Here is a 103504-nt window from a genome sequence, read left to right as displayed (position 1 = left end):
TGCCTTTCCATCTGTGGCGGCTTGGCATTTCCTTACCTGCGTAGCCGTATGTTTATGAACGAACCCCATCAAAACCTCAACTCGCCGGGGCCCTGCGTCCAGTACGACCCCGTTGGCGTCACAGATGGCGAGGACTCGGCCGACATCCTTGGGCCATTCGATGACCCGGAGCAGCGGCTCAGCGTGTCCACCGGAATCTGGCCACACCACCGGGTACTGAGCGGTGTCCGCCCAGACGGTGGCCGGATCCAACGACTTCCCCTGATAGGTGATCCTCACATCAGGGTTGGCGGCGAGAAAGGGCGCGAAGGTCGAGGCGAGCTGCTGAGCCGTGTCATCTTGTACCAGGCGGTTGACAAAGTCCGCGGGGACCGACGCCTCGACCCGTGTTCCGCAGGGCTCTTCAACATAGTCCGGCTCGGAGATGTCGAAATCGGCGAGCCGGTCGATCGCCCCGCTGATGACCGTGCGTTCGTTTCGACCATCGAGCCCCTTCGCGACCGTGACCCAGCGCACCTGTTCCCCCAGCGCGAACGCGCGCAGCCTGCCCTGCCCGCTACGACCGTGCAGGCCGCGCTTCAGCTCAGGTGAGACCTTGGCCTTGGTCTTCCACGAACCGCCGAGGCCACCGAAGCAGCTCGCGCAAGAGGCGTTCGGCATTCCATGGCCATCGTCGGTGACATTGACCGACTCGACACCGCTCAGCTCGTTGACATCAAGGTCGACCGTGATGTGACTCGCCTCGGCGTCCAGCGCGTTCCAGATCATCTCCGCGACGGCGCCCACGGGATCCTTCAAGCGCGCGAGACGGAGGAGATGATCTGGCTTGGCCTCGATGTGAACCGTACGCACATGGTCACTATCGCAGACCACATGCGAAGCCACGCCCTAGGTCACCAGAACGAACCAGCCAGCCCGGGGCCGAGGGCCATGGCACTCGCCATGACGATCAAGATCAGGTCGCGCGGTGTTGAAAGGTAGACAGGAGGAGATGGCTCACAGACACCTGAGCGGTCGACCAGGCAAGGGTTCCCGCTCTACGCGGGTGAGAGCGGGATCAGTTCGGCTGCGCGCCTGTGCAATGCCGGGGCCAGGTCGAGGTTGTCGCCTCGGGTGGTGGTCTGGAGAAGCTCGGCCAACACGACCAGCTCGGCGAAGCGACCTTCGGTGCTGTCGAGGAGGTCGGCGAATTCCGCGCGTAGGCGCCCCTCGGTCGCGGGGACCAGCATGGTGTGGGCCGCCAGCAGGGCGATGTCGTAGACGGCTGGGGCCAGGCCCCAGCCCTCCCAGTCCAGCAGAGTGGGGCCGCTGGCCGTGAGATTGGCCCAGTGCAGATCACCGTGAGCGGTACTCCAACGCGGCACGCGCGTGGGGAGCTGGGGGCTTCGGAGGTACAGCGGGAGAGCTCGCTCAATGTAGGCCGGGGTGACGGCCTGCCGCTGAGTGGGAGTGGCTGCGATCATCCCAAGGCTGGCGCGCAGGCTGGACCACCAGGCGTCGGGCAAATCGAGGTCGGTCCGCAGGACCGGCTCGGCCGAGAGGGCAGGGCTAGGGATGTAGCTGGTGAGCTCGGCTCGATAGACGGCCTCGGGGGTGGTCCAGTCAGACTGGCCGATCAGGACTGGTCGCGGCACGCTGTCCGGGACGAGGGCGGCGGCCTGCTCGGTGCCGCTCCAGATCCGCTCATCGCGCTTGCCCGGCAAGGCGGACAGGACACGCAGCCACGCCGGGCGCTGGTCGGCTCGAATGACCTGGGCGCCAATGGTACGACCACGCCAGCCCCAGGCCAGCGGTCGGCCGGTTGGGACGACGTCGAGGAGACCCGCCCCATGCGCGAGCGCGGCGCGCATGCGGTCGGCGACGCCGGTATCAGGTGAGGACATCCACGATCTTTCGCAAAGTGGGCTCGTCTAGAGGCTCCCGCGCGCAAACCGCGGCGGCCTGGTCCCAGTGTGCCCGCTGACTGGTGGACAGCAGTACCCGATCGACCCCAGGGGCCGCGGCCACCACGGCGAGCGCGGCTTGCGCGGGAGTGAGGCCGGACCCGGCGAGCGCGGCCAGTTCAGGCGAGACCATGGAAGGCAGGTCACCTCCGGACAGGGGCGCGCTGGCGAAGACCGCCAAGCCGTGCTCGGCCGCCTCGATGAGCGGTCCTCGCCCGCCGAGAGCCTGGGCGATGGGGTCGAGGTGGACCAGACTGACCGGCATCTGGAGCGCATGCAGGTGATGTGGGCTGTGCCCGGCCGCCTGCTCTGCCAGCGCAAGGAGGTCGGCTACCGTGAACACACCATTGAACCCATTCCAGGTGGCCACCCCATACCTACCGATCCGGCGGTCACGGGTGGCCTCCTCCAACACCTCGAACGCCCCGGCCAGCAAAGCGCCCACCTCGCCCCCGGCTCGCTCAGGGTTGTGGACGAACACCAAACCGAGCCGCTGTTGCCCGAGCTCGGTCCGGCTACGGTCGATCTGCCAGCGCAGGTAGTCCGGAGCCAGGCTATGGCCGGCCTGGGCATCGGCCTGGGTGATCACACCATGCTCCATGGCTGCGGCAGCCGTGGCCCGAGTCAGGAACCCGACCTTGGTCGACACTCTCGTTTGGGGATGGTCTGCGAGCACTCCCGCAAGAGCGCTATGCGCGTGGCCGTTGTCGTAGTTGGGGGCGGTGTCGATCCAGTCGCACCCGCCGGCGATCATCTCTTTTGCCGCAGCCGAAATCTCGGGCACGCGGTAGGTCCCCCATCCGAGCAGGCTCACGCCGCCCCCTTTCGAAACTGCGGTGACGGCGGGGTCACGGCGGCGACCTGGTGGGAGACCAGGTCACTGACCACGGCGGCGACGTCGGGCAGCGAAAGAGCGGCGAGCTCGGCCAACTCGCCGAGCGCGTAGGAGGCTCCGGACAGCAGGGCCTCCAGCATCGGTTGGGCGGCAGCATGGAACTGCCAGCTCTGACCCCCAGCGCGCAACCTCACCGTGCCACCCTCACGGTCGAGGTGGGCACGCAAGGTGAGCAGCCGTACCGCTACGGCGGCCTGAGCAGGAACGGCGGTCAAGTACGGCAGGCTCGGTGCCAGGCGGCCGACATCCACCACGTCACGGTGGGTGAAGAAGCGGACCAGGAGATCGTCCTGATCGAGCAGAGCACCCACCTCCTCGGCCAGTTTGGCTCGGAACACCGCCTGAGCCTCCACGGAGTCGAACTGCGGCAGGTCGGCTCGCATGATCTCGCGCTCACGCAGCTCGTCGGCGACGAAGGCGAGCAGCTCGGCCCCAGTGGTGGTCTGCAATCCGCACGTCAGGTGCAAGGAACTGACCCCCTCCGAGGCGCTGACGGCGTGCCAGTGGCCACGGGGTACGTACAGCATGTCGCCGGGGCCGAGCACGAACTCGTCAACCGGGTCGCCGGTCGGGAGCTCGGGGGCCTCAACATCGCGGAAGGTCGGGTAGAGCCTGGTCGGGCCGTAGATCTTCCACCGCTTAGCGCCGTCGATCTGGACGATGAAGGTGTCGTGATCGTCCCAGTGGATGCCGAATCCCTCGGTGGCGGTCCAGGAAGCGTACGCGTTGACCTGTACGCCGGTACGCAAGGTGCTCTCGATGGCGGAGGCCAGAGCACCCGCAGGCGGGTGAAGCTGGTCGATGGCGTCCAGGACCAGAGTGGCGCCATCGGCCAATCGCTCGGCCAACTCGGCCGGTTGGAGCTGATGCCACAACACGTGCCGCCGGCCGATCTGGGCCTGCGCGTAGCGGTGCTGAGACATGATCTCTCCGGCCACTGACAGCCGCAGGCGGGGCGGCTCCAGACGGTGACACGCAAGGATCTCGTTGAGGTCGGCAAAGGACAGCAGTGCGCCGGGACGATCGACGGCGCCGGGAAACACCTGGTGGGTACGCCGAAGCGCCTGGGCGCGAAAGGTCGCGTCCAGGCGCTCGGCGACCTGCTCGGCCACTGCGCGGGCCTGCTCGGTCGCGGTCATCGGCGTGCCCTAGTCGTTGGTGTCGCTGCGGCCGCTGCTGCCACCGTCGCTGGGCATCGCGTCCCGCGTGCGCGCGGCGCTGATCTGCTCCCGCGCCAGGAGCAGGCCTGACGCGCCGGGGCTGGCGCTGGGTGTGGTCGTGGTGTCCACGAGAAGACCTCCAAATGCCGGGGCCACCCAGGTCGGGCGGCTCGTCCAGGCCATGAAATCCGCTGCCGGAACGCGCGCCTAGAAGTCGTCCGTAGTCTCCAGTAGTCTCTCGCGCTCGATCACCTCGGGCTGCGGCTTCCCCCGTGCGACAGTGATGGCAACCGGCACCTCTCACCAGGGAGCAGGCCCATGACGGAACCGCTGTACCGCCATCCCCTGACCTACCTGCGTGAGGAGCTCAGCCTGTCGATGGCAAGCTACGCGAACCAACTCGCGGCCGTTCACCAGGCCCTCGGCTTGGGGGCGATGGCATCCGAACGGCAGAAGATCTACCGGTGGGAGACCGGCCGTGCCGTGCCTGAGCCGTCGGCGCAGCGGGCGATGGCCGCACTTCACAAAGTGCCAGCCGAGTTGGTCGAGCAGATTGGTTGGCCGCAATGGCTGACGGTGGCCGGCGGCATACGGAAAAGAGGGACTGACGCCCCATGGGATCAAACAGCTACGGTGGAAGTGCTGTCCGATCTCGCACGAGGGGGCCCCGTGGACCGCCGAGGATTCCTGATCATGACCTCGGCCGCGCTCGGCTCCACCGTTCTGGATTGGCAGGATGCGATGGCCGCGACGAACGCGCCCATCTCCACCGGCAGCCGCCAGATCACGCCCGTGTTGGTCGAGCATCTGGAACGGCGGCTCGACCACCTGCGTCACCTCGACGACGCACTCGGGAGCGGGGAACTCCGTGACCTGGCCTTGGCGGAGTTCGCGTTCGTCATCGGTCTGGTGAAGGAATCGCGCTTCACCGAGCAGACCGGGCGACGGCTGTACGCCGCCGCAGCCGAAGCCGCGCGCTGCTGTGCTTGGATCCACTTCGACGCCGGGTTCCACGCGCAGGCCGAGCGATACTTCGGTGCAGCCCTGCGCGCCTCCGCGATCGCCGCAGATCCATTGACCGGAGCCTACGCGCTGTCCTTCCAGGCGATCCAGCGCTATACCGCAGGTGACCCCCGCGACGCGGTGGCGCTGATCGAGGCGGCCCAGGTCCAGAGCAAACACCGCTCGACCCCGCGATTCAAGGCGATGCTCGCGGCTCGCGCGGCCCGCTCCTACTCCAAGGCCGGGCAGCGGCGGGAGTGTGCCCGCTCCCTCGATGCGGCACGCGATGCCCTGGCCGCCGGACCCCATGATGACGATCCGGCCTACTTGTACTGGGTGAACCTCGGTGAGATCGAGATGATCGCAGGGTCATCGGCGCTGGAACTGGGCGACCATCGTGAGGCGGTGCACCGCTTCGAGGCCGCCATCACCGCAGAGTACGCGGGCGACGATCAATACCCGCGCACCCACGCCATCTATCTGGCGCGTGCGGCGGACGCCCACCTGGGCCTTCGTGACTACGACCAGGCGGTCGATGTCGCCCAGCACGCGGTGCGCTGTCTGGGCGGCGTCGACTCCGCGCGCTCGTCGGCGACGCTGGCCGACTTGCGGGCCAAGCTCGGCGCCTATCGGCAGGTACCCGCCGTGCGCGACTTCCTCAACCTGACCGCCTGAACACGAGCCCGTCGCACCGTGATCGGCGCTTGATTTCCTTCCATAGCTGAGCCGACACGATCTCCTGCCAGCCGGGTGTGCCCATAAGGGCACGTCGTTGACCTTGCGTCAAATTACCAATAGTTGATCGCCGGGCGGTTAAGGGCCACGTGTAGATCAGCCTTTGGTCCGACCTCCCGTTCGATGCTGAAGACGCCTACCGGAACTGCTGACATCGCACCGTGCACGACAACCGGCCATACGTGCTTTATAGGACATTTGGATGTGTGGCAGTAGAGACGCTGTGACCACACGTATCATAGGTATTCACCTGCAACATGCGTCACGGCGGCTACGGCACGCGCCCCCTCCGGACCAGATCACCAGGGCCGGAGGGTACATCGCTATGGTTCTCATCGCTGCAGATCGCGACGGCGGGTACCATGCCATCAAGGGATTCGCTTTCCAGTTCGATGCTTCATTACTACAGATCCTCAATAATCCGAGTGCCCAGATAGAGATTGAAGGCACGCAGGACATCGGTGTGCAGTGCTTTCATATCCAGGTTAAGCATCGAAGCACCAATTACACCCTATCTAAGGTCGCGCCGGCGGTACGGCAGATGATGCACCAGTTTTCCACCGACCGCAGCGCACGGTTTTCCCTCTATTGCTATTTCGCCGATCGCCTCCCAGGCGAAATTGTCACACTCACCATCGCTGAGCTCGACGCCACTCTCGGCCGTAAAGCAAACATGTACGATGACGACACAAAGATGTGGTTCGCCAAGTCTTTCGAAATCATTTTCGCACCAGATTTTCAATCCCAGTTTCAGTTAGTTGTCGATAGGCTTAAGAAGATACTGCGGGCGAAAAGCGACTCGGAGGCAGTATTCTGGCACGCAGTGATCCACGGTTACTTGCGAGACTTGATCCTGAACCGACCGCCCGGGGATCGGCTCGTCTCACTGGAGGACATCAAGGAGCTGGTACACCATGCGCGTAAAGCTGTGTTCGAGGCCAGCTATTCTCAGCTTTGCGGGCATGAGAATTACCTACGACTACTGCGCGACCAATACAAAAGCCCCACCGCCCACGTGCCTAACCGCGAACGCCTGATAACGATAGAGTGCGACGAGAAGGCCCACATGGTAGATGTGTTGGACGCTATCACCTGTCTGCGGCGCCGCTATCACGTCGGCGAGTCCCCCGCCCCCTTCATCAGCCTTCACGGTGCGATTGATCTAAAAAAAGTCAAGGATGTACTCTGGGACGCGGGAGAGTATTTCCACGATGGCTTTGACTACGGCGGCGCAGCATTCAGCGCGCGGAGCCTTGTTACACCCCAGCTACCCGGACACGGCATCAAGTTGGTCGACTTCGCTATGCGAGCGGAGGTCGCCGCTGCGGCGAAGGTCCGCGAGGTACATGACTTCTATATAACCGAACCGACCGTGAATCCATACGGTGAGGCCAAGGCGTGCCATATATATCTCGATGCCGTGACTGACCTCCAAACTATTTTTCGAGGACGAAGATAACCATGTCTAGTGCTGAAGTAGTGGCGGTGTACCCCGACCGGATCAAGATTTCGGTCAAGGACATCGCTGAGCTGTCAGGTGGAGAGCCCATCAAGGTTGGCTCCTACCTGCGAGTGTTCGACAGCAACGACTGCTCCATCATCGCCATCATCGAGAGCTTCTCGATCGAACTCAGGCCGACCCCCTCGACAGGACAGCCAGGTGCACCCCAGCGGGTGTACATCCTAGAAGCTGTCCCACTGGGGTTTCTTGACGCCGATGGTGACTTCGAGCGCGGCGGAGGAAGCATCGCCATTCCTCCGAAGTCGGTGGAGGTTGCCACTCGGAGTGAGGTACAGCAGGTCTATAACACCGTGCCAGAGAACAAGCGCTTCGTGTTTTCCCACCTGGCCCGAGAACGCCATGTCGACGTTCCTGTGGATGGGGACAGGTTTTTCAATCGCCACCTGGCGATCGTGGGGTCCACCGGATCAGGAAAGTCCCATGCCATGGCGAAAATCATTCAGTCGGCCATCGGCATGAGGGATCACGCAAAGGGAGTATACCGTTTAAACAACGCACATATCGTCATCTTCGACATCCACTGCGAATACAAGACCGCTTTTCCAGATGCTAACTTTCTAAGTGTTGAGACGCTGACGCTACCCTATTGGATGCTGAACTCCGATGAACTTCAGGACCTTCTCGTCGAGAGCCGGGAGGAGCAGTCACACAATCAGGTAGCTGTTCTCAAGCGGGCCGTTACGGAAAGCCGGCGCAAGCACTTCACAAGTGATCCAGACTTGGGGAGTCGGATCCACTATGACTCACCCGTATTCTTTGAGATCGACGACGTACTGGCGACCGTTCGAGCCAAGAACGAGGAAATGGTTCCAGGCTCCCGTACGGCCCCTAAAAACGGACCGTTACATGGGAAACTTGACAATTTCCTCACCCGCTTAGAGAACCGATGCCAAGACCGTCGGCTTGACTTCTTATTGGGCGAGCGGGCGAAGCGCACAACGTTAGAGGAAACCCTGAGGCAGTTTACCGGATACACCACCGATGCTGCTGCCAATGTTACTGTCATCGACCTCAGCGGTGTGCCGTTTGAGGTGCTGAGCATTACCGTATCGCTAATTTCCCGGCTGCTGTTCGACTATGCCTACTATTACAAGAAGACACACGAGGAGTCTCGTGCGGAAACTCCACTGCTGGTGGTGTACGAGGAAGCCCACAAGTATGTCCCCAAGGGCGGCCCCGTCAAGTACAACGCTTCCCGCGCCGCAATCGAGCGAATCGCAAAAGAGGGTAGGAAATATGGCATCACAGCTGCCATCGTCAGCCAGCGCCCCTCAGAGATCTCGGAGACAATCTTTTCCCAGTGCAGCAATTTCCTGGCGATGCGCTTGACTAATCCTGAGGATCAGAACTACGTCAAGCGCCTGATCCCGGATTCACTAGGGCCGCTCACCGAGTCCCTGCCGATGTTGTCATCTGGTGAGGCGCTATTATTGGGCGATGCGGCCGTGATGCCCTCCCTGGTGCGACTTGAGGAGGCCGATCCGGTGCCCTCCTCCAGCGACGTGCAGTACCTCAAGGAGTGGGTGCGGCCCTGGCATGATGTTGCGTTCGGACCAATCATTGCCGACTGGGAGCGTTAGGAGTTTGCCAACGATTCGCTTGAACGACTGCACCGTGTCTTGCGCGGGTGGAAATCCGAGCCCATCCTCTTGCCGCAAGAGATAGACGTGTACGGCAGCGGATGTGGGATCGCGATCATCGCAGTGGTCGACGTACCGGCCCGGAGGCGGAACCTGGTACCTGATCAAGGAACACGACGGCAGCCCTTCGAGACCCGAAGCATCGACAACCCGCTACCAGCCGCTCACCTCATCGCCACCCGTCACGCAAACCCAAGGCCAAGAGCTATCAGCAGGACTGAGGACTGATCTTTCGGCCGCACTGGACGCCAGCGAAGCGGCGCTGCACGCACGTCGACCGACGGAAGTACGCGGGCACGGCTTCTGGTCAGGGCTTGCCGGTGGAGTCCGCGCGGACGATGCTCTGGACCTCGCCCACGGGGACGTCCCTGACGGCGGTCGCCTGGACGGGCTGGAAGGCGAAAGCGACTCCGCCACCGGCGGTCACCGGCCACTCGGTCGTGACGGTGAGGACGTACGCCTTGCGCGACTGGTCGACCGAGGCGCGGAGGTAGCGGACGCCGCAGGTGAACGTGCCGCCCTTCACGTACGGATGGCCCGTGGGACCGCAGTCCTGCCTGACCTCGGCCCGGTCGGAGGTCGTGCCCGAATCGATCTTGACGTCCGTGAGGGTGGCGGTCACGGTAGCGGACATGACACCGGGGAGCTCGGCCGTCACCGACCGGGTGGTGGCCCCGATGCCGGTGAGCCACACCCAGGTCGGAAGGTTCACGTAGCTCTTCACGTCGGGGCTGAGCTCGATCTTCGGCTCGGGCACGGTCAGCGCGGCCCGGGCGAGATCGTAGAGCTCCTGCAGGGTGATCCCGCCCGGCGGCGTCGTCCCCTGGGGTACCCAGACGGCTCCGGGCAGTCCGGTCGCGCACGCGAGCCCGTCCGGATCGGCGGCGTTGTACGCGGGTGCCCACCAACGGCCGTTCTGCCCGACCTTGTCCTTGTACTGCTTGAGGAACTGATCGAAGTCCTCGGCGGTTCCGGTCGGATGCGTGTGGAACCAGTCGTCCCTGATGTCCTGCTGCCTGGTCAGCATGTCGTCGGCCTTGTCGCCGGGCTCGTACCAGCAGGGACGCTTGACGCGGTAGCCGTCGCTCTTGGCTCCGAGGCCGTTGCCGCTCAGCACGATCTTGGAGTCGCGAAGCACCACGCCGCTCGTGCGGCCGTCCTGGAAGCCGGTGCCGCGCGGGCCTCCGGGGTCGGAAGCCGGGGCGGTCGCCAGCGAGGCGGCCAGGACGAACGGCATCAGCGATCTCATCGGCGGCACTCCTTCGCACGCTCGTGGGGGTAGGAGGCGTGCAGGTAGGTCTTGACCCGCCAGGTCCCGTCGTCGCCCTTCCGCACGCCCGCGACCTGGAGGTAGACCGAGGTGGGCTGCCGGGTCCAGGCGGGCTGACCGGCGACCGGACGGCCGCTGTCGGCCTCGGTCACCCGGACGCCCGACTCGTCGACGCAGGCGTCCACCTCCGCGCCCTGGCCGGAGGCCGACGCCACCCGTACGGCGTACACCTTGGCGGACCCCGTGGCCGACTCGCGCCGGTCGACGAAGCCGCGAACCCAGGTGTAGGCGTCGCGGCCGGCCTGGTCCTCGACCCCGGAGAGGTAGGCGGTGTCCTCGCCCTGGCTGACGACCGCCTTCCAGGATCCGACATAGCCGTCGGTGAACGCCCTGACCATGGCCTGCTGCGCGCTGTCGAGCCCGGAGGGCCACTCGATGGACACGGTCATGCCGGGCGCCACCTCGACGTTCTCGACCCCCGGCGTCGACATGGCCCGCGGAGCGCTGAGCGGGCCCGGCGTCGCGGCGGCGGAGGGATCGGCGGCGGCGTTGGATGATGGGGCACCGGAGGGCGGGGCACCGTCGGCAGGGGTGAACGGGCGCTCCGCGCCGGCGCCCGAGCATCCGGTGCCCAGCAGCGCGACGGCGGCCAGGGCAGCCCGCATCCGCATGCCGACGACGCTAACCACGGGCCGGGAGTTCGAACCACCGTTATGCGCGTATCGGCATGACTCGCGGGAAACATCCTGACCCGCGCGCCCCATCCCTCTCACCGCCGCTGCCGCCTTTCTCCTGCTTGTTCGGGTTTTCGTGGGTCACGCGGACGGCATCGAGTGCAGCCGCCAGGTGGGCAGCAGCTCGTCGATCAGCGACTCCGTCTCCGGGGCCATCCCCCCGCCGTACGGATGGGAGGACGACCGGCGGTGCAGCCCGTCGACCACGGCGCGCAGCTTGAGCGGGTCACCGGTGGCGTGCGCCGCCCGCAACAGGTCGCGCCAGAGCCCCTCGTCGTCGGCCGCCAGCAGCAGCCCCGCCCGTACCGCCGCCACGGCCGCCTCGGCGTCGCCGTGGGCGAGCCGCACCTCGCAGAGCCTGTGGGCGGCGTCCGCCACGCTCGCCGCCACCTCGTACTCCAGCTCGTCGGCCGCCAGCCAGGCGTACCGCCCGCGCGGCCTGCCGTTGAGCAGCGGGCCCCGCACCAGCCCGAGCGCCTTGTCCAGGAGCACGGCCCTGGCGCTCGGGTCGTTGTGCGAGCGCCGGACGAGCTCACGGAACAGCTGCCAGTCGGAACGCACCTCGGGACCGAGCCGCAGCCGGCCGGTGTCGTCGGTACGCAGGTTGGGCCTGCCCTCGCTGTCGGTGCCCAGCCACTCGGCCACCCGGGCGATCGTGGCGTCCCGTACGACGGCCTGCACGCCGCGCGGCCACAGGATGCCGCCGAGCACGACCGGATGCACGCCCGCCGGATGGGTCGCGAGGTAGACGACCAGCTCGCACGCCAGCTCGGCCCTGCCCTCTTCCAGCGGCGGCACCGGGCCGATCTCTATCGGGCCGAGGACCCGCACGTTGATCGACGGCGAGGTGGTGAACTCGCGGGACTCCTCGTCCTCGCGCACCGGCTCGCCCTCGCGGCGCTCCGCCGTGCGGAACAGCTCGACCACGGCGTCATAGTGGCGCCGGGGCAGGAGCTGCGCCGCCACCGTGACGCCGAGCGCCTCCACACGCGCCTTGCCCTCCTCGGTGATCTCCCAGGTCCAGGTGGGGTGGGGGACGTCACCCGCGATGACGTACCCGGCGGCCATGCGGGTGCCCGCGCGCCCGAGCCTCGCCAGGCGGACGGCCTCGTCGGCGTCGGGCCCGATGGCGGACAGCAGGAAGTGCGGAGGCCAGACGGGGTCGGCGGCCCGGCCGTGTACGCGGCCGGTCAGCACCTGCGTGCCCGAGGCGGTCATCTCCTCCGCCCTCGCCTCCAGCTCGGGCAGCGCCTCCGCCAGGCTGCCCACGACGCGGACGCGGTGCGGGGCGATCGTCGCCAGGTCGTTCCCGAAGCCCACCAGCGTGACGCGCATCTGGTCGGACCAGCGGTTGGTCGCCAGCTCCACCGCCAGCGCGGCGAGGGCGTCGCGGACCCGGTGCCCGGCGATGGCGATCACGCCGTGCGCCGCTTCGAGGTCGATCAGCACCCGGCCCGACTCGGTGACCCCCAGCGAGACGAGCCCGGGGTACGGGGCGGGCGCGTCGGCCAGCGCGTGCTCGTCGATACCCCGGCCCTCGTGAGCGAGCAGCCTCCAGGTACGGCCGCCGTCGTGCGACTCCCAGGGCTCGGGGGCGTCCTGCTCCGGCGGATGGATCCACAGGTCGAGCCCCCGCGCGGACAGGTGCACGGCGTAGATCGTCGGGGGTACGCGGCCCTGCTCGGCCAGGAGCTTGCCGAGCAGGCGCAGCCCGTTGTCGAGCATGCGGCTGCCGGGGGCGTCGGAGCCGAGGCGCAGCGCGACCTCCGCGCCCGCGGCGTCGCCCCTCGGGCGGGGGATGCGGTGGCCGAACGCGCGGTGCCAGAGCTGCTCGCGCCGGCGGCGGCCGAGGGCCGCCAGGAGGCCGGCCGCCGCCAGCGAACCGCCCGCCAGGTAGTCGACGAGATCGAGACCACCGCCCTGATCCTGCCTTTCCGGCCTTTCTGGTAATTCGATCTTTTCGGGCTTCTGCTGTTTCTCCACAGCCTTCACGGAAGGGGAGACGGTCGCCTGCGGGAGTTTGGGAATGGCCGAGACCGGGGGAACCTTGGGCACGGCGGGAAGGTGGTAGGTGCGCTGGGGCAGCGCGGGCGACGGCAGGACGATCTTCGTGTCGTCCTGCTTCGCGGTCTCGTCCTGCGCGCTCCTGCCCTCACCGGCCGGGTCCTTCGCGGCCTGGTCCTCCGCGACCGGGTTCTTGGTGGCCTGCTCCTTGGCGCCTTGGTCCTTCGCGCCTTGGTCCTTTGTGGTCAGGTCCTTTGCGGTCAGGTCCTTTGCGGTCTGGTGCTTCGTGGTGTCCGGGCGGACGAACTGCGTGCGGCCGTCCATCTCGGCGGGTTTCCCCGGGTGACGCTTGAGGGTCGTCTCCCGCTGCTCGTCGACGGGGACGACATGGACGTTCCTGGCGTCGTCCGGCATGTCGAGCACCCAGCCGGGCTTGATCAGGTCGGCCATCTGCAGCCGGGTGCCGTCGGGCTGCGCCTTGTGCTGGTTGAGGCGGTAGATCTCCGGATAGCGCCGCCCGTCCCCGAGGCACTTGTCGGCGATCTCCCAGAGGCTCTCGTGGTGGCGCCCGTGCGGGGGCTGGACCACGTACACCTTCTTGACCTGACGTACGACGTCGAGCGAGCCCCGCTCCTCGGGGATCGGCGTGGTGAGGGCCGCCGCCACCACTGAGGGCCGGGCCGGCGGCGGCCCGGAGGCGATGCCGGCGATCGGTATCGCGACGGCGGACACGGTGAACAGCATCAGCGCCGTGGAGACGAGCCGGTTGGCCAGCGCCTGCGGCCCGCCCGACAGCGGCACGCGTACGGGCATGCCGATGCGGCGGATGCCGGAGTACACCTCGACGATCACGCACAGGACGAGCTGGGACCAGGTGAGCCAGACCAGGAGCACGAGGATCGCGACGGCCGTGCTGGTGCTGATCTGCCTGGTGAGGAGGTCTCCGTTGAGCAGTTCCTCGGGCAGCGGCGGGCCCGCGAGCCGGAGGAGGGCGTAGGGGACGCCACCCATGAGCGCGGCCAGGGCGATGAGCGCCCCGATACCGGCGATCACGTCGCCGACCGTCCGTCGCGGCCGGATGCGCCGGGGCGGCGGTGCCGCCGGGGTGATCCCGGACGACGGGCGCGATGGGGGTCTGCGTTGCGTGGTCATCCCTCTCCCTCCTTCGTCTCCGCCCCGGTCACGGCTGCTGGTCGCCGGGATCGGGGCCCGCTGTGGCGACGCCGGACATGGTGGAGCCGGAGAATCCGAGCGCGGCGAGGAACACCGCGTCCCACCGGGCGCTCACCGCGACGGTCACCTCAGCCTGGCCCGCGCCGATCTGGCACCGGGTGAGCCGGATCTCGGTGTCGTCGTGCGCGCCGACGATCTTCTGGGCCCGGCCGCAGACCGCGCGGTCGTCACCGAGCAGGCGCACCTGGCCGGTGACCCGCAGGTTCTCGACGTCGATCTGGTCGGCCGCCGCCCGCGCCGCCTGCTCCGCGATGTCGGACGCGCGCAGCCGCGCGTTGAGGGCCGCGCCTCCGTCGACCAGGAGCCCGGCGAGCATGAACACCACCACGGAAAAGATCACGACAAATACTGACATCGAGCCTTGGTCTTCCGGGAGCCGTCTCACTCGACCCTCCGGAACTGCTCCAGCGGCACCACCGAGTCGCCCTTCATCTGCTTGAGCGCGCCGAACCCGAGGAAGTCGAGCTTCAGCTCACAGGTCACGGTCGCCCGTACGCTGCCGCCCTCCGTCCAGTCGCTGCCGGAGAGGCTGACCTTCGGGCCGCACTGGTCGCCGAGCGCGGACTCGGCGGCGTCGCGCGCGGCCCTCTCGGCCCCCGCGAGGGTGCGCTGGACGGAGGCGGCGCGCGCGGCGTCCCTGGCGGCCCCGTTGACCTCGCCCTGCGCCTCGACGACGCGGCCCGCCCCGACGAGGAACATCAGGAAGAGCAGGAAGACGGGCGCCAGCATCACGGTCTCGACCGCCATCGACCCCCGGTCGGGAGCACGCGCGAGGACCCTGCGGCCGAGCGCTGTCAGCCGCACGCGCCGCTCCCGTCGTCGGGGCGGAAGCACTCCACCGGGCCGCCGAACCGGGAGGTGATGGTGAACGCCGTGCGGGGCAGCAACGGGACCACCGAGACGCCTCCGCCGGTCACCTCGACGCCGCGCTCGCCGGCCCGCTCCCACGCGTGCGCGGTGGCGCCCGCGAGCAGCCGGGGGCCGACGGTCCGTACGACCCGCAGTGCCCTGGCCTCGGCCCGGCCCTGCCAGCCGCTGCCGGAGGCCCCGGCGGCGCGCGCGACGCGGGCCCCCTCACGAGCCGCCGCGTCCGCCACCTGGCGGCCGTGGAACCACAGGACCGACTGCACGACCAGCAGGATCACGATCAGCAGGACCGGCATGAGCAGCGCCAGCTCCACCACCGTGGCCCCACGGTCGCGCCCGCGCGCGAGGGCGGCGGCCTTCGGGAACGAGGGCCGCCCGGTCACGGCTTTCCGCCGGTACCGCCGCCCCCGCCGAAGTTGCTCTGGATCTCGGCCTGCTTCTGGGTGACCAGGGTCTTGATCAGCGTGGCCAGGCCGAGGGCCACGCCGGCGATGATCGCGGTGATGATCACCCATTCGACGGCGGAGGCGCCGCGCGAGGGGGCGGTCCTGGCACGGTCGAGGCGTACGTGGAGCACGGCGACCAGGTAAGTAAGCCACGGTGGTGTGAACATCTATGACCCCAACATCTTCATCGCTGCCGGAAAACTCAGAAAGATCACGAACCCCGCGCAGAGCAGGAGCTGGGCGACCAGCATGGACTGTGAGCGCTCGCCGGCCTGACCCTCGACCTCGGCGAGCTCGCGCCGCCGCATCGTCGCCGCGCGGGCGGTGAGCGAGGCACGGACCTTGGCGCCGTCGTCGGCGACCAGTCCGAGCGCCGCCGACAGGTCGCGCAGCTCGTCGACGTTGATCTCGTCGCCGAGCTGGCCGAGGGCCTGCCAGGGGGTGATGCCGACGATCCTCGCGTTGGCGAGGGCCTCACGGATGCGGGCCATCGCCCAGTTGGACGAGCTGCCGCCCTCGCCGACCGACACCGCCATCAGCAGCGCCTCGGGCACGCCCCTGCCGCCCGCGAGGTTCATCGCGACCAGGTCGAGGAACGCCCCGACGGCGTGCCGGAAGTCGCGCCTGCGCACGGCGGCGTCCCTGCGGATCTGCAGGTCAGGGAGGAAGAAGAAGACCAGGGCGACGATCAGCGCCCCCCACAGCGGCACCTGGAGCGAGACGCCCCACCCCATGAGCAGCAGCCAGCCGGCCAGGACGGGGAACGCCAGCAGCCCGGACACCGCGAGCAGCATCTTGGTGGCGAGATACCCCTCGAAGGACCGGCCGAGCAGGGCGAGGTCGGCACGGGTCGAGCGGACCTCCCAGCCCCGGGCGGTGTAGAACCGCGCGAGCCGTACGCCGAGGCCGCGACGGAAGGCGCTGACCTCCTCGTCGGGGCTGATGACCCGGACCCGGAGGGCGTCGTCGCCCTCCCGGGCGGAGTCGAGCGCGAGCAGCCGGGTGACCAGGCCGGGCCTCGGCGGGAACAGGGCCCTGACGAGCAGGAACAGGCCCAGCCCGAACACGGCCCCGGCGAGGACGTTCTCAACCATGGACGCCCCCGGCCACCAGCTCGCGCTCCAGGGGAGCGCTCGACGCCGGCCCGAGGAGCCGGGCGGGCTTGTCGAATCGGGCCAGCCTCCGCATCCAGGCGAACCCCGCGCCGAACAGCCCGGCGACGACGACGAGCACGGCCTGCCCGAGCAGGGAGTCGTACTCCTCGACGTAGGAGGGGTTGAAGACGACCAGGGCGGCGGCGAAGGCGACGGCCGTGCCGACCACGATCTGGACGCTGCGCCGCGTCGCCCGGCGCTCGGCCTCGACGCGGCGGCGCATGTCGAGCTCCTCGCGCGCGGAGACGGCGAGCGCGCCGAGCACCTCGCGAAGGCCGGGGCCGCGCAGCTTGGCGTTGAGGATGAGGGCGGCGATCACCAGGTCGGCGGAGGGGTCGTCGAGCTCGTCGGCGAACATCCGCAGCGCGTCGGCCAGGGGCATCCGGGTGTGCAGGCGGTCGACCATGGAGCGCAGGTGCGGCCTGAGCATGGGAGCCGCTGCCCTGATCGAGGACGGGATCGCCTGTTCGAGGCCGGCCGCGCCGGCGATGGTGTCCCTGAGGGACTCGGTCCAGGCGGCCAGCCCTTCGAGCCTGCTCATGGCCCCGCGCTCCTCGGCGGCGCCGCCGGTGAGCCCGCGCCAGGCCAGCACGAGCAGCACGGCGCCCGCCGCCATGACCGGCCAGCCCGTGATCACCAGCACCACGCCGCCGGTGATGGTCGCGACCGCGGAGCGCGTGGAGAGCCTGCGCAGCAGCTCACGGCGCCGGGCGCCGCGGTCGGGGGAGGGCGGCCCGGGGCGCACCCCGTACAGGGCGAGGCCGAACAGGAACAGCCCGCCGCCGGTCAGGGCGCCCGCGAGGATCGCGAGCGGATCGAAGAGCCCGGCCGGGAGCGGGATCATGACCACGCCCCCATCGTCGGGTCGTAGCCGTGCTGGGCCAGGTCGTCGACGCAGGCGATCGGGGCGTGCGGCACGGCGTGGCCGTCGGGACCGGGGGCGAAGATCTCGGAGGACAGCACCCGCCCGTCGACCCCGGCCACCTCGCGGACGCTGGCGATGTAGCGGCGCAGCCGCCCGCCCTCGTGGTAGTCGTTGCGCTTCTCGATGAAGACCACGAAGTCGATCGCCCCCGCGATGAGCATGTGGGTCGCCTCGATCGGCAGGCGCTCCTCGGCCTGGAGGGCGTAGGTGGCGATGCGGTTGAAGACCTCCATCGAGGAGTTGGCGTGGATCGTCGACAGCGACCCGTCGTTGCCCTGGGTCATGGCGTTCAGCATCGTCACGATCTCGTCGCCCAGCACCTCGCCGACGATGACCCGGCTGGGGTTCATGCGGAGCGAGCGGCGCACCAGCTCGGCCATGGTGATCTCGCCCTGGCCCTCGGAGTTGGGCAGGCGGTGCTCGAACGCCACGACGTTGGGGTGCAGCTCGGGGAACTGGTCGAGCCCCAGCTCCAGCGCGCGCTCCACCGTGATCAGCCGCTCGTGGGGCGGGATCTCGTTGGCCAGGGCGCGCAGCAGCGTGGTCTTCCCGGCGTTCGTGGAGCCCGCGATCATGATGTTCTTCCTGGCCCCGACGGCGGCCGACAGGAATCGGCCGAGCTCGGGGGTGAGGGTGCCGTTGCCCACCAGGTCGCTGAGGAAGACCTTGCCGAGGCGGGCGCGGCGGATGGACACCGCCGGGCGCACCGTGACGTCCATGACCGCCGAGAGCCGGGAGCCGTCGGGGAGCCGCAGGTCGAGCTGGGGGTTCGCGGTGTCGAAGGCGCGGCTCGACAGGCCGCTGTAGGCGGCGAGGATCTGGATGAGCTCGATCAGCTCCTCGTCGGACTCGGCCACGGGATCGTGCATGAGCTCCTGGCCGTCGGCGTACCCGACGAAGACGCGGTCGCAGCCGTTGACGTCGATGTTCTCGACCTCGGGGTCGTCGAGCAGCGGCTGAAGCCGGCCCACGCCGAACAGCGCGGCGTGGATGCCCGCCGCCAGCGCCTCCTCCTCCTCGGCCGTCGGAGGGGTGCGCCCCGAACCGATCTCGTTGCGGGCGTGCTCTTCGAGCACCTGGGAGATCAGCGCCCGCGCGAACTGCCGCTCGTCTTCTCCGGACATGGGCACGAGGCCGCTCGCCTGGTCGAGCCTGCGCTGGTGCGCGAGCCGGTCACCGACCTCCTGCCGGAACCGCTTCACCAGCGTGTGGTCGATGCTCATGTCGCTCGCTCCCCCGTTCGTGGGCGTGGCGGTTCGGTGGCGGACGGGGACGTGCGGCCCGGCGCGACGCGCGCGGCGAGACGGCCCGCGAGCTCCCGGGCCGTACGGATGAGCAGGGAGCGGTCCAGACGGCCGCCCCACTGGCCCCTGAGCAGCTCGGCGCCCTTCGGGTCGTAGGCCAGGCCGGCCACGAAGGCGACGTCCCTGCTGGTGGCGGCGACGATGCGGCGCACCTCGTCGATCGAGCCGCGGTAGGACCGGGGATCGGCGATCACCACCACGCCGACCTGCCCGGAGATCAGCATGAGCCGCTCGCGCAGGTGGGCGACATGGTCGAGGCTGGGCCGGGTGAACAGCAGCGTGAGCTCGGCCTCGGCGGTCAGGTCGGCCATCTGCGGGTGGGCGCCGAGCCTGCCGCAGTCGGCGAGCACGTCGGCCCCGGGAAGCGCGGCGAGCGCCCGGCCGAGGGGCCCCCACAGCCAGGTCAGCCCGGCGGCCTGTTCGCCGTTGGTCAGGCCGGTCAGCACGTCGAGGCCGCCCACGAGCTTCTGGGTGTGCTCGTGGACCTGCTCGGGCCGCAGGCCGCGGCGGGCCGTGGCGCCGAGGCTCAGCAGGCCGCGGCCGGGGTTGAGCACGCTGCCGTCCACGCTGGGCAGGCGGTAGACCAGGTCGCCTCCGGAGGGGTCGCATTCGGCGAGGAGCACCGGCCGGGGCCACACGGCGCCGAGCGCCGTCGCGGCGGTTGTCACGCCGGGTGCCCCCTTGTCGGCGGCGAGGGCGATGAGCGCCACGTCAGCCGGTTCCGGAGAGCTTGCCGAGGGCGATCTCACCGCTTGAGGAGTACATGGCGATCGCCGGGGAGACCGTGGCGTCGACGATGATCGACACCAGTCCCGAGCTGCTCCCCTCGCTGGTGCCCACGCTCTCGACCAGCGCGCTCGGGGCGAGCACCTTGCCCTGGGCGGTGCCCCGGCCCGAGCCGGGGACGTACAGCACCTGGACGTGGTCGCCCCTCTGGAGGCTGAGCGGCATCTGGCCGGCCTTGAGCGCGAGGCCGAGGGTGATCTTGCCGGGTCCGACCTGCTCACTCGCGTTGCTGACCATCTGCTCGGTGAGCAGGGTGCCGGGGATCAGGGTCACCCGCGCGAAGGTCGCGGCGACCTGCTGGCGATGGATCCAGGAGACGTACGGGATGCCCGTGTCGGCGATCTGGACCTCCTCCATCGCCTCGGGGAGTATCGGCTGGCCGGCGCCGATCTGCTGGGTGATCTGGATGGCCGACACGCGGTCGCCGCTGCGCATGACCAGCAACGTCGTGGCGAGCGCCCCGCCGAGGACGAGCAGCAGGGCGAGGGCGGCGAGGGCCGGCTTGCGCTCGCGGGGCGGCACCGGGAGTTTGCGGGAGGCCGGTCCTGACAGCGTGCCCGGCGACCCCGGGCGCTCCGAGTTCACGGGCGCGCGGCTGTCACGGTCGGGCTTCTCGCTGATCCTCATGGGTGGGGGGCTCCCGAATCAGGAACCAGGCCGGCACCCTCACCATGCGCTGAAATCGGCCGCCACCGGGGCTGACCGAGATGAACCGCATGACCACGGTGCGGGACGGCATGGTCACGGATATGTAGGACGGGGGGTCGTTGGGTTATCGTCCGGAATTCTCATGCCATTGTGTGCAGCTTGCACCAAGCTCAGGGATGGAAACCGGACCCATGCTCATCCACTATCGATTAACTGTCAACGGGAGCGTCAAGAATCGCCGTGGTCCCGTGACACCGATCGCACTGATATTTCCGCTGTTATTCCCCTTTGTATCGAACGTATCGTCCGCCACAGTTACCACTCTGGTTTCCCCTGCGAAGCGGCATCTTAACCGCCCGTCCCGCCGTCCTCACCTTCGGGGCCAGGCCGCGTCTCCTGGTCGATCCAGTGCAGATAGGCGCCCAGGCCGCCCTCCACCGGGAGGCTGATGATCTCCGGCGTCTCGTACGGATGCTCGCGGCGGATGTGCTCGGTCAGCTCGACGGATCGGTCGCGGGTGGTCTTGATGAGCAACAGGTACTCCTCGGCCGTCTCCACCGCGCCCTTCCACCGATAGGTGCTCGTGACGGGGCCGACGATCTGGGCGCATGCGGCGAGTCTGGCGGAGACGGCCGACCGGGCGAGCTCAGCGGCCTTGTCACGGTCCTCCACCGCGATCTGGACCTGCACGTAGTCCGGCATGACAGCTCCCCCATCCCTCGCTGGACCGGCCCCCACGGCCGGTTGTACACAGCTTTATCCACAGCGACAGTGTGTTATCCCCGAGCACGCTTCCGCCCGAATCATGGCGATAAATCCGGTTTAAGACCGTAAATCTGGACACATCATCCCCGAGTTATCCACAGGAGGGTGGGTTATCCACAGTCGTCACCCACAGACTCCTGTGGGAAACCCACAGAGAGACTCAGCGGCCCGCGATAACCACCCAGCCTAGTCGTCTTTCTGTATCGGTCTTTAGGGTCGAGAACGGGCGAAACAAGCACTGATGTGCTGAAACCTGGATAGGCGGGAAGGATAGCTACGTCCCCCCTCGACAGATACATAGTCCGGCCCGGCAGCTGGGTGCGGAGCTCTTGAGAAGGAGGGGGTTATGAACAGAATTCTGGCGTCGAGCGTCGGGCTGGCCACAACCGTCCTGCTGGTAAGCGCATGTGGCGGAGCCAACAAGCCCGCGACCAGCTACAGCAGGGCGGCGGCCAACGCCACCGAGTCACCGACCAGCACCGAGACGTCCCCATACCCCGGGTCCTCGCCGACCACCAGCACGAGCCCCACCTACACCTCGCCGGGAGCGTCGCCGTCGGGGACCGAGTCGATGATGAGCCCCATGCCGACGCCCGAGCACGCGAAGGTCAAGGTCGCGGACTCGAAGTACGGCAAGGTCCTGGTCGGCGAGAACGACAAGCCTCTGTACGTCTTCGAGAAGGACACGGACAACATGTCCAACTGCTACGACAACTGCGCGGTCACCTGGCCGCCGCTCCTCAGCCGCGGCAAGCCCCAGGCCGGCACCGGGGTGAAGGAGACCCTCCTCGGCACCGCGACCCGCAAGCAGGGAGAGAAGCAGGTCACCTACGACAAGCACCCGCTGTACTACTACGCAGGCGACATGATGGCCGGGGAGTTCAACGGCCAGGGCAAGAACCAGTTCGGCGGCAAGTGGTATCTCGTCGGCCCTGACGGCAAGAAAGTGGAGAAGTAGGGAGACGGGCACCCGCAGGTCTGGTTGACGTAAACCTCCGGACCGGATGAACTCCCGTCGCTACGTTATGCGCGGGAGCCGGACCCGGAGGAGACGCCGCATGCGGATCATGCTTACCGTGGTCTCAGAGCACGGCCATCGTGACGTCGTCATCGATGGCGACGAGGAGACCACGGTCGCGGGCCTCGCCGCGGCGTTGAAAGGCGCGCCGGGAGAGACCCGCGGCAACGTCGTACGGCTGTCGCGTGCGCGCGCGCCGTACGGCCTCGGCGGACAGGCGCGCCCGCGCGGGCGGGAGGCGCCCTCGCTCTGGGTCGACGGCAGGCGGCTCGACCCGGACGCGCCCATGGTCGCGGCGCTCCGCGACGGCGACCTGGTGACGCTCGACCAGCGGGCCGCCGGGTCGACGCTCCTCACCGAGCCCGGCGGCGTGATCGAGATCAGGGTGGTCGGGGGGCCCGCTGCGGGCTCGGTCCACAGGCTCGGCCTGGGGGTCCACGTCATCGGGTCCGATCCCGCGTGCGCGGTGCCGGTCGGCGACCACCATCTGCCGCCCGAGGCCGCCGAAGTGCGCGTCACACCGGACGAGGTCCTCGTCCGGTCCGCCTTATCCCCCGGCAGGCCCCCGGCGAAGACGTCACGCCGGACCCGCCGCAAGGTGGGGAAGCGCGCACGGGGCGGGGCCCCCGAACGCGGCGCCGAGAGGGCCGAGGTCATCGGCGCCCTCACGCGCGGGGCGACGCACACCGTCCCCCAGCTCGCGGGCGAGCCGGTGAGCGGCCCCCGGCCCTGGCCCGACGGCGCGCCGCTGACCTGCGGGAACTCCGTCCTCGTCCTACGGGCGACCGAGCCGCCCGACGCGCACCTGGACGTCCTGCCCGAGGGCGGCCTCGCCTACAACCGGCCGCCCCGGCTGCGCCCGGCCGAGCGGCGCAGGCGGTTCGAGGTGCCGGCGGAGCCCACGCGGGGCGAGGGCATGCGGTTGCAGCTCCTGGCCGCCTGCCTCCCGGCCCTCCTCGGTTTCACCATGGCCGCGGTGTTCCACATCTGGTACTACCTGCTGATCGCGCTGATGACTCCCGTGATCATGATCGGCCAGTGGATCAGCGACCGGCGGCACGGCCGCAGGAAGTACCGCCAGGACATGAAGGCCTACAGGGAGCGCCTTTCGGCCTTCGAGGCGGCGGTCGAGAAGGCCAGGGCGGTGAACGAGCTCGAACGCCGCGCCGCCTCCCCCGACGCCGCCGAGCTGCTGCTCACGGCGACCGGTCCCCGGCGGCGCCTGTGGGAGCGCAGAAGCCACGATCCCGACGCGCTGCGGCTGCGCATCGGCCTGGCCGACCTGCCGGCGGAGATCGAGTTCGTTCCCGAGCGCGGCGCGTCTCCCGACATCACGCTGCCCGAGCTGCCGGTGTCCGGGGCCGTGCCGGTCTCGCTGGCGATGCGCAGGCTCGGCGTGGCCGGCATGACCGGTCCGCGCGAGGTGACGCTGGGCATCGCGAGGTCGCTGGTCGGCGCCGCCGTCACCCTGCACAGCCCCCGCGACCTCGCCGTGGTCGTGCTCTCCGCCGGGGCCGACGGGGCGGCTCAGTGGAACTGGACGCGCTGGCTGCCGCACTGCGCGCCACGGGACGCCGACTGCGTCGCGCTGGTCGGCGCCGACCCCGAGGCGGCGGCCCAGCGGGTCGCGGAGCTGGCGGCGCTGATCGGCGAGCGCCTCGGCCCCGACGACCACGGCCTGGCCCCGCTCGCCCCGGCAAAGGGATGGGGGCGCTCGTTCCTCCCCGACGAGGAGCCGCTGTTCGCCGCCTACGACGACCGCCCTTACGACGTGCTGGTCATCCTCGACGGCGCCCAGGTGCTGCGTGCCCTTCCCGGCATGCCGCAGGTTCTCAGGCAGGGGCCACGCGCCGGGGTCTACACGATCGCCATCGACGAGGACCAGCGGCTCCTCCCTGAGGAGTGCGCGACGGTCGTCGACTGCGGGCCCGAGGGGTTCGTACGGCTGCGCGGCGGGGGCCTGGACGCGATCGGCGAGGTCCTCGCCGACCAGGTCTCGCCCGCGTGGTGCGAGCGCCTGGCCCGGTCGCTCTCCCCGCTGCGCGACGTGAGCAGGGACGACGCCACGGTCGTGCTCCCCGGGTCCGTACGCCTGCTCGACCTGCTGGAGCTGAGCCCCACCGGCCGCGCCGTGGCCACGCGGTGGCGGTCGGGAGGCCGTACGACCGAGGTGCCGATCGGCGTCGGGGCCGAGGGCCCGTTCAGCGTCGACCTGCGCACGGACGGCCCCCACGCGCTCGTCGCGGGAACGACGGGCGCGGGCAAGTCGGAGTTGCTCCAGACGCTGATCTGCTCGCTGGCCGTCGCCAACCGGCCCGACGAGATGACGTTCGTGCTGATCGACTACAAGGGCGGCGCGGCGTTCAAGGAGTGTGTGCGGCTGCCGCACACCGTCGGCATGGTCAGCGACCTCGACGAGCACCTCACCCAGCGGGCGCTGGCCTCGCTCGCCGCCGAGATCCGCCGCAGGGAGCGGCTGCTGCTCGCGGCCGGGGCCAAGGACATCGACGACTACCACGAGCTCAGGGACCACGCCGCCGCACCGCTCGCGCCGCTTCCCCGGCTGCTGCTGATCATCGACGAGTTCGCCGCCATGGTGGCCGAGCTGCCCGACTTCATGGACGGGCTGGTCGACATCGCCCGGCGCGGCCGTTCCCTCGGGATCCACCTCGTCCTCGCCACCCAGCGGCCCGGAGGCGTGGTGACCGCCGACATCCAGGCGAACACCTCGCTGCGCATCGCACTGCGCGTCACCGAGGCCACGGAGTCGGCCGACGTCATCTCCGGGCCCGAGGCCGCGCACATCTCCAAGTCCACTCCCGGACGGTGTTACGTGCGCTCCGGCATCGGGGCCGCGCAGGCCGTCCAGACGGCGCGGGTCGGCGGGAGGGTGCCGGAGGCCGCGCGCCGGAGCTCGGGCCCGAGGGTCGTCGAGGTGGGCTGGCGCGACCTCGGGCACCCGCTGCGCACCGGTCCGCAGGGAGGCGCGGGCGGGGTCAACGGAGGGCCCACCAGCGACCTGGCCGTACTGGTGGACGCCGTGGTGGAGGCCACCCGCATCATGGGCATCAAGGAGCAGCCGAGCCCCTGGCTCCCGCCTCTGCCCGAGACGGTCCTTGTGGAGAAGTCCGCGCGGGGCGGCGACAGGGTCCTGCTGCGGGAGCCCACGCACGGCGGCGACACGGTCCTGCTGGAGTCGTCCGCGCGGGGCGGCGAGGTGCCCTTGGAGAGGTCCGCGCGGGGCGGCGAGGTGCCGCCGCTGTGGTTCGGCCTCACCGACCTGCCGTGGGCCCAGGACCGCCGGCCGCTCGTCCTCGACCCGGCCCACGGCGGTCACCTGCTGATCGCCGGCACGGCCCGCACCGGCAGGTCCACGGCCCTGCGCACCCTGGCAGGCTCCATCGCCCTGCACGCCTCGCCCGAGGACGTACACCTGCACGCGATCGACTGCGGCTCGGGCTCCCTGCTGCCTTTGGTGGCGCTCCCGCACTGCGGCGCGGTCGTCACCCGCGACCAGCTCGACCGCGTCGAGCGCCTGCTCACCCGCCTCCGCACCGAGGTCGGCCGCAGGCAGCAACTCCTCGCCGAGGCCGGGTACGCCTCCCTGGCCGAGGCCAGGGCCGCGAACAGACCTCACACCACGGCCTTCCCTGCCGGGGATGGCGCCACGGCTTCCCTGGACGGGGTCAGGGGTGACGCGACGCTGCGGATGCCGTGGCTGGTGCTGATGCTCGACCGGTGGGAGGGCTTCGCGGCGGCGTTCGAGGGCTACGACTACGGACGGCTGCTCGACGCGCTCATGCAACTGCTCCGCGAGGGGCCCGCGGTCGGGCTGCGTGCCGTGGTGACCTCCGACAGGTCGGGGCTGCTCGGCCAGATCTCGACGCTGTTCGAGGACCGGCTGATCATGCGGCTGGCCGACCCGGCCGACTACGGCCTGGCCGGGCTCCCGCCGCGCAGCCTCCCGTCCGCCATGCCGCCGGGACGCGCGATCTCCGTCGGCGAGCAGGGCGTGGTCGAGAGCCAGATCGCCCTGCTGTGCGTCGATCCCTCGGGCCCCGCCCAGGTCGCGGCGCTTCAGGCGCTCGCCCGTACGGCCGCGGCGCGCTTCCCGAGCCCCGGCTCGCTGCTCAAGGTGGACGCGCTGCCCATGCGGATCACCTCCTCCCAGGCCCTGGAGCTCGTCCCCGCCTTCGAGCCGCCCTCGCCCCTGTGGGCGCTGCTCGGCGCGGGCGGCGACTCCCTGGCCCCTCTCGGGGTCGACCTGCTCGCGCAGGGCCCGGCGGCCGTGATCGCGGGGCCGTCCAGGTCCGGCCGGTCGTCCGTGCTGCTCACCGCCGCCCGCTCGCTGCTCGGCCAGGACACACCGGTCGCCGTGGTGGCGCCCCGGCGCAGCCCCCTGCGCGAGCTGTCAGGGGAGCCGGGCGTGCTCGCGGTCCTCGGCGGGGACGGGGAGGCGGGCGACCTGCCCGGCGCGCTCGCCGGCCACGACCGGTACGTGGTCATCGTGGACGACGCGGAGCTGGTGTCCCCCGACTCGCCCCTCGGCCTGGCGCTGGAGGGCACGCTGCGCAGCGGCAGGGACGGGGAGCACGGGCTCCTGATCGCGGGCACCACCGGTGACCTCGCGACGGCCTACCGGGGGTTCGTGGCCGAGGCTCGCAAGGCGCGCACGGGGCTGCTGCTGTCGGTCCAGAGCCCGGCGGACGGCGACCTGTTCAACGTCCGGCTGCCGCGCGGCGCGGTGGGCGGCCCTCCCGGCCGCGGCCTCCTGGTGATCTCCGGAACCCCCACCCCCATCCAAACCGCCCTGACCACCTGACGACACGCCCGTCGGCGGGTCACCCGTTCCCTGCGAGGGAAGGGAGCAGTTCCGCGATCAGGGCCTCCGTCTCGGGGACGAGCCGCCCCCAGTACTGGGAGGCGGCGGCGCGCTGCCGCAGCGTCCCCACCCAGAGCTGGAGGGTGCCCATGTCGCCCGTGGCGTGCGCGGCCCGCAGCAGGTCGCGCCACAGCCCCTCGTCACCCTCCGAGACGCGCAGCCCGGCCAGGGCCGCCCCGATGGCGCCATCGGGATCACCGGCCCGCATGCGCAGCTCGCACAGCCGGTGGGCCGCGTCGGACACCCGGGCCGTGACCTCCTGGCCCACCGGGTCCCCCGCGAGCCACAGGTAGCGGCCGGCCGGGTGCCCCGACGCCAGCGGCCCTCTGACCAGGGCGAGAGCGTCGTCGAGCGCCTCGGCCTCGCTCGTGGGGTTGTACCGGGCGATACGGATGAGCTCGCGGAACACCGGCCAGTCCACGCGCACCTCAGGACCGAGCCGAAGGAGGCCCGCGGTGTCGACGTACAGGTTGAAACGTCCCGCGCCGTCCATGCCGAGCCACTCCTGCGCGCGGACGATGGCGGCGTCCCGCACGGCGACCTCGACGCCGCCCGGCCACAGCGCCCCGTCCAGAGTCCTCGGATGGACGCCGCCCGGGTGCGTGGCCAGGTAGGCGGCCAGCTCGGAGCAGATGGCCACCTGATCCTCCTCCAGGGGCCGGGGGGTGAGGACCCGGACGGTCCCGAGCACCGAGACCTCCGCCGACGGGCTGAAGGACGGGTCGAGCTGCGCCGCCGCGAGGCCGTTCGGCTCCGGCTCTGGAAGGGGCGGCGGGTTCCCGTGGACGGCGGTGCGGAAGAGCTCGGCGATCCGCGCGTACTGGCGTTCGCTCAGGAGCTGCCCCGCGACGTCCAGACCCAGCTCCTTGACGCAGGCCCGGCCTTCCTCGGTGAGCTCCCAGGTCCACGCTGAGCCCGTCGACCCGTCGCCCGCTATGAGACAGCCGGTGGGCGTCCGCGTGCCGCTACGGGTCAGCTCCGCCAGCTGTGCGGCCTCCTCAGGGGTGACCGGCGACGCCGACAACAGGTACGTGGGCATCCACGCCCCGCCATCAGCGCCGATGCGCCGAGAGTCGGCTTCGGCGGCCGTACGCGCCCGCTGGACCTCGGCCGTACGCGCCGTGAGTTCAGGCAGCACCTCGGCGACGCTCCCGGCGACGGCGACCCGGTCAGGGGCGACCATCGCCAGCTCGTGGCCGAAGCCGACCAGGAGCAGCCGCATGTGGTCGGACCATCGGCTGGTCGCCAGCTCGACCGCCGCCGCCGCGAGGGCCGCGGCCACGCTCGGTCCAGGACCGCGAAGCTCGACCAGGCCGCGGGCCGTCTCCAGGTCGATCAGCACGCGCCCGCTCTCGTTCGTGCCGATGGAGACAAGCCCCGGATAGGGGGCCAGGGTGCCCGCCACGGCCTGCTCGTTCAGGGACGAGCCGTCGAGGGCGTCCAGCCGCCAGACCCGGCCGCCGTCCACGGCCGTCCACGGCGGGGGCACGTCCTCGTCGCCCGGATGGATCCACAGGTCGATGTGGGTGGAGGAGAGGAAGGCACCGTAGACCGTCGGCGGCGTGCGACCCATGACCGCCAGTTCCTTGCTGAGGTGGCGCAGGCCGAGGTCGAGCGTCCTCGCGCCGGTCTGGTCGGCGGCGAGCAGGAGTGCCTTCTCCACGAGCGCCGTGTCGCCGGTCGGCGTCGGGAGCCCGGATCCGGGCGGCCGGGTCCAGAGGCGCTCCCTGCGCCTCCGCCCGAGCGCCGCGAGCAACCCCGCCGCGCTGAGCGACCCGGCGCTGACGAAGCCGGAGATCGCGCCGAGCGACCCCGCCCCGGGGGACGATCCCGCCGCGGACCCTTGGATCCCTGGAGCGCCCGGCCCGGGGGCCGGGGCGCCCGCGTGCCGGCCCGTCTCGTGGGATGCCGGGCCCCACCCGGCCGCGTTCACCCCAGGGTGGGGTCCCCCGCGACGGTGCGGCAGTCCGCGCAGGTCGCGCGTGGCCTCCGGGTCGTCGGGGTCGTCCGGGTGCTCCGGGAGCTCCGAGGTCGAGGCGGGCCTGGTGACCAGTACGGACGCGGTGGTGACCAGGCGGTGAGCCAGGGCCTGGGTGCCGCGCGCGAAGGGGATCCGGGGCGGCGCGCCGGCCCTGCCGATCGCGGACAGCTCGGCGACCACGCAGACGACCGACTGGAGCCAGACCGGCCAGACGAGCACCGAAAGCATGTCCAGAACGGCGCCCGGCCCGAGCCGCCGGGCCAGCGTGTCCAGGGAGAGCCCGCCGTCGGGAAGCGGGGAGCCGAAGACGCGGACCAGCGCGTACGGCACCCCGGCCACCAGGGCGAACAGGGCGAACAGGGCGACGACGGCGAGGACGCCGAGCAGGATGCCGGACGCCGTCCGCGCCTGCGGGCGCACGGGTGGTGTTGCCATTTCCTCGATCCCTGACCTGGCCTGTCCGTGGGGATGCCTGACCTGTCCCCGGCCCCGCGGCGGCACCGTTGCCCAGGGCGCCGCCGCCGAATCCGATGATGGTCAGGAGTATGCCTACCATCCGACCGTCACGAAGACGCCCAAGGCCCGTGATCCGGCCCCGGAGGGTCACTGGCAGCCGGGGCTGCCGTCGTCGGGGCGGAAGCATTCGATGGGTCCGCCGAAGGTGGAGGTGATCCTGAAGGACATGCCGGGAAGCAGGGGGACCACCGCGACGGCGTCGCCCTCGACGGTGACCCCGCGCTGGTCACCCCTCTGCCAGGCCCGTACGACGACGGACTGGAGCATCTTGGGCCCGACGGTTCGCACGACCGTACGGGCGCGGGACTCGGCGGCGCCCTGCCAGCCCTCCGTCCCGGTGCCGGCGGCGCGGGCGATCCTCGCGCCCTCCCGCGCGGCCGCGTCGGCGACCTGCCTGCCGTGGAAGACCAGGGTGAACTGGACGATCAGCAGGATGACCACGAGCACGACCGGCATGATCAGCGCCAGCTCGATGACCGAGGCTCCCCGGTCTCCCTGTCGCCGCCTCATGATCCGAGCATCCTCATGGCGGCGGGATAACTCAGGAACAGCGCGAACCCGGCGCACAGCAGGAACCGGGCGAACAGCATCGACCGCTCCCCGGCCCGGCCTTCGATCTCCGCCAGCCGGTGGCGGCGTATGACCTCGGCGCGGGCCGCCAGGGACCGCCGAAGCCTCGCGCCGTCGTCGGTGGCCGGCCCCAGCGAGGACGACAGGTCGCGCAGTTCGTCCACGTCGATCTCCTCTCCGAGCCGGCCCAGGGCCTGCCAGGGCGTGATCGCGGCGAACCTGGCGTTCACCAGCGCGTCGCGGATCCGCCACATCGCCCAGCCGTCTCCGAGGGACGAGGCCGACATCAGCGCCTCGGGCACTCCCGCGCCGCCCGCCAGGTTCACGGCCACGAGGTCGAGGAAGGCGCCGACGACGCGCCTGAACTCGCGCCTGCGGACGGCGGCGTGCCTCCGGAGCCGCAGATCCGGGAGTACGAACAAGATCAGGGCGAGGACGACCGCCGACGACAGCGGCACCGCGAGCCGGAACTCCCAGCCCATGAGCGTGGTCCACGCGGCCACGGTCGGCGCGGCGAGCAGCCCGGCGGCGCCGAGCAGGCACTTGGAGGCGAGATGGTCCTCGAACGACCTGCCGAGCAGCGCCAGATCGGCCCGGACCGAGCGCTGCTCCCACCCCCGAGCCGCGTAGAAGCGCGCGGCGGACTCGCCGACCTCGCGGCGGATCGGGCCGGTGTCCTCCCCGGTCGGCGGCTCTCCGGCGCGGTGCCCGTCACGACGTACGGCGTCGGCGGCGAGGAGCCGTGCGGCGAGCCCCGGCCGGGTGGGGAACAGCGCGCGCAGCAGCAGGAACACCCCCAGCCCGACGAGCGCGCCCCCGGCCAGCGATCCCGTCATCGCGTCACCCCCGCCTCGGTGGTGGGCGCCGGCAGGGGTCCGGCCAGTGTGCGGCCGGGTCTGTCGAATCTGGGGAGCCCGCGCGTCCAGGCGAAACCCGCGGCGAACAGCCCCGCCACGACCAGCAGGACGAGTTGCCCGGCCGGGCCCGTGTACTCGGCGACGTAGGAGGGGCGCAGGACGACCAGAGCGGCGGCCGACCCGAGCGACGCGCCCACCGCGATCTGGACGCCGCGCCGGGCGGAACGCCGCTCGGCCTCGACCCTGCGGCGGATGTGAAGCTCCTCGCGGGCCGATCCCGCGAGCGCGCCGAGCACCTCGCGAAGACCCGGCCCGCGCAGCTTGGCGTTGAGGATCAGGGCGGCGATGACAAGGTCGGCGGAGGAGTCGCCGATGTCGTCGGCGAAGCGGTGGAGGGCGTCCGAAAGCGGCATCCGGGTGTGGAGCCTGTCGACCAGGGCGACCAGGTGTGGCTGGAGGGTCGGGGCGGCCGCCCGTACCGAGGCCGGGATCGCCTGCTCCAGGCCCGCCGTGCCCACGACGCTCTCCCTCAGCGAGTCGGTCCAGGCGGCGAGCGCCTCCAGACGGCGCGTCGCGGCGCGCTCCTCGGCGGCGCCGCCCACCAGTCCATGCCAGCCGAGAACCAGCAGGCCGCAGCCCGCGGCGACCACAGGCCAGCCGGTGGCGATCAGTACGGCGCCGCCGACGGCGACAGCTGCCGTCGCGCGAACGGAAAGCTTCGTCGCACGGGGCCCGGCCGGCCGGTCCGTACGGGCGGAGGCTCTCGTGCCGCCCCTCAAGAACGCCACAAGCAGGAACACCCCGCCACCGATCGCCGCCCCACCCAGCAGGACCAGCGACAACTGGATCACCGGCGTCGCGGGGGTCATGCCGTGCTTCTTTCGGGGGCTATCGCGGGGGGTTGGGCGTGGCGGCCCTGCTGGCGGGCTCCGTGGTCGGTCCGGGAGAGAACGGTGGCGGCGAGTTCGCGCGCCGAGCGGATGAGCAGGGTACGGCCGAGCCGCCCGCCCCACTCACCGCGCAGCAGTTCGGCGCCCCTGACGTCGTGGGCGAGGCCGCCGAGCACCACGTCGGGCGTCCCGCTCGCGGCGAGCACGCGACGCACCTCGGCGATCGCCTTCTTGAACCTCTTGGCCTCGGCGATCACCACGACGCCCACGGGGGGCGGGGCCGGCGTGCGCTCGGCGAGGGCGTCGGTCAGCGCCGCGACACGGTCACGGAGGTGGGCCACCTGGTCGAGCTGGGGGCGGGCGAGCAGCAGGACGAGGTCGGCGGCGGCCAGCAGGCCGTTGATCGGAGGGTAGGACCCCACCCGGCCGCAGTCGGCGATGACGTCCGTGCCGGGCAGTTCCCTGAACGCCAGCGCCAGCGGTTCCCAGAGCCACGTCAGCCCGGAGGCCTGTTCGGCTCCGCCGATGCCCGCGAGGACTTCCAGCCCCCCGACGAGCCGTTGGGTGTGCTCGTGGACCAGCGAGGCGTCCAGCCCCCTGCGGGCGGCGACTCCCAGGCTGAGGAGACCCCTCCCCGCGTCGAGGGGATGACCCTGCTCCGCGGGCAGGCGGTAGGCGAGATCGCCTCCGGCGGCGTCGCACTCGGCGAGCAGCGCCTGGCGCGGCCAGACCGCCGCGAGCGCGGTGGCCGCGGTCGTGACCCCCGGGGCGCCCTTGTCCGCGGCGAGCGCGATCAGTGCCATGCCTCTCAGCCCTGCCTGTCGGTCGCCGTCGGGGTCGGGCCGGTGGTTCGCCGGGTGGTCGGCGTTGTGGTCGGGCGGCCTGTCGGCCTGGCGCTCGGCCTGGCGGTCGTGCCGCCGGTCGGACGGGACGAGGGCGTACGGACCGGCTGGGTCCCGCCGCGCGGGGTCGTCGAGGGCCGTGGGGTCGTTGAGGGCCGCGTCGAGGGCCGTGGGGTCTGCCGCGCGTCCGGACCGGGCGCGCCGGTCGTGGCGTCATTCGGGTCCGAGGTCGTACCGGCGGATGGCCCGCCGGTGGGCGGCGCCTGCGGAGGTACCTCGGCCGGCAGTCCAGGGAGGTAAGCCAGGCCGATGCGGCCCGCCGACGCGTGGGCCACGATGGTGGGCGCGACCTCGGTGTCGACGACGACCGACAATGACGTGGACCCGCCTCCCGAGCCGCTCGGCCCGTCGTCCACGAAGTTGACCAGTGCGTGGGCGGCGAGGACCCTGCCGCCCTCGACCGTGCCGTCCCCGCCGGGCACGAAGATCACCTGGACCCGGTCGCCCTTCTGGAGGCCGGGAGGAACCTGGCCGGCCTTGAGCAGGAGCCCGACGACCGCCTTGCCCGGGCGCAGTTCCGAGGAGGCGAGCGCCACCATCCCGTCGTTCAGCAGCGTCCCCGGCACGAGGTCGACGGCGGCGAATTGCCGGCCCACCTCCTCGCGGGCGGACCACGGGACGTACCGGACGTCCGCGACCGCGATCCGCACCTCCTTGAGCGCCCGTACCGGGATCCGCTGACCGGCCCCCACCCGCTCCGTCACCGCGATGGCCGACACCCGCTCGCCGTTCCGGACGAACATCACGGCCGTGACCAGAGCGCCGCCGACGATCAGCAGGATGGCCAGCAGCGCCAGGGCGGGCCTGCGCTCGCGAGGGGCGACGGGCAGCTTCCGTCCCTGCGGGAAACCGGGTGACGGCGTCTTGCCGGCGAGCCGTCGCGCCTCTGGGCCACGGAAGGGGGGTTGCTCGGTAACCCTCATCGGTGAGGACTCCAGAGTTTGGGGACACTGCTGGCGAGCACCGACATTACTCAGATTGGATCAGGATCGCCGTAATAAGCCCGGAAACCGCACTCGTGTCTGACTTTGCGAGGCACCAGCGGTCAATAGGGCGTTAAGGGCACGGAAGACGGCCCGGAAACACGAAAGCCCGGCGGGGAACTCCACCCGCCGGGCTCCGGCCTCGCGCGCTATCGCGTCGCGGACTCGATGTTGCCGCGGTAGGTGGTGATGATGCGGGAGGCCTCGGCCAACTCCTCCGACATCCTCTGGAACGCCTGACGGTAGTTCTGCCAGGCACCGCCGAACCGCACCGCACCGGGGCCCGTCCACGCGGTGCCGACCTTCGCCGCCTCACGGTCGAGCGCCGCCATCGTCTGGCGCACCTGCTCCGCCTGCTGCGTGAACTGAGCGGCCATGTTCTGCATTTCCACGGGGTCGCCGCCGAGCAGGCTCTGGCTCATGCCGGTCTCCTTCGGGATCGTCTGCATACAGGGGGTAGCCAAACGCCCCTACCCTAGACGTGAAACCCCTATGGCGCACTGGTTATACCGAGTAGTTATCACCCCCCACCCACACGGGGGTGCCCGGTTCCCGGGAAGAAAGGCCGGGGGTAGGGGCTCACGCGAGATCAGAGGCCGCTTACACTCCGTGGGAGGCGCGCAAGGCCTTTGGAGGAAAGGGACAACCTCGGTGCAGAAGGTCCTGATCGCCAATCGTGGCGAGATAGCGGTGCGGATCGCCCGCGCATGCAAGGATGCCGGGCTGATCGGCGTCGCGGTGTACGCCGACCAAGATCTCGACGCCCTTCACGTGCGGATGACGGAGGAGGCGTACGCGCTCGGCGGGCAGTCACCCGCCGAGACGTACCTCGACATCGGCAAGTTGCTGCGCATCGCGGCCGTGTCCGGTGCGGACGCCGTCCATCCCGGGTACGGCTTCCTGGCGGAGAACGCCGAGTTCGCCCAGGCCGTGATCGACGCCGGGCTGGTGTGGATCGGCCCCCCGCCGTCGGCGATCACGTCGCTCGGCGACAAGGTGGCCGCCCGGCACATCGCCCAGCGGGTGGGCGCGCCGCTGGTGGCGGGCACGCCCGACCCGGTGTCCGGCGTGGAGGAGGTCGTCGCCTTCGCCGCAGAGCACGGCCTGCCGATCGCGATCAAGGCCGCCTTCGGCGGCGGCGGGCGCGGGCTGAAGGTCGCCCGCACGATGGAGGAGATCCCCGACCTGTACGAGTCGGCGGTGCGCGAGGCCGTGACGGCGTTCGGGCGCGGTGAGTGCTTCGTGGAGCGCTACCTCGACCGGCCCCGCCACGTGGAGACGCAGTGCCTGGCCGACCGGCACGGCAACGTGGTGGTGATCTCCACCCGCGACTGCTCGCTGCAGCGACGGCACCAGAAGCTGGTCGAGGAGGCCCCGGCCCCGTTCCTGTCCAGCGAGCAGCGGGAGCTGCTCTACAGCTCCTCCAAGGCCATCCTCAAGGAGGCCGGCTACGTCGGGGCGGGCACCTGCGAGTTCCTGGTCGGCCAGGACGGCACGATCTCCTTCCTGGAGGTCAACACCCGGCTGCAGGTCGAGCACCCCGTCAGCGAGGAGGTCACGGGCATCGACCTGGTGCGCGAGATGTTCCGCGTCGCCGACGGCGAGCCGATCGGGTACGACGACCCCGAGGTCCGGGGGCACTCGATCGAGTTCCGGATCAACGCCGAGGACGCCGGGCGCAACTTCCTGCCCGCACCCGGCACGCTGACCACGATGCGCGCCCCCGCGGGCCCCGGCGTGCGCCTCGACGCGGGGTACGAGGCCGGCATGACGGTCCCGCAGTCGTTCGACTCGCTGGTGGCCAAGCTGATCGTCACCGGCCGCACCAGGGCCGAGGCCCTCGCGCGCTCCCGCCGCGCGCTGGAGGAGTTCTCCGTCGAGGGCATGCCCACCGTCCTGCCCTTCCACCGGGCCGTCGTGTCCGACCCCGCCTTCACCGATGAGCCCTTCAGCGTGCACACCCGGTGGATCGAGACCGAGTTCGACGGCGTGATCGAGCCCTACGCCGGGGAGACCGCGACAGAGGAGCCGGTCGAGCGCGAGCGAGTGGTCGTGGAGGTCGGCGGCAAGCGCCTTGAGGTGGTGCTGCCCGTCGCGCCCGCGATGGCACGGCAGTCCGTCCCCAAGAAGCCCGCCCGGCGCGCCGCCGGCAAGGGCTCGGCGGCGGCGGTGAGCGGCGACTCGCTGGTCAGCCCCATGCAGGGCACGATCGTCAAGGTGACGGCCTCCGACGGCGATGTCGTCCAGTCCGGCGACACCATCGTGGTGCTGGAAGCAATGAAGATGGAGCAGCCGCTCACCGCCCACAAGGGCGGCACTGTGACGGGCCTGGTCGCGGCCGTCGGGCAGACGGTCACCGCGGGAGCCTCCATCTGCGAGATCAAGGACGCCTGACCACCGCTGCGATGCCGGTCGCCCGGCGGATCGAGATACGGTTGCGTTTCGAGGAACCTAGTCGACGTCCCGTTCGTCCTGTAGGGCGAAGGAGGCATATAGCCGTGACCACTCATCCGGTGCGCCGCGCCACAGCCACAGTCGTGGCCATGCTGGCCGCACTTCTCACGCTTCTCGCGCTGTCGCCCGCCGCGCGGGCCGCGGCCCCGCCCGATCCGAACGCGATCGTGTCCGCCTGGAAGACCGGCGACCCGGTCTACGCCGGGCCGGGCGTGGCGCTCAGCTCCAGCCAGGTGTCCGACATCCGTGACGCGGTGAAGGGCGCGAACAGCAAGATCTACGTCGCCGCCCTCGCCGACGGCACGGTGACCGACAGCGCCTCTGCGGGTCACCTGATCACCGCCCTCGGCCAGGCGCTCTCGCAGCAGGGCCGTCCGCGTGCCACTGTCGCGATCCTCGACGGCACCACGCTGTTCGCGGGGTCCAGCGCCATCCGCAAGACCGGCCTGGCGGGTCAGCTCGCCACCGCGGCGACCAGCAACAACAAGGACGTCGTCACCGGCATGAAGGACTTCGTCGAGCGGGTCGACAAGGCCGTCAGCGGTGACACCAAGGGGGCCCTGAAGTCCGGAAGCGCCGCGAGCAGCGGCGGCGGTGGCGGGGTGCTGATCGGCATCCTGGTCCTCGCCCTGGTGGGCGGCCTCGGCATCTTCCTGTACTCCCGCAAGAAGAAGCGTGACCGCGAGGCCCAGGAGGCCCGTGAGCTCGCCGCGGTCAAGCAGACCGTCGAGGAGGACGTCACCAAGTTCGGTGAGGAGATCACCGCGCTCGACCTCGACGTCAGGGTGTCCGACAACCAGGCCCAGACCCAGGCCGACTGGCAGCAGGCCCTCGACGCCTACGAGCGCGCCAAGAACGAGCTCGCGGCGGTCAAGCGCACGGACGAGCTCCGCGGCGTGACCACCGCCCTTGAGGAGGGCCGTTACGCCCTCGCCTGCGTCAAGGCGCGCGTGAACAACGAGAGGCTTCCCGAGCGGCGCGCACCGTGCTTCTTCAACCCGCAGCACGGCCCGTCCGTCCGCGACGTCCTGTGGGCCCCGCCGAACGGCGCCCCCCGCGACGTGCCCGCCTGCGCGGCCGACGCGCAGCGCGTGGAGCAGGGCTTCGACCCGCACATGCGCGAGGTCATGGTCGACGGTCAGCGCCGTCCCTACTGGGACGCCGGTCCCGCGTACGCCCCCTACGCCTCCGGGTACTACGGCGGCTTCGGCGGCGGCGACCTGATGACGGGCATGCTGATCGGCACCATGCTCGGCAGTTCCTTCGGCGGCTGGGGTCACAGCGGCGGCTATGACGCCGGATACGCCGCGGGCGCCGAGTCGGCCGGTGGCGGCGACTGGGGCGGCGGAGGCGACTTCGGCGGCGGCGGAGACTGGGGCGGCGGGGGCGACTTCGGCGGCGGAGACTTCGGCGGCGGCGGAGACTGGTAGTCCCGGTCGGCTCCTTCGGCTCGTGGTGATCGTCACGGCCACGTGTTCCTCAGAGCCCCGGCGGGCCAATCGGCCCGCCGGGGCTCTTTCACGTGTACGACCGCTTCACGTGTACGACCGCTTCACGTGTACGACCGCTTCACGTGTACGACCGCTTCACGTGTACGACCGTGCGGATCGTCGCCACGTGTGGCCGGGGATGGCGAAAGCGATCTGCAAGGCGCGTGCAACCCCGCGTATATGATCACCTGTCACACTCGGCGCAGTTGTCGAGGAGGCCGCGTTGCGTCGTTCCATCCCCCTGGCCCTTGTATCCGGGCTGTTCGTCCTAGCCGTGTCGGCCCTGCCGGCGTCCGCCTCCACGCCGGGGGCCGTGACGGTCACGATCTCGGCGTCGGAAGCCGTGCTGACGGCGCCGTGCAAGCCCGGGTCGGGTGCCAAGCTGCGAGGCAGGAACTTCACCAACGGGGCCACGCTCCCGTACAACCTGCGCTGTGCCGACCTGACCAACGCCAAGCTGGACGAGGTCGACCTCACCCAGAAGGACCTGACGGGGGCCATCCTCCGGAACGCCTCGATGAAGGAGGCGGACTTCACCCAGGCCCGCCTGGAGTACGCGGACCTGAGCGGCGCCGATCTCTCCGACGCCGATCTCGGCCAGATGCACGCCAAGCACGCCACCCTGCGTAGGACGATCCTCACCGACGCCCACGGCGGCCAGGCCGAGTTCCCGCACGCCGACCTCACCGGGGCCATCATGGCCAGGGCCGAGCTGACCCAGGCGAACCTGACCGACGCGACACTGGTCGACGCGGACCTCAACGAGGCCACCCTGGGCCAGATCCAGGCCAGGAACGCCGACTTCACAGGGGCCAAGCTCCGCGACGCCAAGCTCGGCCAGGCCAAGCTTCAGTTCGCGGTGTTCAAGGGCGCCAACCTCACGAAGGCCGAGTTCGTCCAGGCGGAGCTGAACGGTGCGGACCTCAGCGGGGCGACGGTCGAGAAGGCGTCCTTCATCCAGGCCGACGACGTCGACCTCACCGGAGCGCTCGGCACTCCGGAGAACGTGCCGTACGACGCGCTCGGCAAGCTGTCCGAGCTTCTTCCCACCGGCTCTGAAGACGCGGGCGACCCATCTTCGGCTCAGCCGGTCGTCACTCGCGGAACCGGCGGGCTGGGCCTGGTGCTGGTGATCCTCAGCGGCGTGGGCCTCAGCGTCACCCTGATCCTCTGGGGGCTCTCCCACCGCCGCAGGGTCGAGCGGGAGCGCCGGTACGCCACAGCGCGGCGGACCGCCGAGGAGGAGGTGATCAAGCTGGGCGAGGAGATCGACTCGCTGGACTTCGACTACAAGATCAACCATATGACCACCAGCGGCGTGGACCAGGACTGGCGCCGCGCGCTGGACGCCTACGAGGCCGCCAAGCAGTCGCTCAACGCCGCCCAGAACATCCCCCAGCTCGCGGGGGTCGCAGCGGCCGTCTATCACGGCAGGGACGCCCTCGGACGCGTCAGATCCCGCCTGACGTGACCGGCCGGCGGGCCGCCGTGGTCACGGCGGTCGCCGTGGTCAGATCACGGTGGACTGGACGGGAAGCATCAGGCGCCGGGCGGCCTCGGTGATCGAGCCGGCCAGCGAGGGGTAGACCGCGAACGTGTGAGCGATCTGGTCGACCGTGAGCCGGTGCTGGACGGCCAGCGACAGGGCAAGGATCAGCTCAGAGGCACGCGGGGCGACGACGACGCCGCCGAGCACGATGCCGGTGTGCGGGCGGCAGAACAACTTCACGAAGCCGTCGTTGAAGCCCTGCATCTTCGCGCGGGCGTTGGTGGAGAGGGGCAGCTTGACGACGTTGGCCTCGACCTCGCCCGCCTCGATCTGCCGCTGCGAGACGCCGACGGCGGCGATCTCCGGGTCGGTGAAGATGGTGGACGCCACGGTGGCGAGGCGCAGGGGCTGCACGGCCTCCCCCAGCGCGTGCCAGACCGCGATGCGGCCCTGCATGGCCGCCACGGAGGCGAGCATGAGCACACCGGTGCAGTCGCCCGCGGCGTAGACCCCGGGGGCCGAGGTACGGGACACCTTGTCGACCTGGACGAAGCCGTTCCTGTCGAGGGTGACGCCCGCTTCCTCCAGGCCCAGGCCGGAAGTGTTCGGGATCATGCCGACCGTCATGAGGCAGTGACTGCCCTCGGCGGTGCGGCCGTCCTCCAGGGTGACGACCACGCCGTGCTCGGTGCGCTTGACCGAGGAGGCACGGGACTTGCCCATGACGTTCATGCCACGGCGCCGGTAGACCTCTTCGAGGACCTCGGCCGCGTCGGCGTCCTCGTTCGGCATCATCCGGTCACGGGAGGAGACGAGCGTGACCTCCGAGCCCAGCGAGCGGTACGCGCCGGCGAACTCGGCGCCGGTGACGCCGGAGCCGACGACGATGAGGTGCTCGGGCACCTCGTCGAGGTCGTAGAGCTGCCGCCAGGTGAGCACGCGCTCCCCGTCGGGCTCGGCGCCCGGCAGCACGCGCGGGGTCGCGCCGGTGGCCACGATGACGACGTCGGCCCTGATGGTCTGGTCGCCCACGCGCACGACCTGCGGGTCGACCAGGCGCCCCGAACCCCGGATGATCTCGACGCCCTCGGCGGTGAGCCTGGCCGCGATGTCTGCCGACTGGGCCTGTGCAAGCTCCTTGACGCGTTTGTTCACCAGCGGCATGTCGACCTGGATGCCGCCCACGTCCCCGTCGAGTCCACCGGTGAAATTGACACCGAGGGAGGATCCATCCAGAAGGGCCTGCTTGCGGACAGATGTGGCGATCATGGTCTTGGACGGCACGCAGTCGGTGAGCACGCACGCCCCACCCGGCCCGTCCTGCTCGACCACGGTGGCCGTGGCTCCGAGCTGAGCCGCGACCAGCGCCGCCTCGTAACCTCCGGGCCCGCCGCCAATGATCACAATCCTCGTCACATACCCCATTGTCCCGTATGGCGCGGGGTGCCCGGGGTGCAATACCCGATGAGATGCATCGAAGACCGGTAAAAAAGCTCGATTCTCACCGGAAAACCCCTAGGAATCCACTGATCCGAAGGCTCATCACCGGAAGAAAGAAAGCCGCCGCCACGCTCGGGCCGCGTGTTGGAAGCGCCCGGCCGGATCAGCACCCGGATCTTGGATTACTCTTGTGTGCCGTGCCTGTTTACGCCGCCTATGGCAGCAACATGGACCCCAAGCAGATGGCCCAGAGGGCTCCCCACTCGCCCATGCGCGGGACGGGCTGGCTGCAGGGCTGGCGCCTGACCTTCGGCGGCGAGGACGTCGGGTGGGAGGGCGCGCTCGCCACGATCGCCGAAAGCCCCGACGAGCACGTCTTCGTGGTCCTCTACGACGTGCCCGACTGGGACGAGTCCTCGCTCGACCAGTGGGAGGGGGCCGCGCTGGGGCTCTACCACAAGGTCAAACTGCGGGTGGCGACCCTCGACGGCGAGATCGTCGCGTGGTTCTACGTGCTCGACGGGTACGAGGGCGGCCTGCCGTCCGCCCGTTACCTGGGCATCCTCGCCGACGCCGCCGAAAAGGCCGGGGCCCCCGACGACTACGTCACCGACATCCGCAGCCGCCCCTGCACCTCGATCGGCGACTGACCACCCAGCACCCCAGGCCCAGCGCCCACTCCTGATTCGCAGCACCTACGAGCGGCAGGCGTCCCTACTTTCGTGAGGCCAGTACGTCGGTGAGGGATTGGGCGGCGTGGACGGCGTCCGTGTAGCTGTTGTACAAGGGGGCGAAACCGAAGCGGAGGATGTCGGGGGTGCGGAAGTCGCCGATGACCTCGCGGGCCGTCAGCTCGGCGACGAGCTCCCCCGCGCCGGGGTGGCGCAGTGAGACCTGGTGGCCACGGTTCCCGTCGCGTGGGGTGACCACCTCGACGGCGTCCCCGAGCAGCTCGTCCACGCACTCCATGAAGAACCCGGTGAGCGACAGGCCCTTGGCCCGTACGTCCGCGAGGTCCACGCCGTCCCAGACCTCCAGCGCGGCCTCCAGTGCCAGCAGCGAAAGGATGTCGGGAGTACCGGCCCGGGCACGGGCGATCCCGGGCGCCGGCTCGTACGCCGGGGCCATCGCGAACGGATCACGGTGGCCACCCCACCCCGACAGCGGCTGGCGGAACGACCCCTGGAGATCACGCGGCACGTAGACGAAGGCGGGTGACCCCGGGCCGCCGTTGAGGAACTTGTACGTGCATCCGACGGCCAGGTCGACGCCGAGCGCGTCCAGCTCGATCGGGAGCACGCCCGCGCTGTGGCACAGATCCCACACCACCCGCGCGCCCACCGAGTGGACCCTGGCCGTGAGGCGGGCCATGTCGTACAGGCGCCCGGTCTTGTAGTCCACGTGGTTGAGCAGGACCACCGCCGTCTGCTCGCTCAGCGCATCATCGAGCTCGTCCACGCCGACCGGCCGGAGCACCATGCCGGTCAGCTCGGCCACCGACTCCGCGATGTACCCGTCGGTCGGGAACGTGGCCGCGTCCACCACGATCTCCCGCCGCCCCGGCGACAGCCGTACTGCGGCCACCAGGGCCTTGAAGATGTTGACGCTGGTCGAGTCGGCCACCACGACCTGCCCGGGGGCCGCGCCCACCAGCGGGGCGATCAGCTCCCCCACCCGCTCGGGCGCCGTCCACCACCTCTCCGGCCACGACCTGATGAGCCTGCGCCCCCACTGCTCCCGCACGACCTCCTCCACCCGCCCGGCCACCCGCCGAGGCGGAGCACCGAGGGAGTTGCCGTCCAGGTAGACCACAGCGGGATCGAGGTCGAACTCGTCACGGAGATACGCCATCGCGTCCACGGCGTCCAGCTTCACAGCGCGCTCGGTCAGGTCGGTCATGTCCGCTTCCCTCGTCCGGAGACCCCGCCCCGCAGCAGGAGCATACCTCCAGGCAGAGGTTACGCAATGCCCGCTGATCCCCTTCACCCCGCCCTGCCCCCCGGGCCACCCAGAAGTACAGCAACAACGCAAGATCGAGCCCCAGACTCAGGAGCTCTCCAGGGCCGCCGTAGTCGGACGGCGGCGACGCTGGGCTTCACCGCGCCCGGCGAGCCTTATGCCAGTCGACACCTCACTCGATCCTCATTCGGATTTGAGTCCCATCAGGCAAGCCTTCTACTTGTCGATACACGTCCGCCCTGAAACGCATCAGCGATACCGACTCCTTCATGCGCATTTCCTCAGCCTCGAACTTGCCACCCAGAAAGAAAGGAACGACCGGCGCCAATCTGCATCCTTTGCTGATGGCGCCATTCTTTTGTTGCCACTCATGAATGACCGGGAATCCCGTTTGCATCTCATAATCATCTAGAATCAGCGACGCCCAGGAATCCACAGTTGACGCCACGAGCTCGCGTTCAGCGATTTCCGGGTTGAACGAATATATCCCATCCATACCCGCCGCGAATTGGAACCCAAACGCATCTTCCGCGAAGAACAAGAGCCCGGATACAGGATCACCGTACTCTCGGGTCCATAGATCGGGAGAATTCCAATGCTGCGCACTTCTCTCGATATCACCCCAAGGCAGCACATATAGCGCCGATTCGAAGGCATAAAAGCCGTTCTTCGAATCGACTAGCGGCCGAATAATCTCCGGAACTTCGGACAGATCTCCGAGGTGTCCGGCGAGCGACGATGATCCCATGCTGGTCAGGCGACTAACTGCATCCACGATGACACCCTACCACTCCACCTTTATCTGGACCTGAGTGCCGTCCGAATACTTCCTGGCCTGGTTACCGATAGAGGCGCCAGCGCCTCCGTTATCGGAACCGTTGATAGGTCGAACGCTTGCACCCGATCCACCTTCTTTGAACATCGCCGGCGGATATTCATCACGCTGTTTACCCGATACCGTGGGATGCCCACGCAACGAGTCCCTTCGATTCTGTTTCGCACCCGTTCTATCGATGGTTAGAGTATCCGGATGACCCGCATTCTGGGCATCCTCAATATGCTTTGCCGATTCAGGGTACTTTTTGCCGTCAATAATGATCTCGCACGGTGGACTGTTATGAACAAGTATCGCTTGTTCCCCGGCAACCACGTGGTACGTATGGAAGCCGGCCACGGTCAGGTTGTTGACCTGCTGAGTTCCGGTCCACTTTTTTATGGCTGTGATCTGGACGTGGGTGCCAGCGCTGGTTTGGAGGAGTGTGCCGACGCGTAGTTCCGCGGCAGTCAGCCACTTGTGGAGTTCAGGGGCCCAGAAGGGATGGCCGTCGGTGGCGATCACTACGCCGGTGGCGTCGCCTCGTTGGCCGTCGGTGTCGGCTGTGATCTCTACGAGGCTCTTGGCGCCGTCCCCTGTTATCAGGTCTAGGACGATGCGTGGGCCCGTCTTGCCTGTCTCGGGGTCGGTCGCCTGGACGAAGTCGCCGACCTGAACCTCTTCAATGGGCTTGTGGGTGCCATCGGCCATCAGGACCATCGTGCCAGCAACAAAGCTGTTGTGGGTCAGGCATTTCTCGACCGGTTTGAGGATCTTGGGAAGCTTACTGCCGAGCTTGATACCGGTGCCGAGGAGTCTGCCGACTGGAATCAAGCCGACCCCTGCGGAAATACAGTCAACCCAGTTGGGATTCGCTATGCAGTTGACCCCGTCGCCTATCAGGATGTCGCAGAGGATGTTGTCGGTGCACTGTTGCGCAAGGTCCTGGATGGTAGGTGGAGAGCTTTGCCCCGGAGGGGGGCATGCAGTGTAAACCGCCCCGAAGAACCCTCCACTTCCTGCAGTGCCACAATTCGAGGGCGGCGCACATGTACCCATGCACGTGACTAGATCGGGCCTCTCTGCCGGACACCTTGAGTCCGGGGATGCCAGATCACAGTTAAGAACATCTAGATCTGGGTTGTAGCCGTTGATAAAACATCCCGGGCATCCCTTTTTAGCCGAGGGAGGGAGCTTGTCACAGTGACCCTCAGTCGGACCATGACTACAGTCGATCACGGGTGGACGTGGTGGTCCAGGGTTGCTGGGGTGGTACGTTTTGTTCGGCGCATTCGGACTCTTCACGTGCCCAAGTGGCCCCATATCGGGCAATGGCGTCTGTGGGGCGGTCCGACATTGTGGTTTGTGTGCCGAACAGGTGTCGTCCGGCACCGGATTACAGCGTGTATCCAACTTGGACGAGCACTGATCGTCCTTCGGGTCCGCTAACGGATCCGCATTCATTGTCACATCGCAGAAGACACGTGCTGGCGTCCACGGGACAGCTCTGCAAGGCGGATACGGCCTACCGTGACCACTGGGGTCAATGTTCGAAACCGGATTCCCGTTCCCGTAGGTGTATCGGTTGATCTGGATGGAAGGATCGGGATTTAGGGTCCAGGTGTCGCGGCTGGAGAAGGTGCCGGTTCCGGGTTGGTACCAGCGGGCGTGCATGTTGACCTTGCCGGTGGTGGGGTCGGTGAGTTCGCCCTGATAGCCGAGGTCGTGTCTGGCGCCGGTTCTGGCGGTTTCTTCGCCGAAGGGGTTGTAGGCGACCGAGTCGGCGAGTGATGTTGCGGTGGCGCCGAAAGTGCCGACTACGTCGCCGTGCTGGTCGGCAAAGGCGAAGCGGGCGCCGCTGCCGTCGGAGATGCCGATCGGTTCGCCGTCGAGGCCGCGGCTGTAGCGGGCTTGCACGGCGCCAGCCCCGTCGGTCATGGCAACGATGTCGTTGGCCTGATCGCCGTATACATAGCGGCTGACAGCTCCGCCTTGGGTGCGGCTGATGACGCGGTCGAGGGCGTCGTAGGTGTAGACGGCCTCACCGTCGCTGGTCATGCGGTCCAAAGCATCGAACTGGAGGACCTTGGTGACGTTGCCCTTGGTTTCGCTGGCCGTGGTGCCGCGTGCGGTGTAGGTGTAGGTGGTGCCGTCGCCGGAGAGCAGTCGGTTGCGTTCGTCGTAGGTGAAGGTCTTGGAGCCGGCCTGGGTGCGGTTGCCGGAGTCGTCCCAGGAGTAGTCGGTGACGGCGCCGCCGGGGGCGGTCCAGGAGGTCAGCCGGTTGCTGTGGTCGTAGGTGTAGGCGTTGATGCCCGCGCCGGCGGTTCCGGTGGTGGTCTTGGTGGTGAGGTTGTCGTCGCGGTCGTAGCCGTAGGTGATGGAGGCGATGGCGGCGCCGGCGGAGGTCTTCAGCATGTCGCCGGTGAGGCGGTCCATCGGGTCGTAGGAGTAGGTCCGCTTGGGTCCGCTGGTGCCGTAGTCGATGCCGGTGAGCCGGTCGGCGTTGTCGTAGCCGTAGGTCAGCGTGGTCGCGGTCACCGGGTCGCTGAAGGTCTTGAGGCGGTCGGCGTTGTCCCAGGTGAACGTCGCCGCACCGGAGGCATCGGTGCGCTGGGTAAGCCGGTCGTTGGCGTCGTAGCCGAACGACGACAGGTCGCTGGAGCTGCCAGTCTTGGCGGTCTTGAGCAGCAGGCCGCGGTCGTTGAAGGTGAAGTCGAGATCACCCGCGCTGGTACGCCGCCCGGCCAGGTCGTAACCGAAGGTGTTGGTCTGAGTGGCGGACTCGGCCCCTGATCCTGCCTCGGTCACCAGGCGGTTGAGGTTGTCGTAGGCGTTGGTGATCCGGACCCCGCCGGGTTGCAGGACACCGACCTGGTTGCCCACCGCGTCGTAGGACATGGTCCAGGTGCGGTCGGCGAGGTCGGGATGGGCCTGGGTCGCGGGTTCGATGCGCGCCTCCACCATGCCGAGCGAGTTGTAGGTGGCCAGGAACGCGTTGCCCCGGCCGTCGGTCGTACGGGTCCGCTGCCCTGCAGCGTCGTACCCGAAGGCCGTGGTGATGGTCTTCGTGGCCGATACCGGCTCGACGAGTTTGGTCAGCTGGTCGGCCGCGTCGTAGGACCGGCGGGTGACGTGGCCTTCGGGGCTGGTCTGGGCGGTGAGGTTGCTCGCGTCGTCGTATTCGAAGCCGTAGGTGCGCAGGAGCGTGCCGGAGGGGTTCAGGTCCTTGGCCACGATCTTCCGTCCCGCGAGGTCGTATTCCGCCACTGTGGCGTTGCCCAGCGCGTCGGTGACCTTGGCGGGACGCCCCACCCCGTCGTACTCGAACTTCGTAGAGTGGGCGAGGGGATCGGTCTCTGTTTCCACCTCACCCGCGGCGTTGATCGTGGCAGTACTGCGGTTACCGGCGGGCCGCTTGACGGCGACCAGGTTGCCCGCGTTGTCGTACTCGCCGACGGTGGTGAGGGCGACCGCGGTGGGCTTGCGTTCGATCTGCGTCAGGGTGACCTGACGGCCGAGCCCGTCGTAGGTGGCCTCGATGCGCGCTCCGGTCGGGTCGGTCGAGGAGAGCCGCTCTCCGTTGAGGGTGTAGGTGTAGTCCCAGTTACCGCGGATCGCACCCTGAGTGGCAGGCGGGTCGGTGATCCGGACCGTCCGGCCGAGGACGTCGTACGTGGCGTTGGAGACGTTGCCGCGAGGATCGGTGACCGAGGTCACGCGGCCGGCGGCGTCGTAGCCATAGGACGTCCGAGGTGTCAGAGCCGTCCCGCCGGGCGGGGTGTAGGCGGTCCCGGTGACCGAGGTGACCCTTCCCGCCTTGTCGTAGGCGGTGAGGCTGGTCCGGCCTTCGGGTGCGGTCTCATGCGTCTGCTCACCTGCGGTGTTATAGCCGAGCAGCGAGGTCGGCCGTTCGGTGGTCGCGGCGGCGCCGTTGCGCTCGACCTTGACCGGCGCGCCTTCCACCTTGATGGTCCTGCCGAGAGCGTCGTAGCCGATCAGCGACGTGTAGTCCGAGCGGGTCGCACCCGCGGCGTTGCCACGTGGGTCGGTGATCTCGGTGACCAGGCCGCGGTCGTCCACCGTCCAGGATGTCGTCAGGTCCGTGGCGCCGTTCTCGACGGTCTGCTCGATGAGCCGGTCACCGGCGTCATAGCGGTAGGACTCTATTTCGGTTCGTGTGGACCCGGTTGCAGTCCAGCTGGTCTGAGTGACATTGGTGTTGGCGTCGTAGACGTAGCTGGACCTTCTTCCGAGACCGGCGGGATCGAGGGTCGAGGAGGTCAACCGACCCGACGCGTCATAGACGTAATCCACCTGGGTCTTGCCGCCCCCCGCGACCTGTCTTGTCAGATTCCCGGCGGCGTCATAGGTGGAGGACGTCAACACCACGTCGACCGGAGTCCCGGAGGCATTCAGCTTGACGCGATCAGCGATCGTCTCAGCGAGGGAGTTGTCGTCGAAGTATGTGTATCGGGTTGTCCGGCCCATCACATCGGTCTCGGAGGCAAGACGTCCGCCGGGGTCATACGCGTACGAACGTGTGACCACGTCTCGCGCTGGCTCCGGGGCTGTGGGGCTGCCGGTCCACCCCTTCAAGGTCACCGAGGCGGGCTCGCCGCGCGAGGTGTAGCCGTAGGTGTACGTCGCCCCTGCCGCGTCGGTCGTGGTGACGACCTTTCCCATGTGGTCATAGGCCGTCTGCTGGATCCCACCTTCCGGGCCAGTGACCTTTTCGAGGCGCCCGTAAGTGTCGTAGGCGAGCGTGGTCGTACGGACGACATCCCCACCTGTCAGGTCGGCGAGCGTCTCGGTGAGCTTGTTACCGTCGTCGTCGTAGGTGTAGCGGCTCTCGGCGGTGTGCGTGACACCGCTGATCTCGTTCTTGACTCCGAAGCCCGTGACTTTCGCGGTACGGCCGAAGGGGTCGTAGGAATAGGAGGTCGTGACGGGGCTTTGGGTACCGGAGACCTGTGTGCGAGTGACCGTACGGCCGATCGCGTCATACCCGAACTTGGTGATCAGGCCCGTCGGCTCGGTGATCTGGGCTAAGTCGCCGGCAGACGAGTAAGCATAGAGCCGCTGATTACTCTTGGGATCGGTCTCGCTTTTGACCAAACCCGCAGGCGTTGTACCGCCACCAACCGCCGCTTCAGTACCGTCCGTGTAGGCGTAGGTCGTTGACCGCCCGTTGGGGAAATCTGTTGTAATAGGGGCGGTCTCCTTGGCCTTCTCCCCGAACGCCGTGTATTCCCACGCGGTCGCATACGTGTTGCTGGCGGGGCCTGCCGAGCGCGCATCACGGTACACAGTCATCTGATCGTTGCGCGGGTCGAACATGTCTGCCGAGTTGAGGTAATAGGTGGCGTACGTCGTCTGGCAGTTCCCAGCGGAACGGCACTTCTTGAGACTCAGTTCATTGCCACGCTGATCGTGGGTCAGTTGGGTGGTTTTCCCGTTTGGATCTGTGATCTTGGCGACGAATCCGCCCGTGTCGTACTCATAGGATGTGGTCTTCCCGAGCTGATCTGTAAGCGACTCCGCACGTTGCCGAGCGAAGTCGTATGCCGTCTTGATGGTTCCGCCATGCGGATCCGTAACAGTGACGGTGTCCTGCTCAGTGTTCGGGTCTGGAGTGGGGAGCCCGATCTGCCACAGACCCCCATTGTCGTCGGTGTGCGTCTTAAGGCGGCCCTTCACCGTCTCATAGGTGTTGTTCGCCCAGGTTCGGCCAGAGGGAAGCGTCAAGGTGGTGAGTTGGGGAGTAGCGAGACGAGCGGCGTAGTGTTCCTGCACCTGGGCGGCGTTCAGGGGCTTGTTGTAGACGGCGAACTCGTCGATCTGGCCGACAAAGGGGAACAGGGCATTGCTCGTCGTGGTCGATGGCCAGCCTGACGAGGTCTGCCCCGTGCCGAGTTGCGCGTACTCAGCGAGGCTCTCATTCACGGCCCCCGTCTTCGTCCCGACCGGAACTCCATCGAGATACAAGGTCTGAGAACTGCCGGTCGAGGACAGGGCAACGTGATGCCATGCGCCGTTGTTGACCACTCCTGATGAGGTGATCGGGGTCCCGCTACTAGTGAACTTACCGCGTAACTTGCCATCCTTACCGACGTACAATACCGGCCCGAAGTTGGCATAAATATTCCAGTCGAGACGCGTGTCCTGCGATCCCAGAATCGTTCCGGACCCACTTGTTTTGAACCATGCTTCGACAGAGAGCTGCCCGCCGAGGAGATTAAGGGTGTTGTCGGGAAGACTGAGGTATCCGGTATTCCCCGCGCTGAGACTCATGGCGGTATCGGTAGACCCCGCTAACGCTCCAGGAGCGCCCGTCATACAGCACCTGGCATATTGAGCTTCATAGGACTCGGCCAAACCCTCATCCACGGCAAACGCCAGGGGCCCTGCGTTCGAAGGCTCTCCCAATCGCCAGTAGTGCAGCGGAACGGCGTTGAGCACCGCGCTCCGATAGGCCGAGCCGTCTCCGTACGCGTAAACCGTGCATGCCTGCGAGCTTCCCGGTCCACAGACCTTGATCAGCTTGTCGCCGCTGTATGTATAGGTCCATGTCAAAGGCTGTCCGTTGACTGGGTCCGTCGCTACCGTAGCGACGTGGGTGCCATCCCAGGTGAACGTCAACGCCCGGCCACCGGGGGCCGTCACCTTCGCGAGGTTGCCATCGCTTCCGTAGAGGAGCTCCTGTGCGCGCCCGCGGGCATCTGTCAGCTTCGTCAACCGCCCCGATGCGTCAAAGAGATACGACATCGCCGACTTGTCCATCAGACGCCATCCGCCGCCGCTGACGGTCGCAAGCGTGTAGAACAAGCCCGCCGGTGAGGCGTATGTCCCGCCGCCCTTGTCCCCGAATCGCACTTGCGAACCATCCGGACGCGTGAGGAGAATCGTCCCCGTCGAGGGTTCTGTGACGAGCTTCGTATCCCATCGGGACGACCAGCCGGCACCGAAGATTCCCACACGGGGATCGGCACTGTTATAGGTACGGGTCACGCTCAGCGGAGGGCCAACCGATGTCACCGAGGCATCGGTCACCGACGAGGTGTAGTTCCCCGTCAGGGCATTGAATTCTCGCCCGTGCGAGCTCTTGGTGAGCTCCGCGTTGATCCGCGGTTGCGGAATCAGCACGGTGAACTTCTGCCAGTTGGAGATTGTGGAGCCAGTCTGGGTGTCGGAGACCTGGACATACCAGAAGGCGTCGTCTCCCCACTTCAACGTGCCAGCCGGCACCTGCCACGTTCCTACGGGAGAGACACCGTAGGTGCTCAGGGTCGGCGACTTGGCGCACTGGGCGTAATCCGCCGGTTGGCCATTTACCGATGGGCACACCACGAACCAGTAGAACACCCAGTCTTGCGGAGCCGGTACGGCCGAGGTGCCGTATGCGGCCACGATCGGTGTGACGGAGGTGACGGTGCCGTTGTTCTGCGGGTAAGTCCATCGAAGAGTCGGCTGGGCGGCCAAGATACGTGCTCCACCGCTCCTCAGGAGCTTCTGCTCCTGACCATCCGTCGCTCCAGAAGCCGGGGGATCCTCCCTCGTAGACTTGGCGACTCTCTCTCGTACGTTCTGCACCCGGTCCTTGAGTATGTTGGCCGGTACACGCACGGAAACTTTTGTGTCGGACTTTCGCGTCTCCAAGGGCAGTGCACCCTTCGGCGGTTCAGGGTCGCCAGTCGCAGTCTTGGAGGATGGTTTCAGGGTCGCCGTTGTTGCTTCAGCCGGCACCAGGTGTGGAAGTCCTGCCGCCGAACCAGCCTGCTGTGCAGGAGTACTCACGTCCGCGGCGGACACCTGAACATTCGATTGCTCAGACGAGTTCGCGGCAGCCCGGGGTGCAAGGCCGTCTGGAACGCCGACTCCTGAAATGAGCACCATCGACGCGGAAACAAAAAGCGTCCCGATACTCAACCGTCGACGTAACCCCGAACGACGCATGCGCCGACCCTCCGTTTTAGCCCATGAGTACGTGGCCCTTCGTCACGCCGACGAATGGCCACGCTCGATGCATCTGTAACCCACCAGAGATCACTTGGAACATACGTATGGGTCGCCGTCTTTACAAGCGTGAGTTAGATCACACTACTTTTCGGCACAGGACACTGACCAAACTTCATTTGATCGCTCCAGATATAGGCCCCATCAGAGAACGCCGAAATCCCTGATCAGAAGCTCGCCGGATGCGCTTGGCCACTCGTGCGATCACCAAGCGTTGATCACAGCGCGGACAGGTCACAGATTTCGGCCCGGACGACTACGAGGTTCCGGGCGGGAGCGACCTCACCGAGAGTTCCGATCAACTTGCCGTCCTCCAAAGGGCCCGTCGGGCCGTGTGCTGATCATGGGATGGGGGTTGTAGCCTCGGTGGTCGTGAGTAGTGACGCCTATGAACTCGCCGCGGAAGCCGCGGGTGCGCTGAAGTCCCTTACCGGTGTCGAGTCGTTCGACGTGGCGCTGGTCATGGGGTCCGGGTGGGGCCCGGCCGCCGACGCCATCGGCACGACGATCTCCGAGCATCCGGTAACCGAGCTGCCGGGCTTCGCGGCCCCGGCCGTGGCCGGTCACTCCGGGAAGATCAGGGCCGTCGAGACCGAGTCCGGCAAGAAGGCGCTCATCTTCCAGGGGCGCACCCACCTCTACGAGGGCAGGGGCGTGGAGCCGGTCGTGCACGGCGTGCGCACCGCGGTCGCGGCCGGTGCGGGCACGGTCGTGCTGACCAACGCCGCCGGGGGGCTGCGGCCCGAGGTTCAGAGCGTCGGCGAGCCCGTGCTGATCAGCGACCACATCAACCTGACGGGTGCGAACCCGATCACCGGGGCGACCTTCGTCGACCTGACCGAGGTCTACTCCAGGCGCCTGCGCGAGCTGGCCCGCGAGGCCGACCCGTCGCTCGCCGAGGGCGTGTACGTCGCGTTCCGCGGCCCGACGTACGAGACCCCGGCCGAGATCCGCATGCTCCGCACGCTGGGCGGTGACCTGGTCGGCATGTCCACCGTGCTGGAGGCCATCGCGGCGCGGGAGGCCGGGGCCGACGTGCTCGGCGTCTCCCTGGTGACCAACCCGGGCGCGGGGCTGGTCGGCGAGCCGCTGAACCACGAGGAAGTCCTCCAGGTCGGCAGGGCGACGGCGGCGCGCATGGGCGTCCTGCTGGCCAAGGTCGTCAACAAGCTCTGACGGTCGAGCCGGCCGGGATTTCGGTAGAGAGCTTTGGCATCTCTGTCGAACTTGTGCGTTCGGGAGGGTCGGCAACCGCCCGATCCGTTCCCCGGCGCGGGAGGAGACGGTGGCTGCCGCTGTCCGGTGAGGGACTACATTGACCCGGTTCGGTCGGGTGGCCGACTTCTTACGTGAGTTGAATGGGCTGAAGGGGCGTTATGTCTGATCTCGTGCGGCGGGCTGAGGAGTGGCTGGCTCAGGACCCGGACCCGGAGACGCGGGCCGAGCTCCAGGAGATCCTCGACAGCGGGGACACCGCCGAGCTTCAGGACCGCTTCGGGACCAAGCTGGAGTTCGGCACGGCGGGCCTGAGAGGCGAGCTGGGCGCCGGGCCGAACCGGATGAACCGGGTGACCGTCATGCGTGCGGCGGCGGGCCTGGCAAGGCGGCTCGGGCCGGGCAAGCACGTCGTGATCGGGTACGACGCCCGGCACAAGTCCGACGTGTTCGCCCGTGACTCGGCGGCCGTGCTCAACGGAGCCGGGCTGCGCGTCTCTCTGATGGGCCATCACTGGCCCACGCCCGTGCTGGCCTTCGCCGTGCGGCACCTGGGCGCGGACGCGGGCGTCATGGTCACGGCGTCGCACAACCCGCCCCGGGACAACGGCTACAAGGTCTACTGGGGCGACGGCGCCCAGATCGTGCCCCCGCTCGACGTGGAGATCTCGGAGGCCATCGACACGATCGGGCGCGTCGACAAGCTTCCCCTGGGAGACGAGTGGGAGACCCTGAGCGACGCTGCGATCGTCGGACCGTACCTTTCGGCGGTCGGCGCCCTGCCGCTGGGCGACGCCCGTGACCTGCGGGTCGTCTACACACCGATGCACGGCGTGGGCGGTGAGGTCCTGCTACGGGCCTTCACCACGGCCGGGTTCGAGAGCCCGTTGGTGACCGAGGCGCAGTTCGAGCCCGACCCCGACTTCCCGACCGTCGCGTTCCCGAACCCGGAGGAGCCCGGCGCGATGGACCTCGCGCTCCAGCTCGCGGAGAAGGCCGGCGCCGATCTGGTGATCGCCAACGACCCGGACGCCGACCGCTGCGCCGTGGGCGTGCCCACGCGGGACGGCGGCTTCCGCATGCTCACCGGTGACGAGGTCGGCGGCCTGCTCGGCGAGTACGTCATCGACCACACCTCGGGCCCCGACCGGCTGGTGGCCGCCTCGATCGTGTCGTCCTCGCTGCTCGGCAAGATCGCCCAGGCGCGCGGGGTACGGCACGCCGAGACGCTGACCGGCTTCAAGTGGATCGTGAAGGCCGGGGACGGCCTCGTCTACGGCTACGAGGAGGCGCTCGGCTACAGCGTCGGCTCCGACCAGGGACTGCCGGTACGCGACAAGGACGGCATCGGGGCCGCGCTCACCGTGGCGGGCATGGCCGCCCAGGCGAAGCGGGACGGCAGGACCCTGCTGGACCTGCTCGACGACCAGGCGGCCACGTACGGCTTGCACGCGACCGCGCAGCTCTCGGTCCGGGTGGACGATCTGTCTCTCATCACGGACGCCATGGAGCGGCTGAGGTCCAACCCTCCCGAGGCGCTGGGCGGCCGGGCCGTCCTCTCCGTGGACGACCTCAGCAGGGGCGTCGACGGGCTGCCTCCCACGGACGGGCTCCGCTACCGGCTGGACGGCGACGCCCGCGTGATCGTGCGCCCCTCGGGCACGGAGCCCAAGCTCAAGTGTTACCTGGAGGTCGTGATCCCGGTCGGCGACGACATCTCCACCGCCAGAACCCGGGCCGCGCACGACCTGGACTCCCTCAAGTCCGACCTCTCGACAAACCTCGGCCTGTGAACTCCGACGGCCTGACGGGGCGAGACCGCCTTCAGGAGAGGATGAGGGCGGCGATCACCAGGGTCAGGGCGGCGGCGAGGGCTACCAGGGCTGAGGGGGACCAGGTCGTGGTCAGCGGGAGTCGCTCCCCCGTGCCGCGGGACTTCTTCTCGGCCGTCTCGGTGAGCTGCTGAGCGACCCAGTCGGCGTGGGTGCGTCCGGCCATCATCTGCGTCGCCGCCTGCTCGGCCTTGGAGAGCTGCGGCTGGGTGCTGGGATAGCGGCCGGACTTGGCCGGGACGACCGGAGCCCCGCGACGCACCGCCTTGGCGCGCTCGCGCGCCGACGACTGGGGAGTCCAGCAGCGCACGCTGTCGTCGCCCGACTCGATGATGATCGCGTGGGAGACGTGGATGCCGTCGACGGCCTTCCACGGCACGAAGACGTTGCGCAGCGGGTTGCGCACCAGGACGCCGTCCTCCCCGGGCAGGATGCCGGGTCGCAGGCAGCCGACGAAGACCGCGGCGGTCAGCACGGCGAGCACCGCGCCGGCGACGAGCGCGGAGGGCATCGTGCCGTTGGCCACCAGGTCGACGGCGTTGAACGCGGCGAACACCATCCACACCCAGCCCAGAACCCAGGCCGTCTTGGACCGGAAGATTTGTGGCTTCACCGCTCGCTCACCGCTACCTCTCCGTTCAGCAAGGCGGTCACCACGTTAACGCCTCCGGCGCAGTGCTCAAGCCTGCCACTTGAGCCGGGCGAAACCCGGCTTGATGACGCCGTTGATCAGCGCCAGCCGCTCGTCGAACGGGATGAACGCTGACTTCATGGCGTTGACCGTGAACCACTGCAGATCATCCCACTCGTAGCCGAAGGTCTCGACGAGGTTGGCGAACTCCTGGGACACGCTGGTGTCACTCATCAACCTGTTGTCGGTGTTGACGGTGACACGGAAGTAGAGACGGCGCAGAAGGCCGATGGGGTGCTCGGCGAGCGAGGACGCAGCGCCGGTCTGGAGGTTGGACGTCGGGCACATCTCCAGCGGGATGCGCATGTCGCGCACGTAGGACGCGAGACGTCCGAGCTTCGCGGTGCCGTCCGCCGCGACCTGGATGTCGTCGATGATGCGCACGCCGTGGCCGAGCCGGTCGGCGCCGCACCACTGGATGGCCTGCCAGATCGACGGCAGCCCGAAGCCCTCGCCCGCGTGGATCGTGTAGTGGGAGTTCTCCCGCTGCAGGTACTCGAAGGCGTCCAGGTGCCGGGTGGGCGGGTAGCCGGCCTCGGCGCCGGCGATGTCGAACCCGGCCACGCCCACGTCGCGGTAGCGCACGGCCAGTTCGGCGATCTCCATGGAACGTGCCTGGTGGCGCATGGCGGTGAGCAGCGCCCCGACCCGGATGTTCCGGCCCTCGGAGCCGATCTTGAAGCCCTCCAGGACGGCCTCGATCACCTCGTCGAGGCTGAGGCCGCCGGAGGTGTGCAGCTCGGGCGCGTACCGCACCTCGGCGTAGACCACACCGTCGTTGGCCAGGTCCTCCGCGCACTCGGCGGCGACGCGGACCAGCGCGTCCCGCGTCTGCATGACGCCGACCGTGTGCTCGAAGGTCTCCAGGTAACGCTCCAGAGACCCGGAGTCGGACGCCTCGCGGAACCAGGTGCGCAGCTCGTCCACATCGGTCGTGGGGAGCCGGTCGTAGCCCGTCTCGCGGGCGAGGTCGATGATCGTCTCCGGTCGCAGGCCACCGTCGAGATGGTCGTGGAGAAGGACTTTGGGCGCTTTGCGAATCTCGTCAAGTGTGGGCTGCTGCGTCATCGGAACATCCTAAGGAGTCTTTCGCCCATGATGGCTCACGGGTGGTACGGCCGGACGGCGCACCGCCGGATCCGCCGGTCGTCCGCCGCCCGGGAGGCTGCGACCTGCGTTGAGGTCCGGCTAGTCTTCGCGGTTGGCGGTGTCGGGTGAGAAGGCGGGCGTGCAGACGGCGACGTACTCCGCGCCCTCGGGGCCGACGGTGTAGCGGATCTTCTCGCCGGGGAGGCTCACGAATGCCTCGCCCGCGGACACCTCGGTCACGCCCTCCTCGTGCTCGATCACGACGGTGCCGCGCAGCACGAGGGTGTACTCGGTGAACTCCGGAGTCTGGGCCGGCTCCTCCCAGCCCGCCGGAGCGTTCATGTGGGCGATGGACACCTGGTCGTCGCCACTGTTGACGCGGCCGATGTACTCGTCGATGACCTTGCCGCCCGGCACAGGGATGCGGGTCGCGCCCGCTATTTTGCGTACCACGCGCACAGTCTATTGAGCCGCGTACCTGTCGTGATACCGCCCGATTCAGTGGGCGATGTCGATGACCAGCCGCGACGGGTTCGCCTGCTCGCTGACCCGGAACCCGGCTCGGTGGCGCAGAACGATAGCCACGGTCACGACGCCCTCGAAGTCGCCGACGCGCACGACACTCATGACGTTGGCGAGGTCGGGCTGGAGCATGGGCGTCCTGCCCCAGGTGGGCTTGCCGTTGGGGGTGTGCGCGCTGGCGGGCGTCAGCGTGGCCTGGAGGTACGCCCCGCCGTTGACGTCGATCGGTTCCCCGGAACCGTCCTCGATCAGTTGCTTCACCCAGCCCACGGTGTATCCCGTCCTGGCCCCCTGAAGGTCGATCACCACCCGGTCGTACCCCTGGTGGGCGGCGACGCGCGCCCCCTTGACCAGGGGCGGCTCGGCGGGCGCGCGTTTGACCTCGACCTGCTTGGTGCCGGTCGGCGGCGGCAGGTCGGAGGAGCCGGTGGACGGGGTGAGGGTCGCCGTGGGCTCCGGGTCCGGCGTGGAGGCCGAGGACGGAAGGGGCGAGAAGGAAAGCGGTGCGGGCGAGGACGCCGCGGGCGTGATCTTCGCGCCGGATGGGGAACTCGGGCTGGTGCCGCAGGCCGCGACGAGTGCGAGCGGCACCAGTGCGCCGGCGATCCTCTTCATGGGCCTCGGCTCCTCCGCTGGGTTCACCAACTCCTTAGACGCCGACAATGCCTCACCAGTTCACGGGCAAACTCCGGATCCCGAAAATGTGTCCTAGATGCCCCTGTACAAGCGAGGAGCCCCCCGGCGCGCACGCGCCAGGGGGCTCACCAGGAGGGACGGAGATCAGATGGTCTCCAGGACCTTCACCTCGCCCCCCTCCCCTTGCTCCGCGGCCGGGGCCGCCGTACGGGCGCGGAGCAGGCCCGTGAGCGCGATGCCGAGGCCGAGGAGCGCGATCACGGCGCAGACCGCGAACGACGATCGGATGGCCGTCATGGTGACCGCGCCCCCGTCGGCGGTCGCCACGGCGGCCACGATCGCGAGCACGAGCGCTCCGCCGACCTGGCCCGAGGTGTTGAGGAGGCCGGAGGCCAGCCCCTGCTCGTCGTCGGCCACTCCGGCGGTGGCCTGGATGTTCAGCGAGGGGAACGACAGCGCGAAGGCGATGCCCAGCAGCACCATCCCAGGAATGACCAACCTGCCGAGGCTCGGGTGCTCACCGGCGTTCAGGAAGACCGCGTACCCGGCGGCCAGGGCGAACGAGCCGATGACGATCAGCCGGGCGGTGCCGAACCGGTCGGCGAGGCCGCCCATCTTGGTGGAGGTGACGGCCACGAGCAGGCCCGCGGGCAGGAACGCCAGCGCGGTGTGCAACGCCGACCAGCCCAGGAGGTTCTGGAAGTACTGCATGGCGACGAACTGGAAGCCGACGTACGAGCCGAAGAGGATCACCAGGCCCAGGTTGGCCCTGACCAGCGGCCCCGAGCGCAGGATGCCGAGCCGTACGAGCGGGTGCCTGACGCGCCGCTCGACGGCGACGAACAGGGCGAGCAGGAGGACGGCGCCCGCGATGGCGGCGATCGTCCGCACCGAGCCCCACCCGGCCTCGGGCGCCTGGACGACGGCGAACACGAACAGCAGCATGGACGCGGTGATGGTCGCGGCGCCGACCAGGTCGTGACCCCCGGTCGCCCGCTCCTCCCCGGAGTGGCGCGGAAGCAGCTTGGCCCCCGCCACCAGCGCGATGATCGCGACCGGCACCGGCATGAGGAAGGTCCAGCGCCACCCGAGCTCGGTGAGGAACCCGGACAGGACCAGCCCGAGAGAGAACCCGCTGGCGCCGCAGGCGGTGAAGATGCTCAGCGCGCGGTTGCGCGCCGGGCCTTCGGCGAAGGTCGTCGTGATGATCGAGAGTGCGGCGGGCGCGGTGAAGGCCGCGCTGATGCCCTTGATGAACCGGGCGGCGATGAGCAGGCCGCCGTCGTCGACGAGCCCGCCGAGCAGGGAGGCCACGGCGAAGACGCCGAGCGCCGCGAGGAAGACGCGGCGGCGGCCGAGCAGGTCGGCCGTACGGCCGCCGAGCAGCAGCAGGCCGCCGTAACCGAGCACGTACCCGCTGACGACCCACTGCAGGGAAGAGGTGGACAGGCCGAGGTCGGCCTGAATGGACGGCAGGGCCACTCCGACCATCGAGACATCGAGGGCATCGAGGAACACGACGGCGCAGAGCACGGTGAGCGCTCCCCAGAGGCGCGCGTTCCATGGTTCGTCATGTGTGGAGGGGAACATGGGTCGGAACATTACATGCGCATGCATTCAATGCACAAGCAAATAATTCTCGTGCATCTAATGAGCGTGCATGCTATAGTCCGGCCATGGACGACCTCGACGTCGTGAGCTCATGGCGTGACCTGCTGGCCCGCCACGCCGCCACGTGGTGCACGCTCGAACGCGAGCTGGGCGAGAAGCACGGGCTGGGCGTCAGCGAGTTCGAGGTCCTCGACCGCATGGTCGAGTCCGAGCACGGGAAGTACCGCGTCCAGGAGCTCGCGGACGCCGTCCACCTCAGCCAGAGCGCGCTGTCGCGGCTGATCTCGCGGTTGGAGAAGACCGGGCTGGTCTGCCGCAACATGTGCGTGGAGGACCGGCGCGGTGTCTTCGTCCAGATCACCGACGCCGGCGTCGAACGCCACCGCCAGGCCCTGCCCACCCACCGGGCCGTGCTCAGCGCCTCGCTTTCTTGATCGCCCGCCGCGTTTAGCGCGGCTACTCCGGGTAGTCGAGGAGTATCACCGTCTCGACGACAGGGAGTGCGACACATGACCGAGGCCTGGACCTACCGCGACGGCGTCGCCCCCGACCCCGACCTGAGCCTCATCGACTACGACGTCGAGGCCACCGACGGCAAGATCGGTTCGGTGGAGGAGGAGAGCAACGTCGACGGGGACAGCTACCTCGTCGTCGACATCGGCTTCTGGCTCTTCGGCAGGAAGGCCCTCGTGCCCGCGAGCCTGGTCACCCGGGTCGATCCCGAGGCGAACAAGATCTACCTCGCCCGCGCCCAGGACGAGATCGAGAACGCTCCGGAGTTCGACGAGGACACCTACACCGACGTCGCCTACCGCCGGCGGGTCGGCGATTACTACAGCAGTTTCAGCTACGCGCCGTAAAGGCCGCACGGGCCCTCCTCATGCCGAGGAGGGCCCGTGCGGCACGCGGGGCCTCAGACGGTGATCCTGTCGATCACGAGCGGGAGCATGCCGGGGTCCGCCTCCACGCCGACGTCGTAGGCGCCGTCCAGAGCCTCAAGTGCCCGCTCGAAGCGGGCGATCTCGTCGGCGTGCAGGGTCATCAGGCGCTGGCCCTCACGTACCTGGTCCCCCGGCTTGGCGTGCAACGTGATCCCCGCGCCGAAGGACACGGCGTCCTCCTTGCGTGCCCGGCCCGCGCCGAGGCGCCAGGCCGCGAGCCCGACCCCGTAGGCGTCCAGCCTCGTCAGCACCCCGGAAGCGGGCGCCGTCACCTCGACGGTCTCGGCGGCCTTCGGCAACTCGGCGTCCGGGTCCCCGCCCTGGGCGGTGATCATGCGCCGCCAGGCGTCCATGGCCGACCCGTCCCTGAGCGCGTCCTCGGGGTCCTTCCCGCTGATACCGGCCGCGGCCAGCATCTCGCGCGCGAGCCGTACGGTCAGCTCCACCACGTCGGACGGGCCGCCTCCGGCGAGGACCTCGACCGACTCCTGGACCTCCAGGGCGTTGCCGATGGCGAGGCCGAGCGGGCGGTCCATGGCCGTCAGCAGGGCCACCGTTTCGACCCCGTGGTTCACGCCGAGGTCGACCATCGTACGGGCCAGCTCGCGGGCCGTCTCGACGCTCTTCATGAACGCGCCGGAGCCGACCTTGACGTCCAGCACCAGCGCGCCCGTACCCTCGGCGATCTTCTTGGACATGATCGACGAGGCGATCATCGGGATCGACTCGACCGTGCCGGTGACGTCGCGCAGCGCGTACAGCTTCTTGTCCGCGGGCGCGAGCCCGTCGCCGGCCGCACAGATGACCGCGCCGGCCTCGCGCAGGACGGCGAGCATCTCGTCGTTCGAGAGCGACGCCCGCCAGCCCGGGATCGACTCCAGCTTGTCCAGCGTCCCCCCGGTGTGGCCGAGGCCCCGTCCGGACAACTGCGGCACGTACGCCCCGCACGCGGCCACCAGCGGGGCCAGCGGCAGTGTGATCTTGTCACCCACGCCGCCCGTGGAGTGCTTGTCCGCGGTCGGCCTGTCGAGCGCCGACCAGTCCATGCGGGAGCCGGACCTGATCATCGCCTCGGTCCACAGGCCGATCTCGCGGCGGCCCATCCCGTTGAGCAGGATCGCCATGGCCAGAGCGGACATCTGCTCGTCGGCGACCTCTCCCCGCGTGTAGGCGTCGACCACCCACGAGATCTGGCCCGCGGAGAGCTCGCGGCCCTCCCGCTTGGTGACGATGACGTCGATCGCGTCCATCAAGAGCTCCCCGAAAATGTCGTCAGGTACGAAAGGTCAGGCGCCGCGGGACAGGTCGTCCGGGCCGAAGGCGAACGGCAGGATATCGGCCATCCGCCAGGGTCCCTCGGGGGTCTCCACCAGCAGCTCGGGCCCGCCGTGCTCGAAGAGCAACTGCCGGCACCGCCCGCAGGGCATGAGCAGCTCGCCGCGCCCGTCGACGCAGGTGAAGGCCATGAGCCTGCCGCCGCCGGACGCGTGGAGCGCGGACACCAGGCCGCACTCCGCGCACAGCCCGAGGCCGTAGGAGGCGTTCTCCACGTTGCACCCGGTGACCACCCGGCCGTCGTCCACCAGGGCGGCGGCGCCGACCGGGAACTCGGAGTACGGCGCGTACGCGTGCGCCATCGCCTCGACGGCCCGCTCGCGCAGCGCCTCCCAGTCGACGGGACCGGCGTCCCGGTCGAGGTCGCTCATTTCGCCTGGCCCTTGCGGTACGGAGCACCGTCGGCCGCCGGCATGCGCAGCCGCTGTGAGGCCAGCGACAGCACCAGCAGCGTGGTGAGGTGCGGAGTGAACGAGGTGAACTGCTCGGCCACGGTGTCGGTCAACGCGAAGACCGCGAACACCAGGACCGCGAAGACGCCACTGATCAGCGCCGCGCGGTTCCTGCGCTGCTGTACGAGCTGGTAGACCGCGAACGCGGCGAGCAGCATCGCGACCACCAGCAGCAACGCGTGCACGGACGTACCGCCCTGGCGGAGCTGGAGCGCGTCGGTGTACCCGAACAGCAGCGCGCCGCCCGCGAGGCCGCCCGGCCGCCAGTTGCCGAAGATCATGGCGGCGAGGCCGATGAAACCGCGACCGCCCGTCTGGCCCTCGCGGTAGATGCCGGCGGCCACGATCGCCAGGAAGGCGCCGCCGATCCCGGCCAGCCCTCCGGAGATCACGACCGCGAGATACTTGTAGTAGTACACGTTGACACCGAGCGACTCCGCCGCCACGGGACGCTCGCCGCACGAGCGCAGCCGCAGCCCGAAGGCCGTACGCCAGAGCACGTAGAAGCTCAGCGGCACCAGCAGGATCGCCACGATCGTGAACAGCGAGACGTTCTGCGTCACGCCCCGCAGCACGCCCGCGACGTCCGACAGCAAGAACAGGTGGGTGTTCTCCAGGTCCCGAAGCGGCACGCCGATGCCGGGGACGCTGACGTCCGTGACGGGCGGGATGCGCGGCGACTGGGTCTCGCCGCCGCCCTTCATACCGGTGAAGACCAGCTTGGCGAGGTACTGGGTGACGCCCAGGCCGAGGATGTTGATGGCGACGCCGGAGATGATGTGGTCGACGCCGAACGTGACCGTGACCAGGGCGTGCAGCAGCCCGCCGAGCGCTCCGCCGATCGTTCCGGCGATCACGCCGGCCCAGGGGGTGCCGAAGGTGAGGGCGCCCCAGGCTCCGCACCAGGTGCCGATGATCATCATGCCTTCGAGGCCGATGTTGACCACGCCGGCGCGCTCGGACCACAGGCCGCCGAGGGCGGCGAGGCCGATGGGCACCGCGAGGCCAACGGCCGCGCCGATGGTGCCGCCCGAGGTGATGTCGTTCGCCCCGGTCACGACCCGGGCGATGGACATCATGACGAACAGCGCGAGCAGGCCGAGCAGGAGCACCTGCCAGCTCAGGCGGAAGCGGCGCACCCGTGGGGGCGCGGGAGGCGCCGCGGAGATCTCGGAGACGGTCACGCCACCGCTCCTTCCACCGGCGCGGAGGCGTCCGCGGAGAGTTGCCTGCTCACCCGTCGCTGCTCGGCGGCGAGACGGTACCGGTGGACCAGCTCGTAGGCGACGATGACCGAGAGCACGATGGTGCCCTGCATGATGATCACGATCTCCTTGGGGATGCCTTCGAGGTCCAGGATGTCCGAGGAGTTGTCGAGGAAACTCCAGAGCAGCGCGCCGATCGCGATGCCGGCCGGGTTGTTGCGGCCGAGGAGGGCGATGGCGATGCCGGTGAAGCCGAGGCCGGTCGGGAAGTCGAGGCTGTAGGAGTACGACGCGCCGAGAAGCTGCGGCATGCCGACCAGCCCGGCCACCGCACCTGAGATGATCATCGTCAGGAGGACCATCTTCTTGACGTTGACGCCGCTCGCGACCGCGGCCGACTCCGAACGGCCGGTCGCCCGCAGGTCGAAGCCGAAGCGCGTCCGGTTGAAGAGCACGTGGTAGCCGATGCCCAGCACCACCGCGACCAGGACGAACCCGAAGACCTGGGTCTTCGTGCCGGGGATGAGGTCGAACCCGGGGAACTGGCCGGACGGGGGGATCGGCTTGGTGCCGATGTTGTTGCTGCCCGACACCGCGACGGCGAGGCGGTCGGTGGTGAGCAGCCAGGCGCCGACCCCGGTCGCGATCGCGTTCAGCATGATCGTGGAGATGACCTCGCTGACGCCCCGGGTGACCTTGAGCAGTCCGGCGATGGACGCCCAGACGCCGCCCACGGCCACCGCGACCAGGATCGTGACGCCGACGTGCAGCGGGGCCGGGAGCACCAGCGCGCCGCCGACCGCTGCCGCGATCAGGGCGGCGAGCCGGTACTGGCCGTCGACGCCGATGTTGAACAGGTTCATCCGGAACCCGATCGCGACGGCCAGCGCGGAGATGTAGTACGTCGTCGCGAGGTTGATGATCATCACGATCGTACGCGGCTGCGTGCCGTAGTCGGCCAGCAGCTCCATCGTCTCAAGCGGCGGGTTGCCGGTCAGCTCAAGGATGACCGAGGTCACGAGGCCGGCGAAGACGATGGCCAGCAGCGGGGCGGCGAGCCCCAGCAGTCCTCCGAGCCTCACCCTGCCGAGCAACCGGTCGGTGAAAGACGAACTCATGCTTCCTCCCCGGCGTCGGTCGCTGCCGAGCCGAGTTGCTCAGTGGGCGTATGGTCCCGGGCGCCGGTCATGGCGGAGCCGAGCCGCTCGGGGGTCACGTCTCCGGGGTCGACGTCGGCGACCATGCGACCGCGCAGGATCACCTTCAGGGAGTCCGAGAGGCCGATCAGCTCGTCCAGGTCCGCCGAGATCAGCAGGACGGCGAGGCCGGCCGCGCGTGCCGTGCGCAGGTGGTCCCAGATGGCGGCCTGGGCGCCCACGTCCACGCCGCGCGTCGGATGGGAGGCGATGAGCACGACCGGGTCGCCGCTCATCTCCCGGCCGACGATCAGCTTCTGCTGGTTTCCGCCGGACAGCGCGGCGGCGTCCACGTCGATGCCGGGGGTGCGCACGTCGTACTCGTCGACGATCCGCTGGGTGTCGGCGCGGGCGCCTGCCCGGTCGATCCACGGTCCTTTGACGTTGGGCTTGCGCGTCTGGTGGCCGAGGATGCGGTTCTCCCAGAGGGGGGCCTCCAGCAGCAGGCCATGCCGATGGCGGTCCTCGGGGATGTACCCGATGCCGCCCTCGCGCCTGCGCAGGGTCGGCCAGGCGGACACGTCGGCGCCGCCGAGCGTGATCACGCCCTCCGCCGGGCGCATGCCCATGATGGCCTCGACCAGTTCGGCCTGCCCGTTGCCCTCGACACCGGCGATGCCGAGCACCTCGCCCTTGTGGATGTCGAACGAGACGTCCTCAACGGCCGCCCGTCCGTCCGGATGGCGCACGGTCAGATTCCGCACGGCGAGCGCGACGTCGGCGGTGACCGTCGACTCGCGCGTCTCGGGGCTCGGCAGTTCGCTGCCCACCATCAGCTCGGCGAGCTGCCGGGCCGTGACGTCCTTCGGGGCGACGCTGGCCACGGTGGTGCCGCGCCGGATCACCGTGATGGCGTCGGCGACCGACAGCACCTCGTCGAGCTTGTGGGAGATGAAGATGATGGTCAGGCCCTCGCGGACCAGGCCACGGAGGTTGTCGAAAAGCTCGTCGACCTCCTGCGGCACCAGCACGGCGGTCGGCTCGTCCAGGATGAGGATGCGCGCGCCCCGGTAGAGGACCTTGAGGATCTCCACGCGCTGCCGCGCCCCGACGCCGAGGTCCTCGACCAGGGTGTCCGGGGTGACCCCGAGCCCGTAGGCGTCGGAGATCTCCTTGATCCTGCGGCGCGCCTTGGCGAAGTCGATGCCGACCCCGCGCCTGCGCGGCTCGCTGCCGAGGATGATGTTCTCAAGGACGGTCAGGTTGTCCGCGAGCATGAAGTGCTGGTGGACCATCCCGATGCCGGCGGCGATGGCGTCGCCCGGTGTACGGAAGCCGACCGGCGACCCGTTGACGCGGATCTCACCCTCGTCCGGCCGCTGCATGCCGTAGAGGATCTTCATGAGCGTGGACTTGCCCGCGCCGTTCTCGCCGACGATGGCATGCACGTGCCCGCGTCGCACGCTGAGACGGATATCGCGGTTCGCGACGACGCCCGGGAATCTCTTGGTGATCCCCTCTAGCTCGACGGCGGGCTCGGTGGCGGTAGCCGAAGAAGTCGAAGTGCTGATGGCGGCCTCCTCCATGCGGATGGCCTCGAAGGCGGGGACTGACGAGCCTCGTGGGCGTGGCGGCCAGTCTTGTCCATACGGGTGGCCTGGTGGCGGGACTGATGGGTGACAGTCGGCCGTGTCGGCGATCCGGTGAGCCCTACGGGCACTGCGGCCGGCTTCGTGGGCGGTCAGAGTGCCTGGAGGCGCGCACCGGCCGTCCTCGTGGGCGGAACGACGGCCTCGTAGGCGAGCGGGTGAACCGACAGTAGCCGAGGGGGCCCGGTGAAACGGCCGCCGGGCCCCCCTGAAGACGCGGACTACTCGGCGGGAACCGTGATCTCGCCGTCGATGATCTTCGTCTTGTACTCGTCGATCTTGATCTTGATGTCGTCGACCTGGCCACCGGTGGTGGAGAAGTCGACGCCGCCCGCCTTGAGGTCGTAGGTCGTCGGACCCGCCTTGACCGTGCCGTCGGCGAAGCTCTTCAGGAAGTCGAACACCGCGACGTCGACCTTCTTGAGCATCGAGGTGAGGATGACGCTCCGCACGCCCTCGTCGGCCGTGAGCGCCTGGTCGGAGTCGACGCCGATGGCGAAGCCCTTCGCCGCCTTGGCCGCCTCGAAGACGCCGCCGCCCGAGCCGCCCGCCGCCTGGTAGACGATGTCGGCGCCCGCGTCGTACATGCCCTGGGCCGCGGTCTTGCCCTTGGCCGGGTCGTTGAAGCCACCGAAGTCCGGCGGCTGGGTGAGGTACTTGACGTCGATCTTGATGTCCGGCTTGACCGCCTGGGCGCCCTTGGTGAAGCCCACCTCGAACTTCTTGATCAGCGGCACCTGCACGCCGCCGACGAAGCCGATGTGCTCCTTCTTCGTCTTCAGTGCGGCCGCGACGCCCACCAGGAACGAGCCCTCGTTCTCGGCGAACACCAGGTTGGAGATGTTCGGGCCCTCGGCCCCGTCGTCGACGATCGCGAACTTGGTGTCGGGGAACTCGGCCGCGACCTTCTTGGTCGCCTCGGAGTAGGCGAAGCCGACCGCGATGACCGGGTTGTAGCCGCTCTGGGCGAGCAGGCGGAGCCGCTGCTCCTTCTGGGCGCCGGTCTCGCCCGGGTTGGCCGAAAGCTCCTTGGTGTCGGCCAGCTTGAGCTCGGTCTTCGCCTTGTCCAGGCCCACCGCGGCGGCGTCGTTGAACGACTGGTCACCACGGCCGCCGATGTCGTACGCGAGACCGACCTTGGCGCCGGTCGGCGCCGCCGCCGAGGAGGCGGTCGACGCGCCGGGCGCCGGCGTCTCGGTGTCCGAAGTGCTACTGCCTCCACATGCCGCGACGGCCATGAGCATGGCACCCATCGCGGTCGTGGCTGCCAGCTTGCTTGCGTGAATGCGGAGCAAGGTGACTCCTCCCGTGTATCTTCGGCGTCCAACTTGTGTGCACGCGCGAAGAAACGCACGGCAACCCTGCACGGAAGATAGTTGTTTGACCGGTGTTGGCCAAACCGACGCCCGGCTCCGAAACAGGTCCGTTATGCAGCTCACGCCGCCCTGTGACCTGCGAAACCGTGAGATGGGACGGCGGGGACGCCATTTCGGGGCCCCCGCCGTACGGGCGGAGCTCTGTCAGGCAGTGACCGGCTGGATGGCGTCCTGGTCGGCGGAGGCGCGGTGCCCCTCCCACAGCGCGGTGAGCGCGGTGGCGGCCATGACGCTCACGCCGACACCGACGCAGCTCTCGTCGACGTCGAATGTGCCCTGGTGGATGTCGATCTGGCGGGTCTCCCCCGGCGCGCGCACGCCGAGCCTGGCGTACGCCCCGGGCACCGACTCCAGGTACCACCCGAAGTCCTCGCCGCCCAGGGACTGCGGGGTCGGGACCGTGGCGCCGGGGCCGAGCACCTGGCCGGCCGCGTCGCGCAGCATCTGGACGCTGGTCACCTCGTTGATGGTCGGCGGGACGCCCCGGATGTAGTTCATCTCGGCCTCCACGCCGTACGCGATCGCGACCGAGTCGAGCAGCGACTTGAACAGATCGGGCGCCTCGTGCCAGGCCTGCTCGTCGAGGCAGCGGATCGTGCCCTCGGCCAGGCCGTCGTCGGGGATGGCGTTGGCGACCGAGCCCGCCTGGACGCGGCCCCACACCAGCGACAGCGAGGAGCGCGGGTCGACGCGCCTGCTGAGCGCGGCGGGCAGCTCGGTGACGATCTTGGCCAGCGCGAAGACCAGGTCGGCGGTCAGGTGCGGGCGGGCGGTGTGGCCGCCCGGCCCCGCGACTCGGACGCTGACCTTGTCGCAGGCCCCGGTGATGGGGCCGACGCGCACGCCGAGCCGGCCGACGTCCACCCGGGGGTCGCAGTGCAGGCCGAAGATGCGGTCAACGCCGCTGATGCCCCCGGCTTCGAGCACCTTCAGCGCTCCGCCGGGCATGACCTCCTCGGCGGGCTGGAAGATCAGGCGGACCCGTCCGGGAAGCAGCCCGGCCGCCGCCTGCTCGGCCAGGAACAGGCCCGTGCCAAGGACGATCGCCGTGTGTACGTCGTGCCCGCAGGCGTGGCAGACGCCCGGGACGGTCGAACGGTAGGGGACTTCCTTCTCGTCCTGGAGCGGCAACGCGTCGATGTCGGCGCGCAGGGCGACGGTGGGGCCGTCGCCGCTGCCGATGTCGCAGATCAGACCGGTGCCGCGCGGCAGCGGCGTCGGCACGAGCCCGGCCTGTGCGAGCCGGGCGGCGATGCGCTCGGTGGTGCGGTGCTCCACGAACCCGAGCTCGGGGTGGGCGTGCAGGTCGCGCCGGAAGTCGATGAGGGACTCGTTGTTCACGTTCAGGAACGCGTCGAGTTCCCCCCGTAGATCACGTGCCGGCATGACCGATCGCCCCGTTCGACGTCCTCGAATTGGTGGTGACGAAGCGGTCTTCCGCGAGCTCGACGATCGTCGCGTCCACGATGTCGTCGAGGGTGCCGCCTCCGGACAGAATCGCGCGCTGGCGCTCACAGGAGTTGCCCTGCTCCACCACGTCGGCGATGGTCGCGAGCTCGTCGGGACAGCCGAGTCGCTCGGCCACCGGCGCCAGGTCGCGCGTCAGCTCGTACAGCATGTCTCTCATGGGCGCGGTCGAGCCGTGGTCGTCGGTGATGACGTCCGCGTCCAGCCCGTAACGGGTGGCGCGCCACTTGTTGTCGCGAACGACCCAGGGCGCGGGATGCGGCAGCCGGTACCCGCGGTCGAGCTGCTGATCGAACTGCTGCACCAGACACTGCGACAAGGCCGTCACCATCCCGACCTCTCTCAGGGTCGGTATACCGTCGAACATTCGAATCTCAATCGTGCCGAAGTCAGGATGCGGCCGGATATCCCACCACACCTCTTTGATGCTTTTGATGGTCCCCGCCCGCTTCAGGGTGTCCATGTACTCCTCGAACTCGGCCCAGTCCGCCAGCATGTGCGGCGGTCCGGCCGTAGGCAGCGCGCCAAAAACGATGGCCCGACTGGAGGCGAGTCCGGTGTCTTGCCCGCCCCAGTACGGGCTGGAGGCCGTCAGCGCGAGGAAATGAGGCAGGTAGGCCGCAAGTGCGTTGACGATGGGGATGACTTTATCCCTTTCCCGCACCCCCACGTGGACATGTACGCCAAATGTTTGGATCCGCCATGCCAGCCACTGCATCTCCTCGACCAGCTCGGTGTACCGCTGGACGGGTGCGTAGACCGCCTCGCGCCAGTCGCTGATGGCGTGCGTCCCCGTGCAGGCAAGGGACATACCGCGCGTCTCGACCACCGGGCGGATCTGGTCGATGGTCGACTTGAGGTCCTTCACGGCTTCCGACGCCGTGTGACACACATCCGTGATCACTTCGAGCTGGGACTGCATCAGCTCGTGCATGACCTTCGGGCGGGGGCTCTCGCTCAGCTCGGGGATGGCCTCCAGGACCTGGCGCGCGTCCTGGCGGAGCCGGCGGGTGTGCGAGTCGACAAGCTGGAGTTCCCATTCGACGCCCAGCGTCGGGCCGCGCGAAGGATTGAACTCAATTGTCACAGCACGCCTCCATGGGCATTGGTCTCAGGCCGAGTTTCCGCCGCCTAGCGAAATCGGCCAACCCTGCGGTCACCCCAGTTCGCGCCGAGTCACAGGTTTCCCGGCATCGGCCATCAAAGCGGAGATGGCACTCACGGATGCATGGTCAACCGCAAAACGGTCGTTTACCATCTCTGCCCGCGAAGGGGGGCTTATATGCGGGCGGCGCGCCACGCGCGCCAGCCGATGGCCCCGAGCACCAGGGCGAGGACCAGATTGACCGCGATCAGGATGCCGTGCACCACATAGAAGGCCGTGGGGTGGCCGTCGGCGAGGTTGAACCCGAGGTTGATCCACTCGAAGATCATGAAGGCGGCCAGGGCCAGGAGGAACCCGGCGACGCGTCGTGTCATCGTCACCTCCTCCATCTTACCGCTAAGGCTTTATGACCAGCACCTTCAGGATCTTTGTCGTGTCTTGTCCCACTTGAAAAGCGACAAAGCTACGCTGACTTCTCTATGGGGATGAAGCATGTAACAGCAGTCAGCGCGCTCGCGCTCGCCGGGGGACTCACGTTGGTCACCCCCGCTCACGCGCGCGCCGCGTCCGACGACACCGCGCCCATCGGCGGAATGCTGCTGGGCCAACGCGGCGTCGTGGTCGACCCAGGGGCCAAGGCGCCACCCAAGACAGAGGCCAAGGCCTTCGTGGTCGCCGACGGGGACACCGGCGAGGTACTGGCCGCCAAGGACCCGCACGGCCGCTACCTGCCCGCCAGCACGCTCAAGATCCTCACGGCCGTCACCCTCATCCCCCGCCTGAACAAGAACAAGACGATCTTGCCAAGCGCCGAGGCGTGCAACGTCGAGGGAAGCGCCGTGGGCCTGACCCAGCACAAGATCTACAAGGTCGACGACCTGTTCCGCGCGCTGATGATGGTCTCGGGCAACGACGCCGCCGTGGCGCTCGCCGAGACCAACGGCGGGGTCAAGCGGACCCTCGCCGACATGAACGCCGAGGCCAAACGGCTCCAGGCGCTCGACACCGTGGCCAAGACGCCGAACGGCCTGGACGAGCCTGGCCAGAGCAGCTCGGCGTACGACCTCGCGCTCATCGCGCGGGCCGGGCTGGCGAACCGGGACTTCCGCGAGTACGTCAGCACCAAGCTCGCCGACTTCCCCGCGCCTGGGGGCAAGCACTACCAGATGGCCAACCACAACAGGCTCCTCGGCAAGTACCCCGGCATGCTGGGCGTGAAGAACGGCTGGACCACCAAAGCCCTGGGCAGCTTCGTCGGCGCCGCCAAGCGGGACGGGCACACGATCATCGTCTCGGTGATGCGCCACGAGGGCTCGTTCTGGGAGGACGTCAAGGAGCTGCTCGACTGGGGCTTCGCGGCCAGGGGGCACGTGACGCCGGTCGGAGCGCTGGTCGGCCCGGTCGTGCCCAAGGCGAAGCCGACCAGGCCCGTCGGCGGCCCCGCGGCGGCCCCCGCCCCTGCCAAGCCCGTCGTCGCGGCACAGGACTCGGCGATGGTCGGCGTCGGCGCCCTGGTGGTCGCCGTGGGCCTTCTGGGCGGCGCGGCGTGGGTCGTGTACGGCGTGCGGCGCCGCTCGCGCGTCGAGCGGCCGAGCGAGCCGACCGAGGTGTGAGCCCGGCGAGGCTAGTCGTACTCGCTGGTGGGCATCGGAGTGGGCTCCGGTGGCGGCGTGCCGTCGGCGGTGGCCGTCCACGCCGCCACGTACAGCGCCCAGCGCGCCGCGAGGTTGATCCAGACGAGCAGGCCCACGATCACGGCGAACGCGCCGTAGATCGGGTTGCCCAGCGTGTGGGAGAGCAGCAGGGTGGCGATCTGCTTGAGCACGCCGAACCCGATGGCGCCGAGCAGCGCGCCCTTGAGGAGGGTCGTGAGGGGCTTGCCCATCTTGGCCAGCCAGCCGAGGATGATCCAGAACACCAGCATGTCGGCCGCGACGCCGATCAGCACCCCGGCCAGGGGCAGCAGGGTCGCGGCGACGACCGAGCCGTCCAGCCTGAGCCAGCCCATTATCGTGCCGGTGGCCTGGACGGCGACGCTTCCCACCACCACCGAGACCACCATCGTGAGCCCGATCAGCACGAGCGCCACCAGGTCGCGCAGCTTCCCGACGAACCAGTTCAACGGGGGCTCACAGCTCACGCAGATGTCGTGGAGCGCGTCCCGCAGCGCGTCCACGGCGCCGATGCCGGCGTAGACCAGGCCCAGCAGGCCGATGACCCCGGCGCTCGTACGGGCCTGGGAGAGCTGGTCGATGCGCAACTGGCCGGCCAGCCCGGGAAGCTGCCCGTTGATGGCGGCCTCCAGCGTCTCCAGCGCATGCGGATTGATCGTCACGATGTAGCCGAACAGCGCGAACGCCAGCGCTATCAGCGGGAAGAACGACAGGAACGCGAAGTACGTCAGCGCGCCCGCCAGCCGGTCGCCCCGCTGGCTCTGGTAGCGGTGGACGGTGCGGATCAGATGGTCGGCCCAGGGCCACCGGACGCGGTAGTACTCGGTCCTGGCCCTGCCCCACGCCTTGATCGCCTCGACCCGCTGGAGGATCGAGGCCCACGCACTTCCCATCCTGCCCACCTACCCAGCAGACGTACGTTATGCGGACAGGGACGGGTCACCGGGGAGACATCTCGCGAGCATGGCCGCGCACCGCCGACCGGCGGTGATCAGACCCTCGGGACGAACCCCACGCGGTCGCGGACGACCTCCATGGTCTCGCGGGCGATCTCCCCCGCGCGCCGCGCGCCAACGGCGAGCAGCCGGTCGAGCTCGGCCTCGTCGGACAGGAGCTTCTCGGTGCGCTCGCGGATCGGCGCGAAGGCGTCGACGATCACCTCGGCGACGTCCTTCTTGAACGCGCCGTAGCCGAGGCCCGCGTAGCGCGCCTCCAGGTCGGGGATCGGCGTGCCGGTGAGGACCGACTGGATACGCAGCAGGTTGGTGACCCCGGGCTTGTTCTCGGGGTCGGCGACGACCTCGGAGCCGGTGTCGGTCACCGCGCGCATGACCTTCTTGCGCAGCGGCCCCGGCTCCTCCAGCACCTCCAGGATGCCCTGGGGGCTGGAGGACGACTTGGACATCTTCGCCAGGGGATCCTGGAGGTCGGCGATCTTCTCGACCTCCTTGGGGATGTGCGGGGCGGGCACCTTGAAGGTCTGGCCGTAGCGGCTGTTGAACCGCTGGGCGAGGTCGCGGGTGAGCTCCAGGTGCTGCTTCTGGTCGGCGCCCACCGGCACCTGGTCGGCCTGGTACATCAGGATGTCGGCCGCCTGGAGGATCGGGTAGGTGAACAGGCCCACGCCGGCCGAGCTCTCGCCGTACCTCGCCGCCTTGTCCTTGAACTGGGTCATGCGGGCGGCCTCGCCCATGCCGGTGTTGCAGATCAGGATCCAGGCCAGCTCGCTGTGCTCGCGGATGTGGCTCTGCACGAACAGCGTGCTGCGCTCGGGGTCGATGCCGGCGCCGAAGAGCTGGGCGGCGGAGACGCGGGTGCGGCGGCGCAGCTCGGACGCCGAGGGGTTCACCGTGATCGCGTGGAGGTCGGCGATGAAGTAGAAGGCGTCGTGCGTCTCCTGCATGCCGATCCACTGGCGGACGGCACCGAGGTAGTTGCCGAGGTGGAACGAGTCAGCGGTGGGCTGGATGCCGGAGAGAACACGAGGTCTGGCCATAGCACACAATTCTGTCAGCACTCCGGGGCGGTCTGCGACCTCTCCCTCAGGACTCGGGAGTGTCCCCGGAATCCGCGGGCACGACTTTCCTGATCACGCGCACCCGGCCCACCCGGCGCCCGTCCATCTCGGTGACGACCAGCGAGCAGGCGGGCCGCTCGACCCTCTCCCCCACCTCGGGAAGGTGGCCGAGCGCGGCCATGACGAAGCCGCCGAGCGTCTCGTACGGGCCCTCCTCAAGCCGGATGCCGGTCTCGCTCTGGAAGTCGTCGAGGTTGATCAGGCCCTCGATCTCGATCTCCCCGGCCACCAGCCGCACCGACTGGCCGTCGGTGTCGTACTCGTCACGGATGTCGCCGGTGAGCTGCTCGACCAGGTCCTCCATGGTCACGATGCCGGCGGTGCCGCCGTACTCGTCGACGACGATGGCGAGGTGCTGGCCGTCGTCGCGCATCTCGGTCAGCGTGGGGAGCACCCGCTTGGTGGCGGGCAGCAGCTTGACCGGCCTGATGGGCACCAGTTCGCTGATCGGCTCGATGCTGCCGGTGAGCACCGGATCGAGGAGATCGCGTACGTGGACGAACCCCACGATGTTGTCGTAGGAGTCCCGGTAGACCGGGAACCGCGAGTGGGGCATCGCCGCGGCCAGGATCGCGGCCTCGGCCAGGGGCGTGTCGGCGGACATGAACTCCACCTCCGTGCGCGGCAGCATCACCTCCCTGAGATGGCGCTTCCCTGCCGTGAACACCTCGTCGATCAGGTCACGCTCGTCCTTGGTCAGCTCCTGGTGGCCGACGACCATGTCCCGGAGCTCCTCGGTGGTCATCGCGGCGCGGTCGGCGTGCGGGTTGCCCCCGAGGAGCCTCACCACGCCGTCGGTCGACTTCGACAGCACCCAGATCACCGGCCGCGAGAGCGAGGCCAGCCGGTCGAGGAAGGGCGCGACCAGCATCGAGAGCCCCTCGGCCCGCTGCCGGGCGAGGCGCTTGGGCGCCAGCTCGCCGAGCACCAGGGTGACGTAGGAGATGGCGAGCGTGACCACCACGAGCGACAGCGGCCGTACGGCTCCGGCGGGCACCCAGGACTTGGCGATGAGCGGCTCCAGCTGGCCCGCCAGGGTGTCGGCCCCGACGGCGGCCGACAGCACGGTGGCCACGGTCATGCCGATCTGGACCGACGAGAGGAAGCGGTTGGGGTCGCGGGCCAGCTTGGCCACGCGTGAACCGCGCCTGCCCCCCTCCGCCAGCTTGCGGACCTGGCTCTCGCGCAGGGAGACCATGGCCATCTCGGCGGCCGCGAAGAATCCGCCGATCAGGACGAAGACGAGGACGAGGACGATGTTCGCCGCGACGTTGTGCACGTCGATCGATGTCCGTTCGAATGAGGCTCACATGATGATCTGGTCAGCGTACCGGCTGCGCTTTATCTCACCATCGTCCAGCGGCGCGTAAGCTGGGCTTGGGCGTACAAAATCACACACGATCAAACACGATCGCACGAATGGGTGGGTAGAACTGTGAAGCTGCTGGTAACCGGGGGCGCGGGTTACATCGGAAGCGCCGTGGCCGCACAGCTCGTCGAGACAGGTCACGAGGTTACCGTCCTCGACGACCTGTCCACAGGTCACGCGGACGCGGTCCCGGCGGGCGCTTCGTTCGTCGAGGGCTCGGTCACCGAGGCGGCGGGCGTCCTCGCGCGGGGGTTCGACGGAGTGCTGCACTTCGCCGCGCGGTCGCTCGTCGGCGAGTCGGTGGAGAAGCCCGCGCTCTACTGGTCCAGCAACCTCGGCGGCACGCTCGCGCTGCTAGACGCGATGCGGGTGCACGGCGTGCGGCGCATCGTCTTCTCCTCGACCGCGGCGACCTACGGCGAGCCCGAGGGCACCCCGATCGTCGAGACCGACCCCACCCGGCCCACCAACCCGTACGGGGCGTCCAAGCTCGCGGTCGACACCACGCTGACCGCGTTCGCCGGGCTGCACGGCCTCGGAGCGGTCAGCCTGCGCTACTTCAACGTGGCGGGCGCCTTCACCGCCGCCGACGGGCAGGTCTACGGCGAGCGTCACGCCGTGGAGACCCACCTCATCCCCAACGTCCTCGCGGTCACCCTCGGCCGGCGCGAGTCGGTGAACGTCTTCGGCACCGACTACCCAACCCCCGACGGCACCTGTGTCCGCGACTACATCCACGTCACCGATCTCGCGCGGGCCCACCTGCTGGCCCTCGAATCCTGCCGGCCCGGCACCCACAAGATCTACAACCTGGGCAGCGGCACGGGGTTCTCGGTGAAGGAGGTCATCGAGGTCTGCCGGCAGGTCACGGGGCACCCGATCCCCACCGTGGTCGGCGACCGCCGCCCGGGCGACCCCGCGGTGCTGGTGGCGTCCTCGGAGCGGATCCAGCGCGAGCTCGGCTGGAAGGCCGAGCACGCCGACCTGCGCACCATCGTCGCCGACGCCTGGGCCGCCCTCACCCGCTGACCCAAGGGACAGGCGAAATCGAGTCACGTTCTGCGAAAGAGGTATCTCGCTCCGTCATCTGTGGTGAGATCTCATACGTGATGAAAGCTGCAAGCTTTTCACCTTTTGGGTTGAAGGTGGCGCTCGCTGGTCTCATCGTGTTCTGTGCCGTGCTGGCCGCGGCCGGCGCGGTGTTCGCCACCACCGTCCCGGGAGGCGATCCGGGCCACGGCCGGTGCGCCGCACACTCGCGGCAAGCGGGGCCGGCTTAAGCGGGGTCGGCTTAAGCGGGGTCGGCGTAGGCGGGCTAGCCACGCCACGGGGAGACCCGCATGCGGGCCTGGTTGTTGGCGGGGCGGCGGTCGCCGACGCGCGCGGAGTAGATCGTGGCCTCGGTGTCCACCTCACGCGACCCCCGGCGGGGCATGCGGAACACCAGGCGGAGCGTCCCGTGCGCCCCGGACCTTATCGGCCGCAGCGCGCAGCCCACCTGCCCGCGCCGCTTCTCGCACCGGGCGCCACGGGCCGACAGGAACCGCGCGCCGTGCTCGGTGAAGTAGATGTGCGCGTCACGCACGGGCCCCGGCCCGCTGTTGCGCACCGCCGCCCTGACGGTGAAGCGCTCCCCCGGCCTGGCTCGCCGCTTGGCGGGCGAGAGCCGCACGGCGAGGTCGGCCCCCTCGGCCACGCGCGTCACCACCTCGGCGTGGTTGTCGGCCTCGTTCTCGTCGACCACCTCCGACGTCAGGTGGGCGGACGCGCGGAGCGGGCCACGCGCGCCCGTACCGACGACCCCGAGGATGGTCACCGCGCCGGTGTCACCGGCCTGGATGTCCGTCGGCGAGGGGCAGACCACCTCGTGCTCGGACGCCCCCGGGCGGCAGGAGGTGACGTTGACGGCCGTGATCTCCACCTGGTCCGGCACCCGGATCGTGAGCACGGGCAGGACCGCGTCACCCGGACCGGCGTTGCGCACTTTCGCCTGATAGGTGAGCCACTGCCCGGGTTGCGCCACCGGTGGCGAGGCGGAGAGGCGCACCGACAGGTCCGCCCCTCCCCCCAGTCTCGGCGACTGCCCGGACGACGCGTTCGCCACCGCCGGAGCACCCGCGACGACGAGCAGGACGAGACCGGCGGCGATGCCCGCCGAGAACAGACCCATAGATGTGCGACCCCCATACGTTCGAGATCAATTGAACGCCGCGGGGGTCGCACGGTGCCCGCCCGACACGCGTCCCCGATGCAGGCGAATCCCACATGAGGGCAAAGCTTGGTCACCGGTCGGCTCCGGTCACTCCGCTACAGGAGCCGTACGGACCCCGAGCCTGGGTACGGCCTGTCCGGGCAGGAAGACCAGGGCCAGGACGGCGACCACCGCGCCCACCACAGCGAGCCAGGGGATGACCGTGGCCGCCGCCGCGGCGTGCGCCACGGCCGGCTCGGCGTGGCCGGCGGCCTGGTCGCGTACGACCGTGGTGTAGGCCGTGCCGGCGACCGCCAGGGCCACCGAGCCGCCGATCTGGCGGAAGAACGTGAGGTTCGCGCTCGCCGTGCCGATGTAGCTCGGAGGCACGGAGTACTGGATCGCCACCGTCAGCCCCGAGAGCATCGGGCCGATGCCGAGCCCGATCAGCGCCATCCAGGCCACCAGGGACCAGGTCGGGGTGTCCACGGCCAGCCCCGAGCACAGCAGCGCGCCGGCCACGATGAGGAACGGCGCCGCGAGCAGCCACGGCTTGTAGCGGCGCGTCTTGCTGATCAGCGCGCCGGTGAGCACGCTGCCGACCACCATGCCGAACATGAGCGGGTAGATGTGCAGCCCGGACGACATGGCGCTCTGGCCCTGCGCCTGCTGGAAGTAGCGGGGCAGGAAGACGGCCCCGGCGAACAGGCAGGACGCGGTGAAGAAGGAGGTGATGTTGACGATCGTGTACGTGCGGTTGCGGAACAGGTGCAGCGGGATGATCGGCTGCTCGGCGCGCGTCTCCACGAGGACGAACACCGCGAGCAGTACGGCCGCCGCCACCAGCGGGCCGATGACGGGCGCGCTCGTCCAGGTGTGGTCGTCCAGGCCCTTCTCGGTGAGGCCGAGGAGCAGCGAGCTGATCGCCACGGTGAACACCGCGATGCCGAGGTAGTCGGGCCTGGACCCTCCGGTTCCCGGCACGCGGGGCAGGCGCGGCACGATGATCGCCAGCAGCAGCGCGCCGATCGGGACGTTGACGAAGAACGCCCAGCGCCAGCTCGCGTGGTCGGTGAAGAACCCTCCGAGGAACGGCCCGGCGATGTAGCTCGCCGCCATGACGGCGCCGATCGCGCCCTGCACCTTGCCGCTCTTGTCCGGCGGGAACAGGTCGGCGACCAGAGCCAGGGACAGCGGCAGGAGCGCCCCCGCGCCGAGCCCCTGCACGCCGCGGAAGGCGATGAGCTGGCCCATGTTCTGGGCGAGCCCGCACAGCACCGAGCCCACCAGGAAGACCACGATGCCGATGAGCAGCAACGGCTTGCGCCCGTAGGCGTCGGAGAGCCTTCCGTAAAGGGGCACCGTGACCGTCGAGGTCAGCAGATACGCCGTGACGACCCAGGTGTACAGCCCCGCGCCGCCGAAATCGGCGGTGATGCGGGGTAACGCGGTGCCGACGATCGTCTGGTCGAGCATCGCGAGGAACATCCCGCCGAGCACGCCGAACAACAGGAGGCCGTTGCCTCGCGCCTGTCGCCCCGTATCCGTCTGGTCCATGGTCATCGCCGTCATGGCCTGTCCTCTCACTTTAATGTCTAGCTAGACAGGTAAAAGGTGACATGTCTGTACTTACATGTCAATCCTTAGATACGATGACGCCATGTCGCTGCGGATCGCCCTGCTGGGCCTGCTCTCCTTCTCCGGCCCGGCGAGCGGATACGACCTGACCAAGAAGTTCGAGACGTCGCTCAACTACGTGTGGCAGGCGGGTCACAGCCAGATCTATCCCGAGCTGGCGAAGATGGCGGCCGACGGGCTGATCACGGTCGAGGCCGAGGGCGCGCGCGGGCGCAAGATGTACACGATCACCCGCGAGGGGCACGACGAGCTGCGCCACTGGCTGACCGAGCACACCCCCAGCGGACCCGTACGGAACGAGGGCGCGCTCCAGGCCTTCCTGCTGCCGCTCCTCGATCCGCCGGAGGCGCTGACGGTCCTTCGGAAGGTGAGCACGGGCGTGGAGGCCAGGCTGGAGGATCTGCGGGCGCTGCGGGCGGGCGAGCACGCCCAGATCGCTCCCGGGCAGGGCGAGATCGGCGGCTACGCCCTCGACCTCGGCATCAGGAACGCCCTCACCACCCTGGCGTGGGCCAGGGACACCGCCGCCTCCATCGACCCCGGCCTTCCCCCGGAAGCGCCGGACCCGGCCTAGCCGCAGCTCGCGGGCGCGGGCCTCTCGGTCTCCGGGGCGAACCCGACCTTCCCGAAGTACTTGCCGAGCAGGGTCTTGACGGTGCCGTCCTTGTACATCTGGGCGATGGCGGCCCGCACCGCCTTGCACGTCCTGAGATCGCCCTTCTTGACCGCCACGGCGTACCGCTCGTCGGTGAGCCTGGCGCCCAGCAGCTTGTAGCGGATGCTCTCGCGGTTCGCGAACCCGGCCAGCAGCAGGTCGTCGCCGGGGACGGCGTCCACCTTGCCCGCGCGCAGCAGGTTCATGCAGTCGGCATAGGTGTCGGCGGCGACCAGCCGCACCTTGACGGCGTCCTGGACGATTCCGGTCGACATGCTCGATCCCGGGGAGCACATCCTGTGCCCCGCCAGGTCGGCCACCTTGGCGTAGGGGTCGCCGTCCCGCACGAGCACGTCGACGTGGGCGGTGTAGTACGGCCCGGCGAACGTGACCTGGTTGTTCTCGTTGATCGGGTAGGTCGCGATCACCAGGTCGGCCGCGCCCGAGTTCACGAGGGACGCCCGCTCGGTCATGCTGGACGCCTGGTAGGTGATGCCGCTGCGGGGGACGCCGAGTTGCCTGGCGATGTAGGCGCCGACCTCCACCTCGAAACCGTGCCACTCTCCCCCGTCGCTCAGGGCGATGCCGGGCACGAGGTCGCGCATGGCGATGGTCAGCTTGCGCGTCTTGGCGGCCTTGTCGACGACCGAGGTGAACCTCACGGACGCGTCGGGGCTCACGTCGGGCTCGCTCGCCCCCCGCGTCACGCCGGGGAGAGCCGCCGCGAAGCTCGGCCCCCACTGCCTGGCGGCGAGGGCGCCGCCACCCGCGAGCACCACGACCGCGACCGCCGCCGCGAGCCACCGGCCACGGCGGCGACGCCCGCGCGGCGCCTCCTTCGCCAGAACGCCGGCCTCCCGCGCCGGGGGAACGCCGGACCCTCCGGACGCGGCGTCGCTCGTGTCTCCCCGGCCCGTCCAGCCGGATCCGAGCGTCTCGCGGCCGGCCAGCTCGGCGCCCTGGCTGAGCACCGCGGTGGACGCGCCCGCCGCCTCGGCGTGGCCGAGCAGGCGGAGCAGGATCTGGTCGGCCGAGGGCCTGGCGCCCGGCGCCTTCTGCAGGCAGGAGCGCACCACCCCGCGCAGCGGCTCGGGCAGGCCGCTCACGTCGAACTCGTGGTTGAGCACGCGGTTCAGGACCACGGCGATGGAGTTGCCACCGAACGGCGCGGAACCGGTGGCCGCGAAGGCGACCGTGGAGCCCCACGCGAACACGTCGGCGGGCGGGCCGACCTCGCCCCCGGAGATCTGCTCGGGCGCCATGTAGGCGGGCGTGCCGACGGCCCGGCTGGTGATCGTGCCCGTGGAGTCGAGGATGCGGGCTATGCCGAAGTCGACCACCCGCGGCCCGTCGGCCGCCATCAGCACGTTGTCGGGCTTCAGGTCGCGGTGCACGATGCCGGCGTGGTGTATGGCCGTGAGCGCGGTGGCCGTGCCGACCGCGAGGCGCTCCAGCTTGCTCCCCGACAGCGGCCCCGTGGCCTCGATGGTCTCGCGGAGCGACGGCCCCTCGATGTACTCGCTGGCGATGTACGGCGTGTCACCGTCGAGGTCGGCGGCGATCACCCGGGCCGTGCAGAACGAGGCGACCCGCTCGGCGGCCTTGAGCTCGCGCGCGAAGCGTGATCTCGCCGTCAGGTCGCCGGTGAACTTGACGTGCAGCAACTTGACCGCGGCGCTCTCCCCGGCGTCGCTTCTGCCGAGGTAGACGACCCCCTGACCGCCCTCCCCGATGCGCCCGGCGAGTCTGAAAGGGCCCAGCTGCTGGGGATCTCCCCGTCCGAGCGGCCCGAGCTCCGGCATTCCCGTCCCCGTGATTCCTCAAGTATCGACCATGAGAACTTTACGGCCCCTTGGTGTCCTTACAGGGAACCGAGACCACGCCGTAACCTCCCATGTCGACCGCGCGCGCGAAGGGCCGCCCACCGGAATCCGGTGGACGGCCCCTTGATCACGGCCATCTGACCCTGGTCAGACGCCCATCTTCTTCTTGAGGTTCTCGTCCAGGGCCGCCAGGAAGTCCTGGGTGGTCAGCCACTTGGCGTCGCCGCCGACGATCAGGGCGAGGTCCTTGGTCATCTGGCCGCTCTCGACGGTCTCGATGCAGACCTTCTCCAGCGTCTCGGCGAACGCGGTCACCTCGGGCTGGTTGTCGAGCTTGCCGCGGTGGGCGAGGCCCCGCGTCCACGCGAAGATCGAGGCGATCGGGTTGGTGGAGGTGGGGTTGCCCTTCTGGTGCTCGCGGTAGTGGCGCGTGACCGTGCCGTGCGCGGCCTCGGCCTCGACCGTGCGGCCGTCGGGCGACATGAGCACCGAGGTCATCAGGCCGAGCGAGCCGAAGCCCTGAGCCACCGTGTCGGACTGCACGTCGCCGTCGTAGTTCTTGCACGCCCAGACGTAGCCGCCCTCCCACTTCATGGCCGCGGCGACCATGTCGTCGATGAGCCGGTGCTCGTAGGTGATGCCGGCGGCCTCGAAGTCGGCCTTGAACTCGCTCTCGAAGATCTCGGCGAAGATGTCCTTGAACCGGCCGTCGTAGGCCTTGAGGATGGTGTTCTTCGTCGACAGGTAGACCGGGTACTTGCGGGCGAGGCCGTACCGCATGGAGGCGCGGGCGAAGTCGCGGATCGACTCGTCGACGTTGTACATCGCCATGGCGACGCCGCTGCCGGGGAAGTCGTAGACGTCGATCTCGATGGGCTCCGAGCCGTCCTTCGGGGTGAAGGTCAGGGTCAGCGTGCCCTCGCCCGGCACCTTGATGTCGGTGGCGCGGTACTGGTCGCCGAAGGCGTGACGGCCGATCACGATGGGCTTGGTCCATCCCGGGACCAGCCTCGGCACGTTCGCCATGATGATCGGCTCACGGAAGACGACGCCGCCGAGGATGTTGCGGATCGTCCCGTTCGGGGACCGCCACATCTTCTTGAGGCCGAACTCCTCCACGCGGGCCTCGTCGGGGGTGATGGTGGCGCACTTCACACCGACGCCGTGCTCCTTGATGGCGTTGGCGGCGTCGATCGTCACCTGGTCGTCGGTCGCGTCACGGTGCTCGATCCCCAAGTCGTAGTACTTGAGGTCGACGTCGAGGTAGGGCAGGATCAGCTGGTCCTTGATGAACTTCCAGATGATCCGGGTCATCTCGTCGCCGTCGAGTTCGACGACGGGACCCGCTACCTTGATCTTGGGCATGCTTGGGGTTCCCCTTCTAGCAACTTCTTACGACTAGGCTGACCAAACGGTCGTTTTGCGAACGCAATGGCGGGGTGAGGCTACCGGACTGGGCATGGGGGTTTACTGCCTACCCATGAGCCATTGCATGGCGACGCTGAGGGCGACAACGGTCATGACGCCGCCGAGCAGTGCGTATGTGGCGGCGTCGGTACGCCTGCTACGCACGCCCAGCATGCTCTCCCGGTCGCCGGGCACCAGCAGTCGCAGCACGGCGCCGAAGAGCACCGAGCAGGCGACGACCAATGAGCCCGCCCACGCGGGCAGGCCCATCGCGATCGCGCCGAGGCCGACGGCCGCACCCGCCAGTATCAGCAGGTACGGCCCCCATGCCCTACCGTTCGTCAATCGGTGTCCACTTCTGGTCGCGCTCCCCGATGTACTCGCTGTCCGGACGGATCAGCCGGTTGTCGGCGTGCTGCTCGATCACGTGCGCGGTCCAGCCGGACATCCTGCTGACCGAGAAGACCGGGGTGAACAGGTCCGTCGGAATGCCGAGGTAGTGGTAGACCGTCGCGGCGTAGAAGTCGACGTTCGGGTACAGCCCCTTCTCCGCGAAGACGACCTCCTCCATCTCCTTCGACATCCGATAGTAGGTGTCGTCCCCGCTCGCCTCGGCCAACTCGCGCGACATCTTGCGCAGGTGAGTCGCGCGCGGGTCCTCGGTCTTGTAGACCCGGTGGCCGAATCCCATGATCTTCTCGCCGCCCGCGAGCTTGTCCCGTACGGCCTGTGCCACGCCGTCGGCGGGGATGCTCTCCAGGGTCCGCATGACCTGCTCGTTCGCGCCGCCGTGCAGCGGGCCCTTCAGGGTGCCGATCGCGGCCACGATCGCCGAGTGCATGTCCGACAGCGTCGCCGCGCAGACGCGGGCGGCGAAGGTCGAGGCGTTCATCGTGTGGTCGGCGTGGAGCACGAGGCACTCGTCGAAGAAGTCGACCTCGGTCTGTTCCGGCACCCGGCCCGTGATCTGCAGCAGGAAGTTCGCCGCGACGCTGAGGGACGGGTCGGCGTCGCGCGCGGTGCCGCCGGTGCGTGCGGCGTGGTAGCGCGCGACCAGGATGGGCTGCTGGGCCGTCAGTCGCGCGGCCTTGCGCCGGTTGGCGCCGGCCTCGTTGGAGTCCTTGTCCGCGTCCTCGGCGCCGGCCAGGGAGACCAGGCTCCGGAGCGCCTCCATGGGCCCCTGTTTCTCCGCGATCTCGGCGATGTTGGCTTCGACGAGCGCTCCGAGGGTACGACCTCGGACGAGTTCGGCTCCGTAGTCGGCCAGCTGCTGACGCGTGGGGAGCGTGCCATGCTGAAGCAGGTGCGCGGTCTCTTCGAAGCTCGTGCGGCCGGCTAGATCGTGGATGTCATAGCCGCGGTAGAAGAGGCGACCGGCTTTGCCGTCGATGTCGCTCAGCGCTGTAGACGCGGCGACGACATCGGCGAGGCCTTTGGTGGGGTTGTCCGCCATGTGTTATTTCCTCCGCTTATCTTCGTCCGAAGTCTACCTGTGAGCAGGTAAAACCGGCCGAGGAGGTCCAGACCAATTTCTGCAGTGATTCTCGTTATGGCAAAGGCGATTCCCCAACCCCTCGTTTGGGTAAGCCGGAGGTGTAGCGGAAGTAACGGCGGGCTACCTGGGGAGGAACTGCCGTGGAGGGGCCGTTCATACGCGTCGAGGACACCGGTGAGGTGGTCCCGTTGCGCCCCGAGATCACGACGATCGGCCGAGGCCGAGGCGTCGACGTCAGGCTGGCTGATCCGAGCGTGTCACGACTGCACGCCGAGTTCATCCGCCGTGGACCCTACCTGTATGTCGTTGACCTGGGCCTGTCCCGCAACGGCACACGGGTGAACGGCAGGCCGATCGCCCGGAGGGTGCTCGACGACGGCGACGTCGTCTCCTTCGGAGCGGCTCGCTGTCGGGTCGGCGGGGTGCCAAGGGAGGATTTCGCCCCGGAAGTCGAGTTGCGCCGCGCGGCGGCGCCCGAGCTGACCAGGCGAGAGGTCGACGTGCTGACCTCCCTGTGCCGGCCGGCGCTGTCCGACGAGGCGTTCGTGGCGCCCGCGACGGCGCGCGAGATAGCCGACGACCTGGTGGTGACGGAGGCGGCCGTCAAGCAGCACCTGCTGAGGCTCTACCAGAAGTTCCGCATCCCGGAGGGCATCAACCGGCGCACAAGGCTGGCCAACGAGGTCGTCGCCCTCGGCCTGGTCCGCCCCACCCCGGTGGTCCCCCCGCAGCGCACGTCGGGACCGGGAGAGTCACCACCCCAAGCGGCCAACCGCCGCGCATCGTAGGCTGCCACGTCTGGGCCACGCGAATCCGCGTGGCCCAGACGCTTGTGTGCCCGCACACCCTCGGGCGGTGGGGCCGGGGCGTTCCGTTCCAGGAGTAGGGGGCAAACTCACTGGAGAGACCGAGTGCAATTGCTAGCGTGAAGCCATGACAGTCGAGGTCCGGAGCCAAAAGATGACAGACCCGCAGCTTCCCGGCTGGATGGTCCCACCCCCGGAGGGTTTCACCGCGGCAGACCTCGATCACCTTCCGGATTTGCCCGCACACACAGAGTTGATAGATGGAAGCTTGGTCTTCGTGAGCCCCCAGAAAGACTTCCACTCTGTGATCATCGATCTGCTCGTCAACGCTCTGCGCCGGCTCACTCCGCGAGAGTTCCGGGTGCGCAGAGAGATGAGCGTCGTGCTCGGCCCTCGGCAGCGTCCCGAGCCTGATGTGGCGATCCTCCGAGCCGAAGCCCTCGTGGGACCTGACGCCACCGCGTACCAGGCGAGAGATGTGCTCCTCATAGTCGAGGTCGTCAGCCCTGATTCCGAGACGCGTGATCGGGAGCGCAAACCGCAGCTTTACGCCGCCGCGAAGATCGAGCACTTCTGGAGGGTCGAGCAGAACGGCGGTAAGGCGACCGTGTACGTCTACGAGCTCGACCCGGCCACCAAGGCCTACGCCCTCATGGGGATTCACCACGACAAGTTGCAGCTCAAGGTCCCGTTCGAGGTCGACATCGATCTGACGGAGATCGAGAGCCTCTGAGGCCGCGCGCAGGCGGCTCGTCAGGTGGGGATGTCCATGCGCTGGGTGCCGAGGACGCGCAGGAGCTGAAGGGCCTGTTCCGATGAGGTGCCGGGCTCGGCGGTGAAGATGACGACCTGCTGATCGCGGTCGGGCACCGCGATGATGTCGCAGTTCAGTGTGATCTTGCCGACCACCGGGTGGTGCATGGTCTTGAGCTTGTGGTGCTCGTCGTACACGTGGTGCGCGGCCCAGATCCGAGCGAACTCCTCGCTTCCGGCCACGAGTTCGTCGACGAGCGTCTGGATCTCCGTGGCGTCCGGATAGCGGGCGGACGCGGTGCGCAGATGATCGGCCGCGAACAGGCCGAACTGGTGCACGTCATGCTCCGAGGACATCCCGTAGTGCCGCCGCATCGGGTCAGGGTGCAGGAAGTGGCGCCGGATGAGGTTGCGGTCACGCGGAGCCAGCGCGGAGAAGTCCTCCATCAGCGCCGCGGCGAGGGCGTTCCACGCGATCACCTCGAACTTCGCGTCGAGCACGATCGCGGCCGAGTCCGGCATCCGGTTGATCATATTCAGGATGCTCGGCCCCACCTCGCCGGGCGGCCCTGTCCGCGGGCCCGGCGGTTCGCCCGCCAGGAAGTACAGATGGTCGCGCTCGGCGTCGGACAGCCGCAGGGCACGGTCGATGCCGGCCAGGACCCGCCGTGAGGGGCGCGGCCCGCGGCCCTGCTCCAGCCGGGTGTAGTACTGGGTGGAGATCAAGGCCAGGTTGGCGACCTCTTCCCGGCGTAACCCGGGCGTGCGGCGGCGCGGACCGGCCGGCAGCCCGACATCCGAGGGACGCAGCCGTTCGCGCCTGCTACGCAGGAAACCCGCCAGTTCGCGCTTGTCCACACCTCCATTGTGCTCTTGCGCGGCCGGGCGGCCAGGTAGGGGCTCAGACCGGGATGACGCCGGTGATCGTGGTGCCGCCACGGAGCGTGCTGTTGATGGTCAGCGTGCCGCCCACCTTGGCGAAGTTGGCCCGCATGGCGGCCTGCCCCCGCCCGTCCAACCGGCCCGGCCGGTGCGCCGCGTACCCGATGCCGTCGTCGCTGACCGTCATCCGCAGGCCGCCCGCGCCGAGCGTGATCGCGACCGAGACGTGCTCGGCGCGACTGTGCCGTTCGACGTTGGTCAGCGCCTCGACGACGGTCGCGTACACCGCGTCGGCGATATGCGCGGGCACGGCCTGACCGGGCAGCGCCCAGACCTCGGCGGCGATGCCGGACCGTTCCGCCCAGTCGTGAAGGTACTCCTCCACAGACGGGGCAAGGCCCTCACCCCTGCGAACGCGAACTTCCTCCGCCATCTCCCCGACTCCCCTGGTCCGCGCCGCCTGAGCCGCCGCACAATCGCACCTCGACCTTGTGAACCTAGACGCGGAAACCGGTGGAAAGATCACCCTGAATGGTGACGGGGGGTCCCCCGCCATGATGAGACGCCTGTCCCTAACCGCCCGAGGCGACGCCTGGAGCTCATCAGGGCTGGATGGCGGCCATCCGAGCCCGCACCTTGACCCCATCCGCAACATCGCTGTAACGCCCAAGGGTTGACCTTGGGCGGGGGTACGTGGATAACTGTGCCGGGGGGTCCCGCAATCCGTACCTTGGAGCTGTGGATGAGCATGGTGCCCTCGCCCGCACTTGTCGGACGTGCCCCTGAGCTGCGGGCTCTGATCGACGCGATGACCCGTCCACCGGCGATGGTCCTGGTGGAGGGCGAAGCGGGCATTGGAAAGACCCGGCTCGTCCGCGCCGCGCTCGGCCGCGTCCCGTCCGGCGACCGGGCCGTCCTGCTCGGCTACTGCCACCAGATCCGCGAGCCCTTCCCGTACGGCCCGGTGTTCGAGGCGCTGCGGGACATCAGGGGACGGCTTCCGGCGCCCCAGGCGCTGAACCCGGTCACCGGCGCGCTCCGCGGCTACCTTCCCGAGCTGGCCGACGCGCTGCCGCCCTCCCCGCAGCCGCTGGAGGATCCGCGCGCCGAACGGCACCGGGTGTTCCGCGCGATACGCGCCCTGCTGGCGGCCGTCGGGCCGGCCGTGGTCGTCATCGAGGACCTTCACTGGGCCGACGACGGCACCCGCGACCTGCTGCGCTTCCTGAGCGGCCAGCCGCCCGAAGGGCTCGCGATCGTGGCGACCTACCGGCGGGAGAACCTCGGCACGGCCCGGTCGCCCCTCGGTCTGGCCTACCGGCACCAGCCGGACACCACCACCGTGGTCGTGCCGTTGGCACCGCTGGACGTCTCCGACGTGGGAAGCCTGGCCGGCGCGCTGCTGGACCGATCCGATCTGTCCTCCGGTTTCGTCGCCCGGCTGCACGAGCGTACGGCCGGCATCCCGTTCGTGGTGGAGGAGGTGGTCCGGTCCCTGCCGGACGCGGAGGAGCCAGACGCGCTCGACCGCGCCGGGGTGCCCCTGCTGCTGCGCGAGGCGATGGCCGAGCGGATGGCCGGTCTGTCCTCGGCGGCGGTTGGCGCGGTCCAGGCGGCGGCGGTGCTGCGGCTCCCGGCGGGAGAGCAACTGATCACCGCCGTCGGCGGGCATTCCGCCGGGCTGGGCGAGGCGCTGCGCGCGGGCGTGCTGCACGAGCATCCAGGCGGCCGGTACGGCTTCCGCCACGCGCTGGCCCAGCAGGCCGTGTACGACGCCATCCCGGGGCCCGACCGCCGGTCGGCGCACGACCGGGCGAAGCGGGCGCTCGCGGCGGTGGACTCGCCGCCGCTGGTGCAACTGGCGTTCCACGCCCGGCAGGCCGGCGACACCGACGCCTGGCTGCGCCACGGCACCGCCGCCGCCCAGCGGGCCGCCTCGCTCGGGGACACCGCGCTGGCCGTCGAGGTGATCGAGGGCATGCTCGACGATCCCGACCTGCCGGCGCCCGACCGGGGCCCGCTCGCGCTGATGCTGAGCCGCTTCGCGGCGACCGGCCTGTCCCACCAGCGGGTGGTACGGCTCCTTCGCCACGTCTTACGCGACGACTTCCTGTCCCCCGACGCACGCGCCGAGGCCCGGCTCAACCTCGGTGTCGTGCTGTCCAACCAGGCGGGCGACACCGACTCCGGAAGGCCCGAGATCATGGCCGCACTCGCCGAGCTGAGCGACCGGCCGACGCTGGCCGCCCGGGGCTGGGCCAGCCTCGCGCTGCCGGGGTGGGGCACCGAGTCGCTGGCGCAGCACGAGGAGTGGATGGCCCGCGCCGAGGCCCTCGTCGCGACCGCCGACAACCCCGAGCTGGCGGCGGCCGTCCAGGCCAACCGGGCCTCGTTCGAGATGACGATCGGCTCTCCCGACGCCTTCGCCGTGGCGGCCAAGCTGCCGGTCGCCGACCCGCGCACGGGTGTGCGGCGGGAGGCCGCCCGTGCGTACGCCAACCTGCACGACTCGGCGACCAGCCTGGGTCTCTACGCGGCGGCCGAGAAGTTCGCCGAGGAAGGCCGGCAGCTCGCCGTGGAGAGCGGCGCGCAGTACCCCGCCTACCTCCTCGACGTCTCGACGATCCGCAGAGATTGGCTGACCGGCCGATGGGACGGGCTCCGCGACCGGGCGGCGTCCCTGGGAGAGCTGGCCACGGAGACGCCGCTGATCGCGGTGGACATCTGGCTCGTGCTGGGGATGCTCGCCCTGGCGACGGGCGAGTGGGACGAGGCCATCAAGCATTTCCACGGCGCGGGGCTGGACGCGCCGGACGCTCGCTATGTCCCGATCGTGACGGCCGCCGCCGGGGGGCTCATCGACCTGCACCTCGCGCGCGGCGCCCTGGACAGCGCGGTCACCGAGGCCGAGCATGCGGTCGCCCGGTTGCGCCGCAAGGGCGTGTGGGTGTGGGGGGCGTACCTGGTCCCGTCCGCCGTCACCGCGCTGGCCTGGGACGGACGCCTGAAGGCGGCGGCCGACCTGGTGGCCGAGTACGCCGCCGGGATCGCGGGCCGCATCGCGCCCACCGCGCACGCCGCCCTGGACTTCGCCCGGGGCGCGCTCGCCGCCGCCGAGCGCCGGCACGCCGAGGCCGTCGGCTTCTACGCCCGCGCCCGCGAGGCGTACGCCGCGCTGCCCCAGCCGTACGCGGCGGCGCGGGCGGGCGAGGGAGAGGCCCGCGCGAGGCTCGCCCTCGGGGACGCCGGGGCGGCCGCGGGCTTCACGGAGCTGGCGGAGCGGTTCGGCCTGCTCGGCGCCACGCACGACGCCGCCCGGTGCAGGCGGGTGCTGCGGGACATCGGCGTGGAGTTCCAGCTCCCACGCGGCCGGAGGACGGACGCCGGCGCGCTGTCGCAGCGCGAGCGGGAGGTGGCCAGGCTGGTCGCGCTCGGCCGTACGAACCGGGAGATCGCCGACGTGCTGTTCCTGTCGACGCGGACGGTGGAGAGCCATGTCGCCACCGTGCTGCGCAAGCTCGGCGTACGGTCGCGGACCCAGGTCGCCCCGCCCGCGTGAGCCTGGCCCCGGCGGTCCCTCCCTCGCCGGCCCTCGGTGACGGTGTGAACGGGTGAAAGGACGCCTTCTGGGCGTCCCGGGCAACGGCGAACCCCCGGGACCAGGGGTGGGGTCCCGGGGGTTCGTACTGCCGTTGCTCAGACCGTGATGGTCCACGAGTCGAGGTAGCCGGTGTCCAAGGTGTACTGGTCGGTGACCTCAAGGGTCCACGTGCCCGCCGCCGTCTGGGTGACCGGGACCGAGTAGGCCCGGGTACCGAAGGACGTGCAGCTGATGCCGCCACTGGACTTGACCGTGTAGATGGTGCCGCTCGGGCCCTTCAGCCTGATCCGGAGGTCCTCGGCGCAGGTGTGGGAGATGGTCACACTGAGCTTGACCGGGGAGACGGCGTTACCGGTCGCGGTCGAGGTGATCGGGCTGTTGATCGTCGACAGGTCGTTGATCGTGTAGTCGGTGCCGTTGGTGAACGTGCGCCCGCCGGAGGTGCCCGACACGGTCAGCGTGTACGCCGCCGTGTGGGTGGCGCCCGAGCCCGTGCCCGTCACCGTGATCGTGTAGGTGCCGGAAGGCGTCGACGAGGTGGTGCTGATGGTGAGGGTGGAGGATCCGCCCGAGGTCACCGAGGTGGGGCTGAAGCTCGCGGTGGCTCCCGAGGGCAGCCCGGAGGCGCTGAAGGAGACCGTCTGCGCGCTACCCGCAGTGGTCGTCGTGCCGACCGTGGCGGTGGTCGCGGAGCCCGGCGCCACCGTGCCCGAGGTGGGGCTCAGCGACAGGGAGAAGTCGTTGCTGGAGGAGCTGCAGGATGCCTCGCCCGACTGCACCGGGACGCTGACCGCGTTCCAGGCCGCCTTGACCGCCGCGCACTCGGGGCTGCTGGCGCCGTAGAGCTCGACCGCCGCCGCGAGGGACGCCGTACGGACGTTGACGTACTTCCAGGTGGAGGTCTTCCGCTGGAGGGCGCCCATGTAGATCTTGCCGGCCTTCTGGATGGAGATGCCGGTCACCGAGGAGGGTCCGCCGGAGCAGATCGGGCTGCTCGGCTTGCCGCCGCCGGGCGCGGAGCCCTCGGCGAGCAGGTAGAACCAGTGGTTCAGCGGACCGGCCGCCGCGTGCACCTCGCTCGGGAGCGAGGCCGACCAGCAGTTGGGGTCGCCCTCGAGGGACGGGTTGTACATGTAGCGGATCGGGCCCTGGCCGACGAGGTTGACCTCCTCGCCCACCTCGTAGTCCGGCGGGTCGTTCGGGTTGTTGGCGTAGGCCTCGGTCAGCGACCCGAAGATGTCGCCGGTGGCCTCGTTGATGCCGCCGTTCTCGGTGCCGCTGCCGGCGCCGCCCGGGGTGGTCTGGAAGATGGCGTGACCGAACTCGTGGGCCACCACGTCGATCGGCGTGGCCTGGCGGGCGTTGTCCTGCGAGTGCCCGAAGTTGGTGTAGCTGCCGTTCCAGTACGCGTTCACGTCCGCCAGCCCCACGCGGATCGGGAAGCCGCCGCCGCTGCCGTTGATGCCGCTGCGCAGGAGCCAGGAGCCCAGCATGTCCCACTCGCGCTGGACGCTGTAGAGGGCGTCCACGCAGGCGGTCTCCAGGTTCGTCCCGCTGCCGTTGCCCCAGGCGTCGTCGGTGCCGGTGTAGGCCGTTCCGCCCTGGCCGCCACAGCGAATGCCGCTGCGGGTGGTGTCGGTCATCGAGTACGAGGTGCCGGAGCCGCTCGTGTTGATGGTGACCGCGCCGTAGTAGTAGCCGTTGCCGGTGCCCGCCCGGACGTCGTCGTAGGAATCGGCGATCTCACCGGTGGTCGCGTCGACGAATACGTGCTGGATGCTCGGCTTGCCGGCCGAGATGCCGGACACCTTCGCTTCCCACGCGAGGCGCGGCTTGCTGCCCCAGGTCAGGACCACCAGGCGCGGGGCGACGCTGTCGTCGGCCCGGTCGAGCTTGGTCTTGGCCGTCTCGGTGGCGGTCTCGGCGCTCACCGTCGGCGTGGTCGGCACGCCCTGGGTGGTGGCCGCGGCGGCCGCCGCGGTGTCGCGCACGCGCCCATTGGCGTCGGTGACCACGACCGCGTCGCCGCCCACCACGGGCAGGCCCTTGTAGGAGCGCTCGTAGGTCACGTAGTACATGCCGGTGCTCGGGGTCACGGCGATGCGCTTGTAGGTCTCGTTGGGGCTCACACGCAGCTTGTCCAGGCCGCTCGCGACGGCCTGGTCGGCGGCGGCGGCGGCGCGCTGCGACGGGTCGGCGGCGAGGGACTGTACCTTGCCGTCGCTCCCGGGGGGTGGCTTGGCCGCGGCGGAGGTGGCGGGGACCACCACGCCGGCGATGGCCAGGGCAGCGGTCGCTGCGAGTAGTGCTTTGCGCCTCATGGGCGGCTTTTCCTTTCTCTGCCTCCCACGCCGCAGCGCGCGTTTTTCGCGGGCAGCGGCGGTCGCGCCGACGGGAGTCGCCCGGCAGCGGACACCGTGGGATAAGGGGGGTGATGAGAGAAACGAATGATTCTTCTCACCGGTGTGGCGCCGAGATGGGGCTGCCACGTCATCGGCGGAGATGTCGCCTGTCGCGGGGAAGCGACGGCTATGGCGGGAGGTCGGGAGAGGTCACTTCGCGGCGCTCCTTTGTGTGCGGACCGGACGAACCGGTCTGACGTGACGCTAGGTCCGCAGTCAGGTGTTGAACATCCGTAGTGACATCCGTATATGTACGTAAAAATGACGATGAATCCGTACTCGTCCCACTGGGATGGGCCGGCCGGCGCGGGAAACACGATGGAGCCGGCGCTCCACGCGCCGGCTCCATCCGCCCTGGAGAAGCGGTGACTCAGCCGGTCTTGGCGGCCTTGACGAACTCGGTGGTGTAGGTCTTGGACAGGTCGATGGTGTCCTTCTTGCCCTTCACGTTCGGCGAGAAGGAGGCGAGCACCTCCAGCACGTTCTTGGCGCCCTCCTCGTCCATGACGCCGTCGGGTCGGAAGATGCTCTTGGTGTCGTTGATCGCCTTGGTGTAGAGCGCGGGGTCTCCCCCGGCGTACTCCTTCGGCATCTTGGCGGCGATGTCCTCCGCGGAGTGCTCGTTGATGTACTTCAGGGTCTTCACGAAGGCGTTGGCGAGCTTCTGCACGGTCTCCTTGTTGCTCTGGACCCAGGCGCAGTCCATGTACAGCGAACTGGCCGGGTACAGGCCCCCGAGGGCCGCCCTCGTACCCTCCTCCGTGCGCATGTCGATGATGACCTTGCCCTTGCCCGACGAGGTGAGCTGGGCTGCGGTGGGGTCGGTCGTCATGCCCGCGTCGATGCCGCCGTTCTCGATGGCGGCGATGAAGGTCGGGCCCGCACCCGCCTTGACCCGGGTGATGTCCTCGGTCGCCAGCCCGCTCTTCACGGCCAGCGCCTGCGTCAGGAAGTCGGTGGACGAGCCGGGGCTCGTGATGCCGAGCCGCTTGCCCTTGAAGTCCTTCGGGGTTTTGATCTTGTCCGCCTGGGCGGTGGAGACGACCTCGACCTCTCCGGGGACGTCGGCGAACTGCACGACGCTCTGGATGCACTTGCCCTTGGTCTGCAGGTCGATGGTGTGGTCGTAGAACCCGACGACACCCTGGACGTCGCCGCTGATCAGGACGTTCTCGGCCTGCGCGCCCGACGGCTCGGTCAGCAGCTGGACGTCGACGCCCTCCTGCTTGAAGTAGCCGAGCTGCTCGGTCAGCTTGGGCGGCAGGTAGATGACCTTGTCGATGCCGCCGATCATGATCTTGACCTGGGGGGCGCCCCCGTCGGTGGTCGTGGCCGTACGGGATTCGCGGCAGCCGGTGGCGGCGACGGCCACCGCCAGGCCGACGGCGGCGGTGACGACGAGGCGGGAGGTGGCTTTCATCGGGAAGTGCTCCGATCAGATCTGCGCGGTGGCGGTGGAGGGCGGACGCCAGGCGAGAAGCCGGCGTTCGAGGAGGGTGAGCAGCCACTCGGCGAGCAGGGCCATGACCGTGATGATGATCATCCCGGCGTAGATGCCTGCCGAGTCGAAGGTGCCCTGGGCATGGTTGATCAGCAGGCCGAGGCCCTTGTCCGCACCGGTGTACTCGCCGACGATCGCGCCGATCAGCGCGAACCCGAAGGCGACGTGCAGGCTGGCGAGGATCCACGAGGTCGCGCTCGGCAGGACGATCGTGGTGAGGATCTGCCGGGGACCGGCGCCGAGGATGCGGGCGTTGTCGATGAGGGTCTTGTCCACCTCGCGCGCGCCCTGGAAGGCGTTGAAGAAGACGGCGAAGAAGACGAGGACCACGGCCGTGGCGACCTTGGAGGACATGCCCAGGCCGAACCAGATCACGAACAGCGACGCGAGCACGATGCGCGGGATCGCGTTCGCGGCCTTGATGAACGGCGCGCAGACCTCGGCCAGGAAGCGGCCCCGGCCGAGCAGGACGCCGAGCACCACCCCGGCCAGCGAGCCGATCACGAATCCGATGACCGCCTCCTGCAGGGTGACGAACATCTGCTCCCAGATCGACCCGAAGGCGGTGCCGGTGGTGAACCAGTCGACGATCCGGCCCCAGATGGCGCTCGGCTTGGAGTAGTAGAACGGGTCGAGGAAGGTGCTGGCCGACAGCTCCCAGCTGCCCAGCCACAGCACGATCAGGAGCACCCTCGTCGCGGTGATCTTGGGGGCGCGCAGCCGGCCGGGGCGCCGTACCGGGGCCCGCTCCTCGGCGAGAGCGGCGGGCGGGGCGGCGACGGGGGTCTGGACGTCAGGCGACACGGCCGGCTCCTCGGGTACGGGTGATCTCGACCTCTTCGCGCAGCGAGTCCCACACCTCGCGGTAGACGGCGAGGAACGACTCCTCCAGCCGGATCTCCTCGACCCGGCGCGGGCGTTCGAGGTCGACGGGGATGACGTTCTTGGTCGTGGCCGGGGCCGCGGTCATGACGACGACCGTGTCCGCCAGGGCGATCGCCTCGGTCAGGTCGTGGGTGACGAAGACCACGGCGGCCCCCGTACCGGACCACAGGTCGAGCAGCAGGTCCTGCATGTGCTCGCGGGTCTGCACGTCGAGCGCGCTGAACGGCTCGTCCATGAGCAGGATCGACGGCTCGTTGATCAGCGTCTGGGCCAGGGCGACGCGCTTGCGCATGCCGCCGGAGAGCTGGTGGGGGTAGTACCGCTCGAAGCCCGAGAGCCCGACCTTGGCCACCCACTCCCTGGCCTGCTCGCGCGCCTGTTTCTTGGCCACGCCCCGGTAGCGGGGACCGGCGGCGACGTTGTCCAGCACGGACCGCCACGGGAGGACGGCGTCCTGCTGGAACATGTAGCCGAGCCCGTCGGGGATGCCGGTCACCGGCCTGCCCTGGACGAGCACCTCGCCCCCGCTGGCGGGCGCGAGGCCCGAGATCATCGAGAGGCTGGTGGACTTCCCGCAGCCGGTGGGCCCGACGACGCTCACGAACTCGCCGCCGCCCACGGTCAGGGTCATGTCCCGTGCGGCGGTGTAGTCGCGGCCGTCGCGGGTCGGGAAGCGCTTGGTGACGCCCCGCAGTTCGATGGCGGGGTTGGACGCCGGCCTCGCGGCCGTGGTGGCGGCCTCCGCTGAGGGGCCCGGGCTGGTCATGGCGTTCGACTCCTTCCGGATTCGCGTAGGTGGTCAGATCGGTGATCGAGCGCCCGAGCGGCAACCGGCTCAGAACTGGACGCGGTGACGGACGCCGCCGTAACGAGCGGGGTCCATCGCGTGACATACCTCGGAAACATCGGCCTGATAGTCAGTAGGGGGTAGGGCGTTCCACGGACCGTAGGGCGGTGTGACGGATCTCACTAGGCTTGTGCCAGTTGAATGAGCAATGCGCGTAAGTTGCGTTTTGCGCATTTAGCTCATGCGGTCATACGCCACGCGCGCGGGTATCGTGCTTGCCATGTCCTGGCCCGGTGAGAGGCCCCGTCTGCGCTTCGCGACACAGGCCCTGCTCGTCCAGGTCGCCGTGCTTCTGCTGATCCTCGGAAGCGGCTTCGCGCTGGTGGCCTACCTTCTCCACGCGGAGCTGGAGAAGCAGTACGAGCAGCGGGCACTCGCCGTCGCGCGCTCGGTGGCGGCCGACGACCAGATCGTCCAGGAGGTCGCCGCCCACGACCGCTCGGGCGACGTGCAGCGGCGCGCTGAGGCCGCGCGGCTCCGCACGGGCGTGCTCTTCGTGGTCGTCGCCGACGACCACGGCATCCGCTACTCCCACCCCGACACCAGCCGCCTCGGGCAGCGGGTCAGCACCGAGCCCGAGGCCCTGAGCGGGCACGAGATCGTCACCTTCGAGCGCGGCACGCTGGGCCTGTCGGCCCGGGGCAAGGTCCCCCTGCTGAGCGCCACGGGCCGCGTGATCGGCCAGGTCAGCGTCGGCATCGCGGCGGGCGAGGTGTCCCGGCGCATCGGCGACCTGATGCGCCCCGCCGCCGGGTTCACCGGACTGGCCCTGGCGCTCGGCGTCGTGGCCGCCGCCGGGCTCGCCCGCCGCCTCAAGCGCCAGACCCTCGGGCTGGAGCCGACCGACCTCGCCGACCTGCTCCGCGAGCGCGAGGCCGTGCTGCACGGCATCGACGAGGGCGTGCTCGCCGCCGACCCCACCGGGCGCATCACCATCTGCAACGACGCGGCGGCCCGCCTCATCGGCGGACGGCCAGTGCCGGGCTCCCTGGTCGCGGACGCGGGGCTGCCGCCCGGCCTGCGCACCCTGCTGGCGGGGCGCACCAGCGCGCGGGGCGTGCTGGTGGCCACCGAGGACCGCATGCTCGTCGTCACGGCCGCGCCCGTACGCCGCAGCGACCGTGACCTCGGCCACGTGCTGACCATGCGCGACCGCACCGACCTGGACGCGATGGCCCGCGAGCTGGATGTCGTGCGGGCGCTTTCCGACGCCCTGCGGGCCCAGGCCCACGAGTACACCAACCGCCTGCACACCGTGTCGGGCCTGCTCAGCCTGGGTCACCGCGACGAGGCGATCGCCTACCTGCGGGAGCTGGCCGAAGACCCTCTGGCCACCGAGTACGGCGACGCCGGGCGGCTGCGCGACCCCTACATCCGGGGGCTGCTCGCCGCCAAGACGGCCGTCGCCTCCGAGTGCGGGGTCGACCTGCGCCTGAGCGCCGACTCGTTCGTCCCCGCCCGGCTCAGGGCACCGCTGGACGTCGTCACGATCCTCGGCAACCTGGTCGACAACGCCACGGCCGCCGCCCAGGCCGGCTCGCGGCGTCCCGCCTGGGTGGAGGTGTCCCTGCTCGCCGAGGCCGACATCCTCCACATGGTCGTGGTCGACAGCGGCGACGGCGTGCCGCCGGAGGCCGTCGACCGGCTGTTCGACCAGGACTTCACCACCGCCGCCGACGACGCCCGGCCGCACGGCGTCGGCCTCGCGCTCGCCCGGCGGCTGACGCGCCGGCACTGCGGCGAGCTGTCCCTCACCCGCGCCTCGGGCGCCGACTGCGGGGCCGTCTTCGTGACCCGGCTCCCCGGCGCCGTCGATCCGCCATGATCCGCGTGCTGGTCGTCGACGACGACTTCCGGGTGGCGGACCTGCACGCGCGCTACGTGAGCCGGGTGCCGGGGTTCGAGGTCGCAGGCGTCGCCTGCACGGCCGCCGAGGCCGTCGAGCTGGCCGCGCGCCTGCGCCCCCATCTGGCGCTCCTCGACCAGTACCTCCCGGACGACTCGGGAACGTCCATCGCCCCGCGCCTCGGATGCGACGTCATCATGCTGACCGCCGCCGCCGAACGGGCGGTCGTACGAGAGGCGCTCCGCCGGGGGGTCGTGAACTACCTGGTCAAGCCGTTCTCCGAGGCCGACCTGGCCGAGCGGCTGCGCGCGTACGCGCGGTTCCACGGGCAGCTCGGCGGCGACCACGCCCTCGACCAGTCGGAGATCGACCGCGCCGTGCGGGTGCTGCACGAGGGCGACCGCGTGGACGCCGCGATCCGCAAGGGACGGTCGAGTCAGACGGCACGGCTGGTCATCGACGCCGTACGCGACGCGGGCGAACCCGTGACGGCCACGGACGTCGCGTCGCGGCTCGGGCTGTCGCGCGCGACGGCCCAGCGCTACCTCTCGGACCTCGCGGCCGACGGCCGGATCACCGTGGCCCTGCGCTACGGCACCACCGGCCGCCCCGAACACCTCTACCGGTGGCCCACCTCCCCATCGGGGTGAGCGGGGGCCCGGCGGCCTCGGCGACGTTGGTGGGCGGGCTACCGGGCGAGGCGCTCGGCGGCCTCGACGACGTTGGTGAGCAGCATCGCGCGGGTCATCGGGCCGACGCCGCCGGGGTTCGGGGCGACGAACCCGGCGACCTCCTTGACGCCCGGCGCCACGTCGCCCGCGAGCTTGCCGTCGACCCGGGAGACGCCGACGTCGAGCACGGCGGCCCCGGGCTTCACCATCTCGGCCGTGATCAGCCCGGGGACCCCGGCGGCGGCCACGACGATGTCGGCCTCGCGCACGCGGGAGGGGAGGTCGTGGGTGCCGGTGTGGCAGAGGGTCACGGTGGCGTTCTCGGTGCGGCGGGTCAGCAGCAGGCCGAGCGGGCGGCCGACGGTGATGCCGCGGCCGATGACGGTGACGTCGGCGCCCTTGATCTGCACGCCGTACTCCTGCAGGAGCGCCACGATGCCGCGGGGCGTGCAGGGAAGCGGGGCGTCGACCATGTGGACGAGGCGGCCGAGGTTGACCGGATGCAGGCCGTCGGCGTCCTTCGACGGGTCCATACGCTCGATCAGCGACTGGGTGTCGAGGTGGCGGGGCAGCGGGAGCTGCACGATGTAGCCCGTGCAGGCGGGATCGGCGTTGAGCTCGTCGATCGCCGCCTCCACCTCGGCCTGGGTGGCGGTGTCGGGAAGATCCTTGCGGATCGAGGCGATGCCGACCTCCGCGCAGTCACGGTGCTTGCCCGCGACGTAGATCTGGCTGCCCGGGTCGTCGCCTACAAGGATCGTGCCGAGACCCGGCGTGATGCCCTGGGCGGCGAGCCTGCTCACCCGCTCCGCCAGGTCGCCCTTGATCTTGGCCGCGGTGGCCCTGCCGTCGAGAATCTGCGCGCTCACAACTCGCCATCCTCCCATGCCGCCCCCTCAGGCCGCGCTCTGAGGGGGCGGGGCATGGCCTGCCGCTCAGTGGCAGGCGGCCGGCTCGCCGTCGTCGTACCGGTCGTGGTGGGGGAACTCGTTGACGTACTTCTGACGGCCGAGCGGGGTCAGGTCGAGGTAGTTGTAGGTGTTCAGCAGGACCTCGGGCCCGCGCCCGTACGTCGAGTAGGTGTGGAAGACGCGGTCGCCGTCGCGCAGGAAGACGCTCAGGCCGTGCCCGTCGCCCTGCGTGAAGAACTGCATGCCCTTGGCCTCAAGGGTGGCCTTGTCCATGTAGTTGTACTCCACGGGGGCCACGGCCTCGTCGTTGCTGGCGTGGAAGTCGTAGTTGAAGTCGCCGCCCTCGGAGGAGTACCACGGCACGCTCCAGCCCATGCGCTTCCTGAACCGCTCGATGGAGGCCAGCGGCGCCCGCGAGACCAGCGCCAGCGAGGTGTCGCAACTGTGCAGGTGCCGCAGGTCGCCGACGTGGTCGACGAGGAACGAGCAGCTCGTGCACCCCTCGTCGGCGTCATGGATCCACATGAAGTGGTAGACCATGAGCTGGCGGCGGCCGTCGAACAGATCGATCAGGCGGGCCTCGCCGTGCGGCCCCTGTAAGACGTACTCCTTGTCGATCTCGACCATGGGCAGGGCCCGGCGCTCGGCGTTGAGGGCGTCCCTCGCGCGGCTGGCCTCCTTCTCCTTCACAAGCAGCGCTTCCCGGGCCTTGCGCCATTCTTCGCGTGACGTGATCGCCGGCAGTTCCACGAGGTTCTCCTTCGGAGGTGAGTCGAACGGCACCTGCGCCATCTCTACGGGTAGACCCGGCGGCCGGCGAAAAGACGTCGCCGCCACGATGAATACGGTAGACCGGCCGGGCCACGCCCTAGGGGTACCCCAGAAACGGGCGCCCCCGGCCATGTCCTTCGACAGGCACGGGGGCGGCACCGCGAACTACGACGCCGCCGCGGCGGCTCCTCCACTCGGGTTTCCCGGGACCCTCGCCGGCTACGGCTTCGCGGGGGACTCGCCGGCTACGGCTTCTCGGGAGCCTTGTCGGTCCAGGCGGCCTCCCTCGTGGCCTCCCACCAGATCGGAGTGCCCGGCTTCGCCCAGGCGTACCCCCCGGTCGCCCGCACCGCCACGATCTGGTCGGTCAGCAGGATGCCGGTCTCGGGATCGATGATGAGCTGCCGCTCGAACCGGCCTCCTGACCAGTTCTCGGGGCGCGCGATCCCCTGCCCGGTGCGGCCGAGCGTGTCGGTCACCTCGCCCAGCGACCGCACGCCGCCAAGCCCGGCGAGCACCTTGTAGGCGGCGGCGCGAACGGCGGGCTTGACCGGCATGTCGCGAAGCAGCCCTGATGTCACCTGGTAGAGCCAGGAGTCCGCGTCCTGCGGGTCGTCGGACTCGGTGCCGTGCCCCGCGTAGCCTTCGAGCAGCCGCTGCTTCAGGGCCTTCGCCGTGGTGGGCAGCGCCTGGAGATCGGCCACCGACACATTGCCGCCCGCGAGCTCGAACACCTTGTCGCCGTCGTTGACGGGGTTGCCGAACGGCCTGCCGGGCGTGGAGTCCAGCTCCATCCGCCCGAGGGCGTTCTTGTCGTCCGCCTTCGGCTTGGGGAGCTCCACCGACCACTTCGCCGGCGAACCGTCGCGCGCCCAGGCGTCCTCCGCCCCCTTGGCGGGCCTGGTCCCGAGGTTGCGGTCCACGAACCAGCTCTCCCCCCGCGGCGACCTGGCGATCCACAGCCGGTGGGAGGTCGTGGAGTGCACCAGGTAGCGCGTCTGGGTGCCCGCTTCGTAGGCGCTCCCGATCACGCTGTCGACATACCAGTACGCCCCGGTCGACACACGCGCTCTGAGCGACGAATCGGCGGCGGCGAGCAGGATCCGCTGCGCGGAGAGCCGGATCACCGGAGTCGTCCCCGCGCTGGACGGGGCGGCCTCCGACAGGGAGGGGGCGCGCGGCGTCGTGCCACCGGTCCCGGAGACCGCGACGGCGACGGCCGTGACGGTGGCCGCCCCCGCCAGGGCCAGTCCTCCCCAGACCGGCTTGGCGATCCTACGGGTGCGCCGCGTCCTTGCCCCCGCCATGGCGTACGAGAGCTCGGAGGCCCTGGTGGCCTCGTCCACGGGGGTGTCGAGATGCGCGGGGCGCGCGGCCCGTAGTTGGTCCATCGGGTTCATGACCACTCCTCGGTGAGGTTCCGTACCCGGGACCGGGGGACCGCGACCGGCGACGCCTCCACGGCTCGTTCCAGCCGCCTGCGCGCGCGGTGCAGCCGTACGCGGAAGGCCGCCGGGGAGCAGCCGACGACGCGCGCGGCGTCGCGCGGGGTGAGGCCCTGCCAGGCGACCAGGACGAGGATCTCGCGGTCGTCCTCGGGCAGGGAGGCCAGCGCCGTGATGACGGCCAGGCGCTCGGCCACCTGCTCGGCGTGGTCTCCCTCGGTCCAGGCGCGCAACTCGCCCGCGAGCGACTCCCGCTTGATCTCCGCGCGGATGTTGTCGCGCAGCACGTTACGGGCCACCCCCAGCAGCCACGGCAGCGCCGGGTCGGGCACGTCGTCGAACCTGCGCCAGGCGATCGCGAACGTCTCGCTGACCACTTCGTCGGCGACCTGCCGGCCCGCTCGGCTGACCACGTAAGCCCACACGCTCTGCCGGCACTCGTCGTACATGGTGGTGAACCGTTGAGAGTCGTCCGTCACCGCCCGCCCCCTTCGTCCCAGGTATTCGTCTTCTGACACTGGGAAGTGGACGCGGACGCGTGCTTGTTACCGGCGTGTCCAAGATTGTTCCAGGGGACGGGCGATCCGTGCCCCTGGAGCGGGCGTCCTCAGTGGAAGAAGTGGCGGGTGCCGGTGAAGTAGAGGGTGATCCCCGCCTTGGAGGCGGCCTCGATGACCTCCTCGTCGCGGATCGACCCCCCGGGCTCGACGACCGCCTTGACCCCCGCGTCGATGAGGACCTGGAGCCCGTCGGCGAAGGGGAAGAACGCGTCGGAGGCCGCCACGGCCCCTCGCGCGCGGTCACCGGCGCGCGACACGGCCAGGTGGGCCGAGTCGACCCGGTTGACCTGGCCCATGCCCACGCCCACCGTGGCCCCGTCGTGCGCGAGCAGGATCGCGTTCGACTTCACCGAGCGGCAGGACCTCCACGCGAACGCCAGGTCCGCGAGCGTCTCGGGCGAGGCCGCCTCCCCCGCCCTGAGCTCCCACGTGGACGGGTCGTCGCCGGGGGCGTCCACCCGGTCGACCGTCTGGACGAGGAGGCCGCCGTCGACGCGGCGGAACTCGGCCGGGTTGGACGGGCCGGAGGGGCAGCGCAGCAGCCGGATGTTCTTCTTCTTGGTGAGCACGGCCAGCGCCTCGGGAGCGAACGAGGGGGCCACGACGACCTCGGTGAAGATCGGCGCGATCTGCTCGGCCAGTTCCTCGGTCACCTCGCCGTTCACCGCGATCACGCCGCCGTACGCCGACACCGGGTCGCACTCGTGGGCCTTGCGATGGGCCTCGGCCACGTCGGAGCCGACCGCGAGGCCGCACGGGTTGGCGTGCTTGATGATCGCGACGGCGGGCTCGGAGAAGTCCCACGCGGCCCGCCAGGCGGCGTCCGCGTCGACGTAGTTGTTGTAGGACATCTCCTTGCCGTGCAACTGCTCGGCGTTGGCGAGGCCGTCCTGGCCGCCGGAGTACAGCGCGGCGCCCTGGTGGGGGTTCTCGCCGTACCGGAGCACGGCCCTGCGCTTCCAGGCCGCGCCCATGAACGACGGCCACGCGCTCTCGTCGCCCGCGGCGTACACACTGGAGAACCACGAGGCCACGGCCGTGTCGTACGAGGCGGTGGCCGCGTAGGCCTGGGCGGCGAGCCGGCGGCGCTGGGGCTCGGTGAAGCCGCCCTCCTCGATGGCCCTCAGCACGTCGCCGTACCCGCGCGGGTCGACGACCACGGCCACCGTGCCGTGGTTCTTGGCCGCCGCCCGGATCATGGCGGGGCCGCCGATGTCGATCTGCTCCACGCACTCGGGCTCGGACGCCCCGGAGGCCACCGTCTCCTGGAAGGGGTAGAGGTTGACCACGACCAGCTCGAACGGCTCGATCTCCAGCTCTTCGAGCTGCTTGACGTGGGAGGGGTTCGAGCCGTCGGCCAGAAGGCCCGCGTGCACCCTGGGGTGCAGGGTCTTGACCCGGCCTCCGAGGCACTCGGGGAAGCCGGTCAGCGACTCGACGGGGGTCACCGGCACGCCGAACGAGGCGATCTTCGACGCCGTGCCCCCCGTGGACACGATCTCGACGCCCGCGGCGTCCAGAGCCCGGGCGAGCTCCTCCAGCCCGGACTTGTCATATACCGTGATCAGCGCGCGCCGGATGGCGATGCGGGTCACTTCGTGCTCCTCCCTGTTTCCGGCAGACCCAGGGCTCCTGGACGGGCCGGAGATTGCGACTGGCTCAGAGAAACCGGCTCGCCCGGAGCTTCCGGCACCGGGTCTGGAGCCGGGCCCAGACGGGCGTGACGGCCCGCCACGGTCCAG

General features: G+C 69.6%; 84 protein-coding genes and 1 pseudogene (1 of these 85 cut by a window edge). 21 read left to right on the top strand and 64 right to left on the bottom strand.

Translation table 11 applies throughout. The annotated features are described in order from the left end of the window. The 5 genes from ACGFIV_RS17795 to ACGFIV_RS17775 all read right to left on the bottom strand — a co-directional run. A partial coding sequence (locus tag ACGFIV_RS17795) for an ATP-binding protein (RefSeq protein ID WP_392835984.1) occupies positions 1 to 852 on the bottom strand: 852 nt, incomplete at its 3' end. A 185-nt stretch (positions 853 to 1037) separates the two neighbouring features. Further along, complete coding sequence (locus tag ACGFIV_RS17790; RefSeq protein WP_392835981.1) at positions 1038 to 1883, bottom strand: phosphotransferase; 846 nt, start codon at positions 1881 to 1883, stop codon at positions 1038 to 1040. Further along, positions 1870 to 2757 carry an aldo/keto reductase gene (locus tag ACGFIV_RS17785; RefSeq protein ID WP_392835978.1) on the bottom strand — a complete coding sequence of 296 codons (888 nt, stop codon included), beginning with the start codon at positions 2755 to 2757 and terminating at the stop codon, positions 1870 to 1872. Before ACGFIV_RS17785 ends, ACGFIV_RS17790 begins: the two co-directional genes overlap by 14 nt. Continuing rightward, positions 2754 to 3977, bottom strand: coding sequence for a cupin domain-containing protein (locus ACGFIV_RS17780; protein WP_392835975.1), 1224 nt, complete (start codon positions 3975 to 3977; stop codon positions 2754 to 2756). Before ACGFIV_RS17780 ends, ACGFIV_RS17785 begins: the two co-directional genes overlap by 4 nt. Before the next feature lie 9 nt (positions 3978 to 3986). Next, positions 3987 to 4127 (bottom strand): hypothetical protein, encoded by a 141-nt coding sequence (locus ACGFIV_RS17775; protein WP_392835972.1) that lies wholly within the window; start codon positions 4125 to 4127, stop codon positions 3987 to 3989. Between the two features lie 189 nt (positions 4128 to 4316). Here ACGFIV_RS17775 and ACGFIV_RS17770 point away from each other — a divergent pair, with 189 nt between their 5' ends. From ACGFIV_RS17770 to ACGFIV_RS17760, 3 genes are all read left to right on the top strand, one after another. Further along, positions 4317 to 5675, top strand: a complete 1359-nt coding sequence (locus ACGFIV_RS17770) for a hypothetical protein (RefSeq protein WP_392835968.1) — start codon at positions 4317 to 4319, stop codon at positions 5673 to 5675. Between the two features lie 385 nt (positions 5676 to 6060). After that, on the top strand, positions 6061 to 7194 hold the full coding sequence (locus ACGFIV_RS17765) for a hypothetical protein (RefSeq protein ID WP_392835965.1): 1134 nt from the start codon (positions 6061 to 6063) through the stop codon (positions 7192 to 7194). Positions 7195 to 7196: 2 nt separating this feature from the next. Next, positions 7197 to 8837, top strand: coding sequence for an ATP-binding protein (locus ACGFIV_RS17760; protein ID WP_392835962.1), 1641 nt, complete (start codon positions 7197 to 7199; stop codon positions 8835 to 8837). 367 nt (positions 8838 to 9204) lie between these two features. Here the strand turns inward: ACGFIV_RS17760 and ACGFIV_RS17755 are convergent, their stop codons facing one another. The 13 genes and pseudogenes from ACGFIV_RS17755 to cutA form a co-directional block, all read right to left on the bottom strand. After that, positions 9205 to 10146 (bottom strand): hypothetical protein, encoded by a 942-nt coding sequence (locus ACGFIV_RS17755; protein WP_392835960.1) that lies wholly within the window; start codon positions 10144 to 10146, stop codon positions 9205 to 9207. Continuing rightward, on the bottom strand, positions 10143 to 10838 hold the full coding sequence (locus ACGFIV_RS17750; protein ID WP_392835957.1) for a hypothetical protein: 696 nt from the start codon (positions 10836 to 10838) through the stop codon (positions 10143 to 10145). Before ACGFIV_RS17750 ends, ACGFIV_RS17755 begins: the two co-directional genes overlap by 4 nt. Positions 10839 to 10982: 144 nt before the next feature. Next, positions 10983 to 14057 carry a BTAD domain-containing putative transcriptional regulator gene (locus ACGFIV_RS17745; RefSeq protein ID WP_392835954.1) on the bottom strand — a complete coding sequence of 1025 codons (3075 nt, stop codon included), beginning with the start codon at positions 14055 to 14057 and terminating at the stop codon, positions 10983 to 10985. Between the two features lie 28 nt (positions 14058 to 14085). Continuing rightward, the gene (locus tag ACGFIV_RS17740) at positions 14086 to 14493 is read right to left on the bottom strand and encodes a pilus assembly protein TadG-related protein (RefSeq protein ID WP_358562128.1); all 408 of its coding nucleotides are present in this window, start codon (positions 14491 to 14493) and stop codon (positions 14086 to 14088) included. Between the two features lie 26 nt (positions 14494 to 14519). Next, on the bottom strand, positions 14520 to 14942 hold the full coding sequence (locus ACGFIV_RS17735; protein ID WP_358562131.1) for a TadE family protein: 423 nt from the start codon (positions 14940 to 14942) through the stop codon (positions 14520 to 14522). Continuing rightward, positions 14933 to 15388, bottom strand: a complete 456-nt coding sequence (locus tag ACGFIV_RS17730) for a TadE/TadG family type IV pilus assembly protein (RefSeq protein WP_392835949.1) — start codon at positions 15386 to 15388, stop codon at positions 14933 to 14935. Before ACGFIV_RS17730 ends, ACGFIV_RS17735 begins: the two co-directional genes overlap by 10 nt. Beyond that, positions 15385 to 15618, bottom strand: a complete 234-nt coding sequence (locus ACGFIV_RS17725) for a hypothetical protein (protein WP_358555926.1) — start codon at positions 15616 to 15618, stop codon at positions 15385 to 15387. Before ACGFIV_RS17725 ends, ACGFIV_RS17730 begins: the two co-directional genes overlap by 4 nt. After that, on the bottom strand, positions 15619 to 16545 hold the full coding sequence (locus ACGFIV_RS17720) for a type II secretion system protein (protein WP_358555928.1): 927 nt from the start codon (positions 16543 to 16545) through the stop codon (positions 15619 to 15621). It lies immediately after the preceding gene. A gap of 202 nt (positions 16546 to 16747) precedes the next feature. Then, a pseudogene (locus ACGFIV_RS17715) lies at positions 16748 to 17146 on the bottom strand (type II secretion system F family protein); the annotation flags it as partial. 299 nt (positions 17147 to 17445) lie between these two features. Beyond that, complete coding sequence (locus tag ACGFIV_RS17710) at positions 17446 to 18753, bottom strand: ATPase, T2SS/T4P/T4SS family (RefSeq protein ID WP_358555931.1); 1308 nt, start codon at positions 18751 to 18753, stop codon at positions 17446 to 17448. Beyond that, a complete protein-coding gene (locus tag ACGFIV_RS17705; protein ID WP_358555934.1) occupies positions 18750 to 19544 on the bottom strand; it encodes a hypothetical protein in 795 nt (264 codons plus the stop codon). Before ACGFIV_RS17705 ends, ACGFIV_RS17710 begins: the two co-directional genes overlap by 4 nt. Before the next feature lies 1 nt (position 19545). Beyond that, a complete protein-coding gene (locus ACGFIV_RS17700) occupies positions 19546 to 20247 on the bottom strand; it encodes a hypothetical protein (RefSeq protein WP_358555937.1) in 702 nt (233 codons plus the stop codon). A gap of 369 nt (positions 20248 to 20616) precedes the next feature. Continuing rightward, positions 20617 to 20970 (bottom strand): divalent-cation tolerance protein CutA, encoded by a 354-nt coding sequence (gene cutA, locus ACGFIV_RS17695; RefSeq protein ID WP_358555940.1) that lies wholly within the window; start codon positions 20968 to 20970, stop codon positions 20617 to 20619. 409 nt (positions 20971 to 21379) lie between these two features. On the opposite strand from cutA, the gene ACGFIV_RS17690 reads away from it, so the two are divergent. Next, positions 21380 to 21991, top strand: a complete 612-nt coding sequence (locus ACGFIV_RS17690) for a hypothetical protein (RefSeq protein ID WP_358555943.1) — start codon at positions 21380 to 21382, stop codon at positions 21989 to 21991. A 100-nt stretch (positions 21992 to 22091) separates the two neighbouring features. Further along, entirely contained in the window at positions 22092 to 26873 is a 4782-nt protein-coding gene (locus tag ACGFIV_RS17685) for an FtsK/SpoIIIE domain-containing protein (protein ID WP_392835941.1), read from the top strand. A 19-nt stretch (positions 26874 to 26892) separates the two neighbouring features. Here the strand turns inward: ACGFIV_RS17685 and ACGFIV_RS17680 are convergent, their stop codons facing one another. From ACGFIV_RS17680 to ACGFIV_RS17650, 7 genes are all read right to left on the bottom strand, one after another. Next, entirely contained in the window at positions 26893 to 29349 is a 2457-nt protein-coding gene (locus ACGFIV_RS17680; RefSeq protein WP_392835938.1) for a BTAD domain-containing putative transcriptional regulator, read from the bottom strand. A 168-nt stretch (positions 29350 to 29517) separates the two neighbouring features. After that, positions 29518 to 29940 (bottom strand): TadE family protein, encoded by a 423-nt coding sequence (locus ACGFIV_RS17675; RefSeq protein WP_358555952.1) that lies wholly within the window; start codon positions 29938 to 29940, stop codon positions 29518 to 29520. Further along, positions 29937 to 30836: a type II secretion system protein gene (locus tag ACGFIV_RS17670; RefSeq protein ID WP_358555955.1), complete on the bottom strand. Its 900-nt coding sequence runs from the start codon at positions 30834 to 30836 to the stop codon at positions 29937 to 29939. Before ACGFIV_RS17670 ends, ACGFIV_RS17675 begins: the two co-directional genes overlap by 4 nt. Next, positions 30833 to 31726 carry a type II secretion system F family protein gene (locus tag ACGFIV_RS17665; RefSeq protein ID WP_392835933.1) on the bottom strand — a complete coding sequence of 298 codons (894 nt, stop codon included), beginning with the start codon at positions 31724 to 31726 and terminating at the stop codon, positions 30833 to 30835. Before ACGFIV_RS17665 ends, ACGFIV_RS17670 begins: the two co-directional genes overlap by 4 nt. Then, the gene (locus tag ACGFIV_RS17660; protein WP_358555961.1) at positions 31723 to 32550 is read right to left on the bottom strand and encodes a hypothetical protein; all 828 of its coding nucleotides are present in this window, start codon (positions 32548 to 32550) and stop codon (positions 31723 to 31725) included. Before ACGFIV_RS17660 ends, ACGFIV_RS17665 begins: the two co-directional genes overlap by 4 nt. A gap of 5 nt (positions 32551 to 32555) precedes the next feature. Then, on the bottom strand, positions 32556 to 33572 hold the full coding sequence (locus ACGFIV_RS17655) for a hypothetical protein (protein WP_392835929.1): 1017 nt from the start codon (positions 33570 to 33572) through the stop codon (positions 32556 to 32558). Between the two features lie 209 nt (positions 33573 to 33781). After that, positions 33782 to 34054, bottom strand: coding sequence for a WXG100 family type VII secretion target (locus ACGFIV_RS17650; protein WP_392835926.1), 273 nt, complete (start codon positions 34052 to 34054; stop codon positions 33782 to 33784). 229 nt (positions 34055 to 34283) lie between these two features. Here ACGFIV_RS17650 and ACGFIV_RS17645 point away from each other — a divergent pair, with 229 nt between their 5' ends. From ACGFIV_RS17645 to ACGFIV_RS17635, 3 genes are all read left to right on the top strand, one after another. Next, positions 34284 to 36026, top strand: coding sequence for a biotin carboxylase N-terminal domain-containing protein (locus ACGFIV_RS17645; protein WP_358555968.1), 1743 nt, complete (start codon positions 34284 to 34286; stop codon positions 36024 to 36026). Positions 36027 to 36130: 104 nt separating this feature from the next. Next, positions 36131 to 37516, top strand: a complete 1386-nt coding sequence (locus tag ACGFIV_RS17640) for a hypothetical protein (protein WP_358555971.1) — start codon at positions 36131 to 36133, stop codon at positions 37514 to 37516. A gap of 283 nt (positions 37517 to 37799) precedes the next feature. Further along, positions 37800 to 39047, top strand: coding sequence for a pentapeptide repeat-containing protein (locus ACGFIV_RS17635; protein ID WP_358549216.1), 1248 nt, complete (start codon positions 37800 to 37802; stop codon positions 39045 to 39047). Positions 39048 to 39086: 39 nt separating this feature from the next. Here the strand turns inward: ACGFIV_RS17635 and ACGFIV_RS17630 are convergent, their stop codons facing one another. Next, complete coding sequence (locus ACGFIV_RS17630; RefSeq protein ID WP_358549214.1) at positions 39087 to 40481, bottom strand: NAD(P)H-quinone dehydrogenase; 1395 nt, start codon at positions 40479 to 40481, stop codon at positions 39087 to 39089. 221 nt (positions 40482 to 40702) lie between these two features. Between ACGFIV_RS17630 and ACGFIV_RS17625 the strand changes: the two genes are divergently transcribed. After that, complete coding sequence (locus ACGFIV_RS17625; RefSeq protein WP_358549210.1) at positions 40703 to 41155, top strand: gamma-glutamylcyclotransferase; 453 nt, start codon at positions 40703 to 40705, stop codon at positions 41153 to 41155. 64 nt (positions 41156 to 41219) lie between these two features. Here the strand turns inward: ACGFIV_RS17625 and kynU are convergent, their stop codons facing one another. The 3 genes from kynU to ACGFIV_RS17610 all read right to left on the bottom strand — a co-directional run bounded on the left by kynU (position 41220) and on the right by ACGFIV_RS17610 (position 50757). Further along, on the bottom strand, positions 41220 to 42404 hold the full coding sequence (kynU, locus tag ACGFIV_RS17620) for a kynureninase (protein WP_358549207.1): 1185 nt from the start codon (positions 42402 to 42404) through the stop codon (positions 41220 to 41222). A gap of 232 nt (positions 42405 to 42636) precedes the next feature. Further along, a complete protein-coding gene (locus ACGFIV_RS17615; protein ID WP_358549204.1) occupies positions 42637 to 43239 on the bottom strand; it encodes a hypothetical protein in 603 nt (200 codons plus the stop codon). 9 nt (positions 43240 to 43248) lie between these two features. Next, positions 43249 to 50757 carry a LamG-like jellyroll fold domain-containing protein gene (locus ACGFIV_RS17610; protein WP_392835918.1) on the bottom strand — a complete coding sequence of 2503 codons (7509 nt, stop codon included), beginning with the start codon at positions 50755 to 50757 and terminating at the stop codon, positions 43249 to 43251. A gap of 906 nt (positions 50758 to 51663) precedes the next feature. Here ACGFIV_RS17610 and ACGFIV_RS17605 point away from each other — a divergent pair. Both ACGFIV_RS17605 and ACGFIV_RS17600 read left to right on the top strand, forming a co-directional pair. Further along, on the top strand, positions 51664 to 52467 hold the full coding sequence (locus ACGFIV_RS17605) for a purine-nucleoside phosphorylase (RefSeq protein WP_358549198.1): 804 nt from the start codon (positions 51664 to 51666) through the stop codon (positions 52465 to 52467). A 200-nt stretch (positions 52468 to 52667) separates the two neighbouring features. Continuing rightward, complete coding sequence (locus ACGFIV_RS17600) at positions 52668 to 54299, top strand: phospho-sugar mutase (RefSeq protein WP_358549196.1); 1632 nt, start codon at positions 52668 to 52670, stop codon at positions 54297 to 54299. Positions 54300 to 54330: 31 nt separating this feature from the next. Here ACGFIV_RS17600 and ACGFIV_RS17595 read toward each other — a convergent pair whose 3' ends face one another. The 5 genes from ACGFIV_RS17595 to ACGFIV_RS17575 all read right to left on the bottom strand — a co-directional run bounded on the left by ACGFIV_RS17595 (position 54331) and on the right by ACGFIV_RS17575 (position 58866). Continuing rightward, positions 54331 to 54951 (bottom strand): hypothetical protein, encoded by a 621-nt coding sequence (locus ACGFIV_RS17595; RefSeq protein ID WP_358549194.1) that lies wholly within the window; start codon positions 54949 to 54951, stop codon positions 54331 to 54333. Between the two features lie 66 nt (positions 54952 to 55017). Continuing rightward, positions 55018 to 56097: an adenosine deaminase gene (locus ACGFIV_RS17590; protein WP_358549191.1), complete on the bottom strand. Its 1080-nt coding sequence runs from the start codon at positions 56095 to 56097 to the stop codon at positions 55018 to 55020. A 120-nt stretch (positions 56098 to 56217) separates the two neighbouring features. Beyond that, positions 56218 to 56571, bottom strand: coding sequence for a cupin (locus tag ACGFIV_RS17585; RefSeq protein ID WP_358549189.1), 354 nt, complete (start codon positions 56569 to 56571; stop codon positions 56218 to 56220). A 45-nt stretch (positions 56572 to 56616) separates the two neighbouring features. Further along, positions 56617 to 57255, bottom strand: a complete 639-nt coding sequence (locus ACGFIV_RS17580) for a hypothetical protein (protein ID WP_358549186.1) — start codon at positions 57253 to 57255, stop codon at positions 56617 to 56619. Positions 57256 to 57420: 165 nt separating this feature from the next. Then, on the bottom strand, positions 57421 to 58866 hold the full coding sequence (locus tag ACGFIV_RS17575) for an MFS transporter (RefSeq protein WP_358549184.1): 1446 nt from the start codon (positions 58864 to 58866) through the stop codon (positions 57421 to 57423). Between the two features lie 86 nt (positions 58867 to 58952). Between ACGFIV_RS17575 and ACGFIV_RS17570 the strand changes: the two genes are divergently transcribed. Further along, on the top strand, positions 58953 to 59321 hold the full coding sequence (locus ACGFIV_RS17570) for a MarR family transcriptional regulator (RefSeq protein ID WP_358549182.1): 369 nt from the start codon (positions 58953 to 58955) through the stop codon (positions 59319 to 59321). A 75-nt stretch (positions 59322 to 59396) separates the two neighbouring features. Further along, complete coding sequence (locus ACGFIV_RS17565; RefSeq protein ID WP_392835909.1) at positions 59397 to 59747, top strand: PRC-barrel domain containing protein; 351 nt, start codon at positions 59397 to 59399, stop codon at positions 59745 to 59747. 53 nt (positions 59748 to 59800) lie between these two features. Here the strand turns inward: ACGFIV_RS17565 and ACGFIV_RS17560 are convergent, their stop codons facing one another. From ACGFIV_RS17560 to ACGFIV_RS17520, 9 genes are all read right to left on the bottom strand, one after another. Beyond that, positions 59801 to 61078, bottom strand: coding sequence for a thymidine phosphorylase (locus ACGFIV_RS17560; protein ID WP_358549176.1), 1278 nt, complete (start codon positions 61076 to 61078; stop codon positions 59801 to 59803). Between the two features lie 36 nt (positions 61079 to 61114). After that, positions 61115 to 61534 carry a cytidine deaminase gene (locus ACGFIV_RS17555; RefSeq protein WP_358549174.1) on the bottom strand — a complete coding sequence of 140 codons (420 nt, stop codon included), beginning with the start codon at positions 61532 to 61534 and terminating at the stop codon, positions 61115 to 61117. Continuing rightward, on the bottom strand, positions 61531 to 62799 hold the full coding sequence (locus tag ACGFIV_RS17550) for an ABC transporter permease (RefSeq protein WP_358549171.1): 1269 nt from the start codon (positions 62797 to 62799) through the stop codon (positions 61531 to 61533). The genes ACGFIV_RS17555 and ACGFIV_RS17550 overlap by 4 nt, the downstream gene beginning before the upstream one ends. Beyond that, the gene (locus ACGFIV_RS17545; RefSeq protein ID WP_358549168.1) at positions 62796 to 63938 is read right to left on the bottom strand and encodes an ABC transporter permease; all 1143 of its coding nucleotides are present in this window, start codon (positions 63936 to 63938) and stop codon (positions 62796 to 62798) included. The genes ACGFIV_RS17550 and ACGFIV_RS17545 overlap by 4 nt, the downstream gene beginning before the upstream one ends. Beyond that, positions 63935 to 65542 (bottom strand): ABC transporter ATP-binding protein, encoded by a 1608-nt coding sequence (locus ACGFIV_RS17540; protein ID WP_358549166.1) that lies wholly within the window; start codon positions 65540 to 65542, stop codon positions 63935 to 63937. The genes ACGFIV_RS17545 and ACGFIV_RS17540 overlap by 4 nt, the downstream gene beginning before the upstream one ends. A 284-nt stretch (positions 65543 to 65826) precedes the next feature. Further along, complete coding sequence (locus tag ACGFIV_RS17535; RefSeq protein WP_358549163.1) at positions 65827 to 66900, bottom strand: BMP family ABC transporter substrate-binding protein; 1074 nt, start codon at positions 66898 to 66900, stop codon at positions 65827 to 65829. A gap of 225 nt (positions 66901 to 67125) precedes the next feature. Further along, positions 67126 to 68367, bottom strand: coding sequence for an amidohydrolase (locus ACGFIV_RS17530; RefSeq protein WP_358549161.1), 1242 nt, complete (start codon positions 68365 to 68367; stop codon positions 67126 to 67128). Then, entirely contained in the window at positions 68354 to 69535 is a 1182-nt protein-coding gene (locus ACGFIV_RS17525) for a glutamate--cysteine ligase (RefSeq protein ID WP_392835901.1), read from the bottom strand. Before ACGFIV_RS17525 ends, ACGFIV_RS17530 begins: the two co-directional genes overlap by 14 nt. Positions 69536 to 69726: 191 nt before the next feature. Continuing rightward, positions 69727 to 69927 (bottom strand): SCO4848 family membrane protein, encoded by a 201-nt coding sequence (locus ACGFIV_RS17520; protein WP_358549155.1) that lies wholly within the window; start codon positions 69925 to 69927, stop codon positions 69727 to 69729. A 111-nt stretch (positions 69928 to 70038) separates the two neighbouring features. Here ACGFIV_RS17520 and ACGFIV_RS17515 point away from each other — a divergent pair, with 111 nt between their 5' ends. Then, entirely contained in the window at positions 70039 to 71166 is a 1128-nt protein-coding gene (locus ACGFIV_RS17515) for a D-alanyl-D-alanine carboxypeptidase (protein ID WP_358549153.1), read from the top strand. 11 nt (positions 71167 to 71177) lie between these two features. Here the strand turns inward: ACGFIV_RS17515 and ACGFIV_RS17510 are convergent, their stop codons facing one another. The 3 genes from ACGFIV_RS17510 to ACGFIV_RS17500 form a co-directional block, all read right to left on the bottom strand. Next, positions 71178 to 72119 carry a YhjD/YihY/BrkB family envelope integrity protein gene (locus tag ACGFIV_RS17510; RefSeq protein WP_358549150.1) on the bottom strand — a complete coding sequence of 314 codons (942 nt, stop codon included), beginning with the start codon at positions 72117 to 72119 and terminating at the stop codon, positions 71178 to 71180. A gap of 98 nt (positions 72120 to 72217) precedes the next feature. Beyond that, positions 72218 to 73222, bottom strand: a complete 1005-nt coding sequence (trpS, locus tag ACGFIV_RS17505; protein WP_358549147.1) for a tryptophan--tRNA ligase — start codon at positions 73220 to 73222, stop codon at positions 72218 to 72220. Between the two features lie 46 nt (positions 73223 to 73268). Next, a complete protein-coding gene (locus ACGFIV_RS17500; RefSeq protein ID WP_358549145.1) occupies positions 73269 to 74582 on the bottom strand; it encodes a hemolysin family protein in 1314 nt (437 codons plus the stop codon). A 156-nt stretch (positions 74583 to 74738) separates the two neighbouring features. Between ACGFIV_RS17500 and galE the strand changes: the two genes are divergently transcribed. Next, positions 74739 to 75701 (top strand): UDP-glucose 4-epimerase GalE, encoded by a 963-nt coding sequence (gene galE, locus ACGFIV_RS17495; RefSeq protein WP_392835893.1) that lies wholly within the window; start codon positions 74739 to 74741, stop codon positions 75699 to 75701. Positions 75702 to 75987: 286 nt separating this feature from the next. On the opposite strand, the gene ACGFIV_RS17490 is transcribed toward galE, so the two are convergent. Beyond that, positions 75988 to 76842, bottom strand: a complete 855-nt coding sequence (locus tag ACGFIV_RS17490; protein ID WP_358549139.1) for a hypothetical protein — start codon at positions 76840 to 76842, stop codon at positions 75988 to 75990. A gap of 129 nt (positions 76843 to 76971) precedes the next feature. After that, a complete protein-coding gene (locus ACGFIV_RS17485) occupies positions 76972 to 78435 on the bottom strand; it encodes an MDR family MFS transporter (protein ID WP_358549136.1) in 1464 nt (487 codons plus the stop codon). An 88-nt stretch (positions 78436 to 78523) separates the two neighbouring features. On the opposite strand from ACGFIV_RS17485, the gene ACGFIV_RS17480 reads away from it, so the two are divergent. Beyond that, on the top strand, positions 78524 to 79075 hold the full coding sequence (locus tag ACGFIV_RS17480) for a PadR family transcriptional regulator (RefSeq protein ID WP_358549133.1): 552 nt from the start codon (positions 78524 to 78526) through the stop codon (positions 79073 to 79075). Here the strand turns inward: ACGFIV_RS17480 and ACGFIV_RS17475 are convergent. The 4 genes from ACGFIV_RS17475 to ACGFIV_RS17460 form a co-directional block, all read right to left on the bottom strand. Then, positions 79072 to 80958, bottom strand: a complete 1887-nt coding sequence (locus ACGFIV_RS17475; RefSeq protein ID WP_392835888.1) for a serine/threonine-protein kinase — start codon at positions 80956 to 80958, stop codon at positions 79072 to 79074. The two genes, ACGFIV_RS17480 and ACGFIV_RS17475, sit on opposite strands and share 4 nt — an antisense overlap. 168 nt (positions 80959 to 81126) lie before the next feature. After that, entirely contained in the window at positions 81127 to 82344 is a 1218-nt protein-coding gene (locus tag ACGFIV_RS17470; protein ID WP_358549127.1) for an NADP-dependent isocitrate dehydrogenase, read from the bottom strand. 102 nt (positions 82345 to 82446) lie between these two features. Further along, complete coding sequence (locus ACGFIV_RS17465) at positions 82447 to 82731, bottom strand: DUF3017 domain-containing protein (RefSeq protein WP_358549125.1); 285 nt, start codon at positions 82729 to 82731, stop codon at positions 82447 to 82449. Then, on the bottom strand, positions 82718 to 83839 hold the full coding sequence (locus ACGFIV_RS17460; protein WP_358549122.1) for a citrate/2-methylcitrate synthase: 1122 nt from the start codon (positions 83837 to 83839) through the stop codon (positions 82718 to 82720). The genes ACGFIV_RS17465 and ACGFIV_RS17460 overlap by 14 nt, the downstream gene beginning before the upstream one ends. A 182-nt stretch (positions 83840 to 84021) precedes the next feature. On the opposite strand from ACGFIV_RS17460, the gene ACGFIV_RS17455 reads away from it, so the two are divergent. Both ACGFIV_RS17455 and ACGFIV_RS17450 read left to right on the top strand, forming a co-directional pair. Next, positions 84022 to 84669: an FHA domain-containing protein gene (locus ACGFIV_RS17455; RefSeq protein WP_358549119.1), complete on the top strand. Its 648-nt coding sequence runs from the start codon at positions 84022 to 84024 to the stop codon at positions 84667 to 84669. Between the two features lie 145 nt (positions 84670 to 84814). Continuing rightward, positions 84815 to 85420, top strand: coding sequence for a Uma2 family endonuclease (locus tag ACGFIV_RS17450; protein WP_358549117.1), 606 nt, complete (start codon positions 84815 to 84817; stop codon positions 85418 to 85420). A gap of 20 nt (positions 85421 to 85440) precedes the next feature. Here the strand turns inward: ACGFIV_RS17450 and ACGFIV_RS17445 are convergent, their stop codons facing one another. Next, positions 85441 to 86298, bottom strand: a complete 858-nt coding sequence (locus tag ACGFIV_RS17445) for a helix-turn-helix transcriptional regulator (RefSeq protein WP_358549114.1) — start codon at positions 86296 to 86298, stop codon at positions 85441 to 85443. Between the two features lie 43 nt (positions 86299 to 86341). After that, complete coding sequence (locus tag ACGFIV_RS17440) at positions 86342 to 86755, bottom strand: sensor histidine kinase (RefSeq protein ID WP_392835880.1); 414 nt, start codon at positions 86753 to 86755, stop codon at positions 86342 to 86344. Between the two features lie 309 nt (positions 86756 to 87064). Between ACGFIV_RS17440 and ACGFIV_RS17435 the strand changes: the two genes are divergently transcribed. Continuing rightward, positions 87065 to 89881 (top strand): ATP-binding protein, encoded by a 2817-nt coding sequence (locus ACGFIV_RS17435; protein ID WP_392835877.1) that lies wholly within the window; start codon positions 87065 to 87067, stop codon positions 89879 to 89881. Positions 89882 to 90018: 137 nt separating this feature from the next. Here the strand turns inward: ACGFIV_RS17435 and ACGFIV_RS17430 are convergent, their stop codons facing one another. The 4 genes from ACGFIV_RS17430 to ACGFIV_RS17415 all read right to left on the bottom strand — a co-directional run bounded on the left by ACGFIV_RS17430 (position 90019) and on the right by ACGFIV_RS17415 (position 95477). Beyond that, complete coding sequence (locus tag ACGFIV_RS17430; RefSeq protein ID WP_358549106.1) at positions 90019 to 92244, bottom strand: M4 family metallopeptidase; 2226 nt, start codon at positions 92242 to 92244, stop codon at positions 90019 to 90021. A 451-nt stretch (positions 92245 to 92695) separates the two neighbouring features. After that, positions 92696 to 93745, bottom strand: coding sequence for an ABC transporter substrate-binding protein (locus tag ACGFIV_RS17425; protein ID WP_392835874.1), 1050 nt, complete (start codon positions 93743 to 93745; stop codon positions 92696 to 92698). A gap of 15 nt (positions 93746 to 93760) precedes the next feature. Beyond that, the gene (locus ACGFIV_RS17420; RefSeq protein ID WP_392835871.1) at positions 93761 to 94630 is read right to left on the bottom strand and encodes an ABC transporter permease; all 870 of its coding nucleotides are present in this window, start codon (positions 94628 to 94630) and stop codon (positions 93761 to 93763) included. After that, positions 94620 to 95477: an ABC transporter ATP-binding protein gene (locus tag ACGFIV_RS17415; protein WP_392835867.1), complete on the bottom strand. Its 858-nt coding sequence runs from the start codon at positions 95475 to 95477 to the stop codon at positions 94620 to 94622. Before ACGFIV_RS17415 ends, ACGFIV_RS17420 begins: the two co-directional genes overlap by 11 nt. A 301-nt stretch (positions 95478 to 95778) precedes the next feature. Here ACGFIV_RS17415 and ACGFIV_RS17410 point away from each other — a divergent pair, with 301 nt between their 5' ends. Both ACGFIV_RS17410 and ACGFIV_RS17405 read left to right on the top strand, forming a co-directional pair. After that, positions 95779 to 97383: a sensor histidine kinase gene (locus ACGFIV_RS17410; protein ID WP_358549095.1), complete on the top strand. Its 1605-nt coding sequence runs from the start codon at positions 95779 to 95781 to the stop codon at positions 97381 to 97383. After that, positions 97380 to 98054, top strand: a complete 675-nt coding sequence (locus ACGFIV_RS17405) for a response regulator (protein ID WP_392835862.1) — start codon at positions 97380 to 97382, stop codon at positions 98052 to 98054. The genes ACGFIV_RS17410 and ACGFIV_RS17405 overlap by 4 nt, the downstream gene beginning before the upstream one ends. Before the next feature lie 38 nt (positions 98055 to 98092). Here the strand turns inward: ACGFIV_RS17405 and ACGFIV_RS17400 are convergent, their stop codons facing one another. From ACGFIV_RS17400 to purN, 6 genes are all read right to left on the bottom strand, one after another. After that, positions 98093 to 98944 carry a bifunctional methylenetetrahydrofolate dehydrogenase/methenyltetrahydrofolate cyclohydrolase gene (locus ACGFIV_RS17400; protein WP_358553735.1) on the bottom strand — a complete coding sequence of 284 codons (852 nt, stop codon included), beginning with the start codon at positions 98942 to 98944 and terminating at the stop codon, positions 98093 to 98095. A gap of 66 nt (positions 98945 to 99010) precedes the next feature. After that, the gene (locus tag ACGFIV_RS17395; protein ID WP_358553737.1) at positions 99011 to 99736 is read right to left on the bottom strand and encodes a DUF899 domain-containing protein; all 726 of its coding nucleotides are present in this window, start codon (positions 99734 to 99736) and stop codon (positions 99011 to 99013) included. A gap of 266 nt (positions 99737 to 100002) precedes the next feature. Then, entirely contained in the window at positions 100003 to 101157 is a 1155-nt protein-coding gene (locus tag ACGFIV_RS17390; protein ID WP_358553739.1) for a CU044_5270 family protein, read from the bottom strand. Then, a complete protein-coding gene (locus tag ACGFIV_RS17385) occupies positions 101154 to 101681 on the bottom strand; it encodes a sigma-70 family RNA polymerase sigma factor (RefSeq protein ID WP_358553741.1) in 528 nt (175 codons plus the stop codon). Before ACGFIV_RS17385 ends, ACGFIV_RS17390 begins: the two co-directional genes overlap by 4 nt. 128 nt (positions 101682 to 101809) lie before the next feature. After that, on the bottom strand, positions 101810 to 103357 hold the full coding sequence (purH, locus tag ACGFIV_RS17380; RefSeq protein ID WP_358553743.1) for a bifunctional phosphoribosylaminoimidazolecarboxamide formyltransferase/IMP cyclohydrolase: 1548 nt from the start codon (positions 103355 to 103357) through the stop codon (positions 101810 to 101812). Continuing rightward, on the bottom strand, positions 103354 to 103504 hold the final stretch of the coding sequence (gene purN / locus ACGFIV_RS17375; protein WP_358553789.1) for a phosphoribosylglycinamide formyltransferase. It continues 563 nt past the right edge of the window; only the last 151 of its 714 coding nucleotides appear in the window; its start codon lies beyond the right edge, outside the window; its stop codon occupies positions 103354 to 103356. Before purN ends, purH begins: the two co-directional genes overlap by 4 nt.

Source organism: Sphaerisporangium sp. NPDC049003, assembly GCF_043197795.1.
Classification (GTDB): Bacteria; Actinomycetota; Actinomycetes; order Streptosporangiales; family Streptosporangiaceae; genus Sphaerisporangium.
The sequence above is the reverse complement of the archived record's forward strand: the minus strand, read 5'-3'. Positions and strand labels throughout refer to the sequence as shown.

Excerpts from the sequence above, each read along its gene's own strand:
- ACGFIV_RS17600 (WP_358549196.1), top strand. The coding sequence starts at position 52,668 with ATGTCTGATCTCGTGCGGCGGGCTGAGGAGTGGCTGGCTCAGGACCCG.
- cutA (WP_358555940.1), bottom strand. The coding sequence starts at position 20,970 with ATGCCGGACTACGTGCAGGTCCAGATCGCGGTGGAGGACCGTGACAAG.
- ACGFIV_RS17510 (WP_358549150.1), bottom strand. The coding sequence starts at position 72,119 with ATGGGAAGTGCGTGGGCCTCGATCCTCCAGCGGGTCGAGGCGATCAAG.
- ACGFIV_RS17590 (WP_358549191.1), bottom strand. The coding sequence starts at position 56,097 with ATGACGCAGCAGCCCACACTTGACGAGATTCGCAAAGCGCCCAAAGTC.
- ACGFIV_RS17545 (WP_358549168.1), bottom strand. The coding sequence starts at position 63,938 with ATGAGTTCGTCTTTCACCGACCGGTTGCTCGGCAGGGTGAGGCTCGGA.
- ACGFIV_RS17660 (WP_358555961.1), bottom strand. The coding sequence starts at position 32,550 with ATGGCACTGATCGCGCTCGCCGCGGACAAGGGCGCCCCGGGGGTCACG.
- ACGFIV_RS17530 (WP_358549161.1), bottom strand. The coding sequence starts at position 68,367 with ATGCCGGCACGTGATCTACGGGGGGAACTCGACGCGTTCCTGAACGTG.
- ACGFIV_RS17490 (WP_358549139.1), bottom strand. The coding sequence starts at position 76,842 with ATGGGTCTGTTCTCGGCGGGCATCGCCGCCGGTCTCGTCCTGCTCGTC.
- ACGFIV_RS17520 (WP_358549155.1), bottom strand. The coding sequence starts at position 69,927 with ATGACACGACGCGTCGCCGGGTTCCTCCTGGCCCTGGCCGCCTTCATG.
- ACGFIV_RS17575 (WP_358549184.1), bottom strand. The coding sequence starts at position 58,866 with ATGTTCCCCTCCACACATGACGAACCATGGAACGCGCGCCTCTGGGGA.
- ACGFIV_RS17570 (WP_358549182.1), top strand. The coding sequence starts at position 58,953 with ATGGACGACCTCGACGTCGTGAGCTCATGGCGTGACCTGCTGGCCCGC.
- ACGFIV_RS17580 (WP_358549186.1), bottom strand. The coding sequence starts at position 57,255 with ATGAAGAGGATCGCCGGCGCACTGGTGCCGCTCGCACTCGTCGCGGCC.
- ACGFIV_RS17670 (WP_358555955.1), bottom strand. The coding sequence starts at position 30,836 with ATGACGGGATCGCTGGCCGGGGGCGCGCTCGTCGGGCTGGGGGTGTTC.
- ACGFIV_RS17430 (WP_358549106.1), bottom strand. The coding sequence starts at position 92,244 with ATGAGGCGCAAAGCACTACTCGCAGCGACCGCTGCCCTGGCCATCGCC.
- ACGFIV_RS17480 (WP_358549133.1), top strand. The coding sequence starts at position 78,524 with ATGTCGCTGCGGATCGCCCTGCTGGGCCTGCTCTCCTTCTCCGGCCCG.
- ACGFIV_RS17685 (WP_392835941.1), top strand. The coding sequence starts at position 22,092 with ATGCGGATCATGCTTACCGTGGTCTCAGAGCACGGCCATCGTGACGTC.
- ACGFIV_RS17560 (WP_358549176.1), bottom strand. The coding sequence starts at position 61,078 with ATGGACGCGATCGACGTCATCGTCACCAAGCGGGAGGGCCGCGAGCTC.
- ACGFIV_RS17460 (WP_358549122.1), bottom strand. The coding sequence starts at position 83,839 with ATGGCGGACAACCCCACCAAAGGCCTCGCCGATGTCGTCGCCGCGTCT.
- ACGFIV_RS17780 (WP_392835975.1), bottom strand. The coding sequence starts at position 3,977 with ATGACCGCGACCGAGCAGGCCCGCGCAGTGGCCGAGCAGGTCGCCGAG.
- ACGFIV_RS17720 (WP_358555928.1), bottom strand. The coding sequence starts at position 16,545 with ATGGTTGAGAACGTCCTCGCCGGGGCCGTGTTCGGGCTGGGCCTGTTC.
- ACGFIV_RS17390 (WP_358553739.1), bottom strand. The coding sequence starts at position 101,157 with ATGAACCCGATGGACCAACTACGGGCCGCGCGCCCCGCGCATCTCGAC.
- ACGFIV_RS17650 (WP_392835926.1), bottom strand. The coding sequence starts at position 34,054 with ATGAGCCAGAGCCTGCTCGGCGGCGACCCCGTGGAAATGCAGAACATG.
- kynU (WP_358549207.1), bottom strand. The coding sequence starts at position 42,404 with ATGACCGACCTGACCGAGCGCGCTGTGAAGCTGGACGCCGTGGACGCG.
- ACGFIV_RS17405 (WP_392835862.1), top strand. The coding sequence starts at position 97,380 with ATGATCCGCGTGCTGGTCGTCGACGACGACTTCCGGGTGGCGGACCTG.
- ACGFIV_RS17710 (WP_358555931.1), bottom strand. The coding sequence starts at position 18,753 with ATGAGCATCGACCACACGCTGGTGAAGCGGTTCCGGCAGGAGGTCGGT.
- ACGFIV_RS17415 (WP_392835867.1), bottom strand. The coding sequence starts at position 95,477 with ATGACCAGCCCGGGCCCCTCAGCGGAGGCCGCCACCACGGCCGCGAGG.
- ACGFIV_RS17425 (WP_392835874.1), bottom strand. The coding sequence starts at position 93,745 with ATGAAAGCCACCTCCCGCCTCGTCGTCACCGCCGCCGTCGGCCTGGCG.
- ACGFIV_RS17740 (WP_358562128.1), bottom strand. The coding sequence starts at position 14,493 with ATGTCAGTATTTGTCGTGATCTTTTCCGTGGTGGTGTTCATGCTCGCC.
- ACGFIV_RS17770 (WP_392835968.1), top strand. The coding sequence starts at position 4,317 with ATGACGGAACCGCTGTACCGCCATCCCCTGACCTACCTGCGTGAGGAG.
- ACGFIV_RS17675 (WP_358555952.1), bottom strand. The coding sequence starts at position 29,940 with ATGAGGCGGCGACAGGGAGACCGGGGAGCCTCGGTCATCGAGCTGGCG.
- ACGFIV_RS17515 (WP_358549153.1), top strand. The coding sequence starts at position 70,039 with ATGAAGCATGTAACAGCAGTCAGCGCGCTCGCGCTCGCCGGGGGACTC.
- ACGFIV_RS17475 (WP_392835888.1), bottom strand. The coding sequence starts at position 80,958 with ATGCCGGAGCTCGGGCCGCTCGGACGGGGAGATCCCCAGCAGCTGGGC.
- ACGFIV_RS17765 (WP_392835965.1), top strand. The coding sequence starts at position 6,061 with ATGGTTCTCATCGCTGCAGATCGCGACGGCGGGTACCATGCCATCAAG.
- ACGFIV_RS17690 (WP_358555943.1), top strand. The coding sequence starts at position 21,380 with ATGAACAGAATTCTGGCGTCGAGCGTCGGGCTGGCCACAACCGTCCTG.
- ACGFIV_RS17755 (WP_392835960.1), bottom strand. The coding sequence starts at position 10,146 with ATGAGATCGCTGATGCCGTTCGTCCTGGCCGCCTCGCTGGCGACCGCC.
- ACGFIV_RS17485 (WP_358549136.1), bottom strand. The coding sequence starts at position 78,435 with ATGACGGCGATGACCATGGACCAGACGGATACGGGGCGACAGGCGCGA.
- ACGFIV_RS17665 (WP_392835933.1), bottom strand. The coding sequence starts at position 31,726 with ATGACCCCCGCGACGCCGGTGATCCAGTTGTCGCTGGTCCTGCTGGGT.
- ACGFIV_RS17470 (WP_358549127.1), bottom strand. The coding sequence starts at position 82,344 with ATGCCCAAGATCAAGGTAGCGGGTCCCGTCGTCGAACTCGACGGCGAC.
- ACGFIV_RS17565 (WP_392835909.1), top strand. The coding sequence starts at position 59,397 with ATGACCGAGGCCTGGACCTACCGCGACGGCGTCGCCCCCGACCCCGAC.
- ACGFIV_RS17745 (WP_392835954.1), bottom strand. The coding sequence starts at position 14,057 with ATGACCACGCAACGCAGACCCCCATCGCGCCCGTCGTCCGGGATCACC.
- ACGFIV_RS17680 (WP_392835938.1), bottom strand. The coding sequence starts at position 29,349 with ATGGCAACACCACCCGTGCGCCCGCAGGCGCGGACGGCGTCCGGCATC.
- ACGFIV_RS17655 (WP_392835929.1), bottom strand. The coding sequence starts at position 33,572 with ATGAGGGTTACCGAGCAACCCCCCTTCCGTGGCCCAGAGGCGCGACGG.
- ACGFIV_RS17555 (WP_358549174.1), bottom strand. The coding sequence starts at position 61,534 with ATGAGCGACCTCGACCGGGACGCCGGTCCCGTCGACTGGGAGGCGCTG.
- ACGFIV_RS17760 (WP_392835962.1), top strand. The coding sequence starts at position 7,197 with ATGTCTAGTGCTGAAGTAGTGGCGGTGTACCCCGACCGGATCAAGATT.
- ACGFIV_RS17700 (WP_358555937.1), bottom strand. The coding sequence starts at position 20,247 with ATGAGGATCAGCGAGAAGCCCGACCGTGACAGCCGCGCGCCCGTGAAC.
- ACGFIV_RS17790 (WP_392835981.1), bottom strand. The coding sequence starts at position 1,883 with ATGTCCTCACCTGATACCGGCGTCGCCGACCGCATGCGCGCCGCGCTC.
- ACGFIV_RS17440 (WP_392835880.1), bottom strand. The coding sequence starts at position 86,755 with ATGGCGGAGGAAGTTCGCGTTCGCAGGGGTGAGGGCCTTGCCCCGTCT.
- trpS (WP_358549147.1), bottom strand. The coding sequence starts at position 73,222 with ATGGCCAGACCTCGTGTTCTCTCCGGCATCCAGCCCACCGCTGACTCG.
- ACGFIV_RS17725 (WP_358555926.1), bottom strand. The coding sequence starts at position 15,618 with ATGTTCACACCACCGTGGCTTACTTACCTGGTCGCCGTGCTCCACGTA.
- ACGFIV_RS17750 (WP_392835957.1), bottom strand. The coding sequence starts at position 10,838 with ATGCGGATGCGGGCTGCCCTGGCCGCCGTCGCGCTGCTGGGCACCGGA.
- ACGFIV_RS17410 (WP_358549095.1), top strand. The coding sequence starts at position 95,779 with ATGTCCTGGCCCGGTGAGAGGCCCCGTCTGCGCTTCGCGACACAGGCC.
- ACGFIV_RS17435 (WP_392835877.1), top strand. The coding sequence starts at position 87,065 with ATGAGCATGGTGCCCTCGCCCGCACTTGTCGGACGTGCCCCTGAGCTG.
- ACGFIV_RS17450 (WP_358549117.1), top strand. The coding sequence starts at position 84,815 with ATGACAGTCGAGGTCCGGAGCCAAAAGATGACAGACCCGCAGCTTCCC.
- ACGFIV_RS17540 (WP_358549166.1), bottom strand. The coding sequence starts at position 65,542 with ATGGAGGAGGCCGCCATCAGCACTTCGACTTCTTCGGCTACCGCCACC.